At 72.8% G+C, this 112,250-nt stretch carries 102 protein-coding genes and 1 rRNA gene (1 of these 103 running past the window's edge); 51 read left to right on the top strand and 52 right to left on the bottom strand.

Annotated elements, in window-relative coordinates:
• A protein-coding gene (locus ABT158_RS41125) for an NAD(P)H-dependent flavin oxidoreductase (RefSeq protein WP_352363113.1) crosses the window boundary here: on the top strand, positions 1-951 show its 3' portion. 72 nt of this gene lie to the left of the window's left edge; only the last 951 of its 1,023 coding nucleotides appear in the window; the start codon falls outside the window, past its left edge; its stop codon occupies positions 949-951.
• A gap of 51 nt (positions 952-1,002) precedes the next feature.
• Here ABT158_RS41125 and ABT158_RS41120 read toward each other — a convergent pair whose 3' ends face one another.
• The 3 genes from ABT158_RS41120 to ABT158_RS41110 form a co-directional block, all read right to left on the bottom strand.
• Positions 1,003-1,668, bottom strand: a complete 666-nt coding sequence (locus tag ABT158_RS41120) for a pentapeptide repeat-containing protein (RefSeq protein WP_352363111.1) — start codon at positions 1,666-1,668, stop codon at positions 1,003-1,005.
• A 4-nt stretch (positions 1,669-1,672) separates the two neighbouring features.
• Positions 1,673-3,151: a glycoside hydrolase family 3 protein gene (locus ABT158_RS41115; RefSeq protein ID WP_352363109.1), complete on the bottom strand. Its 1,479-nt coding sequence runs from the start codon at positions 3,149-3,151 to the stop codon at positions 1,673-1,675.
• A 123-nt stretch (positions 3,152-3,274) separates the two neighbouring features.
• Complete coding sequence (locus ABT158_RS41110; protein WP_352363107.1) at positions 3,275-4,429, bottom strand: acetyl-CoA C-acetyltransferase; 1,155 nt, start codon at positions 4,427-4,429, stop codon at positions 3,275-3,277.
• A gap of 98 nt (positions 4,430-4,527) precedes the next feature.
• Between ABT158_RS41110 and ABT158_RS41105 the strand changes: the two genes are divergently transcribed.
• Entirely contained in the window at positions 4,528-5,199 is a 672-nt protein-coding gene (locus tag ABT158_RS41105; RefSeq protein ID WP_352363105.1) for a TetR/AcrR family transcriptional regulator, read from the top strand.
• Entirely contained in the window at positions 5,196-5,876 is a 681-nt protein-coding gene (locus ABT158_RS41100; RefSeq protein ID WP_352363103.1) for a DNA alkylation repair protein, read from the top strand. Before ABT158_RS41105 ends, ABT158_RS41100 begins: the two co-directional genes overlap by 4 nt.
• Positions 5,877-5,882: 6 nt before the next feature.
• On the opposite strand, the gene ABT158_RS41095 is transcribed toward ABT158_RS41100, so the two are convergent.
• Positions 5,883-6,722 (bottom strand): LysR family transcriptional regulator, encoded by an 840-nt coding sequence (locus tag ABT158_RS41095; protein WP_352363168.1) that lies wholly within the window; start codon positions 6,720-6,722, stop codon positions 5,883-5,885.
• An 82-nt stretch (positions 6,723-6,804) separates the two neighbouring features.
• Here ABT158_RS41095 and metE point away from each other — a divergent pair, with 82 nt between their 5' ends.
• A complete protein-coding gene (gene metE, locus ABT158_RS41090) occupies positions 6,805-8,964 on the top strand; it encodes a 5-methyltetrahydropteroyltriglutamate--homocysteine S-methyltransferase (RefSeq protein ID WP_352363101.1) in 2,160 nt (719 codons plus the stop codon).
• On the opposite strand, the gene ABT158_RS41085 is transcribed toward metE, so the two are convergent.
• The 3 genes from ABT158_RS41085 to ABT158_RS41075 form a co-directional block, all read right to left on the bottom strand.
• Positions 8,955-9,506 carry a GNAT family N-acetyltransferase gene (locus tag ABT158_RS41085; protein ID WP_352363100.1) on the bottom strand — a complete coding sequence of 184 codons (552 nt, stop codon included), beginning with the start codon at positions 9,504-9,506 and terminating at the stop codon, positions 8,955-8,957. The genes metE and ABT158_RS41085 overlap by 10 nt on opposite strands.
• Positions 9,507-9,558: 52 nt before the next feature.
• Positions 9,559-10,473: an ABC transporter permease gene (locus ABT158_RS41080; RefSeq protein WP_352363098.1), complete on the bottom strand. Its 915-nt coding sequence runs from the start codon at positions 10,471-10,473 to the stop codon at positions 9,559-9,561.
• Positions 10,474-10,587: 114 nt separating this feature from the next.
• Positions 10,588-11,430 carry an alpha/beta fold hydrolase gene (locus tag ABT158_RS41075; RefSeq protein ID WP_352363096.1) on the bottom strand — a complete coding sequence of 281 codons (843 nt, stop codon included), beginning with the start codon at positions 11,428-11,430 and terminating at the stop codon, positions 10,588-10,590.
• A gap of 67 nt (positions 11,431-11,497) precedes the next feature.
• Here ABT158_RS41075 and ABT158_RS41070 point away from each other — a divergent pair, with 67 nt between their 5' ends.
• Positions 11,498-11,974, top strand: coding sequence for a MarR family winged helix-turn-helix transcriptional regulator (locus ABT158_RS41070; protein ID WP_352363094.1), 477 nt, complete (start codon positions 11,498-11,500; stop codon positions 11,972-11,974).
• Here the strand turns inward: ABT158_RS41070 and ABT158_RS41065 are convergent.
• Together ABT158_RS41065 and ABT158_RS41060 are read right to left on the bottom strand one after the other, a co-directional pair.
• On the bottom strand, positions 11,971-12,183 hold the full coding sequence (locus tag ABT158_RS41065; RefSeq protein ID WP_352363092.1) for a hypothetical protein: 213 nt from the start codon (positions 12,181-12,183) through the stop codon (positions 11,971-11,973). The genes ABT158_RS41070 and ABT158_RS41065 overlap by 4 nt on opposite strands.
• Positions 12,180-12,524 (bottom strand): hypothetical protein, encoded by a 345-nt coding sequence (locus ABT158_RS41060; RefSeq protein WP_352363090.1) that lies wholly within the window; start codon positions 12,522-12,524, stop codon positions 12,180-12,182. The genes ABT158_RS41065 and ABT158_RS41060 overlap by 4 nt, the downstream gene beginning before the upstream one ends.
• A gap of 195 nt (positions 12,525-12,719) precedes the next feature.
• On the opposite strand from ABT158_RS41060, the gene ABT158_RS41055 reads away from it, so the two are divergent.
• Positions 12,720-13,526 carry a UTRA domain-containing protein gene (locus ABT158_RS41055; RefSeq protein WP_352363088.1) on the top strand — a complete coding sequence of 269 codons (807 nt, stop codon included), beginning with the start codon at positions 12,720-12,722 and terminating at the stop codon, positions 13,524-13,526.
• A 205-nt stretch (positions 13,527-13,731) separates the two neighbouring features.
• Here the strand turns inward: ABT158_RS41055 and ABT158_RS41050 are convergent, their stop codons facing one another.
• From ABT158_RS41050 to ABT158_RS41025, 6 genes are all read right to left on the bottom strand, one after another.
• Positions 13,732-14,271 carry a GNAT family N-acetyltransferase gene (locus ABT158_RS41050; protein WP_352363086.1) on the bottom strand — a complete coding sequence of 180 codons (540 nt, stop codon included), beginning with the start codon at positions 14,269-14,271 and terminating at the stop codon, positions 13,732-13,734.
• A gap of 276 nt (positions 14,272-14,547) precedes the next feature.
• Complete coding sequence (locus ABT158_RS41045) at positions 14,548-15,465, bottom strand: carbohydrate ABC transporter permease (protein WP_352363084.1); 918 nt, start codon at positions 15,463-15,465, stop codon at positions 14,548-14,550.
• Complete coding sequence (locus tag ABT158_RS41040) at positions 15,466-16,377, bottom strand: carbohydrate ABC transporter permease (RefSeq protein ID WP_352363082.1); 912 nt, start codon at positions 16,375-16,377, stop codon at positions 15,466-15,468.
• Positions 16,377-17,789: an N-acetylglucosamine/diacetylchitobiose ABC transporter substrate-binding protein gene (gene ngcE, locus ABT158_RS41035; RefSeq protein ID WP_352363080.1), complete on the bottom strand. Its 1,413-nt coding sequence runs from the start codon at positions 17,787-17,789 to the stop codon at positions 16,377-16,379. The genes ABT158_RS41040 and ngcE overlap by 1 nt, the downstream gene beginning before the upstream one ends.
• Before the next feature lie 17 nt (positions 17,790-17,806).
• Positions 17,807-18,541 carry a sugar isomerase domain-containing protein gene (locus ABT158_RS41030; protein WP_352363078.1) on the bottom strand — a complete coding sequence of 245 codons (735 nt, stop codon included), beginning with the start codon at positions 18,539-18,541 and terminating at the stop codon, positions 17,807-17,809.
• A 1-nt stretch (position 18,542) separates the two neighbouring features.
• Entirely contained in the window at positions 18,543-19,412 is an 870-nt protein-coding gene (locus ABT158_RS41025; protein WP_352363076.1) for a MurR/RpiR family transcriptional regulator, read from the bottom strand.
• A gap of 79 nt (positions 19,413-19,491) precedes the next feature.
• Here ABT158_RS41025 and ABT158_RS41020 point away from each other — a divergent pair, with 79 nt between their 5' ends.
• Positions 19,492-20,442, top strand: a complete 951-nt coding sequence (locus tag ABT158_RS41020; RefSeq protein ID WP_352363074.1) for an N-acetylglucosamine kinase — start codon at positions 19,492-19,494, stop codon at positions 20,440-20,442.
• Between the two features lie 17 nt (positions 20,443-20,459).
• On the opposite strand, the gene ABT158_RS41015 is transcribed toward ABT158_RS41020, so the two are convergent.
• Positions 20,460-21,530, bottom strand: a complete 1,071-nt coding sequence (locus ABT158_RS41015; RefSeq protein WP_352363072.1) for a thiolase C-terminal domain-containing protein — start codon at positions 21,528-21,530, stop codon at positions 20,460-20,462.
• Between the two features lie 256 nt (positions 21,531-21,786).
• Here ABT158_RS41015 and ABT158_RS41010 point away from each other — a divergent pair, with 256 nt between their 5' ends.
• Both ABT158_RS41010 and ABT158_RS41005 read left to right on the top strand, forming a co-directional pair.
• Positions 21,787-22,635: a LysR family transcriptional regulator gene (locus ABT158_RS41010; protein WP_352363070.1), complete on the top strand. Its 849-nt coding sequence runs from the start codon at positions 21,787-21,789 to the stop codon at positions 22,633-22,635.
• A gap of 15 nt (positions 22,636-22,650) precedes the next feature.
• Complete coding sequence (locus ABT158_RS41005; protein WP_352363069.1) at positions 22,651-23,280, top strand: MerR family transcriptional regulator; 630 nt, start codon at positions 22,651-22,653, stop codon at positions 23,278-23,280.
• 17 nt (positions 23,281-23,297) lie between these two features.
• On the opposite strand, the gene ABT158_RS41000 is transcribed toward ABT158_RS41005, so the two are convergent.
• Both ABT158_RS41000 and ABT158_RS40995 read right to left on the bottom strand, forming a co-directional pair.
• Positions 23,298-24,185 carry a hypothetical protein gene (locus tag ABT158_RS41000; protein ID WP_352363067.1) on the bottom strand — a complete coding sequence of 296 codons (888 nt, stop codon included), beginning with the start codon at positions 24,183-24,185 and terminating at the stop codon, positions 23,298-23,300.
• A 51-nt stretch (positions 24,186-24,236) separates the two neighbouring features.
• The gene (locus tag ABT158_RS40995) at positions 24,237-24,914 is read right to left on the bottom strand and encodes a ThuA domain-containing protein (RefSeq protein WP_352363065.1); all 678 of its coding nucleotides are present in this window, start codon (positions 24,912-24,914) and stop codon (positions 24,237-24,239) included.
• Between the two features lie 104 nt (positions 24,915-25,018).
• Here ABT158_RS40995 and ABT158_RS40990 point away from each other — a divergent pair, with 104 nt between their 5' ends.
• Positions 25,019-25,873, top strand: coding sequence for an RNA polymerase sigma-70 factor (locus tag ABT158_RS40990; RefSeq protein WP_502911612.1), 855 nt, complete (start codon positions 25,019-25,021; stop codon positions 25,871-25,873).
• A 24-nt stretch (positions 25,874-25,897) separates the two neighbouring features.
• A complete protein-coding gene (locus tag ABT158_RS40985) occupies positions 25,898-26,659 on the top strand; it encodes an SDR family oxidoreductase (protein ID WP_352363061.1) in 762 nt (253 codons plus the stop codon).
• Here ABT158_RS40985 and ABT158_RS40980 read toward each other — a convergent pair.
• Entirely contained in the window at positions 26,649-27,221 is a 573-nt protein-coding gene (locus tag ABT158_RS40980; RefSeq protein ID WP_352363059.1) for a TetR/AcrR family transcriptional regulator, read from the bottom strand. The two genes, ABT158_RS40985 and ABT158_RS40980, sit on opposite strands and share 11 nt — an antisense overlap.
• A gap of 84 nt (positions 27,222-27,305) precedes the next feature.
• On the opposite strand from ABT158_RS40980, the gene ABT158_RS40975 reads away from it, so the two are divergent.
• On the top strand, positions 27,306-28,955 hold the full coding sequence (locus tag ABT158_RS40975) for an NAD(P)/FAD-dependent oxidoreductase (RefSeq protein ID WP_352319969.1): 1,650 nt from the start codon (positions 27,306-27,308) through the stop codon (positions 28,953-28,955).
• Complete coding sequence (locus ABT158_RS40970; protein ID WP_352363057.1) at positions 28,952-30,382, top strand: ATP-binding protein; 1,431 nt, start codon at positions 28,952-28,954, stop codon at positions 30,380-30,382. The genes ABT158_RS40975 and ABT158_RS40970 overlap by 4 nt, the downstream gene beginning before the upstream one ends.
• 39 nt (positions 30,383-30,421) lie before the next feature.
• Here ABT158_RS40970 and ABT158_RS40965 read toward each other — a convergent pair whose 3' ends face one another.
• Positions 30,422-31,423: an ROK family protein gene (locus ABT158_RS40965; RefSeq protein ID WP_352363056.1), complete on the bottom strand. Its 1,002-nt coding sequence runs from the start codon at positions 31,421-31,423 to the stop codon at positions 30,422-30,424.
• 74 nt (positions 31,424-31,497) lie between these two features.
• On the opposite strand from ABT158_RS40965, the gene ABT158_RS40960 reads away from it, so the two are divergent.
• The 3 genes from ABT158_RS40960 to ABT158_RS40950 are packed head-to-tail and all read left to right on the top strand — an operon-like array spanning position 31,498 to position 35,265.
• Complete coding sequence (locus ABT158_RS40960; protein ID WP_352363054.1) at positions 31,498-32,661, top strand: MFS transporter; 1,164 nt, start codon at positions 31,498-31,500, stop codon at positions 32,659-32,661.
• A gap of 46 nt (positions 32,662-32,707) precedes the next feature.
• The gene (locus ABT158_RS40955) at positions 32,708-33,775 is read left to right on the top strand and encodes an LLM class flavin-dependent oxidoreductase (protein WP_352363052.1); all 1,068 of its coding nucleotides are present in this window, start codon (positions 32,708-32,710) and stop codon (positions 33,773-33,775) included.
• A gap of 2 nt (positions 33,776-33,777) precedes the next feature.
• On the top strand, positions 33,778-35,265 hold the full coding sequence (locus ABT158_RS40950) for an AMP-binding protein (RefSeq protein ID WP_352363050.1): 1,488 nt from the start codon (positions 33,778-33,780) through the stop codon (positions 35,263-35,265).
• A gap of 68 nt (positions 35,266-35,333) precedes the next feature.
• Here the strand turns inward: ABT158_RS40950 and ABT158_RS40945 are convergent, their stop codons facing one another.
• Positions 35,334-35,924 carry an acyl-CoA-like ligand-binding transcription factor gene (locus ABT158_RS40945; RefSeq protein WP_352363048.1) on the bottom strand — a complete coding sequence of 197 codons (591 nt, stop codon included), beginning with the start codon at positions 35,922-35,924 and terminating at the stop codon, positions 35,334-35,336.
• A gap of 98 nt (positions 35,925-36,022) precedes the next feature.
• Here ABT158_RS40945 and ABT158_RS40940 point away from each other — a divergent pair, with 98 nt between their 5' ends.
• Positions 36,023-37,156 (top strand): cytochrome P450, encoded by a 1,134-nt coding sequence (locus tag ABT158_RS40940; RefSeq protein ID WP_352363046.1) that lies wholly within the window; start codon positions 36,023-36,025, stop codon positions 37,154-37,156.
• Positions 37,157-37,166: 10 nt separating this feature from the next.
• Here ABT158_RS40940 and ABT158_RS40935 read toward each other — a convergent pair whose 3' ends face one another.
• Positions 37,167-38,075 carry a cyclase family protein gene (locus ABT158_RS40935; RefSeq protein ID WP_352363044.1) on the bottom strand — a complete coding sequence of 303 codons (909 nt, stop codon included), beginning with the start codon at positions 38,073-38,075 and terminating at the stop codon, positions 37,167-37,169.
• A gap of 29 nt (positions 38,076-38,104) precedes the next feature.
• Here ABT158_RS40935 and ABT158_RS40930 point away from each other — a divergent pair, with 29 nt between their 5' ends.
• The gene (locus ABT158_RS40930; RefSeq protein ID WP_352363042.1) at positions 38,105-39,394 is read left to right on the top strand and encodes a serine hydrolase domain-containing protein; all 1,290 of its coding nucleotides are present in this window, start codon (positions 38,105-38,107) and stop codon (positions 39,392-39,394) included.
• A gap of 14 nt (positions 39,395-39,408) precedes the next feature.
• Here the strand turns inward: ABT158_RS40930 and ABT158_RS40925 are convergent, their stop codons facing one another.
• Positions 39,409-40,146 (bottom strand): SDR family NAD(P)-dependent oxidoreductase, encoded by a 738-nt coding sequence (locus tag ABT158_RS40925; RefSeq protein WP_352363166.1) that lies wholly within the window; start codon positions 40,144-40,146, stop codon positions 39,409-39,411.
• Positions 40,146-40,736: a cysteine hydrolase family protein gene (locus ABT158_RS40920; RefSeq protein ID WP_352363040.1), complete on the bottom strand. Its 591-nt coding sequence runs from the start codon at positions 40,734-40,736 to the stop codon at positions 40,146-40,148. Before ABT158_RS40920 ends, ABT158_RS40925 begins: the two co-directional genes overlap by 1 nt.
• A 178-nt stretch (positions 40,737-40,914) precedes the next feature.
• Between ABT158_RS40920 and ABT158_RS40915 the strand changes: the two genes are divergently transcribed.
• The 7 genes from ABT158_RS40915 (at position 40,915) to ABT158_RS40885 (ending at position 50,151) form a co-directional block, all read left to right on the top strand.
• Positions 40,915-42,741 (top strand): serine/threonine-protein kinase, encoded by a 1,827-nt coding sequence (locus ABT158_RS40915; protein WP_352363038.1) that lies wholly within the window; start codon positions 40,915-40,917, stop codon positions 42,739-42,741.
• A 64-nt stretch (positions 42,742-42,805) separates the two neighbouring features.
• A complete protein-coding gene (locus ABT158_RS40910) occupies positions 42,806-43,168 on the top strand; it encodes a Zn-ribbon domain-containing OB-fold protein (RefSeq protein WP_352363036.1) in 363 nt (120 codons plus the stop codon).
• Entirely contained in the window at positions 43,165-43,488 is a 324-nt protein-coding gene (locus ABT158_RS40905; RefSeq protein ID WP_352319442.1) for a VOC family protein, read from the top strand. Before ABT158_RS40910 ends, ABT158_RS40905 begins: the two co-directional genes overlap by 4 nt.
• A gap of 18 nt (positions 43,489-43,506) precedes the next feature.
• A complete protein-coding gene (locus ABT158_RS40900) occupies positions 43,507-45,021 on the top strand; it encodes a class I adenylate-forming enzyme family protein (RefSeq protein ID WP_352363034.1) in 1,515 nt (504 codons plus the stop codon).
• A gap of 98 nt (positions 45,022-45,119) precedes the next feature.
• The gene (locus tag ABT158_RS40895) at positions 45,120-47,132 is read left to right on the top strand and encodes an acetate--CoA ligase family protein (RefSeq protein ID WP_352363164.1); all 2,013 of its coding nucleotides are present in this window, start codon (positions 45,120-45,122) and stop codon (positions 47,130-47,132) included.
• Positions 47,119-47,868 (top strand): glucose 1-dehydrogenase, encoded by a 750-nt coding sequence (locus tag ABT158_RS40890; protein ID WP_352363032.1) that lies wholly within the window; start codon positions 47,119-47,121, stop codon positions 47,866-47,868. The genes ABT158_RS40895 and ABT158_RS40890 overlap by 14 nt, the downstream gene beginning before the upstream one ends.
• Before the next feature lie 267 nt (positions 47,869-48,135).
• Positions 48,136-50,151, top strand: coding sequence for a CHAP domain-containing protein (locus ABT158_RS40885; protein WP_352363030.1), 2,016 nt, complete (start codon positions 48,136-48,138; stop codon positions 50,149-50,151).
• Between the two features lie 29 nt (positions 50,152-50,180).
• On the opposite strand, the gene ABT158_RS40880 is transcribed toward ABT158_RS40885, so the two are convergent.
• The 3 genes from ABT158_RS40880 to ABT158_RS40870 are packed head-to-tail and all read right to left on the bottom strand — an operon-like array spanning position 50,181 to position 53,084.
• Positions 50,181-50,993 (bottom strand): TIGR03619 family F420-dependent LLM class oxidoreductase, encoded by an 813-nt coding sequence (locus ABT158_RS40880; RefSeq protein ID WP_352363028.1) that lies wholly within the window; start codon positions 50,991-50,993, stop codon positions 50,181-50,183.
• Positions 50,990-51,964 (bottom strand): acyl-CoA dehydrogenase family protein, encoded by a 975-nt coding sequence (locus tag ABT158_RS40875; RefSeq protein WP_352363026.1) that lies wholly within the window; start codon positions 51,962-51,964, stop codon positions 50,990-50,992. Before ABT158_RS40875 ends, ABT158_RS40880 begins: the two co-directional genes overlap by 4 nt.
• A 19-nt stretch (positions 51,965-51,983) precedes the next feature.
• Entirely contained in the window at positions 51,984-53,084 is a 1,101-nt protein-coding gene (locus tag ABT158_RS40870) for an acyl-CoA dehydrogenase family protein (RefSeq protein WP_352363024.1), read from the bottom strand.
• A 386-nt stretch (positions 53,085-53,470) separates the two neighbouring features.
• On the opposite strand from ABT158_RS40870, the gene ABT158_RS40865 reads away from it, so the two are divergent.
• The gene (locus tag ABT158_RS40865; protein WP_352363022.1) at positions 53,471-53,614 is read left to right on the top strand and encodes a hypothetical protein; all 144 of its coding nucleotides are present in this window, start codon (positions 53,471-53,473) and stop codon (positions 53,612-53,614) included.
• Here the strand turns inward: ABT158_RS40865 and ABT158_RS40860 are convergent.
• The gene (locus ABT158_RS40860) at positions 53,592-54,557 is read right to left on the bottom strand and encodes an alpha/beta hydrolase (protein ID WP_352363020.1); all 966 of its coding nucleotides are present in this window, start codon (positions 54,555-54,557) and stop codon (positions 53,592-53,594) included. The two genes, ABT158_RS40865 and ABT158_RS40860, sit on opposite strands and share 23 nt — an antisense overlap.
• A gap of 198 nt (positions 54,558-54,755) precedes the next feature.
• Complete coding sequence (locus tag ABT158_RS40855; RefSeq protein WP_352363018.1) at positions 54,756-55,412, bottom strand: type 1 glutamine amidotransferase domain-containing protein; 657 nt, start codon at positions 55,410-55,412, stop codon at positions 54,756-54,758.
• Between the two features lie 73 nt (positions 55,413-55,485).
• Between ABT158_RS40855 and ABT158_RS40850 the strand changes: the two genes are divergently transcribed.
• Positions 55,486-56,379 (top strand): LysR family transcriptional regulator, encoded by an 894-nt coding sequence (locus ABT158_RS40850; RefSeq protein WP_352363016.1) that lies wholly within the window; start codon positions 55,486-55,488, stop codon positions 56,377-56,379.
• A gap of 45 nt (positions 56,380-56,424) precedes the next feature.
• Positions 56,425-57,153 (top strand): dienelactone hydrolase family protein, encoded by a 729-nt coding sequence (locus ABT158_RS40845; protein ID WP_352363014.1) that lies wholly within the window; start codon positions 56,425-56,427, stop codon positions 57,151-57,153.
• Here ABT158_RS40845 and ABT158_RS40840 read toward each other — a convergent pair.
• Genes ABT158_RS40840 through ABT158_RS40830 form a run of 3 tightly spaced genes read right to left on the bottom strand, consistent with a single transcriptional unit; the run spans position 57,145 to position 61,763 of the window.
• Positions 57,145-57,885, bottom strand: coding sequence for an ABC transporter ATP-binding protein (locus ABT158_RS40840; RefSeq protein ID WP_352363012.1), 741 nt, complete (start codon positions 57,883-57,885; stop codon positions 57,145-57,147). The two genes, ABT158_RS40845 and ABT158_RS40840, sit on opposite strands and share 9 nt — an antisense overlap.
• Positions 57,886-60,534 (bottom strand): ABC transporter permease subunit, encoded by a 2,649-nt coding sequence (locus ABT158_RS40835; protein WP_352363010.1) that lies wholly within the window; start codon positions 60,532-60,534, stop codon positions 57,886-57,888.
• The gene (locus ABT158_RS40830) at positions 60,531-61,763 is read right to left on the bottom strand and encodes an ABC transporter substrate-binding protein (RefSeq protein ID WP_352363008.1); all 1,233 of its coding nucleotides are present in this window, start codon (positions 61,761-61,763) and stop codon (positions 60,531-60,533) included. The genes ABT158_RS40835 and ABT158_RS40830 overlap by 4 nt, the downstream gene beginning before the upstream one ends.
• A gap of 129 nt (positions 61,764-61,892) precedes the next feature.
• Between ABT158_RS40830 and ABT158_RS40825 the strand changes: the two genes are divergently transcribed.
• The 4 genes from ABT158_RS40825 to ABT158_RS40810 are packed head-to-tail and all read left to right on the top strand — an operon-like array spanning position 61,893 to position 64,515.
• Positions 61,893-62,981, top strand: coding sequence for an alcohol dehydrogenase catalytic domain-containing protein (locus ABT158_RS40825; protein ID WP_352363006.1), 1,089 nt, complete (start codon positions 61,893-61,895; stop codon positions 62,979-62,981).
• 41 nt (positions 62,982-63,022) lie between these two features.
• Positions 63,023-63,514 carry a cupin domain-containing protein gene (locus tag ABT158_RS40820; protein ID WP_352363004.1) on the top strand — a complete coding sequence of 164 codons (492 nt, stop codon included), beginning with the start codon at positions 63,023-63,025 and terminating at the stop codon, positions 63,512-63,514.
• Positions 63,514-64,179: an ArsR/SmtB family transcription factor gene (locus tag ABT158_RS40815; protein WP_352363002.1), complete on the top strand. Its 666-nt coding sequence runs from the start codon at positions 63,514-63,516 to the stop codon at positions 64,177-64,179. Before ABT158_RS40820 ends, ABT158_RS40815 begins: the two co-directional genes overlap by 1 nt.
• Before the next feature lie 24 nt (positions 64,180-64,203).
• Positions 64,204-64,515, top strand: a complete 312-nt coding sequence (locus ABT158_RS40810) for a hypothetical protein (RefSeq protein ID WP_352363000.1) — start codon at positions 64,204-64,206, stop codon at positions 64,513-64,515.
• Between the two features lie 47 nt (positions 64,516-64,562).
• On the opposite strand, the gene ABT158_RS40805 is transcribed toward ABT158_RS40810, so the two are convergent.
• Positions 64,563-66,794, bottom strand: a complete 2,232-nt coding sequence (locus ABT158_RS40805) for an MMPL family transporter (protein WP_352362998.1) — start codon at positions 66,792-66,794, stop codon at positions 64,563-64,565.
• A gap of 97 nt (positions 66,795-66,891) precedes the next feature.
• Between ABT158_RS40805 and ABT158_RS40800 the strand changes: the two genes are divergently transcribed.
• Positions 66,892-67,413: a TetR/AcrR family transcriptional regulator gene (locus tag ABT158_RS40800; protein WP_352362996.1), complete on the top strand. Its 522-nt coding sequence runs from the start codon at positions 66,892-66,894 to the stop codon at positions 67,411-67,413.
• 81 nt (positions 67,414-67,494) lie between these two features.
• Here the strand turns inward: ABT158_RS40800 and ABT158_RS40795 are convergent, their stop codons facing one another.
• From ABT158_RS40795 to ABT158_RS40785, 3 genes are all read right to left on the bottom strand, one after another.
• Positions 67,495-69,552: a serine/threonine-protein kinase gene (locus tag ABT158_RS40795; RefSeq protein ID WP_352362994.1), complete on the bottom strand. Its 2,058-nt coding sequence runs from the start codon at positions 69,550-69,552 to the stop codon at positions 67,495-67,497.
• A gap of 108 nt (positions 69,553-69,660) precedes the next feature.
• The gene (locus tag ABT158_RS40790) at positions 69,661-71,244 is read right to left on the bottom strand and encodes a protein kinase domain-containing protein (protein WP_352362992.1); all 1,584 of its coding nucleotides are present in this window, start codon (positions 71,242-71,244) and stop codon (positions 69,661-69,663) included.
• A gap of 9 nt (positions 71,245-71,253) precedes the next feature.
• On the bottom strand, positions 71,254-72,075 hold the full coding sequence (locus ABT158_RS40785) for a TIGR03619 family F420-dependent LLM class oxidoreductase (RefSeq protein WP_352362990.1): 822 nt from the start codon (positions 72,073-72,075) through the stop codon (positions 71,254-71,256).
• Between the two features lie 86 nt (positions 72,076-72,161).
• Between ABT158_RS40785 and ABT158_RS40780 the strand changes: the two genes are divergently transcribed.
• Together ABT158_RS40780 and ABT158_RS40775 are read left to right on the top strand one after the other, a co-directional pair.
• The gene (locus tag ABT158_RS40780; protein ID WP_352362988.1) at positions 72,162-73,409 is read left to right on the top strand and encodes an LLM class flavin-dependent oxidoreductase; all 1,248 of its coding nucleotides are present in this window, start codon (positions 72,162-72,164) and stop codon (positions 73,407-73,409) included.
• Positions 73,406-74,275: a TIGR03619 family F420-dependent LLM class oxidoreductase gene (locus ABT158_RS40775; RefSeq protein WP_352362986.1), complete on the top strand. Its 870-nt coding sequence runs from the start codon at positions 73,406-73,408 to the stop codon at positions 74,273-74,275. Before ABT158_RS40780 ends, ABT158_RS40775 begins: the two co-directional genes overlap by 4 nt.
• Positions 74,276-74,363: 88 nt before the next feature.
• Here the strand turns inward: ABT158_RS40775 and ABT158_RS40770 are convergent, their stop codons facing one another.
• Positions 74,364-74,819, bottom strand: coding sequence for a MarR family winged helix-turn-helix transcriptional regulator (locus ABT158_RS40770; protein ID WP_352362984.1), 456 nt, complete (start codon positions 74,817-74,819; stop codon positions 74,364-74,366).
• Positions 74,820-74,881: 62 nt separating this feature from the next.
• Between ABT158_RS40770 and ABT158_RS40765 the strand changes: the two genes are divergently transcribed.
• From ABT158_RS40765 to ABT158_RS40755, 3 genes are read left to right on the top strand one after another with little or no spacing between them, the layout of a single operon-like run.
• Positions 74,882-76,060, top strand: coding sequence for an FAD-dependent oxidoreductase (locus ABT158_RS40765; RefSeq protein WP_352362982.1), 1,179 nt, complete (start codon positions 74,882-74,884; stop codon positions 76,058-76,060).
• A gap of 49 nt (positions 76,061-76,109) precedes the next feature.
• The gene (locus ABT158_RS40760; RefSeq protein WP_352362980.1) at positions 76,110-76,922 is read left to right on the top strand and encodes a HipA family kinase; all 813 of its coding nucleotides are present in this window, start codon (positions 76,110-76,112) and stop codon (positions 76,920-76,922) included.
• Entirely contained in the window at positions 76,919-77,296 is a 378-nt protein-coding gene (locus ABT158_RS40755; RefSeq protein ID WP_352362978.1) for a DUF3037 domain-containing protein, read from the top strand. Before ABT158_RS40760 ends, ABT158_RS40755 begins: the two co-directional genes overlap by 4 nt.
• 10 nt (positions 77,297-77,306) lie before the next feature.
• Here the strand turns inward: ABT158_RS40755 and ABT158_RS40750 are convergent, their stop codons facing one another.
• From ABT158_RS40750 to dxr, 4 genes are all read right to left on the bottom strand, one after another.
• A complete protein-coding gene (locus ABT158_RS40750; RefSeq protein WP_352319456.1) occupies positions 77,307-78,149 on the bottom strand; it encodes a GNAT family N-acetyltransferase in 843 nt (280 codons plus the stop codon).
• 36 nt (positions 78,150-78,185) lie between these two features.
• Positions 78,186-79,790 (bottom strand): alpha/beta hydrolase, encoded by a 1,605-nt coding sequence (locus ABT158_RS40745; RefSeq protein ID WP_352362976.1) that lies wholly within the window; start codon positions 79,788-79,790, stop codon positions 78,186-78,188.
• A 129-nt stretch (positions 79,791-79,919) separates the two neighbouring features.
• Positions 79,920-81,089, bottom strand: coding sequence for a flavodoxin-dependent (E)-4-hydroxy-3-methylbut-2-enyl-diphosphate synthase (gene ispG / locus ABT158_RS40740; RefSeq protein WP_352362974.1), 1,170 nt, complete (start codon positions 81,087-81,089; stop codon positions 79,920-79,922).
• A gap of 40 nt (positions 81,090-81,129) precedes the next feature.
• Entirely contained in the window at positions 81,130-82,320 is a 1,191-nt protein-coding gene (dxr, locus tag ABT158_RS40735; protein ID WP_352362972.1) for a 1-deoxy-D-xylulose-5-phosphate reductoisomerase, read from the bottom strand.
• A 197-nt stretch (positions 82,321-82,517) separates the two neighbouring features.
• Between dxr and ABT158_RS40730 the strand changes: the two genes are divergently transcribed.
• Together ABT158_RS40730 and ABT158_RS40725 are read left to right on the top strand one after the other, a co-directional pair.
• Positions 82,518-83,531: a trypsin-like serine peptidase gene (locus ABT158_RS40730; RefSeq protein ID WP_352362970.1), complete on the top strand. Its 1,014-nt coding sequence runs from the start codon at positions 82,518-82,520 to the stop codon at positions 83,529-83,531.
• A 55-nt stretch (positions 83,532-83,586) separates the two neighbouring features.
• On the top strand, positions 83,587-84,672 hold the full coding sequence (locus ABT158_RS40725) for a trypsin-like serine peptidase (RefSeq protein ID WP_352362968.1): 1,086 nt from the start codon (positions 83,587-83,589) through the stop codon (positions 84,670-84,672).
• A gap of 72 nt (positions 84,673-84,744) precedes the next feature.
• On the opposite strand, the gene ABT158_RS40720 is transcribed toward ABT158_RS40725, so the two are convergent.
• Positions 84,745-86,172, bottom strand: coding sequence for an aldehyde dehydrogenase family protein (locus ABT158_RS40720; protein ID WP_352362966.1), 1,428 nt, complete (start codon positions 86,170-86,172; stop codon positions 84,745-84,747).
• 290 nt (positions 86,173-86,462) lie between these two features.
• Here ABT158_RS40720 and ABT158_RS40715 point away from each other — a divergent pair, with 290 nt between their 5' ends.
• Positions 86,463-87,110: a TetR/AcrR family transcriptional regulator gene (locus ABT158_RS40715; protein WP_352362964.1), complete on the top strand. Its 648-nt coding sequence runs from the start codon at positions 86,463-86,465 to the stop codon at positions 87,108-87,110.
• 24 nt (positions 87,111-87,134) lie between these two features.
• Here the strand turns inward: ABT158_RS40715 and ABT158_RS40710 are convergent, their stop codons facing one another.
• Positions 87,135-89,000, bottom strand: a complete 1,866-nt coding sequence (locus tag ABT158_RS40710; RefSeq protein ID WP_352362962.1) for a PucR family transcriptional regulator ligand-binding domain-containing protein — start codon at positions 88,998-89,000, stop codon at positions 87,135-87,137.
• A gap of 91 nt (positions 89,001-89,091) precedes the next feature.
• Here ABT158_RS40710 and gabT point away from each other — a divergent pair, with 91 nt between their 5' ends.
• Both gabT and ABT158_RS40700 read left to right on the top strand, forming a co-directional pair.
• A complete protein-coding gene (gabT, locus tag ABT158_RS40705; protein ID WP_352362960.1) occupies positions 89,092-90,420 on the top strand; it encodes a 4-aminobutyrate--2-oxoglutarate transaminase in 1,329 nt (442 codons plus the stop codon).
• A gap of 210 nt (positions 90,421-90,630) precedes the next feature.
• Positions 90,631-90,831, top strand: a complete 201-nt coding sequence (locus tag ABT158_RS40700) for a hypothetical protein (RefSeq protein ID WP_352362958.1) — start codon at positions 90,631-90,633, stop codon at positions 90,829-90,831.
• Between the two features lie 57 nt (positions 90,832-90,888).
• Here the strand turns inward: ABT158_RS40700 and ABT158_RS40695 are convergent, their stop codons facing one another.
• The 4 genes from ABT158_RS40695 to ABT158_RS40680 all read right to left on the bottom strand — a co-directional run bounded on the left by ABT158_RS40695 (position 90,889) and on the right by ABT158_RS40680 (position 96,317).
• Positions 90,889-92,103, bottom strand: a complete 1,215-nt coding sequence (locus ABT158_RS40695) for a saccharopine dehydrogenase family protein (protein ID WP_352362956.1) — start codon at positions 92,101-92,103, stop codon at positions 90,889-90,891.
• A 189-nt stretch (positions 92,104-92,292) separates the two neighbouring features.
• The gene (locus tag ABT158_RS40690; RefSeq protein ID WP_352362954.1) at positions 92,293-93,462 is read right to left on the bottom strand and encodes an extracellular solute-binding protein; all 1,170 of its coding nucleotides are present in this window, start codon (positions 93,460-93,462) and stop codon (positions 92,293-92,295) included.
• A gap of 84 nt (positions 93,463-93,546) precedes the next feature.
• Complete coding sequence (locus tag ABT158_RS40685; protein WP_352362952.1) at positions 93,547-95,040, bottom strand: CoA-acylating methylmalonate-semialdehyde dehydrogenase; 1,494 nt, start codon at positions 95,038-95,040, stop codon at positions 93,547-93,549.
• Positions 95,037-96,317: an aspartate aminotransferase family protein gene (locus ABT158_RS40680; protein ID WP_352362950.1), complete on the bottom strand. Its 1,281-nt coding sequence runs from the start codon at positions 96,315-96,317 to the stop codon at positions 95,037-95,039. Before ABT158_RS40680 ends, ABT158_RS40685 begins: the two co-directional genes overlap by 4 nt.
• A gap of 236 nt (positions 96,318-96,553) precedes the next feature.
• On the opposite strand from ABT158_RS40680, the gene ABT158_RS40675 reads away from it, so the two are divergent.
• Positions 96,554-97,261, top strand: a complete 708-nt coding sequence (locus ABT158_RS40675) for an alternative oxidase (protein ID WP_352362949.1) — start codon at positions 96,554-96,556, stop codon at positions 97,259-97,261.
• Here ABT158_RS40675 and ABT158_RS40670 read toward each other — a convergent pair.
• The gene (locus ABT158_RS40670) at positions 97,258-98,658 is read right to left on the bottom strand and encodes an MFS transporter (protein ID WP_352362947.1); all 1,401 of its coding nucleotides are present in this window, start codon (positions 98,656-98,658) and stop codon (positions 97,258-97,260) included. The genes ABT158_RS40675 and ABT158_RS40670 overlap by 4 nt on opposite strands.
• Positions 98,659-98,761: 103 nt before the next feature.
• Here ABT158_RS40670 and ABT158_RS40665 point away from each other — a divergent pair, with 103 nt between their 5' ends.
• The 5 genes from ABT158_RS40665 to ABT158_RS40645 are packed head-to-tail and all read left to right on the top strand — an operon-like array spanning position 98,762 to position 104,261.
• Positions 98,762-99,463, top strand: coding sequence for a TetR/AcrR family transcriptional regulator C-terminal domain-containing protein (locus tag ABT158_RS40665; RefSeq protein WP_352362945.1), 702 nt, complete (start codon positions 98,762-98,764; stop codon positions 99,461-99,463).
• Between the two features lie 13 nt (positions 99,464-99,476).
• Positions 99,477-101,105 carry an AMP-binding protein gene (locus tag ABT158_RS40660; RefSeq protein WP_352362943.1) on the top strand — a complete coding sequence of 543 codons (1,629 nt, stop codon included), beginning with the start codon at positions 99,477-99,479 and terminating at the stop codon, positions 101,103-101,105.
• A gap of 56 nt (positions 101,106-101,161) precedes the next feature.
• Positions 101,162-102,778, top strand: a complete 1,617-nt coding sequence (locus ABT158_RS40655; protein WP_352362941.1) for a PucR family transcriptional regulator — start codon at positions 101,162-101,164, stop codon at positions 102,776-102,778.
• Positions 102,775-103,809: a DmpA family aminopeptidase gene (locus ABT158_RS40650; RefSeq protein WP_352362939.1), complete on the top strand. Its 1,035-nt coding sequence runs from the start codon at positions 102,775-102,777 to the stop codon at positions 103,807-103,809. The genes ABT158_RS40655 and ABT158_RS40650 overlap by 4 nt, the downstream gene beginning before the upstream one ends.
• 5 nt (positions 103,810-103,814) lie before the next feature.
• Positions 103,815-104,261 carry a cupin domain-containing protein gene (locus ABT158_RS40645; RefSeq protein WP_352362938.1) on the top strand — a complete coding sequence of 149 codons (447 nt, stop codon included), beginning with the start codon at positions 103,815-103,817 and terminating at the stop codon, positions 104,259-104,261.
• Here ABT158_RS40645 and trpS read toward each other — a convergent pair.
• A complete protein-coding gene (trpS, locus tag ABT158_RS40640; RefSeq protein ID WP_352362936.1) occupies positions 104,258-105,220 on the bottom strand; it encodes a tryptophan--tRNA ligase in 963 nt (320 codons plus the stop codon). The two genes, ABT158_RS40645 and trpS, sit on opposite strands and share 4 nt — an antisense overlap.
• Before the next feature lie 259 nt (positions 105,221-105,479).
• Here trpS and ABT158_RS40635 point away from each other — a divergent pair, with 259 nt between their 5' ends.
• On the top strand, positions 105,480-106,949 hold the full coding sequence (locus ABT158_RS40635) for a phosphodiester glycosidase family protein (protein WP_352362934.1): 1,470 nt from the start codon (positions 105,480-105,482) through the stop codon (positions 106,947-106,949).
• A 198-nt stretch (positions 106,950-107,147) separates the two neighbouring features.
• Here the strand turns inward: ABT158_RS40635 and fxsT are convergent, their stop codons facing one another.
• Entirely contained in the window at positions 107,148-109,649 is a 2,502-nt protein-coding gene (gene fxsT, locus ABT158_RS40630) for an FxSxx-COOH system tetratricopeptide repeat protein (RefSeq protein ID WP_352362932.1), read from the bottom strand.
• A 717-nt stretch (positions 109,650-110,366) separates the two neighbouring features.
• Positions 110,367-110,870 carry a MarR family winged helix-turn-helix transcriptional regulator gene (locus ABT158_RS40625; RefSeq protein ID WP_352362930.1) on the bottom strand — a complete coding sequence of 168 codons (504 nt, stop codon included), beginning with the start codon at positions 110,868-110,870 and terminating at the stop codon, positions 110,367-110,369.
• Positions 110,871-110,956: 86 nt separating this feature from the next.
• On the opposite strand from ABT158_RS40625, the gene pip reads away from it, so the two are divergent.
• Positions 110,957-112,078 carry a prolyl aminopeptidase gene (gene pip / locus ABT158_RS40620; protein ID WP_352362928.1) on the top strand — a complete coding sequence of 374 codons (1,122 nt, stop codon included), beginning with the start codon at positions 110,957-110,959 and terminating at the stop codon, positions 112,076-112,078.
• Between the two features lie 84 nt (positions 112,079-112,162).
• On the opposite strand, the gene rrf is transcribed toward pip, so the two are convergent.
• A 5S ribosomal RNA gene (gene rrf / locus ABT158_RS40615) occupies positions 112,163-112,250 on the bottom strand; the annotation flags it as partial.

Raw genomic sequence — 112,250 nt, 5'->3', positions numbered from 1 at the left:
GGCGCCCGGCTGGCCGCGGCCGTCTCGGCGGCGGGCGGGCTGGGCGTGATCGGCGCCGCCACCATGTCGGTGCCCGAGATGACGGCGGCGGTCAGGCGGGTCAAGGAGCGGACCGGCGCTCCGTTCGGGGTGAACATCCGCTCCGACGCCGACGACGCGGCCGAGCGGGTGGAGGTGATGATCAGGGAGGGCGTGCGGGTGGCGTCGTTCGCCCAGGCGCCCCGGCGCGAGCTGATCGCCCGGCTCAAGGACGCGGGGGTCGTCACCATCCCGTCGGTGGGGGCGCGCCGGCACGCCGAGAAGGTGGCCGCGTGGGGGGTGGACGCGGTGATCGTGCAGGGCGGCGAGGGCGGCGGGCACACCGGCCCGCTGGCCACCACGCTGCTGCTGCCCCAGGTCGTGGACGCGGTGGACATCCCGGTGATCGCGGCAGGCGGCTTCTTCGACGGCCGGGGCCTGGTCGCCGCGCTGGCCTACGGCGCGTGCGGGATCGCCATGGGCACCCGGTTCCTGCTGACCCGCGAGTCCCCGGTGCCCGGCGCGGTCAAGGACGTCTACCTGGCCGCCCGCGAGACCGTCGTGACGACCAGGGTGGACGGCGTGCCGCACCGCGTGCTCAGCACCCCGTTCGTGGCCTCGCTGGAACGGTCACGGCTGCTGCGCGCGGTGCTGAACGGCGCCCGGTTCCGGCGGCTGTCCGGCCTGTCGTGGGGCGCGCTGGTCCGCGAGGGACGCCGGATGCGCCGCGGCCGGGAGCTGACCTGGGCGCAGGTGCTCCAGGCGGCCAACACGCCGGTGCTGCTGCGCGCGGCGATGGTGGACGGCCGGGCCGACCTCGGCGTGATGGCCTCCGGCCAGGTGGTGGGCGTGATCGAGGACCTGCCGTCGTGCGCCGAGCTGATCGGGCGGGTGATGGCCGAGGCCGAGGAGGCGCGCAAACGCCTGACCTGACCCGCGCGGAGCCTGGCCCCGCGCGGAGCTTGACCCCGCGCGGAGCCTGGCTCACAGGACGGTGATGCCGCGGGCCAGCAGGATGGCGTTCGCCTGCGTCTGGTTGATGATCGCGCCGGCGAAGGCGCGCAGCTTGGCGTCGTCGGGCTGCCCGAGGTCGGCGCCGCGCAGGTCGGCCTTGGCGAACGTGGTGTTGAGCAGCCGCGTGCCGATGAGCCGGCAGTCGCTGAAGGTCGCCTCGGTGAAGTCGCAGCCCGACAGGTCGGCGTCGTCGAACCGCACGCCCTCGATGAACTCGCCGCGCAGCGAGCAGCCGCCGAGGTTGGCCAGCGTCAGGTTGCACCGCGCGACCTTGAAGCCGGTGCCGCGCGAGGCCGTGAGCGCGGCGCCGATCATGCGGCAGCCCTGGAAGGAGGCGTCAGTGAGCAGGGCGCCGCCGAACTGGGCCGAGGACAGGTCGACGTCGGTGAACGTGGCGTCGATCAGGTCGGCGTCGTTGAACCTCGGGCGCATGCCGCCGCCGCCCGCGAACACCGCGCCGTCGAGGTCGGCCTTGCGCAGGTCGGCGCCGTCGAGCACGCAGGACTCGAAGCGGGCGCCGGCCAGCTCGGCGCCGGACAGGTCGGCCTCGGTCAGGTCGCAGCCGCGGAAGACGTGCGGCCCGTCGTCGTGGAGGGTGGGGCGGCTGTGGGAGAGGTCTTCGCCGTCGAGGATCACGGTGTCACAGCGTACCGGTGAGCACCTCCGCCGCGGCCTGGCCGCAGACCCGGGCCGACCCGTACGTGGCGATGTGCACGGCGCCGAGGTCGGAGCGGGCGGGCAGGCCCATCTCCACGACGACGGCGTCCGGCCGGGCGCTGAGCAGGTGCCGCAGCGCCTCGCCCTGCCAGGCGTAGCGGTGGGCGTCGCGAACCACGATCACCAGGGGGCGCTGCGCCGCCTCGCCGATCAGCCGCTCCAGCCTGGCCCCGGTGGTGTCCGCGGCCGCCAGCCGGGTGACGGCGGTGCCGGGCAGCAGCCGTCCGAGTGGCTCGCCGACGCCCCACGGGGTGTCCTTGTCGATGGCCAGGTTCATCTCGGGCGTCAGCTCGACCACGTGCGCCGCCCCGGTGAGCGGCAGCACGGGCGCCGTGGACCTGCGGGTGACGCGGACGGCCCGGCGGGCCGCGGAGAGCCCGAGGTAGCCGTCCTCCGGTACGGGGCTGCCCGAGGAGGTGGTCCAGGCGGCCAGCTCGCGGACCCTGCGTGCGGCGTCGGCCAGTCGCTCCTCGGGCAGCAGTCCTTCGGTCACGGCGGCGGCGATGGCGTCGCGGACCTCGACGGCGGTGGCCTCGTCGGCCCGCTCGCCGCCCACGCAGATCGCGTCGGCCCCCGCGGCTATGGCGCGGGCGGAGGCGCCCCCGATCCCGTACGCCCCCGACACCGCGGCCATTTCTATGCCGTCCGTGATGATCATTCCCTGGAAGCCCAGCTCCTCGCGCAGCAGGCCCGTGAGGACCTTGGGGCTGAGCGTGGCGGGCAGCTCGGCGTCGTAGGAGGGCACGAGCAGGTGGCCGGTCATGATCGACCTGACCCCCTCCTTGATCGCCTCCCGGAACGGGAAGAGCGCCTCCTCGATGCCGGCGTCGGCCACCACGGGCACGCCGTGGTGGGAGTCGACGGTGGTGTCCCCGTGGCCGGGGAAGTGCTTGGCGCAGGCGGCCACCCCGGCCGACTGCATGCCGCGGACGAACGCCCTGGTGTGCCGGGCGACGAGCGCGGGGTCGGCGCCGAAGGAGCGCAGGCCGATGACCGGGTTGTCGGGGTTGGAGTTGACGTCGGCGGACGGGGCGAAGTCGATCGTGATGCCCGCGGCCGCCAGTTCGCCGCCCATGTCCCTGGCCAGCGCCTCGGTGAGGCCGACGTCGTCCACGACGCCGAGCGCGTAGCCGCCGGGACGGCTGCTGCCGGTGCTCACTTCCAGCCGGGTGACCTCGCCGGACTCCTCGTCGGTGCCGACGAGCACCGTGGGGTTCTCCGCGCGCAGCGCGGCGGTGAGCCGGGCGACCTGCGCGGGGTCGGCGATGTTGCGGGAGAACAGCACCACGCCGGCCAGTCCCTCGCCGAGTCGTCGGCGGATCCAGTCCGGGGGCGTCTGTCCCGCGAACCCGGGGAGGAGGACGGCATCGGCGAGGCGAAGAAGGTCACCGCTGAGGGGCATGACCCGAAATCTAATAGGAAAGTTTCCTATTTGCTAGAGGCATTTTCTGATGTCAGCCCGGTTCCTTCCGTGTGTTATTCAACCATTGCCGCAAATGCTCACTTCAGTTCACGGCGCGGCCTTTCAGCCGAGGCGTTCGATGACGGTGACGTTCGCCTGTCCGCCGCCTTCGCACATCGTCTGCAGGCCGTACCGGCCGCCGGTGCGTTCGAGTTCGTGCAGCAGCTTCACGGTCAGGACCGCGCCGGTCGCGCCGAGCGGATGGCCGAGCGCGATGGCGCCGCCGTTGGGGTTCACCCGGGCCGGGTCGGCGCCGGTCTCCTTGATCCAGGCCAGCACGACGGAGGCGAACGCCTCGTTGATCTCGATCGCGTCGAAGTCGTCGATGGCCAGCCCGGTCCGGCCCAGGGCGTGGGCCGTGGCGGGGATGGGCGCGGAGAGCATCATGATCGGGTCCGCGCCGCGCGCCGAGAGGTGGTGCACGCGGGCGCGCGGGGTCAGCCCGTGGTCGCGTACGGCCCGGGGCGAGGCGACCAGCAGCGCCGCCGCGCCGTCGGAGATCTGGGACGCCAGCGCCGCCGTGAGCCGCCCCCCTTCGGTCAGCGGCCGGAGCGCGGCCATCTTCTCCGGCGTGGTGTCCCTGCGGGGCGCCTCGTCGTCGGCGACGCCCTCACAGGGGACGATCTCGCGCCGGAAGCGCCCCTCGTCCACGGCCCGCAGCGCGCGGCGGTGGGACTCGTAGGCGTAGAGCTCCATGTCCTCGCGCGACAGGTCCCAGGCCACCGCCATCTGCTCGGCCCCGGCGAACTGGGAGACCTCCGCCGTGCCGTAGCGGGCGGACCAGCCCTTGGACCCGGCGTACGGGGTCTCGTGCCCGAGCGGCCGGCCCGCCAGCATGGCCGAGGAGATCGGGATCATGCTCATGTTCTGCACGCCGCCCGCCACCACCAGGTCGCTGGTGCCCGACAGCACGGCCTGGGCGGCGAAGTGCAGGGCCTGCTGCGAGGAGCCGCACTGGCGGTCGACGGTGACGCCCGGCACCTCCTCCGGCAGCCCGGCGGCCAGCCAGCAGGTACGCGCGACGTCCCCGGCCTGCGGCCCGATCGTGTCCACGCAGCCGAAGATCACGTCCTCGACGGCGGCGGGATCGGCGTCCGCGCGGTCCATCAGCTCGCGCAGCACGTACGCGCCGAGGTCGGCCGGGTGGGCCGCGGCCAGCCCGCCGTTCCTGCGCCCGACGGGGGTACGGACGGCGGCGACGATGTAAGCCTCGTTCATCCCCGCATCCTAACAAGCGCTTGGTAAGCAAGATAATGCCCCACGAGCTGGGGCTCACGTGTGAACAAGCGATTGTCTGAGGGCTCATAATGGGAAACGTGACCACGCGAAAGAACTCCGGCACCACCACGTCACCGGCGAAGCGCCAGCGCGCCTCCTCCACTGGAGCGGCCTCCGAGCGGCGCGACCACCTCGTCAAACTCGCCGCGGAGCTCTTCGCGCGCAAGGGCTTCCAGGCCACGACCGTACGCGAGATCGCCGACGAGGCGGGCATCCTGTCCGGCAGCCTCTACCACCACTTCGACTCCAAGGAGACGATCGTCGACGAGGTGCTGTCCACCTTCCTCGACGACCTCATCGCCCGCTACCGCGCCGCCGTCGACACCAGCTCCGACGCCCGCACGGTCCTGTCGGAGATGGTCCGCATCGGCTTCGGCACGCTGGAGCCCCACCGCGCCGCGATCACCGTCATGCAGAACGACTGGAACTACCTGCGCCAGTTCGAGCGCTTCAACTACCTGGTCAAGGCCGAGGACGAGGTCGAGCAGATCTGGGTGACCCAGATCAAGGCCGGTCAGGCGGCCGGGCTGTTCCGGGCCGACGTCGACCCCAAGCTGACCTACCGGATGATCCGCGACACCATCTGGGTGGCCGTGCGCTGGTTCCGTCCCGGCGGCAGGCTCAACACCACCGCGCTGGCCGAGCACTACATCACGGTGCTGTTCGACGGGCTCGCCACCGGCGAGCGCACGACCCAGCGTCAGGGATGAGCCTCGGCAAGGCGGTGCGGCTGGCCCTTGAGGAGGTCGCCGAGCCGGACAAGGCCGAGCCGATGCGCGCGTACATGAAGTCGGAGATGCCCTTCCTCGGCGTGCAGGCCACGCCGAGGCGGGCGGCGCTGCGGCGGGTGTTCGCCCGCCACCGCATCGACTCCGCGCCCGAGTGGCGGCGCGCGGTGCTCTCGCTGTGGCGGGAGGCCGAATACCGCGAGGAGCGTTACGCCGCCGTCGAACTGACCGGCCACCACTACTACCGCGACTTCCAGACCCTCTACACCGTGCCGATGTACGAGGAGATGATCGTCACCGGCGCCTGGTGGGACCTTGTCGACGAGCTGGCCACCCACCGCGTCGGCGACCTGCTGGCGGCCTTCCCCGACACCATGCGCCCGCTCATGCTGGAGTGGGCGGCCGACGCCGACCTGTGGAAGCGCCGCACGGCGATCCTGTGCCAGAACCGCTTCAAGTCCCGCACCGACACGGCCCTGTTATACGCCTGCATCGAGCCCAGCCTGTCCGACACCGACTTCTTCGCCCGCAAGGCCATCGGCTGGTCCTTACGCGAGTACGCCAAGACCAACCCCGACGAAGTCATCCGGTACGTCCGCGCCAAGGGCATCTCCGGCCTGAGCCGCCGCGAGGCCCTGAAGAACCTGCCTGTGAGTTAGCCGTCCTCATCTGGTCCAGAGCGCGTCCTGCACCGCCTGCACCAGCGCCATCAGCTCCGGCGTCACCCGCTCCCGCGCCCAGGCCAGCGCGTAGGTGATGCGCAGCTCCCCCGCCTCCAGCGGCACGAACCGCACGTCGTCCCGCCTGACGGACCTGACCAGGAGCTGCGGGATCGGCAGCACCCCCGCCCCGGCGGCCACGAGGTCGAGCGCGGCGGCGAAGTCGTCGTCGGCCACCATCCGCGCCCGCCCCGGCAGCCCCGCCCACGGCCGGCTCCCCGGCGTCAGCAGCACCTGCCCGCCCAGGTCGTCCGGCGTGACCCTGCCGTGCCCGGCCAGCCGGTGCCCGAGCGGGACGGCCAGATGGTCCACGGACACGTGGAAGCGGGCCGCCGTGACGAACTGCGCGGGCGCCGGCGTGGCCAGGATCGCGGCCGAGACCTCCCCGCCGCCCAGCGCCCGGGCCGCGGCGCCCCGTCCGGCCACGACGAGTTCCACGCCGATCGCCGGGGCGCGCCCGGCCAGCCGTCTGACGATGCGCGCGGCGAGCGTGCCCACCATCGGTGGATAAGCCAGGTGAATGGTCGGCCGGGCCAGTCTGGCGGCTTCCGCGGTGAACGCCTGGGCCGATTCGAGCACCTGCCGGGCGTACGGCAGCAGCCCCTTCCCCTCGGCGGTCAACCGCACCTCGCGGGCGTTGCGCTCGAAGAGCCTGACCCCGGCGGCACGTTCGAGCCGGGTGATGGCCTGGCTCACGGCGGGCTGCGACATGCCCAGGTCGGCGGCGGCGGCCGAGAAGCCGAGCCGCTCGGCGACCAGGAGGAAGCAGCGGATCTCCTTGAGCATAAGCAGCACTTATTGATGATGCACCACCTCCGCCCCGCCGGACACGATTCCCGCATCTGACCGACATGATCGAGGAGCTGAGATGTCGCCATTCCCCACGTCCACGGTGCTCGGGTACCCGAGGATCGGGCCGCGACGGGAGCTGAAGCGGGCCCTGGAGTCGTACTGGGACGGGCGGTCCGGCCGCGCGGAGCTGGCGCGGACGGGCGCGGAGATCAGGGAGCGGACCTGGCGGCGGCTGGCCGAGCTGGGCCTGGAAGGGCTGCCGTCCAACACCTTCTCCCTGTACGACCACGTGCTGGACACGGCGGTGCTGCTGGGCGCGGTGCCCGAGCGCTACCGCGCGGCCGAGGACCCCTACTTCGCGATGGCCAGGGGCACCGAGGGGCTGGCGCCGCTGCGGATGACGAAGTGGTTCGACACCAACTACCACTACATCGTGCCGGAGATCGGCCCGGAGACCGTCTTCAAGCTGGACGCCGCCAAGCCGCTCGCCGAGGTGCGCGAGGCCCGCGCGCTCGGCTACGAGACGCGGCCCGTCGTGGTGGGCCCGGTGACGTTCCTGCTGCTGGCCGGGGCGCCCGAGCGGCTGGAGGACGTGCTCGGCTGCTACGAGGAGCTGCTCGCGGCGCTGGCCGCCGAGGGCGTCGAGTGGGTGCAGCTCGACGAGCCGGCGCTGGTCGGCGACCGCACGCCCGAGGAGCTGGCGGCCGTGCGGCTCGCCTACGACCGGCTGGGGGCGGCGGCCGTCCGGCCAGGGCTGTTCGTGGCCTCCTACTTCGGCGACCTCGGGCCCGCGCTGCCGGTGCTGGCCGGCACGCCCGTCGAGGCGATCGGCGTGGACCTGGTGCGCGGCGGCGCCGTGCCCGACCTGCCGGGCAAGACCGTGGTCGCGGGCGTGGTGTCGGGCCGCGACGTGTGGCGCACCTCGCCGGAACGCGCCCTGGCCGCCCTGGGCGGCGTGCGCGCGGACCGGGTGACGGTGAGCACGTCCTGCTCGCTGCTGCACGTGCCCTACGACGTGGACGCCGAGCCCGACCTCGACCCGGCGCTGCGGGAACGGCTGGCGTTCGCCGAGCAGAAGGTGGCCGAGGTGGTGGCGCTGGCCCGCACCGTCGCCGAGGGGCCGGACTTCCGGGGGCCGGTCCCGGCCGGGCCCTCGGTGCCGCTGACCGCGCCGGCCGCGCCGGAGGAGCGGGCGCCGTACGCGGTGCGGGCCGCCGCCCAGGCCGCCCACCTGGGCCTGCCCGTGCTGCCGATCACCACCATCGGCTCGTTCCCGCAGACCGGCGAGCTGCGCGCGGCGCGGGCGGCCGTGGCGGCCGGCACGCTGCCGGAGGAGGACTACGAGCGGCACGTCGAGGCCGAGATCGAGCGCGTCGTCAGGGTGCAGGAACGCCTCGGCCTGGACGTGCTCGTGCACGGCGAGCCCGAGCGCAACGACATGGTGCAGTACTTCGCCGAGCACCTGGACGGCTTCGCGGTCACCAGGAACGGCTGGGTCCAGTCGTACGGGTCGCGCTGCACCCGGCCGCCGATCCTGCACGGCGACGTCGGCCGTCCCGGGCCCATCACCGTGCGCTGGGCCTCCTACGCGCAGTCGCTCACCGCCAAGCCGGTCAAGGGCATGCTCACCGGGCCGGTGACGATCGTGGCCTGGTCGTTCGTCCGCGACGACCTGCCGCTGCGGGACGTGGTGTTCCAGGTGGCCGACGCGGTGCGCGAGGAGGTGCGCGACCTGGAGGCGGCCGGGGTGTCGATCATCCAGGTGGACGAGCCCGCCCTGCGCGAGCTGCTGCCGCTGCGGCGGGCCGCGCAGGCCGACTACCTGGAGTGGGCGGTGGCGGCGTACCGGCGGGCCACCTCGGGCGCGGCCGACCGCACCCAGATCCACACCCACCTGTGCTATTCGGACGCCGACCAGATCCTGGCCGCCATCGACGGCCTGGACGCCGACGTCACCACGATCGAGTCGGCCCGCTCGGGTGCGCGCATCCTGGGCGCGGTGCGCGCGTTCGGCCGCGGCCTCGGCCCCGGCGTGTACGACATCCACTCCCCGCGCGTGCCCGGCGCGGACGAGGTCGAGGACCTGCTGCGCAGGACGCTGGCGGCGCTGCCGGCCGAGCGGGTCTGGGTCAACCCCGACTGCGGGCTGAAGACGCGCACGTACGAGCAGGTGGAAGCGTCGCTGGCGCACGTCGTCGAGGCCACCGGGCGGTTGCGGGCCGAGCTTCAGCCGTAGAGCTCGGTGAACTCCTCGACCGTCATCCCGAACAGGATCCCGTCGTCGTAACGCCCGGCGGCGAAACGGCTCCTGCGCCGGCGGCCCTCCTCGACGAAGCCGAGCCGCCGGTGCAGGGCCTGCGACGGTTCGTTGGAGCTGTAGACCCACGCCTCGGCCTTCTGGAAGCGGCGCTCGGCGAACATGTAGCGCAGCAGCAGGACGATCGCCTCGCTGGCGTAGCCCTTGCGGTGGTGCGGCGTGCCGATGGAGATGCCGTAGCAGAACGTGCCGTGCGTGCGCTCGACCTCGTGCGTGTTGAGCATGCCGACCGGGCGGCCGTCGGCCGCGTCGGCGATCACCAGGCGGAGCTCGTCCATGTCGGGCTCCTGCTCGGCCAACTCCCTGGCCCACTTCTGCGCCTGGGCGGCCGAGCGGGGCGGAGGCAGCCGCCAGCCGTTCCTGGCCGCGTCGGTGTCCTCCTCGAAGGCGAAGAGCGCCGCCCAGTCCTCCGGTTCGATGGCCCTCAGGCGCACGCGCTCGCCGACCCACGCAGACGTCATGATGTGGAGCAAACCAGAGCACGCCTCCCGCGCGCGAACCCTTTTCCGGCCCTCACCCGCGCCCGTACGTGTCCTCGGCCCGCCAGAAGTACCAGAGGCCGAGGGTCAGTCCGGCGACCGCCCAGAACGCGCAGCTCAGCCAGACGAGCGGGCGAGGGCCGGCGGCGTGGATCAGGATGTCGCGCATGAACTCGATGGTGGAGGCGGCGGGGTTGAGATACATGACGTCGGCCACCCACTGCGGCAGCCCGACCCCGCCGACCGGCTCACCGGTGACCGGGTCCGGATATCCCACGATCTTGTACTGGATCGAGAAGAAGACCCCGGAGGCGTACAGCCAGGTCCGCAGGACGAACGGCAGGAGCTGGTTCACGTCGCGCAGCGAGGCCCCCAACCGCGCCAGGACCAGGCTCAGCCCGATGTTGAACATCGTCTGCAGGAGCAGGACGACCGGGACCAGCAGCCAGAACCAGGTCGGGAACTCCCCCATGACGACCACGAGGACGAGCAGCACACCCATGGAGACGGCCGCCTGCCGCAGTTCCTGAAGGGTGTAGGCCAGGGGCAGCGCGGCGCGGGGGAAGTGCAGGGCGCGGATGAGCGAGAGGTTCCCCGAGACGGACTTGGCCCCCGCCGAGGCCGACCGCTGGCTGTAGGTGAAGACGAACATCCCCGTGACGAGGAAGGCCGCATAGTTCTCGATGTGCTCGTGTCCGCCCAGGACGAGGCCGAACATGACCCAGTAGATGCCGGCGTTCAGCAGCGGCGTCACCACTTGCCACAGTTGCCCGAGCGCGGAGGCGGAGTATTTCGAGGCGGTGCGCGAGGTGGCGTACACCAGGACGAAGTGCCGGCGTTCCCATAATCGGCGCAGGTAGACGTGCATGTCCGGACGGGCCATGGCCCGCCGCAGCCCGTGCCGGGTCGCGAGGGCGGCGAGTGATTGCTGTTCGGGCGCGGATGACATGGGAGTCTCCTCACGGCCTGCTGCGTCGCGGAATGCCAAGGAGTCTAGGAGCCGGGGCGGCGAGATGGGCGTCCTCAGTGGGCATTCGAGGTTGGCGGCGGCGCGGGCGGCGGGTCAGGTGGCTCGTTCGTCGAGGAAGTCGGCGACTCGGGCGTTGAGGTCGGCGGGCTCGTGCCACGGCATCGCGTGATGGGACAGGTGCGGCAGGACCGCGGTCCGCGCGCCCGGCAGCAGGCGGGCGGCGGCCGACGCGACGCGGTGCGGGGAGTGCGCCTCGCCGCGGCCGGCGACGAGCACGAGGGCCGGCGTGGGAAGCGTGCGCAGCGATCCGGGGTCGGGTCGTTTCCCGGTGACGACCTTCGTGTCCGGGAACTCCGCGGCCAGGCCGTAGAGCCGCAGCCAGGCGGGGTCGGCGGGCGCGCCGCCGGTCTCCCACTCCAGGAAGGCCCGCGCGCGCGAGGCCGTCGGCCGCAGCAGGGTGGGCAGCGCGCGGGCCAGGTATCCCGCCCGGAACCCGCCGAAGCACTGCGTCGGGTCGAGCAGGACGAGCCTCCTGACCCGACGGGGGGTGTGGAGCGCGTACGTCAGGGCGATCCATCCGCCGTAGGAGTGTCCGCACACCGCGGCGCTGTCCATCCCGAGGCCGTCGAGCACGCCGTCCAGCCAGCCGAGCAGGTCGCCGACGCCGCGCGGGGGGCGTTCGCCGCGGAGGCTCCGTCCCGGCTCGCCGATGCGGTCGACGGCGTACACCCGATGGCGGCGGGCGAACGCGGCGACGTTGGCGAACCACGTCGCCGCCGTGGTGCCACCGCCGTGCAGCAGGACCAGCGGCGGGCCGTCGGCGGGGCCGCACGCGTTCACCCGGGTCGTGCCGTACGCCGAGGGCAGGTCGATCGGCTCGACCGGAACCGGCCAGCGTTCGAGGACCGCGTCGTAGGCGGAGAGGAAGTCGGACATGCCGCACCTAACTGATTAGCTTGCTCAGCAACAATCTCGCTGGGCGAGATAATGCCATACTGGTGGCATGACGCTGCCGCCGGAGCACGCCGGAAACGTGGACGATCAGGACGCCGGGATGCGGCTGGTCCATCTGCTGCGCGCCGTCACCGTGGAACTCGACCGCATGGGCGAGCGGTTCGCCGCCGCGCACGCCCTGCACCCGACCGACGTACGCGCCCTCATCTGCCTCCTCGACGCCGCCCGCACCGGCACCCCCGCCACCCCCGGAACGCTGGGCACGCACCTCGGCCTCAACTCCGCGGGCACCACGGCGGTGGTGGACCGCCTGGAACGGCTCGGTCACGTCCGCCGGGAACGCGACACCCGCGACCGGCGGCGGGTGCTGCTGAAGGTCGACGAGAGCGCCGTCACGCTGGGCTGGAGCTTCTTCGGCCCGCTCATCCAGGAGATCGTCGCCCTCATGGGCCGGTACGACAGCACGGAACAGGCCACCATCGAACGCTTCCTCACCGACGTCCACAAGGCCGTCACCCAGGGCTAGGCCGGCGGCTCAGGTGAACGTGGCTGTTGCAGCCTGCCCTCGGCCTGGAGGTTGCCGGCCAGTTCCGCCAGGGTCGCCCCGCAGCGGACGTTGGAGAGCCCGCTGTCACGGGACACGAGGGGGACGCGGAAGGCGACCCAGCCGCCGGTCACGTCGATGATCCGCCACCCGGGAAACCTGCCGAGAACTTCCTGGACCGTCAGGCTCATGCCCGTGCTCCCACGGTGAGCGCGGACCCCTCCTGCGACCTGCGCAGTTCCGCGTAGCGGAAGGCGATCCGGCGCGCGGCCCGTGCTGACTCGATGGCCGAATGGCGGGCGTACAACACCCGCGTACGCCAGCCGTCCCAGTCCGCTCGCCACCAGTACCACTCACCGTCGCACCAGATCACCAGTCCGTCCCACACCCACACCAAGGCGAGGCCGTATCCGATGTGGCTGTCCGTCTGAATGCCGTGCTCGTCTCGCAGGACCTTGCACAGGAGATCTGCGGATGGTCCGGCTTGGAGTTCCTTGCCGTTCTTGGGTACGGCGATAACCTTGTCCTGCATCGTTGACGCCCCAAAGCTCTCGATGCCCAGACCCCTGCTTACGAGTGGTGTTACAGCACCGTTTGTCCCGTAGGTGGGGGTCTACTACAGCCCCGATTTAGGGGGGCTAAAGTCGAGGGTAGAGCCGAGGTGAGACCCCTGCAACAGGGGGTCTAAAGTGCGCCGAATGTCGGTCGCTGAGGAGGCGGCACACGGATGGACTTGAAGACGCTGAGGGAAGTCGCCCAGGTCAGTGATCCCGTGGAACGAGCCCGTGTTCTCAGCCGGCTCATGACCGAGGAACAGGGACTGGTGACCGAGGCCGCCAAGATGCGGCGGCAGGCCATCGCCGAGGCACGGGAGTCCGGCATGAGCCTGGAGGACATCGCTGGGCGGCTGGGCGTCTCACCGGGACGCATCTCGCAGATGCGGAAGGGACCTGCGGCCCGCGCGCCGGAAGGGCCCGCCTCGTCCGCCCCTCGGGTGCTGGTGCAGCGGGCCTTGCCGACCGAACCGGCAGTCCGGGGCTCGAAATCGCTCTTCCTTGCCGAGGCGGAACGGCAGGGGCTCAAGGCGGATCGTCGCATGTTGTACGTCGGGCTGGAGCCCGCCAGTGAGCATGTGGCGGCGTGCCTGCGTATCGAACCCGAGGCCGAGATCGTGGCCCGGCGCAAGATGATGAGCGCGAACGACGTACCGGTGCGGATCGCGACGAGCTACTTCCGGGCGGACCTGTTCGGCGATACCCGGATCGCCGAGCCGGAGTTCGTGACGCCCTCGTTGCAGTCGGCGTTGACCGCCCTGGGCTACGCGTTCGGCCACGCCGAGGAGAATCTGACCGCCCGGTCACCGACCACCTTCGAGCGTGAGACGTTGGAGCTTGATCCAGGCGAGTGGGTGGTCCAGGTGCTGCGCGCGAGCTATTCGACCGAGGGCACGCCGATCCATGTCCTTGAGACGATCTGTGCCGCGAGTCGGCACATCTTCCCCATCGGCCAGGTCTCCGGGTACGACGAATTCTGAGGCGCGACCAGCGAGATGGCACCGCCGCCCGGAGACATCTGGCATCCGGTTTCAAGAGCCACTGCCCTTGGACGCGACTCCTGGCCGGAATCCCAGCCGACCAGTCCGACGACCTGGTGCTCTGACCGCACAGGTTCGCCGTGGTAGCGGTTCGATGTGCGGTGACGCCCACCGCAGTCTGATCAAACGCCCCTGGTGGAGAACGTCAGATGATCGCACTACGGGCGATGCGGTACAGCACGTTCGGACGCAGTGGCCCTTCGGGCTCGGTGGGGTCGTCGAAGTCGTCGGCCGGGTCCCGGGTCATGCCGATCCGGCGCATCACCGCCTGGGAACGAAGGTTGGTGGCCGTTGTGACAGCGAGGATCTCAGGAAGCTCAAGAACGTCGAAGCCGTGGGCCAGGACTGTCAGCGCAGCCTCGGTGGCGTAGCCCTGGCCCCAGGCCGAGCGGGCGAGCCGCCAGCCGATCTCCACTCCTGTGAACGGCATGTGGTCGTCCACTTCGTCCAAGCCCGCGAAGCCGATGAACTCGCCCGTGGCCTCCACCTCGACCGCCCACCACCCGTAGCCTCGCTGGTCGAACTCGGCCTGAAAGAGCGACACGGAGGCGTCGCTCTGTTCGCGGGTAAGCAGGTCGCCCAAGTGCTCCCGGACCTCGGGATCGGCGTTCATGGCCGCCCACGGTTCAAGGTCGGAGTCACGCCATCGGCGCAGGATGAGGCGCTCGGTACGCAGTTCAGCCATGCCGGCCAGCCAACATGAGCCTTGGCCCCCAGGCAATCGATTTCTTGTGACACCGCCTCCCAGAAACACAGGCTGCTCCAAGGGCCGGCGAAGCGACCACCGATCCGGCGAACGCACGCGGTCAGAGCACTGGCGCCGGCGGGGGGCCATGGCGCCGCCAGGCGCGGGGGTTGCGCCGCCAGGCGCCCCGAGGAAGACCGCCTGAGTCTCCAGGCGCGAAGCGCCCCTCGGCGAAGCCCACTGAGCCCAGAGGCGAAGCCCCTTAGGTGAAGCTGTTCATTTGAGGGCTCCCGAGGTCAGCCCGGACTGGATCTGGCGCTGGAACACCGTGTAGACCACCAGCATCGGCAGGATCGCCAGCGTCAGCGCGGCGAACAGCGCCGACCAGTCCTGGTCGTACCCCGCCGACGTGGAGATGTCGGCGATCCCCTGCGTGAGCACCCATTTGTCCCGGTCCTGGAGCAACACCAGCGGCAGCTGGTACTGGTTCCACTGCCCGAGCACGTTGAAGATCGTGATGCTGATGATGCCCGGCCTGGCCATCGGCAACATGATCTGGAAGAACACGCGGGTGTGCGAGGCGCCGTCCACCATGGCCGCCTCCCCCACCGCCGTGGGCAGCGTACGGAAGAACGCGGTCAGGAAGAACACCGTGAACGGCATCGAGTACGCGATGTAGACCAGCACCAGCCCCGCATGCGTGTTCAACCCGATGTACGGCCCCACCAGCGGCACCGCCCCCATGTTCTGCACGACGAAGAACAGCGGCGTCAGCTTCAGGTACACCGGGAAGGCCAGCCCGGACACGAACAGGAAGTAGATCGGCCGGTTGGCGCGGAAGGGGTACCGGGCCAGCACGTACGCGGCCATCGAGCCGAGCAGCATGGTGCCGGCCACGCTGAAGGTGACGACGATGACGCTGTTGAGCATGTACTGCCCGATGTGCGCCTGTTCCCAGGCGCGGGCGAAGTTGTCCCAGTTGAGCTTGGCCGGCAGCCCCCACGCCTCGCCGAAGATCTCGTCCTCGCTCTTCACCGAGGCCAGGAAGGTCCACAGGATCGGCACCACGACGAGCACCGTCCACACCAGGAGCGCGACGTGGGAGAGCACGGCCATCGGCCCGAGCCGCCGCCGGCGCTCCTGGCGGGCCAGTTTGCGGGAGTTCGCCACCGTCCACGTGGTCGTCGTTGTCATCTAGTACTCGATTCGTTCGCGGCGTGACAGGCGCAGCGAGAGGATGGCGAAGCCGACGGTGAAGAAGAACATCATGACGCCGAGGGCCGAGGCGTAGCCGAAGCGGAAGTACTGGAAGGCGTTGCGGTAGATCTCGGCGGCCATGACGGTGGTCGACCAGTCGGGGCCGCCGTGCTGGTCGGTCATCACCCACACGATCGCGAACGCGTCGAGCGCCAGGATCCCGAGGTAGACCCAGGCCACCTGGATCGTGTCCCACAGCAGCGGCAGCGTGATGCGGAAGAACAGGCTGAACCGGCCCGCGCCGTCGATCTGCGCCGCCTCGAACATGTCGCGCGGGATGGAGGCCAGCCCGGCCGAGAACAGCACGACGTAGAAGCCGACCGCCTGCCAGACCAGCACGCCGAGCACCGACCAGAAGGCCACGCCGGGGTCGGACAGGAAGCCGACCGGCTTGGCGCCGAGCGCGATCAGCGGCCCGTTCAGCATGCCGCTGCCGTCGGGCCGGAACACCTGCTGGAACAGCACGCCCACCACGGCCACGGCCAGGACCTGCGGGAAGAAGAACACCACCCGGTAGAACTTCGAGCCCGCGATGCCCGAGGAGCCCTTGCGCCCGCCCACGTTGAGCAGGAAGGCGAAGAACAGCGCGATGACGATCGTGAGCAGCGGCAGCAGCACGAGCAGCATGGCGTTGTGGCTGACGGCCTTCCAGAAGACGCCGTCCTTGAACAGCCGGGCGAAGTTGTCCAGCCCGATGAAGTCCGGTGTGGCCGTCACGCCGCGCCAGTCGGTCATCGCGATGCGGAACGCCTGGATCAGCGGCGAGATGACGTAGGCGAGGTAGAGGATCACCGGGGCTGCCAGGAACGCGGTGATGAACAGCCCGCGGCGATACCTGTTGAACAACATCAGCGCTTGTACTTCTTGATCGAGGAGTCGTTCTTGATCTCGTCGGCCTTCTTCTGCATGCGCTCCAGGTACTTCTCCGGCGTCAGGCCGCCGGACATCAGCTCGCCGGTGGCGGCGATGCCCTCGTCCTTGAGCTGGCCGTACCAGGTGTACCAGCGGTAGTAGACGGTGTTGGCGCCCGCGTCGGCGACGGCCTTGGAGGCGCTGGTGACGCCGGGCGAGATCGTACGGCCCTCGGTCGCGCCCTTGACCGCGGTCACCGTCTTGACCATCTCGCTGAAGTCGCCGGCCGCCTTCTTCGACAACATGCCGCGCAGGTACTCGATGCCGCCCTGCGGGTTGGCGCTCCTGGCCGAGACCATGAAGTTCTCGCCGGGCTGGGTGTGCAGGGTGCCGTACGGCATCTTGTCGGAGCCGGTGACGTCGGGGATGGGGAACATGCCGTACTCGAAGTCGGGCGGGGTGGTGCTCTTCTGCTCGTTCTCCAGCCACGACCCGGACGGCAGCATGGCCACCTTGTACTTGTTCTGGGCCGTCTGGGTCTGCACGTGGTCGAGGCCGGTCGTGCCCTCCATGAGGTACTTGGCGCCCACCTCGGCCCAGGCCGTGGCGGCGGTCTTCATGGCCTCGGTGGTCCAGGCGCCGTCCTCCAGGTTGTCGATGTTGACCAGCACCTCGTTGCCGCCGATCTTGGCGGCCATGGTCAGCAGCGGCTCGTAGAGGTACTGGGGGAACTTGCCCGCGTACGTGAAGGGCGCCATCTTGCCGGACTTCTTGATCGTCTCGCAGAGCTTGACGAACTCGTCCCAGGTCTTGGGGATCTCCCAGCCGTTGTCCCTGAACACCTTCTGTGAGTACCAGATGCCGTGGATGTAGTTCACGTAACCCAGCACGCTGAACTTGCCGTCGTAGGTGCCGATGTCGATGACCGACTGGTCGATGGTGTCCCTGACCTTGACGGCGGGGTCGTCCCAGCTCGGCGCGTCGAGCAGGGCGGTGAGGTCCTGGAGCTGGCCGTCCTGGGACAGGGCGCCGAAGTCCATGAAGTTGGCGCCGGAGTTGTCGATCACCTCCGGTGGGTTGCCGCCGGCGAACCGCGGCTGGAGGACCTTGGTGATCTCCTTGGTGGCGTTGTGCTTGATCTCGCTCTTCGGGTACTTCGTCTTGAACAGGGGCTCGTGGATGGTCTTGGCGTAGTCCTGGCCGAAGCCGCCGTCGAAGATCCACACCTCCAGCGGCTTGCCGTCCGCGACGCCGAACGGGTTGGCCGCGCTGGTCGCCACCGGGGCCGACGAGGCGGTGGCGGTGGGCTTGGCGGCGGGGGTGGCACAGGCGGCCAGCGCCCCGGCGACGGGGACGAGAGCCGCGCCGCGCAGGAGTTCACGACGGCTGATATGGGGGGTGTCAGGCATGGATGGCTCCTAGATTTTCATGATCCTCGTCGTATGCGCCCTGCGTACCGGCTTTCCAGGGCCTTGTTGTGCTCGTCGCCGCCGGTCACGTTGACCGACAGGTAGACGGGGGGCCGCTCGCCCAGGGCGACGAGCTCCTCCACCGCCTCGGTGACCACCATCTGCGCCAGCAGCGCCGAGGTGATCGTGGAGACCGCGCCGTACGTGCCGCCGTCCGGCAGGTCGAGGACGGCGTCCCCGTACGGGGAGCCGTTGTCGAGCACGACGTCGGCCAGGTCCATCAGCTTGCCGCCCGAGGGATGGCGCGAGGTCATGCGCGTGCTGTGCGCGACCGAGGTGATCGCGACGAGCGGGTGGCCGCGCTCCTTGACCAGCGTGGCCAGCTCCACGACCGTGCCGTTCACGCCGGAGCTGGAGACCAGGACGAACACGTCCTGCGGCGCGACGGGGGCCAGGTCGTAGATCTCGTGCGCGACGGCCGGGTCGCGTTCCAGCTCCGGGGTGAGCACGCTCGGCGGCCGGCCGCCGTACAGGACGAGGTCGCGCGGGGAGAGGCGGTTGCTGGGCACCAGGCCGCCGGCCCGTCCGGCGATCTCCATGGCGATGGCCTCGGAGTGCCCCGACCCGAACGCGTTGACCACCCCGCCGGCGCGCAGCGCGGCGACGATCAGGGCGGCGGCCCGGCGCACCGGCTCCGCCTGGCTCTCGGCGACCTGTCCGGCGAGGGCGAGGGCCTTGGACGCGTACCGCATGTCAGCCTCTCTCCACGCGGTGGCTCTCCACCGCGCTGATCGTCAGCTCGAACGCCTCGTTGGTGCGCTCGTACGTGCGCTGCGCGACCGCCACGTAGACGGCGTCGAGCACGAAGATCTGCGAGTGCACGGCCGCCAGCCCGCCCAACCGGAACGTGGTCTCCCTGCTGGCCGTCGTCAGCACCAGGCCGGCCAGCTCGGCCAGCGGCGAGCGGGCGAAGGAGGTGACGGCGACCGTGGTCGCGCCGTGGCTGCCCGCCTCGGCCAGCGCCTCCATGACCTCGCGGGTGCGGCCCCGGTGGCTGATGCCGATGGCGACGTCGTCCGCGCCGAGCAGCGCCGCCTCCGACAGCGCCACGTGCGCGTCGCCGGCGCTCCAGCACGGGATGCCGATGCGGCGCAGCCTGCCTTCGAGCATGGTGGCGACGTTCCCGCTGGTGGAGACGCCGATCAGCAGCACCCGGCGGGCCCTGACGACGGCGTCGGCGACCTGGGCGACCACCGCGAGGTCGAGTTGGGCGGCGGTGTCCTGGATGAGCCTGGCGTCGGCGGCGGCCATCACCTCGATGGCCGAGTCGAGCGGGTCGTCGGGACCGATCTCGTGCCCGACGCCCGCGCCCCAGCCGGCCTGCGCGGCCCTGCCGGTCTCCGTGGCGAGGGCGACCCGCAGCTCGGCGTAGCCGGAGAAGCCGAACGCCCGGCAGAACCTGGTCACGGTGGCGGGCGAGCTGCCCGCCCGCTCGGCCAGCGCGATGATGGTCGACCGCGCGGCCTCGGCGGGGTCGCCGAGTATCACCTCGCCGACCCGGCGCAACGCCTCCGGCAGACCGGGCAGTTCCGTTTCGACGCGCCCGAGGGCTCCTGAAGTCACGAATATTCCTTCCGAATACTCGGTCTTCTGGCGAAAATTATTCTTGCTTCCCGGTCACGTCAACCCCCAGAATTCGACCGTGACCAAATCGCTGGTGGTCGGTGTCGACGCGGGAGCCACCTCGACGCGCGTGTCCGTCCACACCCTCGACGGCACCCGGGTCGGCTACGCGCGGGCGGGCGCCGGCAACCCCTCGGCACACGGTCTGGACAAGGCGGTGGCGGCGATCGGCACCGCGCTCGGGCAGGCGCTGGGGTCGCACGACGGCGGCCGGGTCGTGGCCTCGCTGGCCGGGGTCGCGGGCCAGGTCGACACGCTGGTCCCCGAGCTGGCCCGGGTGTGGGCCGGCCACGGCATCGAGGCGGGCCCGCTGATCGAGCGCGACGTGGCGGTGGCCTACGCGGCCGGCACCGCCGAGCCCGACGGCTCGCTGCTGCTGTCGGGCACGGGCGCGGTCGCGGCCAGGGTCACGGGCCACCGCATCGACACGATCGCCGACGGACTCGGCTGGCTCCTGGGCGACGAGGGATCGGGCTTCTGGATCGGCCGCGCCGCCGCCAAGGCCGTGGTCTCCGCCCTCGACCGGGGCGCGGCGGGCGAGCCGGGCAGCCTGGTCGCGCTCGTCGTCGAGCATTTCCTGGGTGAGGAGCGTCCGGGGTCGCCGCGGGCGGTCGCCGACCGGCTGGTCCGGCTCGCGCAGGCCGACCACATGCGTCTGGCCGCGCTGTCCGCCCTGGTCAGCCGGGCGGCCGAGGCCGGTGACCCGATGGCGCTCAAGGTCGCCGAGGAGGCCGCCGACCGTCTGGTGGCCACCCTGCGCAGGGTGCACGTCTCGGGCGACGTCGTGCTCGCGGGCAGCGTGCTGACCAGCGAGGGGCCGGTGCGCCGGGCCGTGCTGGCGCGGCTGTCCGGCGAGCGGGTGCGCACGGCGCGCGACGCGGCGGGCGCGGCGGCCTGGCTGGCGGCCCGCGGCGTGCTGCCCGGCGACGACGGCCGCGGCTCGCACGCCGCGTTCACGCTCACTCCCTGACGTTCACTCCCTGACGTTCACCGGGTGAGGAGGGCCGCGCTGCCGTAGCTGCCGCCGAACCCGGTCACCAGGGCGGTCTCGCGCCCGGCGCGCAGTTCCCGCACCGCCTGGGCCACGTTGTTGAGCCCGTGCACGTACCCCTCCGACAGCAGGCCGCCGTGCGGGTTCACCCACGCGTGCCGCCGCTCCAGCAGGTACGCCCCCAGGTCCTCCCGTGCCACCAGCCCGAAGTCCTCCAGTTGCCGGGGCACCAGCCAGGAGTAGGCGTCGTAGAGCAGCGCCGCCCGGACGTCCGCGGGCCGCATCCCTGACGCCGCCCACAACAGCGGCGCGACGTGCGCGGAGAAGACGGCCGTCACGTCCGGCGAGCGGTCCATGGAGGAGCAGCCGGGCCCGCCGCCGCGGACGACCGCCCGGATGCGCGGGCCGTCCAGGACGCCGCTCACCAGCAGCGCGCACGCGCCGTCGGTCTCCAGGCAGCAGTCGGCGGTGCGCAGCGGTGTGCAGACGTACGGTTTGGCCAGGTAGGCGGCCAGATCGAGGGGCTCGCGGCGCAGGGCGCGCGGGTTGGCGGCGGCGTTGCGCCTGGACTGGGCGACGACGGCGTGCAGGTGCTCGGCGGTGAGCCCGGTGTCGTGCAGGTAGCGGGTCGCGGCCATGGCGAACAGTGGGATCGGCCCCGCCAGGCCGTAGGTGTGGCGTTCCAGGGGGCCGGTGGAGGCGGTGTTCATCCGCGTGCCGGACCGCCCGTTGAGCGCCCGGAAGACCAGGACGTTCCTGGCCACGCCGGCGTGGATCAGCATGGCCGCGTCCCCCAGCACGGACGCCGCCTGCGTCCCGCCGCCGGCGATGTCGTTGTGCCAGCGCAGCCGCTCGATCCCCAACGCGCGGGCCACCTGGACGACCGGCGCGGAGTCGTTCATGTGGTAGCTGAGCAGCCCGTCGACCTCGCCGGGCACGATCCCGGCGTCGGCGCAGGCGGCCCGGCACGCCTCGGCGGCCAGCTCCAGCTCGGTGCGCCCGGACTGCCTGGTCAGCGCGGTCATCCCGATCCCGGCCACGGCCGCGCACCCGGCGAAGGACTGCATCCCGCACGATAACACGCCGAGCCAAGCGCTTGCTCGGTGAGCGGACGGCCACGGCGCCGGGGTGCCGCACGCGGAGTTTCCGGGCGGCCACAACGGCGGCGTCTCCCGTCCGAAGGCCGTCGCCGCCAGGTTGGGCGAGGTCCTGAGCAGCGGGAGGGCACAAGCCGTGACTGGATGTCTTCACGCGGGCTGCCCCGTCTTGTAATACGGAGATGTGATCAACCGATAGCCCATCATCATCACCCCGAGGTGAGAGATGGATCTGCGCTACGTCAGATACGCGATGGCGATCGCGCGCGCCGGCAGCCTCCGCCGCGCCGCGACCGCGCTGCACATCGCGCAGCCCACGCTGTCGGAGCAGCTCAGGGCGCTGGAGAAGGAGATAGGCGTCGAGCTGTTCAGCCGTTCGTCCAGCGGCGTGCGGCTCACCGAGGCGGGCGAGGCGTTCCTGGCCCAGGCCACGGTCGCGCTCGACGCCTACGAACGGGCCGTGGCCGCCGCCCGCGGCAAGGGCCGCACCACCCGGCTGGGCGTGGCCGACGGGCTGGCCGACGTGGCCGCCCGGCTGCTCGCGCAGCTCCAGCACGTGCCGGTGCGGATCGCGCCGATGAGCACGGCCGAGCAGCTGGTCTCCATCGCCGACGGCACGTTGCAGGCCGGCCTCGGCTACGCCCCTGGCTCGCTGCCGAGGGGCGTGGCCCGGATGCTCGTCCACCGCTTCCCGGTCCGCGCGCTGCTCCCCCGCGACCACCCCCTGGCCGGGCAGGAGGCGCTGTCGCTGGCGGACCTGGCCGGCGAGCCGCTGATCATGCCCGAGTCGGACGCGGTCGCCGGGGCCCGGCGGTTCCTGGAGGGGTTCGTCCGGCATCGGCTGCATCCCCGGCTGGGCCCGGCCGCCGCCACCCATGACCTGGTGATCGACATGGTGGGCGCGGGGGCCGGCTACAGCCTGTGCGTCCACGAGGGCAGCGCGGTGCCCGACGCGCTCACCTTCGTCCCCATCAAGGAGGACGTGCCGCCGCTGGAGGCGGTCTTCCTGTGGAACCGGCAGGCCGACGTCCACGAGGTGGTGAGCGCGGCCCGCCACGTCTCCCGCTCTGGATAGCGCTATTATCTATCGATGCGCATCTCAGAACTGAGCGCCCGATCCGGTGTCGCCATCCCCACGATCAAGTACTACCTGCGTGAGGGCATGCTGCACCAGGGCGAGCAGACCGCCGCGACCCGCGCGGAGTACGACGACTCCCACCTGCGCAGGCTGCGCCTGATCCGGGCCCTGCTGGAGGTGGGCAGGCTCCCCGTGGCCGCCATCAAGCAGGTCATCGCCGCCGTCGACGATGAGACGCTGCCCATCCACCACATGCTGGGGATCGCGCACTACGCGCTCGGCCCGGTCGTCGAGCCCGAGCAGGACGAGGAGTGGCGAACCGCCAGGGCCGAGGTCGACCGGCTGATCGACGAGCTCGGCTGGAACGTCGTCGAGGACGCCCCCACCCGCGACGAGCTGGCGCAGACGATGGTCCGCATGCGCCAGCTCGGCCTGCGCGTCGACCTCGCGCCGTACGTCGAGGCCGCCAGGAAGCTGGTGACCGAGGTCGAGATGGACACCATCCCCTTCGACGGGCCGCGCGACGCCGCCGTGGAGGCCCTGGTGCTGGGCACCGTCCTGTACGGCAAGGCGTTCGACACGCTGCGCCGCATGGCCCAGGAGTCGGAGTCGGCCCGCCGGGTGGGACAGCGCCGGCGGTAGGAGCCGATCAGGGCCGGTCAGAGCACGCCGTTGCGCCGCAGGATCTCGACGGCCCGCACGGTGGCCGCGCCCCGCCATTCGAGCGCGCCGGCGGGCGAGATCCGCGCGTAGTCCACGACCCAGCCGCCGTCCTCCTGCTGCGTCCCGGCCAGCCGGTCGAGGTCGGCGGCGATCACCTCGGGCGCGAACAGCTCGCGCGCCGGCCGCCCGGGGTAGGGGGCGAAGTCGAGGGGGTGCAGCCGCTCCTCCGCGGTGCCGCCCTCCACGGGCACCCGCCCGTCCTCGGGGATGTGCGCGGCCAGCCGCTTGAGCAGCCCGGCCGCCTCGGGCCGCGTCCCGTGCACGGCGTCCAGAAAGCGCACGGCGAAGGAGAGCACGTAGGCGTGCGGCCGTTCGTCCAGCGCCTGGATCGCGTCCAGGCAGTAGCGGGTGGCCCGCTCCAGCCACGGGTGCGCGGCCACGGCCGGGTCGTGGGCGGCCACGCCGTGGGCCGCCGCCGCGGAGATCGCCGTGATCTGCAACGACGAGGTGCTCGTGTCCGCGCCCGCCCACCAGGGCGCGGTGCCCTCGGTCAGGGTGAGCGGCAGCGCGAAGGGCAGCCCGCCGTCGGGCATCGTCACCGACTCCAGCCAGTCGCACAGCGCGACGGCCTGCGGCGCGGTGTCGGGGCCGATCTCCTCGAACACCTCGAAGGCGTGCAGCGCCGCGCCCGGCTGGCTCTCCGGCGAGCGCAGGTCGGGCTCCAGGCCCCAGCCGTAGCCGCCGTCGGCGTTGCGGTAGGCGTCGAGGGCGCCGAGCACGGAGGCCGGGCCGGTCTCCCCCATGAGCAAGTGGAAGCGGCGCCGGTCCAGGACGCGCGCGTGCGTGGCCAGGAACCCGGCGACCGCCGAGAGATTGACGTTCATGGAGCCATCGTGCCCGCCGCGCGAGCTCGGGTCTTGTCCGAACCGGACATGTCAGCCGGTGTCGTCCACCGGCCGTTTCAGCAGCCACGACGCGGCCCGCTGGAGCAGGCTCCGGTGGATCTCGTTGTCGTAGGACCTGGTGTCGTGCCCCAGCGCGTCGTAGACCACCCGGCCGCGGCGCACCGGACGCGCCCACACCAGCGGCTGGCCGTGCACGGAGGCCAGGGGACGCACGTCCGGCAGCACGTCGAGGTCGCTGTAGACCTCGTCGACCAGGTCGAAGTCGCGCAGGCCGGCCACGATGGGGTGGGCGGCGCCGTGCACCCGCACGCCGGTCCAGCCCAGCGGCGGGTGGTGGGACTTGGGCCAGTTCCAGCTGCCGCCGAGCACCCGCGGCCAGCCCTGCCAGTCGTCGAAGCAGACCGCGGCCGTGTGCATGCACAGCAGGCCGCCGCCCCGGTCGAGGTGGTCGAGGAGCGTGGTGCGGGCCTCGGCGGGCAGCGCGAAGCGCCATTCGCCGCGCAGGTCGGCGAAGCGGTCCTGGCCCATCTGCCAGCGCAGCGCGTTGACCGTGATGAGCTGCACCTCCGGCGGCTCGCTCAGCGCGCCCGCGATGTCCTCGGTGATCTCGGACTCGACGCCCACCTCGCCCAGCACGTCGGCGAGCGCGGCCGACGTGGCGGCGAAGTCGTGGAAGAGCCCTCCTGAAAGAATCAGATTTCTCGCCACGCCCCCAGCCCATCACGCCCGGCCCGCCTTGGCCACCCACAGAGCCGCCCCACCGAGCCCCCACCGAGCCCCCACCGAGCCGCCCGGCCGGGCGGCAGGGCATGATGCCGGACGTGGACTTCGAGGAATACCGCCCCATGCTGCTGGGCCTGGCCTACCGCCTGCTCGGCAGCATGTGGGACGCCGAGGACGTCGTGCAGGAGGCCTGGCTGCGGTGGGAGGGCACCGACCGGAGCCAGATCAGGGAGCCCCGCGCGTTCCTGCTGACCGTGGTCTCGCGGCTGGCCCTCGACCAGCTGCGCTCGGCCCGGGTGCGGCGGGAGGCGTACACCGGGCCGTGGCTGCCCGAGCCGGTCGCGACGGGCGAGGCCGGGCCGCTGGACACGGCCGAGCTGCGCGACACCGTCTCCTTCGCGACCCTGCACCTGATGGAGAAGCTGTCGCCGCCGGAGCGGGCGGTGTTCGTGCTGCGGGAGGCGTTCGAGCTGCCGTACGACGAGATCGCCGAGATCGTCGGCTCGTCGGTGGCCAACGCCCGGCAGATGCACCACCGCGCCTCGGTCCGGGTCTCGCAGGGCCGCGACCGGTTCACGCCGACGAACGAGGACCACACCAGGCTGCTGACGAAGTTCATGGAGGCGGCCGCCGGCGGCGACCTCGACGCGCTGACCGAGCTGCTGCACGAGGACGTCGTCATGTGGAACGACGGCGGCGGCAAGGTCCGGGCCGCCCTGCGGCCGATCCTGGGCCGGCGCAAGGTCAGCGGCTTCATCGGCGGCCTGCTGGCCCGCTACGACTTCAGCCGGGCGCGCCTCGTCGAGGCCAACGGCCGCCCCGCCCTGTGGACGCACGTGGCCGGGTCCGACCAGTTCATCGCCCTCGACGTGCGCGACGGCCGTATCCAGGGGCTTTACGGCGTGCTCAACCCCGACAAGCTGACCCGGGTGCGGCCGGACTGATCGGCCCGTCACTATAGTCGGCTTATGGATCTCGGCATCTCGGGCAAGGTCGCCCTGGTCACCGGCGGCAGCGCGGGCATCGGCCTGGCCGCCGCCAAGAGCCTCGCGCGCGAGGGCTGCGACGTGTGCGTCAGCGCGCGCAACCCGGAACGGCTCGCGGACGCGGTGGTGGAGCTGCAGCAGTTCGGCCACGTGGTGCACGCCGTGCTGGCCGACGTGGAGGACCCGGCGGCGGCTCAGCGGGTGGCCGACGAGACGCGCGACGTGCTCGGCCCGGTCGACATCCTGGTGGCCAACGCGGGCGGCCCGCCCACCGGCCGCTCCGACGAGGTCGGCCTCAAGGACTGGGACGTCGCGGTGCAGCGCAACCTGCTCGGCACCGTCCGGCTGATCCAGGCGGTGCTGCCGGAGATGCGGTCGCGGGGGTGGGGCCGGATCGTCACCGTCACCAGCTCGTCCGTCCGCGAGGCGATCGACGGGCTGGCGCTGTCCAACGCCATGCGCCCGGCCGTCGCCGGGCTCGTGCGCACGCTGGCCCGCGAGGTGGGCGGCGACGGCGTGCTGGTCAACAACGTGCTGCCGGGGGCGATCGACACCGAACGGCTGCGCGGCATGTCGGGCGGCGACGACGTGGTCGAGGAGCGCGGCCGGGCCGTGCCGGTCGGGCGGGTCGGTCAGGCCGAGGAGGTGGGGGACGTGATCGCGTTCCTGGCCAGCGAGCGGGCCTCGTACGTCAACGGCGTCTCGATGCTGGTCGACGGCGGCGCCAGCCGGGTCATCGCCTGAGCAACGCGGCGACGACGCCGGCCGCCCACTCCTCGTCCTTGTCGGCCGGGTCGACGAAGTAGGACAGGTTGGCCCGGTGGAAGCAGGCGCCCATCAGCAGGGCGGCCGCCGCGCCGGGGTCGAGGCCGGGGTCGGCGCGGCCGGCGGCCCGCTCGGCGTCGAGGATCTCGGCCAGCGCCCTGATCGGCAGGTGGGGGCCGGTGCCGGTGGTGGCCAGCATGTGCTTGAACCGGGCCAGCAGCGAGGGGTCGGCCAGCATGCCGGAGGCGATGGTGGCGGCCTCGGTGTAGAACTCCAGCGCCGCCAGGGTGAAGCGGGTGAGGTTGTCGGCCAGGTCGCCCTCGCCCGCGCTCAGCCGCAGCCGGGCCAGCGCGGGGGCGAGCGCGGGCAGCCGTTCGAGCAGGACCGCGAGGAACATCTGCTCCTTGCCGGCGAAGTGCTTGTAGAGCAGCGCCTCGGAGCAGCCGGCCGCCTGGGCGATGCGCCGCGTGGTCGCGCCCGAGATGCCGAACTCCCGAATGGCCTGCTCGGCGGCGTCGAGGATGCGCTCACGGGTGCTCATCCGCCCATGATATGAGCGAGTGCTCACCAACCCACGCGTGCATGACATCCTTCCCTTAGGGACCATTGGGGAGAAGGTAGGGGAATGGACAAGCCGGTCATCGTGACGGTCGACGACGACCCGGGGGTGTCGCGGGCGGTGGCTCGTGACCTCAGGCGCCGGTACGGCCATGAGTACAGGATTGTCCGCGCCGAGGCGGCCCACGACGGCATCGAGGCGGTCAAGGAGATGCGGCTGCGCGGCGACGAGGTGGCGGCGATCCTGGCCGACTACCGGATGCCGCAGATGAACGGCGTGCAGTTCCTGGAGGCCGCCATGGACATGTACCCGTACGCGCGCCGGGTGCTGCTGACCGCCTATGCCGACACCGACGCCGCGATCCAGGCGATCAACGTGGTCGACCTCGACCATTACCTGCTCAAGCCGTGGGACCCGCCGGAGGAGAAGTTCTACCCGGTGATCGACGGCCAGCTCGACGCCTGGATGCGGACCGACCGCACGGCGCGTCCCGAGCTGCGCGTGGTGGGCGACCGCTGGTCGGCGCGCTCGTACCAGGTGCGGGACTTCCTGGCCCGCAACCACGTGCCCTACCAGTGGATGCTGGCCGAGGACCCCGAGGGCGCGCAGCTCGTCAAGGCGGCGGGCGAGGGTTGTCACCTGCCGCTGGTGGTCACCGAGGACGGCACCACGCTGGAGTCCCCCGACCAGGCCACGCTGGCCACCGCGGTCGGGCTGTCCACCACGCCGGCCACCGACTTCTACGACCTGATCGTGGTCGGCGGCGGGCCCGCGGGCCTCGGCGCGGCGGTCTACGGCGCGTCGGAGGGCCTGAACACGGTGCTGGTCGAGGCGCACGCCTCGGGCGGCCAGGCGGGCCAGAGCTCCAGGATCGAGAACTACCTGGGCTTCCCCGACGGCGTGTCCGGGCAGCAGCTCGCCGACCGGGCGCGCCGGCAGGCGCTGAAGTTCGGGGCCGAGCTGCTGAGCGCGCGCAAGGTCACCCATCTGGAGCCGCGCGGCCAGGCCCGGGTGATCGGCTTCAAGGACGGCGGGGAGATCGCCGCCCACGCGGTGATCCTGGCCACCGGCGTCACCTACCGGCGGCTGGAGGCGCCCGGCCTGGACGAGTTCGTCGGCCGGGGCGTCTTCTACGGCGCCGCGCTGACCGAGGCGCCGGCGTGCAAGGACAACGAGGTCTACATCGTCGGCGCGGCCAACTCGGCCGGGCAGGCGGCCGTCTACCTGGCGGGATTTGCGCGCAAGGTCCATTTGTTGGTGAGGAGTGATGGTTTGGAGAAGTCCATGTCCCACTACCTCATCGAGCAGATCAACGCGATCGACAACATCGAGGTCAGCCTCCTGACCGAGGTCGTCGCCGGCGCCGGTGACGACCACCTCGAACGGCTCACGCTGTCGACCAAGGGCGAGGAGCGCACGGTCGACGCCCAGTACCTGTTCGTGTTCATCGGGGCCGAGCCGTACACGTCGTGGCTGGGCGAGACGATCGAGCGGGACGCCAAGGGGTTCGTGCTGACCGGGCCCGACCTGGTGCAGGGCGGCAGGCGGCCGCGCAACTGGGCGCTGCGCCGCGAGCCCTACTACCTGGAGACCAACGTGCCGGGCGTGTTCGCCGCGGGGGACGTGCGGGCCGAGTCGATCAAGAGGGTTGCCTCCGCCGTCGGTGAGGGCGCGATGGCCGTCGCGCTGGTGCATCGTTATCTGGAGAAGCAATGACCGACACCGTCGACATCGACGAACTGCGCAAGCTCTTCCTGTTCGAGCGGCTGACCGACGAGCAGCTCGGCAAGCTGGCCGCCAGCGGCCGGGTGCGCTCGTACGCCCAGGACGAGGACATCGTCCGGCAGGGCGAGCCGGCCGAGTGCTTCGCCGTGCTGCTGGAGGGCGAGGTGCAGATGATCAACGAGACGGTCAGCGCCGGCACCGTCGCCATGCCGCGCGCCTCCCAGCCCGGCGTGTACGGCGGCGCGACCTCGGCGTACCTGGGCGACCGGGCGCCGGAGACCTACCAGCACACGCTGCGCGCGACCGCGCCCTCGCGGATCTTCCTGCTGCCCGCCAAGAAGTTCGCCTACATCGTGGCCGAGTGGTTCCCGATGGCGATGCACCTGCTCGACGGCATGATGTCGGGCGGGCGCATGCAGCGGGAGATCATCGACCGGCGGCAGCGGCTGACCGCGCTCGGCACGATCACGGCCGGGCTCACGCACGAGCTGAACAACCCGGCGGCGGCGGCCGTGCGCGCGGTGAGCGAGCTGCGCTCGCTGATCAAGGCGTCCCGCATCCAGCTCGCCCAGCTCGCCGAGGCCGGCATCCCGCCGGAGAAGCTGCGCACGCTGATCGAGGCCCAGGAGGCGTGCACGAGCAACCTGGGCAACCAGCCGCAGCGCTCCCCGCTGGAGATCTCCGACGCCGAGGACGTGCTGGGCGAGGCGCTGGAGGACGTCGGCGTCGAGGACGCGTGGGAGCTGGCTCCCGCGCTGGTCAACGCCGGTTTTACCGCCGAGTACCTGCAGAAGATCCGCGGCAAGGTGGGCGAGGAGCACACTCCGGCCGCCCTCCACTGGCTGGCCGAGGCCGTCGAGATCTCGCAGATGCTGAACGAGGTCACCGAGGCCACCGAGCGCATCACCTCGCTGATCCGCTCGGCCAAGCAGTACTCGCAGATGGACCGGGCGCCGTTCCAGATGATCGACGTGCACGACCTGCTCGACAGCACGATCGCCATCTTCCGCGGCAAGACCCCGCCGGGCGTCAGCGTGGTCACCGACTACGACCGCACGCTGCCGCTCATCCCCTGCTACGCGGGCGAGCTCAACCAGGTGTGGACGAACCTCATCCACAACGCGCTCGACGCCATGGGCGACGAGGGCACGCTGACCGTCCGCACGGCCCACGACGAGGACGAGGCGATCGTCGAGATCGGCGACACCGGCCCCGGCGTGCCCGACGCGATCAAGGACCGGATCTTCGAGCCGTTCTTCACCACCAAGAGCGTCGGCGAGGGCACCGGGCTCGGCCTGGACATCTCCTACCGCATCGTGGCCGGGCGGCACGGTGGCGAGATCAAGGTGCGCTCGGTGCCGGGCGAGACCTGGTTCGAGGTGCGCCTGCCGCTGCGCGAGCCGGCCGCCGTCCAGTGAGCCGGACCGTCTGAGGCGGGCCTTCCGGCGCGGCGCGGGTCACCAGACGTTGTCCCGCGCCGTGTCGAGGGCCGTCAGCACGGCCCCCTCCAGCACCGCGTTGCCCCCGACCCGGGTGGCCCTGACCTCGGTGGGCGCGGGCGACAGCTCGCCCAGCCGGACGGCGACCTGCTCGGCCAGCTCGTCGCCGCCCTCCTGGCCGGTGGCCCCGCCGAGCACCACCAGGCCGGGGTCGAGCAGGGTGACGAAGGCGAAGGCGCCCTTGGCCACCCGGCGCGCCAGCTCCTCGGGCCGGGTCGTGTTCTGGAGCAGGATGCACAGCGGCGTGCCCTCCACGTCGAGGAAGCCGACCTCGCCCGCGCCCCCTGACGCGCCGCGCCGCACCCGCCCGCCGAGCACGACCGCGGCGCCGATGCCGTCGTCCAGCCAGAGCAGCACGAAGTCGTCGCTGCCCTGGGCGGCGCCGGTGCGCAGCTCGGCGACCGCGGCCAGGTTCACCTCGTTCTCCAGGACGACGGGCACGCCCAGCCGCTCGCGCACGGCACCCACCAGGCCGGGCCGCCATCCGGGCACGTCGTTGGCCACCGCCAGCTCGCCGTCCATGGGTTTGACCAGGCCGGGGGCGCCGATGACCACGTTGTCGAGCGCGCGGCCCCCGGCGGCCTCGGCGACCGTGGCCGCGACGAGGGCGACCAGGTCGCCGGAGATCTCGCGGACGGCCGAGCCGACCACGTGGCCGGTGAGGTCGGCGACCGTGACCTTGATCGCCGTACGGCGCAGGTCGACCCCGGCGACGTGGGCCCGGCCGGCGACCAGCGCGTAGAGGCGGGCGTTGGGGCCGCGACGGTCCTCGCCGCGCTCGCCGGCCTCCTCGATGAGGCCGCCGCCCTTGAGCCGTTCGATCAGGTCGGAGACGGTGGGCCGGGACAGGCCGGTCAGCTCACGAAGCTGCGGAGCGGTCAGCGGGCCGTGCTCCAGCAGCAGGTCGAGGGCGAGCCGGTCGTTGATCGCACGGGCCATGGACGGGGTCGCGGTCTTCACGCCGCCCATAATAGTCAGGAAGCCTCCCTGATAGCTCTTTTCATCAGGAAGGTTGCCTGATAGTTTCTGGAGCCATGAGCCCTCATCGCGCCATCGCGGCCGTCTTCGCCGCACACGGAGCCGTCGCCGGCAGTTTCGCCACCCGCATCCCGTGGCTCCAGGAGCACGTCCACCTGAGCGCGGCGATGCTCGGGTTCGCGCTGCTCTGCCCCTCGATCGGGGCCTTCGCGGCGATGCCGCTGGCCAGTCGCCTGGCCCACCGGTTCGGCAGCCGCGCCACCACGCGCGCGCTGCTCGCGCTGTGGTGCGGCGGCCTGGCCCTGCCCGCCTTCGCCCCCGCCCCCGTCTGGCTGTTCGTCATCTTCCTGCTGTACGGCGCGTCGGCGGGGATGTGCGACGTCGTCATGAACGCGCACGGCGTCACGCTCGAACGGCACCTGAACAAGCCGGTCATCTCCGGCCTGCACGGCATGTGGGCCGTCGGCAGCCTGGCGGCGGGCGGCCTCGGCACCCTGGCCGCGCACGCCGGCATCGACGCCCGCCTGCACCTGGGGGTCGTCGCCGCCGTCCTGGTGGTCGCGAGCGGGATCGCCGGGCGCGGGCTGCTGCCCGACGGGCCGCGGGCCGCCGCCGGGCCCGCGCCGCGCCGCTTCGCCCTGCCCTCGCGGGCCATCGCGGCCATCGGCGTGGTCGGCTTCTGCGGCACGTTCGCCGAGGGCGCCAGCTCCAACTGGGCCGCGGTCTACCTCACCAACGTCGCCGACGCCGGGCCCGGCGTGGCCGCCGCGGGTTACACGATCTTCATGCTCTGCATGGCCGGCGCCCGGCTGCTGGGCGACCGCATGGTGCGACTGACCGGCCCGGTGCGGGCGGTCAGGACGGGCGGGATCGTCGCGGTCGCGGGCGGCGTGCTGGTGGTCCTGGCCCGCACGCCCGCGCTGGGCATCGTCGGGTTCGCGCTGGTCGGGCTGGGGGTCGCGGTCATCGTGCCGCTGGTGTTCGCGGCGGCGGGGAACGCGGGGCCCACGCCGGGCGAGGGGGTCGCCGGGGTCGCGACGATCACGTACCTGTCGGGGCTGACCGCGCCGGCGGTGACGGGATGGGTGGCCGACGGCGTGTCGTACCCGGCGGCGTTCGCGCTGATCACGGGGATCCTGGTGGCGCTCACGCTGCTCGCGCCGGTGCTGCGGCCGCGCGAGGCGGCCCGGGAGGTGGCCCTGGAGCGGCAGCCGGCGTGATACGCTCCCAAGCGAGCGCTTGGTTTACATACGGAGAGGCCGCCGCATGAAGTTCTCGACCTTCCACCTCTTCCACCGCTTCGACGGCCAGAGCTTCAAGGACGTCTACGACTACCATCTGGAGCTCATCGAGCTGGCCGAGGAGCTGGGCTTCGACGGGGTGCGGCTGGCCGAGCACCACTTCCGCGACTACGGCGTGGCCCCCAACCTGTTCACCATGCTCGCCCACGCCGCCGCCCGCACCTCCCGGCTCCGGCTCGGCACCGGCATCGTGGTGCTGCCGCTGCACAACCCCGTCCACGTGGCCGAGGAGGCCGCGCAGGTGGACGTGCTCTCCGGCGGGCGGCTCGACCTGGGGATCGGGCGGGGGTACCAGAGCTTCGAGTTCGAGGGCTTCGGGATCGACCTGGCCGAGGCGCGCGACCGGTTCAACGAGGCGCTGGAGGTGATCCTCGGGCTGTGGACGCGGGAGTCGTACCGGCACGAGGGGAAGTTCTACCGGACCGGCGCCGAGGTCTCGCTCGTGCCGCGTCCGCTGCAGTCGCCGCACCCGCCGCTGCACGTGGCCGCGGTCTCCCCCGAGACCGTCACCATGTACGCCGAGCGCGGCCTGCCCGTCCTGGCCGACCCCGCCGCGACGTTCCGCAAGGTCGTCAAGGCGGCCGAGACCTGGCGGGAGACGGCCGCGCGAGCCGGCCACCCGGCGGGCGCCGACCTGGTGGTGGCCCGCAGCGTCTACGTCGCCCCCACGCTGGAGCGGGCCCGCGAGGACCAGGCCAGGTTCGAGGCGTCCTTCGACCGCTCGCGCATCTTCAACGAGCGCAGCGCGCCCATCGACCCCAAGACCGGCAAGGCCGCCGAGGGCTTCGAGTACTACCAGGACCGCTACCTCAAGGGCGGCTCGGTCTCGCCGGACTTCCGCTGGGAGCAGCTTGAGGTCATCGGCGCCCCCGCCCGCGTGATCGAGCAGATCTCGCTGCTCAGGGACGCCGGCTTCAGCAACCTCCTGTGCGACTTCGGCAGCACCAGGCCCATGCCGCTGGAGGACATGAAGCGGGTCATGCGCTTCTTCGCCGCCGAGGTCATGCCGGCCTTCGCCCCCGCAGGAGGATGACGATGATCCACAGCCTCACCCTGTCCGACGTCCTGGCGGACCACGCCCGCAGCCGCCCCCGGGTCACCGCCGTGGTGGACGGGGACGTGCGGCTCACCTACCCCGAGCTGGACGCCCGCGTGACGCGGCTGGCCGACGCCCTGGCCGGGCGCGGCGTGGCCGCCGGTGACCGGGTGCTGTGGCTCGGCCAGAACTCGCACGCCGTGCTGGAGCTGCTGCTGGCCTGCTCCCGCCTGGGCGCGGTGCTCTGCCCGGCCAACTGGCGGCAGTCGGCGGACGAGCTGCGGTTCGTCCTGGCCGACCTGGCGCCGCGGGTCGTCGTCTGGGAGCACTCCGACACCGCCGCCGGGCTGGCGGACGAGGCGACGTGGGTGCGCGCGGGCGAGGCGTACGAGGAGCTGGTCGCCGGGGGCACGCCGCGCGAGTTCCCGCAGGTGGACGACGCCGAGCCGGTGCTCGCCCTGTACACCGCCGCCTTCGGGGGCCGGCCGGGCGCCGCCCTGCTCAGCAGCGCCGCCCTGGTGGCCCACAGCGCCACGCTGCTCGTCGTGCGGCAGATGGAGCCGGGGTTCACCTTCCTCAACGACGGGCCGCTCTTCCACGTCGGGACGATGATGTTCTGCCTGGCCACCCTCCAGATCGGCGGCACGAACGTGTTCACGCCCGCCTTCGACGCCGAGGAGGTCTGCCGGCTGATCGACGCCGAGCGGGTGACGCAGGCGTTCCTGTTCGGGCCGATGATCGACGCGGTCGCGGCGGCGAACGCGGGCGGCAAGTACGACCTGTCCTCGCTGCGCTTCGTCGCCCACTCCGCCGAGTGGGACGACATGATCACCGTGGACGACTCGCCCTGGTGCCGCTCGAAGATGGGCGGGTACGGACAGACGGAGGTGGGCGGCATGCTCACCTTCCTCGGGCTGGCCGAGGGCGGGGCGGGGTTCGCGGGGCGGCCGTCGCCGCTGGTCCAGGTGCGCATCCTGGATCCGGAGGGCGTGGAGGTGCCGGCAGGCGAGGTGGGCGAGATCTGCGCGAGGGGCAAGACCCTCTTTTCCGGATATTTCGCCCGGCCCGACTTAAATGCGGAGAAGTCGCGGTACGGCTGGCATCACACCGGCGACCTCGGCCGCCGCGAACCCGACGGCACCATCACCTTCATCGGCCCCCGCCTCCGCATGATCAAGTCGGGCGCCGAGAACATCTACCCGGCCGAGGTCGAGCGCGCGCTCAGGACCCACCCGGCCGTCGCCGACGCCGCCGTGATCGGCGTGCCCGACCCGCGCTGGCACCAGGCGGTCAAGGCCGTGGTCGTGCTGAAGCCGGACGCCGCCGCCTCTCAGGAGGACCTGGTCGCGCACGTCCGGGGTGAGCTGGCGGCGTACAAGAGGCCGCGCGAGGTGGTGTTCGCCGACGCCATCCCCAAGCAGGGCTTCACCCCCGACTACGACGCCCTCGACGCCGCGTACGGCGGCGGCAACTACCCGGGCGCCTGACCCCCGAGCGCGGACTCCAGGCGCGGGCCGGGCCGCACCCGGAAGCCGGGCCTCCGGGTGCGGCCGGGCTATACCGGAAGCCCGGCCTCCAGGTGGGCGAGCGCCTTGTCCAGCTCGGCGGGGCCGTCCATGGCCGGGTTGCGGACCCATTCGAACCACAGGGCCACCATCACGCCCGTGACGGCCCCCGTGACGTTCCTGATCTCCGGGTCGCCCGGGTCCCGGCCCTGGCGCGCCGCCAGCTCCTCCCGCAGCGTCCGCAGCACGCCGGTGACGTTCTCCAGGCTGGCCGCCCACAGCTCGGGGACGGTGAGCATGAGCTTCTCCCGTTCCATGCCGTCGGCGATCTCCTCCGGCGTCTGGGCGTCCGTGACCGCCCGCATGGCCGCGCGGACGGCCTGGACGGGCCCCACCTCGGCGGGCACCGCCCTGAGCGCCTCGACGAAGGGCGGAAACTGGTCGACCAGCACCAGGTCCTCCTTCGTCGGGAAATAGCGGAAGACGGTGCTGGGCGCGACCTCCGCCGCCTCGGCGACCTGCTCGACGGTCGTCGCCGCGTAGCCCTGCTCGCGGAACAGGCGCAGCGCCTCCTTCTGGATCAGGGCGCGGGTCCTGGCCTTCTTCCGCTCGCGCAGGCCCTGGGCAGGTCGTTCGCTCATGTCACCGCATTCTCCGGGCCGGCGTCCCGCGCGTCCACTCGTCGGAGACTGGTCGATTTTGCTATGCAACTCTCAATTGAGAGTTTACTCTCACGATTATGCGACTTCCCATCGAACGTCCTGCGGAATGCCCCTTCGATCCCCCGGCCGGGCTGGCCGGCCGTCCGGCGATGAGCCGTCTGGAGTTCGCCGACGGCCATCTCGGCTGGCTGGCCACCACCGCCGAGGCCGCCCGCGCGGTGCTGGGCGATCCCCGGTTCAGCGCCCGGCAGGAGCTCAAGCACCGGGCCGCGCCCGGCGGCCCCGCCGGGCTCGGCGCCCCCGCGCCGCCGGGCTTCTTCGCGGCCACGGACCCGCCGGAGCACACCCGCTACCGCCGGCTGCTCACCGGCCGGTTCACGCTGCGCAGGATGCGCCTGCTCGAACCGCGGATCGAGCGCATCGCCGCCGACCACCTCGACGCCATGGCCGCCGCCGGGCCGCCGGCCGACCTCGTGACGGCGTACGCGCTGCCGATCCCGTCGCTGGTCATCTGCGAGCTGCTCGGCGTCCCATACGCCGACCACGACCGGTTCCAGGAGCTCAGCGCCCGGCTCGTCACCTTCGGCGCGGACGGCGCGGGGGCGCTCGGCGAGCTGACCGGCTACCTGCGCGACCTGGCCCGCCGCAGGCGCGTGGAGCCGGACGGCGGCCTGATCGGCGACCTGACCGGCGAGCTCGGCGACGACGAGCTCGCCGGACTCGCGGTGATCCTGCTGGTGGCGGGCCACGAGACCACGGCGAACATGCTGGCGCTGGGCGTGTTCGCGCTGCTGGAGCGCGGCTGCCCCTACGAGGAGGGCGCGGTCGAGGAGCTGCTGCGCCGGCTGTCGATCCTGCATCTCGGCGCGCCGTCCAGAGCCGCGCTGGAGGACGTGGAGGTGGCGGGCATGACCGTCAGGACGGGCGAGACCGTGGCCCTGTCCCTGCCCGTGATCAACCGCGACCCCGCCGTGTACGCCGACCCCGACCGGCTGCTCCCGGACCGTCCGGAGGCGCGCCGCCACCTGGCCTTCGGGCACGGCGTGCACCAGTGTCTCGGCCAGCAGCTCGCCAGGATCGAGCTGCGGATCGGCTACCGGGCGCTGTTCGAGCGCTTCCCGGGCCTGCGGCTGGCCGTGCCGGCGGCCGAGGTGCCGGTCAAGCACGACGCCTCGGTGTACGGCGTCCGGAGCCTGCCCGTCACCTGGTGACCCGGCGCGCTCACAGGACGGCGAGCGGGGTGATCGGGCTGCCGGTGCCGCCCTCGATGCGCAGCGGCGCGGCCACGAAGACGAACTCCGTCCGCCCGGCCGCGCCCAGCTCCTCCAGCCACAACATCTCGACCAGGTGCACGCCGTGCCGGTGGAGCAGGATGAGGTGCAGGTCGTCGGCGGCGCACTCGTCGGCGAGCTGGTGTTCGTTCAGGCCGCCCACGGCGGCGTTGTCGCAGGCCACCGCCGACACGTCCCGGGCGGCCAGCCAGGCGCCGGCCTCCGCCGACAGCCCCGGCTGCCCCGCCCAGTACTCCTCGCGCGACCGCTGCCACACCAGCGGCCATCCCGTACGGACCACCGCGACGTCGCCGGGGCGCGGCGTGGCGATCTCCTGGAGCAGCCCGGCCGGGATGCGGAAGTCCGCCGGCAGGTGGTCGAGCCCGAGCCGCCGGGGCACGTCGAACAGCACGCCCCTGGCCACCACGCCGCCGACGTGCTCGATCCCGCACCTGGTGGCGCCGTAGGAGCGGACGCGGGCGGCCGGGTGGCCGTTGTAGAGCCGGTCGCCGGTCCACATGTGGCACAGCGCGTCCATGTGGGTGGTGGTGCCGTGGTGGCTGACCAGCAGGGCGTCGTCGGCCACCCGCAGGCCGTCGCCGACCGGGCGGGCGCCCGCGGCGTAGTCGCCGCCGTCCACGGACATGAAGTGCTGCGGCAGCGGGCGGCCCCGCAGGTGGGGGACGGTCGTGGGGGCCGCCGAGGAGGTGGCTCCCCTGATCGGCATGGCCAGGCTCAGCACCTCGCCCGTGACGGCGCTGCGCAGGGCCTCCAGGACGACGGCGGGGGTCAGCAGGTTGAGCGTGCCCCGCTGATCGTCTGGGCCGAATCGTCCCCAGTTGTTAGGCTCGTGCACCAAGTAAGCGCTTCCTTTCCTGCGGAGGTCTGATGTACTGCGATCCCCGGTTCTCCCGCGTGCGCGAGGCGTTCGAGCGGAACTTCGCCGAGGGCGAGGAGCTGGGCGCGGCGGTGGCCGTCCACCTCGACGGCGAGCTGGTCGTGGACCTGTGGGACGGCGTCGCCGACCGGCACACGGGACGCGCCTGGGAGGCGGACACCCCGGCCTTCGCGTACTCGTGCACGAAGGCGGTGGCGGCCACCGTGCTGCTGCGGCTCGCCGAGCGGGGGCTGGTGGACGTGCGGGCGCCGGTCGCCGACGTGTGGCCGGAGTTCGCCGCCGAGGGCAAGGAGGCGGTCACGGTCGAGCACGTGCTGACGCACTCCTGCGGGCTGCCGGTGATCGAGACGCCGGTGCCGGTGGCGGAGTTCGAGGACCTGCCGGCCATCGCGGCCCGGCTCACCGGTCAGAGGCCCCTGTGGGAGCCGGGGACGGCGCACGGGTACCACGCGCTGACGTACGGCTTCCTGGTCGGGGAGGTGGTGCGGCGGGTCACCGGGAAGTCGGTGGGCGAGCTGGTGGCGGCCGAGATCGCCGGGCCGCTGGGGCTGGACCTGTGGGTCGGCGCGCCCGACGACGTGATCCCCCGCGCCGCCCGCCTCAAGGCCCCCACCCGCCCCCGCCCCGATCCCGAGAACGCCGCCCCCGCCCCCGCCTCGGGAGCCCCTGAGACCTCCGCGCCCGCCTCGGGAGCCTCCCCGACCCCAGCGCCCGCCTCCGAGAGCCCCTCGGCCGCCCCGGGGACCCCCGCTCCCTCCGGCGGCGGGACCGGGCCGGGCGCCGGTGGGGGGCGGGATCTGCTGGGCGAGATGGGCCGGGCGGTGCTCGACCCCGGCAGCCTGATGAACCGGGCGCTCGGCAACCCGGCCATCCGCCTGCTCGAAGGCGGCGCGAACAACCCGGTGATCCTGCGCGCCGGATGGCCCGCCGCCGGGGTCGTCACCACCGCCAAGGGCCTGGCCGGGTTCTACCGCGCGCTGGTCGGCGGCGACCTGCTGAGCTCGGCGACCCTCCAGGACGCCCTGCGCCCCCGCGTCAGCGGCCCCGACCGCGTGCTGTTCATGGACACCGCGTTCGGGCTCGGCTACATGCGCCCGTCGTTCGCGTTCCCGATGCCGTCGGCGACCGCATTCGGCCACTCGGGGATGGGCGGCTCGCTCGGCATGGGCGACCCCGACCGCAGGCTCGCCTTCGGGTACGTGATGAACCGGATGGCCGACAGCCTCACCGGCAACCTGCGCGGCCTGCGCCTGATCGAGGCGGTCTACCGCTCCCTGTGACCCCACGGCGCGCGTCACTGCATGGTCACGCCGCCGCTCACCGACAGCGTCTGGCCGGTGATGTAGGCGGCGCGGTCGGTGCACAGGTAGGCGATCAGCCCCGCGACGTCGGCGGGCGTGCCCAGCCGGCGCAGCGGGATCCCCTTGGCGATCTTGTCCACGAGCCCCGGCTCGGCCTCGGAGATCCGCCGGAGCATCGGGGTGTCGGTCGGCCCGGGGCAGACGACGTTCGAGGTCACCCCGCCTCTCGCGGCCTCCCTGGCGAGCGTCTTGGCCAGGCCGAACAGGCCCGCCTTGGTGGCCGCGTACGCGCCCTCGCCGCCCGACCCGGCCCTGGCGCCGTCGGAGGAGACGAACACCAGCCGCCCCCAGCCCCTGGCCGTCATGCCGGGCAGGAGCAGTTTGGTCATGAGCATCGGGCCGCGCAGGTTGACCTGCCACATGAGGTCCCAGTCCGCCGGATCGCTCGCCGTGAACGGCCGCACGACCGACACCCCGGCGTTGTGCACGAGCACGTCCACGGGCCCGGCCGCGGCGCAGAACGCCTCGACGGAGGCGGGCGCGGCCAGGTCCACGGCCAGCGCCCGCGCCCCGGGCAGCGCCGCGGCCGTCCGGCGGGCGCCCGGCAGGTCCACGTCGGCGACGGTGACGCGGGCCCCGAGCGCGGCGAGGTCGGTCGCGACGGCCGTGCCGATCGCGCCCGCTCCCCCGGTGACGACGGCGACGCGGCCGTCGAGGCGCAGGCCGTCCATCACGTCCACGCCCGGACGAGGTCGGCCGCGGCGACGCGGGTGGCCAGCAGGCCGATCGTGTTGCGCAGGACGGCCTTGGCGTAGTCCTCGGGGATCCCGGCCACGGCGTCCCGCACCACCGTCACCCGGTAGCCGAGATTGACCGCCTCCAGCGCCAGCCCCGGGATGCCCAGGTTGAGCGAGACCCCCATCGCGACCACGGACGAGACGCCGAGGGAGCGCAGCGTCATGTCCAGCGAGGTGCCGGTGAACGGCGAGAACCCGTGATGCCGCCGGCTCTCCAGGTCGCCGTCCTCGCGCAGCTCGGGCAGCACCTCGACGGCGGGCGTGCCCTCCAGCATGTGCGCGGGGTCCTTGAGCAGGGAGACGATGAACGGGCAGTTGCCGGTGTGCGAGCCCGCCCGGTCCGGCCGGAAGGCGGCCGTGCAGTGGATCACCGGGAGCCCGGCCGCTCGGGCCGTGCGCAGGACGCGGGCGGCGTTGGGGACGACGTCGTGACGGGCACAGGCCGCCACCAAATCCGGAAATTTCGTGAGATCGCCGACGACCCCCCGCTGCATCTCCATCACCAGCACGGCCGACCGCTCCACCCGCACCCTCCGTCATTTAGCCGAGCGCTTGCTTGGGTTCGCCACAGCATAACACCGCCCCCACGGCCTCACCGGACGTCACCTTTCATCACAAAGGGCGAAATTTCTCCAGACGTGACAACCCACACCCCGGGTGAGACCGTCGAATGCACGACGGCATGGCTGATGGGGGTTGGACTTGGTCCCTGGTTACCGTGAAGTTCGTCAGCTCGGCGCGGGCCGCACCGGCCGCGTGTTCCTCGCCACCTACCAGTCCACCGGCGCCTACGTCGCGATCAAGTACCTGAACGCCACCCTGCGCAGGGACCCCGAGTTCATGGACCGCTTCAGGACCGACACCCATCAGCTCGTCGAGCTCGACGACCCCAACGTGGTCCGCCTCTACGAGTACGTCGAGACCCCGGCCCGCGCCGCCGTCGTCATGGAGCTGGTGGACGGCGTCTCGCTGCGCACACTGCTGGCCGAGCACGGCCGGACGCCCCCGGAGGCGGCCCTGGTGCTGCTCAAGGGCATCCTCGCCGCCCTGGCCGCCGCGCACGAGAAGGGCGTGCCGCACCGGGACGTCAAGCCGGAGAACGTCCTGGTCCAGGCGGACGGCACGAGCAAGCTGGCCGACTTCGGGGTGGTCGTGCACGCCGAGGAGCCGGGGGTGCCGGCGGGGAGCCCGGCGTACATGTCGCCGGAGCTGTGGACGCAGGGACGGGCCGGGCCGCCGGCCGACCTGTACGCGGCGGCCTGCGTGCTGTTCGAGGCGGTCAGGGGGCGGCCGCCCTACCGGGCGTACAAGGAGGGCGGCGACGGCGAGCAGGACGTCGCCGCCCTGCGGGAGCTGCACCTGGCGGCGCCGGTGCCGCTGGAGGTGGTCCCGGACGCCCTGCGTGACCTGCTCAGGCGCGGGCTGGCGAAGGACCCGGCGGCCCGGTACGCCTCGGCCCGGCAGTTCGCGGCCGAGCTGGAGGAGGACGCCGTCGCGGGGTACGGGCCCGGCTGGGAGCAGCGGGGCCGCCGCCGGCTCGCCGAGCTGGCCACGCTGCTGGCCCTGCGCTTCCCGCTGGCGGCCAGGACCGAACAGGACGCCCGCGCCCCGGGCCGGCCGCGCGCCGGGATCCGCGGGCGGGCGGTCCGGCTGCCCGCCCTGCCGCCGCACCTGTGGGTGGCGGGCGCGACGGTGGTCGCCGTGGCGATCGCCCTCGTGATCTCCGGCGGACGGCTGTCCCCGGGGGCGGGCACGATCCTCATGCCGCAGCCGAAGCCGTCGGGCGAGCTGAACCCGGCGCCGGTCGACGCCCACACGCCGACGCCCCGCAGGAGCACGCCCGCCACCGCCCGCGGCAGCGCGTCGCCGCCCGCGCCCACCGGCGGACCGCACGTCCCGACCGGACCGCCCGCGCCCACGAGCGCCGTACCGCCGACAGCGCCTCCCACAGGGCCTCCCACAGGGCCGACGCGGGTGCAGAGCGGGACCGCCCTGCCGCCGCCCGCCGTACGGGAGGCGAGCATCGCGCGGTGGAGCGGCTCGGCGGGCGCGATCAAGGTGTCCGCGGACGGCACGGGGCCGGTGCGGCTGCGGATCGCGTACACGCGGCGGCTCGGCGACGGGCCGGTCACCACCCTGCGGCGGGAGACCCTCACGTTGCGCGGCAGCACCGCCTACACCAGCGGGGTCCGGCACGATCCCGGGAGCGTGGACTGCGGGGTGCGGGCCTACCTCGGGATCGTCGTCATGACCGAGCCGGCGGCGGTCAACGGGCCGCAGGTGAGCGAGGTCGCGGTGGACGGCCCCGCCTGCACCGCCCCACCGCCGACCCGCTCGGGCCCGGCCACCCCGACCGGCACCGCGTCCCCGACCGGCGGGCAGCCCGTGGACCACCCGACCTCGGGGGCGACGCCGCCGGTCAGCGGCCGGCCCGTGGCACACCCCACGCCGGGAACCACCTACCCCACGGAGGCCGCCCTCCCGCCGGTCTCCCCCTCCGGGGAGGGCGGCCTGGTGCCCGGCCATTAGGCGCAAAGGAGCCGTGCAGCGGTGGCTCTTGTCCGCCAACCAAGCGTGCGCTAGCTTGGCAGCGATGAGCGGTGACACCTCCCCCACCGGCGCCGTAGAGGCGCGTGGCGAGCTGGTGATCCGGCGCTGCGTGTCCTGCGGCCGCCGCGGCTGCCTGCCCGAGCCGTCGTGCCCGTCGTGCGGCGGCGCCGAGCTGGCCGCCGAGCCCGCCAGGGGCACGGGGACGGTTCACACGTTCACCGTCGTGCACCGGTCGTTCGCGCCCGGCTACCGGGGGCGGGAGCCGTACGTGCCGGCGTGGGTGGACCTGGACGAGGGTGTGCGCGCGTTCGGGCACGTCGTGGGGTGCGCGCCGGAGGAGGTCCGCGTCGGGATGCCGGTGCGGGTGACGTTCGTGGACGATCTGCCGCATTGGAGGCCCCTGTGAAGCTCGGCAACGTGCTCATCCCCGTAGCCGACCTGGACGAGGCGATCGCCTTCTACGGCCTGCCGGTGAAGTTCAGGGACGGCGACCGCTTCGCCGCGCTGGACGGCGGCGGCGTCACCGTGGCGCTGGCCGGGCCGGCCGAGCACGTCACCGCGTCGGCGGCGCCGTCGTACAAGGTGGACGACGTGGCGGTCACGGTGCGCGAGATGGCGGCGCGCGGGGCCGAGGTGGTGCGCGCGCCCGAGGACGGGCCGCACGAGAGGCGGGCCGTGCTGCGCGACCCCTCAGGAAACACGTTCGTGCTCTACTCGCCCCTCTGACCTGGAGGCCACCCCCCCATGGCGCGATCACCCTACGGCAACTACGGCCACGCGATCCTGACCGCCGGAGCGCTGCGCACGCCCGACCGGGTGGCGCTGACGTACTGCGGCGAGCGCAGCTTCACCTACGACGAGCTGAACCGGGCCGTCAACCGCCGGGCGAACGCGCTGCTGGCGGCCGGGCTCACCGCCGGGCAGCGGGTGGCGGCGCTGCTCAACGAGACGCTGCTGGTCGCCGAGGTCTACCTGGCCCAGGCCAAGATCGGCGCGGTGACGGCGGCGCTCAACCCGTACTGGCCGGCCGAGACGCTGCGGGCGGTGGTGGCCGCCTCCGGCTGCACGGCCTTCGTGTACGACTCCACGGTCGCCGACCTGGTCGACGGCATCAGGGACGCCCTCCCGCAGGTCACCACCTGGATCGACGCCGGTGAGCTGACCGCCGGCCAGGAGGAGGAACCGCCGCTGGGCGGCTTCCACGACGACCCGCTGGCCCTCTACTACACCTCCGGCACGACCGGCCTGCCGAAGGCCGTCGTGCACACCCACGCCTCCTCCCTGGCGACCGCCCAGATCTGGCTGGACGTGCCGCGCGGCCCCGACTCGGTGTTCGGCACCGGCGCGATCATCTGGGGCATCGGCTTCCCCGCCATCGTCGGCCCGGCCCTGTACGCGGGCATGCGCCTGGTGCTGGAGCAGGACTGGGGGCCGGCGAACTTCCTGCGCGTGGTGCCGCGCGAACGGGTCACCCACGTGTCGCAGATCCCGTCGTTCTACGCGGCGCTGCTGGGGACGTCCGAGCACGAGGGGGTGGACCTGTCGTCGATCCAGGTGATCATGCTGGGCGGCGAGCCGCTGACCGCGACCATGCTCGACCGGATCAAGGCCAGGCTGCCCGGCGCCGGCGTCTACTCCTACTACGGGCAGACCGAGGCGCCCTACACGTGCATGGGCCGCGTGGACGACGGCTCGACGCCGCTCGGGTCGTCCGGGCGGGCGCGCACGGGCAACGCCGTACGGGTCACCGGCCCGTCCGGCGCCGCGGTGACCGGCGAGGTCGGCGAGATCAACCTGGCCGGGCCGCACCGCATGGCGGGCTACGACGGCACGGACGACCACGGCGTCCTGCGCGGCGAGTGGTACGTGGGCGGCGACCTCGGGACGTTGTCGGCCGACGGCGTGCTGCGCGTCCTCGGCCGCCGCGAGGACTCCATACTCAAGCACGGCCAGTGGACGCAGCCCGCCACGATCGAGGAGGCCGTCTCGGCGCTGGACGGCGTGGCGGAGGCCGGGGCGGTGGGCGTCCCCGAGGGGGCGGACGAGCAGCGGGTGCTGCTGGCGGTCGTGCCGCGCGCCGGGCAGTCGCTGGACGCCGCCAAGCTGTCGCTCGCCCTGGCCGACACGCTGCCCCCGCACCAGCGGCCCGACCACATCGTGGTGACCGGCGAGCTGCCGCACTCCCAGGACGCCTCCGGCGGCCCCGGCAAGCTGCTGCGCCGCCGGATCCGCGAGCAGCACGGGCACCTGCTCGGGTGAGCGCCCAGCAACCCGGAAACCGGGACCTCCCCCGCGCCCCGCACGAGCACAACCCCCAGGACGCCCCCCGTGCCACTGGCGAGCACGAAACCCGGGACATCCCCCGCGTCCCCCGCGAGCACGAGGTCAAGGAGCTGGTCGCCGCGGCCGGGGTGCCGGTGCCGCGTGGGGTCGTGGTGCGCGACCTGGACTTCGCGGCGGCCGGGGAGCTGGCCGAGCCGCTGGTGCTGAAGGCGTTCGGCCCCGGGCTGGTGCACAAGTCGGAGGCGGGGGCCGTACGGCTCGGCCTGCGGGCGGACGGCCTCGCCGCGGCGGCCGCGGAGATGCGCTCCCGGCTCGACGTGGAGGGGTTCCTGGTCGAGGAGCAGGCGCCCGCCGGGGTGGAGCTGATCGTCGGGCTGGTCGGCGACCCGGGGTTCGGCCCGGTGCTGCTGGCCGGGCTGGGCGGCGTCTGGACGGAGGCGATGCGCGACACGGCGCTGCGCCTCTGCCCGATCTCCGAGCGGGACGCGCGGCTCATGCTGGACGAACTGCGCGGCGCGGCCCTCCTGCGCGGCCACCGCGGCCACCCGCCCGTGGACGTGGACGCCGTCGTCAAGCTGCTCATGACGGTCGGCGGACCCGGCGGCCTGTGGGAACGGCTGGAACTGGGCGAGTTCGAGCTGAACCCGGTCATCGCCACCCCTTCCGGCGTGACCGCGGTGGACGCGCGCCACCTGCCCGGCCGGCCGCGCCCGCCCGCCGTCCGCGAGCCGGCCGACTTCCTGCCGCTCTTCGAGCCCCGCGCGGTGGCCGTCGTCGGCGCCTCGGCGAGCAGGCCGAACTTCGGGAACATGTTCCTCGACTTCTACCGGGCGGCCGGGGTGCCGCTGGTGGCCGTGCACCCGTCGGCCGCCGAGGTGGCGGGGGTGCCCGCGGTGCCGTCGCTGGCCGCCGCCGACGTGGACTACGCGCTGGTGGCGGTGCCCGCCGAGCGGTGCGCCGAGGTCGTGCGGCAGGCGTCGGGCATCCCGTACGTGCAGGTGATGAGCGGCGGGTTCGGCGAGGCCGGACGCGCGGACCTGGAACGCGACCTGGCCGCGGCCGCGCGCGCGGCGGGCACCCGGCTGCTCGGCCCCAACTGCATGGGCGTGTACTGCCCGCGCGGCCGGCAGACGTTCGTCGGCGGCGGCGTCGGACCGGCGGGGACGGTCGCGCTGATCTCGCAGAGCGGCGGCCTCGCGGGCGAGGTGATCAAGGTCGGGGAGCGGCGCGGGCTGGCGTTCAGCCGGGTCGTCACCGTGGGGAACGCGGCCGACGTGACCCCCGCCGAGCTGCTGTCCTGGCTGGCCCGCGACCCCGAGACGCGGGCCGTCGGGCTCTACCTGGAGGACCCGCGCGGCGGCCGGGAGCTGCACGAGGCGCTGCGCGCGGCGGAGCTGCCGGTGGCGCTGCTGGTCGGCGGGCGCAGCTCGCAGGGACAGCGGGCGGCGCTCTCCCACACCGGCGGCATGGTGAGCGACCTGCGGGTGTGGGCGGCGGTCGCGGCCCAGACCGGCACGGCGCTGGTGTCCTCCCAGGACGACCTGATCGGCGTGCTGGCCTTCTTCCAGGCGCACGGCTCCCGCGTGACGGACGGCGACCGGGTGCTGGTGATCGGGCCGAGCGGCGGCGCGGGCGTGCTGGCGGCCGACGCGTTCGACCGGGCCGGCGTGCGGCTCGCCCCGCTGCCGGACGGCGTGCTCGACGGGCTCGGCCTGGCCGCCGCGGGCAACCCGCTGGAGGTGCCGGTGGGGCCGCGCGGGCGTCCCGGGCTGGTGCCGGAGGTGATCGGGGCGATCGTCCGGCGGGAGCCGTACGCGGACGTGGTCGCCCACGTGAACGTGCAGAGCTTCTTCACCTACGGCGACGCGGCCGAGCCCCTGTACGACTACGCGCGGGCCCTGGCCGCCGCGCAGGAGGCGCTGCCGCGGGTCAGGATCACGCTCGTCACCAGGAACGGCGAGTGCGCGCCCGCGGGCGTGGAGGACGAGGTACGGCGGATCGCGGCGGCGGCGGGCGTCCCCGTCTACCGCTCCATGGAGGCGGCCGCGGCGGCCGTCGTGGCAGGAGGTAGTCGTGGGACTGCTTGACGGCAAGGTCGCGCTGATCACGGGCGGGGCCAGGGGCATGGGCGAGTCGCACGTGCGCCTGTTCCTCGAAGAGGGCGCGCAGGTGGTCTTCGGCGACGTGCTGGAGGAGGAGGGCAAGGCGCTGGCCGCCGAGACCGGGGCCGCGTACGTGCGGCACGACGTGCGCAGCCCGGACGAATGGCGGCGGGCCGTCGGCACGGCCACGGAGCTGCACGGCCGGCTCGACGTCCTGGTGAACAACGCCGGCATCCTCACCTACGGCCGCATCCAGGACATGGCGCCCGAGGACTTCGACCGGGTGATCGACGTGAACCTCAAGGGCACCTGGCTGGGGGTCAAGTCGGTGATCGAGCCCATGAAGGCGGCCGGGCGCGGCGCCATCGTGAACATCTCCTCGATCGAGGGGTTCGTCGGGGCGGAGGGGTTGTCGGCGTACGCGGCCTCGAAGTTCGCGGTGCGCGGGCTGACCAAGTCGGCCGCGCGGGAGCTGGCCCGGTTCAAAATCCGGGTTAACTCGGTGCATCCAGGGGCGATCAACACGGCGATGGCGGTGAACCCGGACCTGATGGCCGAGGTGGACGCGGAGGCGTTCGTGAAGTCCATGGTCATCAAGCGGTTCGCGAAGCCGGTGGAGGTCTCGCACGTGGTGGCGTTCCTGGCCTCGGACCGGGCCAGCTACTGCACGGGGAGCGAGTTCACGGTGGACGGAGGGCTGCTGACGGGGGCCGGTTACTAGGCTCCGTGGGCGCGACACGCGCGCCTTTTCCTGTTAGATCACCCACCCTGGGCATCTCCGACAGCCTGGTTGAGCTGCGATTATGCGCCCGGTGATGTCTTTACCCTCTCTTGGGGCGTGCTTGACCTTGGTCACGAAGCGGTAACCTCGCACCGCACGGAAGACTACAGGTTTCCGGTTTTGCCACACATGTCCCGGGTTACCCCCGTGTACCCGACTATGTGTGGATAAATCCGGATCTTGACCGGAAGGTTCCCCCATACTTCCATGACGCCCGAGATGCAGAAGTACATCGACCTGCTGGAGAGCCAGCTCGGCTACGCCGAGAAGGCCGGTGCGTACACCAAGTTCGGCGACTGGTACGGCAAGACCGTCGAGTTCGACGCCGACTACTCCGCCGCACCCTGGTGTGACATGTACCTCTCCTGGGCCGCGCACAAGCTCGGCTACCAGGAGTGGATCGGGCAGTTCGCCTGGACCGTACGGCACGCCGAATGGTTCAAGGCTCAGGGAGCCTGGGGGAAGACGCCCAAGCCCGGCGCGTTCGTCTTCTACGACTGGAGCGGCACCGGCAAGATCGACAACATCGACCACGTCGGCATCGTCACGCGGGTCGAGGGCGACACGATCTTCACCATCGAGGGCAACATCGACGGCGGCGTCGCCAAGCGCAAGGAGCGCGACACCAGCAAGGTCGTCGGCTACGGCTACCCCGAGCGCGTCAAGGCCCGCCTCGACGAGGAGGCGGCCCAGAAGCGGGCCGACGAGCAGGCCGCGACGCCCGCCCGGCCCGGCACCGACGTGGGAACGCTCCAGCTCCCCGCCGACTCGCTCAGCTCCCTGATCCCGCACGTCGAGCAGGAGCGCGCCGCCGAGGCCCCGCTCGCCGCGCGGCCGAAGGCCGAATCCGACAAGCCGGCCAGGACCACGGCGTCCTCGCCTTCGGCGTCCCCCGCCGTGCCCTCCGCGTCCGCCTCGCCCGCGACGGGGGCGGCGCCCGTGCCGACGGCGGCGGCCGGGAGGTCGGGACAGAAGTCCAAGCACGCCAAGGCGACGACCGCCGACACCACGTCCGCCACCGCCGAGCCCCTTCCCACGCTCGTGGACGCCTCCTCGACCGGCTCGATGCCCGCGATCGGCTCCCCGTCGCTGGTCGGGTCCGCGCTGATCGCCGCGCTGGCGCTCGTCGCCCTGGCGAAGACCCGCCAGAGCCGCCTCCGCCCGGCGACCGCCTCGGCGAAGGCCGCCCGCGCACGCGCCGCCGCGACCCTCTCCGCAGGCGAAGGCGCCACCCTGAGCACCGCCGGCCTGAGCGTCACCTCGGCGGAGACCACCGCCGCGGGCGTCACCGCGGGCGTCTCTGCGGGCGTCTCTGCGGGCATCGCCGTGCCCATTGCGCTGCCTGTTCCCGTGCCCGTCGCCGTTCCCCTTCCCGGGACGCGTTCCAGGCGAGGCACCCACGCCGCCCCCTCGCGCCACCGGCGTCGCCGCCGTCCCGTGGAGACGCGCCACGAGCACACCCGCCCCTCCTCGCTGCGGACCACCGCCGAGCCCGCCGCCCCCTTCGAACTCACCGCCGCCCCTTCCGGCACGGCCTTCGAACGCGCGACCGTCTCGCCCGAGACCGGTCGGAGGGACCGCATCGAGCTCGACGCGGGCTCTTTCGAGGCCGGTCGGAGCCGCACCTTCGAGTTCGCCGCCCCCGTCCCCGAGTTCGGCCCGGCGGGCGGCGCCGAGGTCGCGGCCGGTGTGGACGCGTTCGAGCCGTTCACCGCCCGAACGGCCCCGCCGCGGCGGCTGGACAGCGCCTCGTTCCGGCCCGCCACCGACACGGCGCCCTTCGAGCCCATGTTCGACACCGGCCCAATGGTGCCGATCTCGCTCCCCCCGGCGACGAGCACGTTCAGCGCCTTCTCCCCCAGCCCCCGGCCGGGCGCCGAGGTGGCCGCCCGGACGAGGACGACGCCGCGGGCCGCCCAGGCGTCCGGGATCGGCGCGACGTACCAGGGCCGTCGCCGCCGCAGCGACCCGCACCCGGACGCGTCCGCCTCCGAGCACCCCTTCTTCATGGACGAGTTCACCGCCGATTCCGTCCCGCGCGGCCGCCGCCACCGTCGCGCCGGAACCGCCGCCGCCGGGGCCACGGTCTCGCAGCACCCGCGCGGCCTGCGCCAGGAGTCCGGCGGCACGACCACCATCGACGCCTTCGACGCCTTCGTCCAGGACGCCCCGCTGCGCGGCCGCCGTCACCGCACCCCCGGCCGGGAACGTCAGCCCGCCTGAGGACGGCCCGCCGGGGCGGGCCGGCCGGGTCAGGTCACGTCGTACTCGGCGGCGAAGGCGGCCAGGCGGGTGACCGCGTCCCGGCTGCGCGTCCACGGCCGGACGATCAGCCGTTCCACCCCCAGCTCCGCCCAGGCGGCCACCTCCCCGGGAGAGCCCAGCGCGTACGCGTGCGCCGTGACCGGCACCCCCGCCCCCAGCCGCGCCAGCTGCGGCCTGATGGACTCGATCGTGTGCGGCATGCTGATCCACCCGTCGCACAGCCGGGACGCCCGGCGCAGCGCCGCCGCCGACTCCCCGCCGGCCAGCACCGGCAGCCGCCCCTGCACGGGCTTGGGCTCGAAGGCGACCTCGGGGAACCGGTAGAACCGTCCGGAATGGGCGACCACGGGCTCGGTCCAGAGCCGCCGGACGATCTCGATGACCTCGTCCAGGCGGGCGCCGCGGGTCTCGAAGGGCAGCCCGGCCGCCACCCACTCCCCGCGGTACCAGCCCGCGCCCACGCCGCAGATCGCCCGTCCGTCCGACACCACGTCCAGGGTGGCGAAGGCGCGGGCCGAGACGAACGGGTGACGCAGCGCCAGCAGGTGGACGGCGGTGCCGAGCCGGACGCGGGTGGTGAGACCGGCCAGCCAGCACAGGTAGGCCGGGGCGTCGAACAGCGGGGTCGTCGGCTTGATGCCGGGGTCCTCGGTGCCCGGGTAGACGGCGAGCGACAGGTCGGTGGCGAACACCAGGTGCTCGGGCAGCCACACCGACTCGAACCCCAGCTCGTCGGCGGCCACGGCCACGTCCTTCCAGGCGTCCGGGTGCAGCAGGCCCAGCGGCACGCCGTACTTCACGGGTACCTCCGCAGGTCGCGGGCGCTCAGGCTGGCGCGGACGTGTTCGCGGTGGGCGGCGGCGGTGCCGTGCGCGGCCGACAGGGACCAGGCCCGCGCGAGCCAGAACCGCAGGTCCAGTTCCTCGGTGTAGCCGATCGCGCCGTGGGTCTGCAGGGCGACGCGGGCGGCCAGCGCCGCCGCCTCGCCCGCCGCGGCCTTGGCGGCGCTCGCGTCCCGTCCGGCCGTGGGCGCGTCCCGGTCGACGGACAGAGCCGCGCGGTGCACCAGCGGCGCGGCGAACTCGACGGCGACCGCCACGTCGGCGAGCCGGTGCCGGACGGCCTGGAAGGACCCGATCGCCGCGCCGAACTGCCTTCTGACCCCCGCATACGACACCGAGACCGCGAGCAGCTCCCGCGCGACCCCGATCAGCTGGGCGGCGGTCGCCACCGCGACGGCCCGCGCCGCGAGCGCCACCCGGTCCGCGCCGGACTCGGCACGTCCGGACGCTTCGAAGGCGACCTCGAACAACGGCCGGCACGGATCCACCCCCGGCACGGCGGTGAGCCGCGCCTCGTGCCCCGGCAGCACCCGCACCCCCTCCCCCGTACGCGCCACGACCAGCACGTCGGCGAGATCGGCGTCGGCCATGTACGCCTCCCCCGGCAGCAGCACCCCGACGCACACCCCGCCCGAGGCCAGCTTGGGCAGCCTGGGCGACAGGAACGCCGCCGCCACCGCCGTCTCGACCACCGGCCCCGGCAGGCAGGCCCGCCCGGTCTCCTCGACCGCGGGCAGCACGTCGGTCAGCCCGAGCCCGAGCCCGTCGAGCTCCGGCGGCAGCAGCAGCCCGAAGAACCCCAGCTCGGCCAGCCGGTCCCAGGCGGGACGGCGTTCGGTCCGCAGCGCGCCGGGCGGGCAGTGCGCCCGCAGCACGTCGCGGACGGTCGCCCCCAGGGCGAGTTGCTCGTCGGTGAAGGCGAAGTGCATGAGGGCGACTCCAGAGGGGTCATCGGGGCAGGCCCAGGACACGCTCGGCGATGATGTTGCGCTGGATCTCGTTGGTGCCCGCGTAGATGGGCCCGGCCAGCGAGAACAGGAAGCCGTCCAGCCAGGCCGTGCCGCCGGCGCGGTCGCCGAGCAGTTCCATGGCAAGCTCGTGCATGCGCAGGTCCAGCTCCGACCAGAAGACCTTGCCCATGCTGGCCGCCGCGCCGATCTCGGCCCCGGCCATGATCCGGCGGGCGGTGGCGAAGGTGTGCAGCCGGTACGCCTCGGCCGCCGTCCAGCAGCGCGCGGCCCGGTCGGCGAGGGCGGGGTCGGCGTCCAAGGCCAGGTCGAGGAGGCGGTCGGCGGTGGCGAGGAAGCGGCCGGGGCTGCGCAGGGTCAGGCCGCGTTCGGAGGAGGTGGTGGACATCGCGATCCGCCAGCCGTCGCCGGGCTCGCCGAGCACCATGGAGTCGGGCGCGAACACCCCGTCGAAGTGCAGCTCGGCGAACCCGGGCAGGCCGTCGAGCTGGGCGATCGGCCGGACGGCGACGTCGTCCAGGGGGAACAGGAAGTACGTCAGGCCCTTGTGCCGCGCGCCGGAGGTGCGGAAGAGGCCGAAGCCGTGGGAGGCGTGGGCGGCTCGGGAGCTCCAGGTCTTGTGCCCGTACAGGAGCCAGCCGCCGTCGGCGCGTTCGGCGCGGGCGGTGAGCGCGGCCAGGTCGCTGCCGGCCTCGGGCTCGGACCAGGCCTGCGCCCACACGTCCTCGGCCGTCGCCATCCGGGGCAGCCAGCGCCGCCGCTGCTCGGGGGTGCCGAAGCGCATGAGGCTGGGGGCCAGGAGGAAGATGCCGTTCTGGCTGACCCGGGCCGGGGCGCCGGCGGCCCAGTACTCCTCCTCGAAGATCAGCCACTCGATCAGGGACGCGGCCCGGCCGCCGTACTCGCGCGGCCAGGAGACGACCGACAGCCGCTCGCCGGCCAGCAGCGCCTCCCAGTCACGGTGGGCCTGGAAGCCTTCGCCGGTGTCCATCGGCGGGAGCCGCTCGGGCACGTGGGCGGCCAGCCAGTCGCGAACCTCGGCGCGGAAGTCCAGCTCGGCCGGGGAGAAGTCGAGATCCACGAAACCAAACTAGCGCACGCTTGGTCTACTGGCCAGGCCGCTGTCCGTCGGCCTGGTCCGGACGTCGTGCAGGGTCTTCTGCTCCGGCTTTCCACGCTCGACACCGACGCCGGGAGCGCGGTGCGGGTCATCGCCTACTTCGACTCGCTGGTGCGCGACCACGTCACCGTGCCCGTGCTGCTCGCGGCCACCGCGCGGCCGGCGCGACGCCCGGTCGGCCCGCACGACGCCACCGCCGGCCGGCGCCTCCGGACGGGCCCGGACGGCCGGGCCGCCGAGGCCCGGACACCGGGCGCCGGGAAGGGGGCCGGGGAAGGCCCCCCGGAGGGGGCGCGGACGAGGGAGCTGAGCGGCGGCCTGGGCAGCATGCGGCCGGGTTGCGGGCGATGGGGCACCGGGTGCGCACGGCCAGGATCGGCGACACCCAGGCCGCGCTGGTGGCCACCACCGCCAACGCCACCACCGCCAACGCCGCCACCACCGCTGACGCCGCCGCTGACGCCGCCGCTACAGGCGGTACGCCCGCCTGAGCGCGGCCAGCCGGGTCTCCCGCGCCCGCCTGCTCAGCGGGGTGTCGGGCACCATGACGTCGAACCCGTGGAACGCCCCCGGGTAGAGGTGGAACTCGGTGGACACCCCGGCCCGCGCGAGCCGCTGGGCGTAGTCGATGTCCTCGTCCCTGAACACCTCCAGCTCGCCCACGTCCACGAACGCGGGCGGCAGCCCCGACAGGTCCTCGGCCCGCGCCGGCGCCGCGTACGGCGGGACGTCCGGGCCGCCCGCCCGGTCGCCGAGCAGGGCGGACCAGCCGTAGAGGTTCGCGGCCCGGTCCCAGACCACGGCCTCGGTGAACTCCAGGCTCGACGGGGTGGTGTTGCGGTCATCGAGCATCGGGCAGATCAGCAGCTGGAGCACCACCTCGGGCCCGCCCCGGTCGCGGGCGAGCAGCACGGTCCCGGCGGCCAGCCCCCCACCCGCGCTGGCCCCGCCGACGGCCAGCCGGGCGGGGTCGATGCCCAGTTCCTCGGCGTTCTTGGCGGTCCACACCAGCCCCGCGTAGCAGTCCTCGACCGGCGCGGGGTGCGGGTGCTCGGGCGCAAGACGGTAGTCGACGGAGACCACGACGACGCCGAGCCGCTCGACGTACTCGATCATCGTGGCCTCGTCCCCCTCGGGCATGCCGACGATCATGCCGCCGCCGTGGATCCAGTAGAGGCCGGGCCGGCCGGCGCCGTCCTGCGCGGGGCGGTAGACGCGGACCCGGACGTCCGGTTCGCCGTCGGGGCCGGGGACGTGGCGGTCCTCGATCCGCACCTCGGTCTCGGCGGGCGGCGCCGCGGCCAGCATCGCGTGGATCTGGGCCCGGTACCCGGCCAGCTGCTCCGCGTCGAGCGCCGTCACGTCGAAGGCGGGGAAGGGCGCGCTCTCCAGGGCGGCACGCAGGTCCGGATCGAGGTTGGGGTGGAACGCCATGAGGACTTCCTTCCACGGAGGGGGCTTGCCGTACCCCTCGATGGTCGGATCTCGCGCGACGGCGCCGCAACCGCCATCCGGCTGCCGTTGCGCGCGCGACGCCCGCCGTCCGGCGACCTCGGGCCGGGGATCGACCGGAGGGCAGCCGGGTTGGCCGGGGTCAGCCGGAATCAGCCGGGGTCAGCGGGGGTCAGCGGGTCAGCTCAGCAGGGCGACGACCTGTTCGGCCAGGGGCGCGGCGCTGGCCGGGTTCTGGCCGGTGACCAGCCGGCCGTCCACGACGACCTGCGGCTGCCAGTCGGGGGCGGGCTCGTGCCGGGCGCCGCGCCCGGTCAGCGCGTCGGCCAGCAGGAACGGCACCACCCCTGCCACGCCGCGTGCGGTCTCCTCGCTGTTGGTGAAGGCGGCCACCCGCCGGCCGTCCACCAGGTGGGAGCCGTCGGACAAGGTCAGGCCGACCAGCGCGGCCGGGCCGTGGCAGACCGCCGCGACCACGCCGCCGCGCTCGTAGATGTCGCGGCCGACCCGGGCCACGTCGGGGTCGGCGGGGAAGTCCCACATGGTGCCGTGGCCGCCGGCGTACAGGACGGCGTCGTAGGCCGAGGCGTCCACGCCGGAGAGGGGGGCGGTGTCCTCGTCCAGGCCGGTGGCGAGGAAGGCGGCCTGCGCCGGGTCGTCCGGGTCGTGGCCGTCGCGCGGGGGCCGGCCGCCGGCGATGCTGGCGACGTCCACCTCGAAGCCGGCCTTGGTGAAGATCTGCCAGGGATGGGCCGCCTCGGGGACGTAGTATCCGGTACGCTCCACGCCGCCGAGGTCGTCGTGGCTGGTCAACACGATCAGGATGCGCTTGCTCATGCCTTCGAGCATGGCCGGGAAAGCCCATCAGCCACAAATAGCGAAATGTCGGTCGTGCCATCAGAATAGTGATGTGTCATCTCTCTCGCTGGACCTGCTGCGGACCTTCCTCGCCGTCCACAGGACCGGCTCCATCACCGCCGCCGCGCAGACACTCGGCCTCTCGCAACCCGCGGTGACCGCCCAGGTCAAGACGCTGGAGGCGACGCTCGACCGGCCGCTGTTCGACCGGCTGCCGCGCGGCGTCGCGCCCACCCCCGCCGCCGACGAGCTGGCCCGCCGGGTGGCCCCCGCCCTCGACGCGCTGGAGGAGGTGGCTGGCGCGGAGCTGCCCTCGGACGAGGCCGTGCACCTGGGCGGCCCGGCCGAGTTCCTGTGCGAGGAGGTCATGCCGATGCTCGCCCCGCTCGTCCGCGACGGGCTGCGCCTGCGCACCACCCTCGGCCTGGCCGACGACCTGCTGGCCGACCTCGCGGCCGGACGGCTCGACCTGGTGCTGTCCACGATCCGGCCCCGGGTGCGCGGCATCCAGGCGGACCCGGTCTACGACGAGGAGTTCGTCCTGGTGGCGGCGCCGTCCGTGGCCCGCGGGCTGCCGCCCGGCCGGGTCGGGCCCAAGGAGCTGGCCGCGGTGCCCGTGGTGGCCTATGCCGAGGAGCTGCCCATCGTGCGCCGCTACTGGCGGGCCGTCTTCGGGCGGCGGCCGTCGATGGCCGCGCAGGTCGTCATCCCGGACCTGCGCGGCGTGCTGAGCGCGGTGCGGGCCGGCATGGGCGTGTCCGTGCTGCCCGCGTACCTGTGCCGGCGCGACCTGGCCGAGGGCACGCTGGTCGTGCTGGCCGAGCCGGCGGAGCCGCCGATCAACACCGGCTACCTGGCCGTACGGTCGGGGGCACCGGCCAGGCCGGCCGTGGGGCGGGTGCGGGCCCACCTGCTGGCGGCGTTCCGGGCGGCGCCGCCGTACTGAGGACGAAGGTGGATGACGGGCGATCACCTTGGGCATGCTGGGCACATGTGTCATTCCACCGACAGCCGGCCGCCCGCCCCGCCGATCCGGGGCGAGGTGGCGGCGCACGAGCAGATCACGCTGACCTCCGCCGACGGCACCCGCTTCATGGCCTACCGGGCCGACCCGGCCGAGCCGAACGGCCGCGGCGTGGTGATCATGCCGGACGTGCGCGGCCTGCACCCGTTCTACCGCGACCTCGCGGTGCGCTTCGCCGAGGCCGGGTTCCGCACGATCGCGATCGACTACTTCGGCCGCACCGCCGGGACCGACGACCGGGGCGACGACTTCGACTACATGCCCCACGTCGACCAGCTCAAGCTCGACCAGGTGCAGGCCGACGCGGCGGCGGCGACCGCCGAGCTGGCCGCCGGCGGCCCGGTGTTCACGGTCGGCTTCTGCATGGGCGGCGCCCTGTCGTGGCGTCAGGGCGCGGAGGGCAACGGCCTGGCCGGGAGCATCGGCTTCTACGGCGCGCTGCGCTTCATCGACGAGCCGAAGACCGGCCCCGGCGCGCCGCTGCTGCTGCTCAGGGGCGGCGCCGACAAGGTGTCGAGCCCGGAAGAGTTCGACGCCTACACCGCGGCGCTGGACCGGGTGGGCACCGAGCACGAGACCCACGTCTACGAGGGCGCGCCCCACTCCTTCTTCGACCGCTCGTTCAAGGAGTGGGAGGACATCTGCCAGGACGCCTGGCGCCGCATCCTGTCCTTCACCGAACGGCACTCAGCCTAGGTAGGCGGCCCGCACCACCGGATCGTCCCTGACCCGCGCCGGCGTCCCGGACGCGATGACCCTGCCCAGGTCCAGGACGACGATCCGGTCGCAGATCTCCATGACGAAGCCCATGTCGTGCTCGACCAGCAGCACGGTGGTGTCCAGGGACCTGACGACCGCGCCGAGCCGGGCGGTCTGGGCGGCGTCCAGGCCGGAGGTGGGCTCGTCCAGCAGCAGGAGCCGCGGACGGTCGGCCAGCGCGCGGGCCAGCTCGACCATCCGGCGCTGCCCGACCGGCAGCGCGGCGGCGTACGCGTCGCGCAGCGGCGTGAGCCCGCACAGGTCGAGCACCTCGGCCACGCGCGCGCCGCGCTCGCGCTCGATCCGCCGCCGGCCCGGCCACCCGGCCAGGTCGGCGGCCAGTCCGCCGCCGCCGCCGTGCCAGTCGAGCGCGGCCAGCACGTTCTGGGCCACGGTGAGCCGGCCGAACACCTGCGTGCGCTGGAACGTCCTGCGCACGCCGGCCCTGGCCCGCCGGAGCGCGGACACGCCGGTCAGGTCGCGCCCGTCCAGCATGACGCGGCCCGCGACCGGCCTGCGCAGCCCGGACACCACGTCGAACAGCGTGGTCTTGCCCGCGCCGTTCGGCCCGATCACGCCGCAGACCTGGCCCGGCCCGGCCTCGAACGACACGCCGTCCAGCGCCCTGACGCCGCCGAAGGCCACGGACACGCCCTGCACCGCCAGCATTCACCTCACCCCCAGGTAGGCGGCGGTCAGCCGGTCGCCGTCCACCTCCGAGCGGGGGCCCGTCCAGGTGACGGCGCCCAGCCGCATGAACGCGACCCGGTCGGCGAGAGCCAGCGCCTCGGTCGCCTTCTCCTCGACCAGCAGCAGCGCCACGCCCCGGTCGCGCAGCTCGGCGAAGACGTCGAACACCTGCCGCACCACGAGCGGGGCCAGGCCGAGCGAGGGCTCGTCGGCGATCAGCACCCGCGGCGGGCGCACCAGGGCCGGGGCCAGCGTGAGGAGCTGCTGCTCGCCGCCCGACAGCGCGCCCGCGGCCACCGTACGGCGGGCCGCGAGCTGCGGCAGGCGCCGGTAGACCGGCTCCGGATCGTCCAGCCAGGTACGCAGGTTCTCCTCCACGGTGAGCCCGGGGAACACGCCCCGCCCTTCGGGGGCCAGCAGGACGCCGGCGCGCGCCCGCCGGTGCGCCGGCCAGGCGGTGACGTCCACGCCGTCGAGCAGGATCCGGCCGCCGGTCACCGGCAGGTCCCCGGCGGCGACGGCGCACGCGGTGGACTTGCCCGCGCCGTTCGCGCCGAGCAGCGCCACCACCTCGCCGGGCCGCACCTCCAGCCGCACCCCGCGCAGCACGGTGCAGTCGGCGTAACCCGCCACGACGTCCTCCAGCACGAACAGCGGCCCACCGGGCCCGCCGCCGCCAGTCGAAGGCGCGGCAGGCGTGCCGGAAGAAGCGGTGGAGAAAGCGGCCGAAGAAGCGGCGGGGAGGCGGCGGGCGCGGCGGCGATGGCGGGCCTCGGCGAGCTGGGTGAGCACGCCGTCCGGATGCCGGGCCAGGATCATGCCGCCCGCGCCGAACAGGATCGACCCGACGTGCGCGGACACGTCCCAGGTCGCCAGCAGTTCGGGCACGGCCACCGCGACCAGCCCGCCGAGCACCGCACCGCCGACCCTGCGCACGCCCTGCAGCACCACCACGGCCAGCCAGACGAACCCGGCGAACGCCGGCAGGTCGGTGGCCGTGACCGACCCCTTGGAGATCGCGAACAGCACCCCGCCGAGCCCGGCGATCGCCGACGCCAGCACGAACAGCACGATCTTGGCCCGCGGCGCGGACAGCCCGGAGGTGACGGCCGCCGCGGGCGCCGACCGCACGGCGAGCACGGCCCGTCCCGACGCCGACCGCTCCAGGTTGCGCACCAGCAGCGCCACCAGCCCGATCAGCGCCAGCAGCACGGCCACCCGCACCCGCGGGTCGGAGGTGTCGGCGAAGCCGAGCCCGAGCGCCGGCAGCGCCCATCCGATGGTCCCGTTGCTGAAGGCGTCCACCTGGAACAGCACCTGGTCGGCCAGCAGCGCCAGGGCCAGCGTGGCCAGCGTCAGCACCCGGCCGCCCAGCCGCAGCGCGGGCAGCGCCACGACCAGCCCGACGGCCCCCGCGGCGGCCACCCCGAGCAGGATCGCCACGCCGAACGGCAGCCCGGAGGCGAACGCCCACCCGCAGGTCAGCGCCGCCATGGCGGCGAAGGCGGCCTGCGCCAGGTTCACCATGCCGCCGATCCCGGTCACCACCACGAACGAGCAGAAGATCAGCGCCAGCACCAGCCCCTGGGCCGCGACGCCCACGTAGTACTCCGGCCCGAGCAGGGCGAAGGCCGCCAGCGTGGCCAGGCCCGCGGCCCACGGCAGCCGCCTGCGCCAGGCCGGCACCCCGGCCAGGTGGTCGGGCGGCGGGACGTCCTCGGCGGCGCTGCCCGCCACCCGCTCCCGCGACCGGTTCAGCAGCAGCAGCCCGGCGAACAGCAGGATCACCGGCACGGCGGTGCGCAGCCCGGTGACCTCCTCCAGGAAGTCGGTGTACCCGGCGACCAGGTTCTGCACGACGCCGAGCGCGAGCCCGGCGGCGAACGTCCAGGGGATCGAGCGCAGCCGCCCGAACACCGCCGCCGTCGCCGAGGCGAACAGCAGCACCGTGTACGCCGTCGCGTCCAGCCCGAGCACCGGCGCCGCCAGCACCCCGGCCAGCCCGGCGAGCCCCGACCCGAGCATCCAGGCCAGCGCCGAGGTGGCGTCGGCGTCGATGCCCCGGAGCGTGGCCAGGCGGCGGCGGTCCACGGAGGCGCGCATGCGCAGCCCGTACGGCGTGTGCCGCAGGAAGGCCCACAACCCCGCCGCCGCGACGGCCGAGAAGGCGAAGGTGATGAGCTGGTCGGTGTCCAGCCGCACGCCGAGCGGGTCGAGCGACACGGCCGGATGGGGGCCGACGCCGCGCGGCAGCGAGGTGGCGTCCGTGGCGGGCAGCCCGGCCAGCTCCACGGCCAGCAGGCCGAGCGCGGGCAGCGCGATCGTGAGCCCGATGGTGGCGACGATCTGCGCGGTCTCCCCCGCCTGGGCGAGCCCGCGGAACATGGCCCGGTGCAGCAGGTAGCCGAGCGCGGGCGCGAACAGCCCGGCCGCCACCACCGCCGACAGCCAGGCGGGCAGCCCGGCGGCGGCGGTGAGCTCGTAGAACACCAGGGCGGCCAGGAAGCCGACGGCGCCGTGGGCGAAGTTGAACACCCCGGTCGCCGCGTACGACAGGGTCAGGCCGGAGCCCATGATCGCGAAGACGGCCCCGGTGACCAGGCCGCTGAGCACGTACTGGAGGATCATTTCAGCGGCACGTTGTCGAAGCAGGCCATTCTCCTGGCCACCTGGAAGGCCCCGCCCTCCAGTTTGACCAGGGCGCCGCAGCCGTTCGGCTCGCTGTGGTCCCGCGGGTAGCGGATGCGGCCGAACCCGGGGTTCTCGTAGAGGTAGTCGCCGTTGGCGGTGGCCAGGAACTTCTCCCTGGTCAGGTCCTTGCCGGTGCGCTTGAGGACGTCGAGGAAGATGTCGGCGGCCCAGTAGCCGATCGCCAGGTGCTGGGTGAGCGCGGTGCCGGGGGCCACCTGCTCGACGTCCTTCTTGAGCTGGGCGATCTCGGGGGCCGGGGACTCGAACGGCTCGAACATGGGCGCGGCGATCACGCCGTCGAGCGCCTGCGCGCCGGCCGGGTCCTTGAGGATGGCCAGGTCGTAGCTGGTGGCGTCGGTGAGCACGCCCTTGTACCCGGCCCGCTTGAGCGCCGCGTAGAGCCCGACGTTGAACTTGGTGCCGGCGATCACGGAGACGACGACGTCCGGGGCCTTGCCGCCGTCCGAGGTCATGATCTTGTTGACGTACGGGAGCCAGTCGGGGGGCGGGGCGGCGGCCGGCAGGCCGGAGTTCACGCCGGCCAGCTCGAACCCGGCCGCGGTGAACGACTGGGAGATGGTCGTGCCGCCGTACTTGCTGCCGCTGGAGTCGCTGGTCTGCACGTAGACGCTCTTGCCGGCGGCGCCGCCGAGCAGGTCGGCCATCTGCCTGCCCCACCACGTCTGGGAGCCGGCGCCCTGCTTGGGGGCCAGGCAGCCGTTGTAGCCGAACCCGGTCCTGGTGCCGCACCACTGCGGCCCGGTGGCCCAGCCGAACCAGGGCACGCCCTGCTGTTCGAGGAAGGCCGCGCCGCCGAAGTTCGGGGCGTGCACCGGGACCAGGGCGAACACCTGGTCCTTCTGGACGAGTTTCTTCGCCGCCGCATCGCCCTTGGCCGCGTCCTGGGCGTCGTCCTCGGCGCCGATGAAGTCGATCTTCCGGCCGTGCACGCCGCCCTCGGCGTTGGCGCGGGCGAACCTGGCCTTCGCCCCGATCTCGGCGTCCCTGGTCGAGTAGCCGCTCGCGCTGGTCTTGGTCAGCACGCCGCCGATCTTGATCGTGGTGTCCGTCACTCCCGCGCCCGACTGGGCCGCGCCGGTCTGCTGGGCCGCGCAGCCGGCGACGAGCAGCGTCAGGGTGAGCGCCGCCGCGCCCCGCCGTACCATGTTGTTCTCCTCGCGACTCGGCCTAGCGCTCGCTTGGTTTCGCTGAGCGTAGATTTGCCGGGAAGGGGTGTCAACGGCCTACCGAGCAACCGCTTGCTCGCAGGCGGCGCGCCGGGCTAGCGTGGGCGCATGCTGATGCGCGCGGCCGTGCTGACCGGGTTCCACGCCCCCATGGAGATCCGCGACGTCGAGATCGACGACCCCGGCCCCGGCGAGGTGCGCGTCCGGATCAGGGCCTCGGGCGTGTGCGGCTCCGACCTCAAGGCCATCGACGGCAAGAGCCCGGTGGTGGCCGCGCCGCCGTTCATCCTGGGGCACGAGAGCGCGGGCGTGGTGGAGAGCGTCGGCGCGGGCGTCACCTCCGTCAGGCCGGACGACCACGTCATCATCGCCATGAGCGGCCCCTGCGGGCGCTGCCGCCACTGCGGCTCCGGCCGCTTCCACCTGTGCTCGGGCCCGCAGCGGCTGCCGACCATCATGGGCGGCCCGCCCAGGGTCACCCTCGACGGCCGGGAGACCCGCCGCTTCATCGGCATCGGCTCGTTCGCCGAGTACGCGGTGGTCGCCGAGGCCATGTGCGTCAAGATCGCCAAGGACGCGCCCTTCGCCGCCATGTGCCTGCTGGCCTGCGGCGTGGTCACCGGCGTGGGCGCCGTCCTCAACGTGGCCGAGGTGCCGCCGGGCGCCTCGGTCCTGGTGGTCGGCTGCGGCGGCGTGGGGCTCAACGTCATCCAGGGCGCGGTGCTCGCCGGCGCCACCACGATCATCGCCGCGGACGTGGCCGAGGGGAAGCTCAAGCTGGCCGAGCGCTTCGGGGCCACCCACCTGCTCACCGCCGGCGACCTGCCCCGCCAGGTGGGCGCGCTGGTCCGCGGCGGCGTCGACTACGCCTTCGACGCGACCGGCGTGCCCGGCGTGCTGGCCGAGGCCTTCGCCGCCACCCAGCCGGGCGGGACCACGGTCATGGTCGGCAGCCCGCCCCAGGGCCACCCCATGGCGCTGGACACCGGCCTGCTGTTCTCCTCCCGCCGCCTCATGGGCACCCAGGGCGGCGACGCCGCGCCGCACCGCGACCTGCCCATGCTGGCCGCCCAGTACCTTCGTGGCCGCCTCGACCTCGACGGCCTGATCACCGAACGCCTCCCCCTCGACCAGATCAACGAGGCCGTCGCGCACGTCCGCCAGGGGACGGTCGCCCGCACGGTCATCACGTTCTGAGGCGCTATTCTCGTTTTCTTTGGAATAGTGGAGGTTGTCCCATGTCGTACCCCCAGCAGCGCTACCTCGGCGAGACCGGCCAGATCAGTGCCACCCTGCGCCCTGCGGACAACGGCCCCGACCTGTCGATGGCGACCGGCACCCGCGTCCACTACCTGGGCACGGGCGGCTCGACGAACGGCGCCTACGGCCTGTACCGCTGGGAGATGGGCCCGCGTCCCGGCGGCGCGTCCCCGCACTTCCACCGGACCATCACCGAGTCGTTCTACGTGCTGACCGGCACCGTCCAGCTCTACGACGGCGACAAGTGGGCCGACGGCCGCCCCGGCGACTTCCTGCACGTGCCCGAGGGCGGCGTGCACGCCTTCCGCAACGCCTCGGGCGAGCCGGCCTCGATGCTGGTGCTCTTCACGCCGGGCGCGCCGCGCGAGGCGTACTTCGAGGAGCTGGCCGAGATCACCCACAGCGGCCGCGAGCTCACCCCCGAGGAGTGGACCGAACTCTGGCTGCGCCACGACCAGTACGCGGTCTGATGGCGGATTTCCCCGAAGAGCCCGTCTACCGGCACCTGGCCCGCGTCGGCAAGGCGCTGGCCAGCCCGGTGCGGCTGCGCCTGCTCGACGTGCTCGACCAAGGCGAGCGCACGGTCGAGGAGCTGGCCCGGGCGGCGGGCGTGCCGGTCAAGAACACCTCGGCCCAGCTCCAGCACCTGCACGCGGCCCACCTGGTGACCAGCCGCCGGGACGGCACCCGGGTCCGCTACCGGCTGGCCGACGAGCAGGTCTCGCGCTTCCTGGGCGACCTCCAGCGGTTCGCCCACGACCGGCTGTCCGGCCTGCGCGAGGCGGTGCGGGAGCACCTGGGCGACCTGTCCGGCGTCACGGCCGACGAGCTGGCCGCCAGGCTGGCCGACCCCGGCACGGTGGTCGTCGACGTCCGGCCGGCCGCCGCCTACGCCAAGGGGCACGTGCCCGGCGCGATCTCGGTGCCCCTGGACGACCTGGCGGGCCGCCTGGCGGAGCTGCCGTCGGACGCCCGGGTCGTGGCCTACTGCGGCGGGCCGTACTGCGTGCTCTCCCCGCAGGCCGCACGCCTGCTGCGCGAGCGCGGCCTCGACGCCCGCCCGCTGGACGGCGGCCTGATCGGCTGGCGGCGTGCCGGGCACGAGGTCGTGCGGGAGCGTACTGTGAGCGGGTAATCGCCCACAGTGAGGGAGGTCCGCATGCTCGCCAGAGGAGCCGTCGCGGCCGGCCTGCTCGCGGTCGTGACCGTGGGCGGCGCCGGCCCCGCGCAGGCCCGCTTCCGCTACGACTTCCGCAGCCGCGAGGTGGTCATCTGGAGCGAGCCTAAGGACGGCGCCGCCCAGCTCGGCGTGGGCCGTCCCGGCGACGGCTTCGACTCCGACCGGTCGGAGGAGCACGAGCTGTTCCGCTGCGACGACGCCTTCGACAGCACCCTGTGGCACCACGGCACCGACGCGGCCACCGGCGTCGTCGGGTGGGTGCCGGCCTGCCACCTCGACGACCCCGACTGACCGGCCGGCCACCTCGACGCCCACCGGCTTGCCGGTCGCCGGCGGGGTCAGCGCCCGGCGCCCACCGGCTCCTGCGCGCGCTCGCGGCGCGGCTCCGGCTCGTCCTCCTCGTGCCCCTCGACCGACAGGTTCGGCAGCAGCCGGTCCAGCCAGCGCGGGCACCACCAGTTCGCCCGGCCGAGCAGCACCATCGTGGCCGGCACGAGGAAGCCGCGGATGACGGTCGCGTCCACCGCGATGGCCACGGCCAGCCCGACGCCGAACGTCTTGACCATCGCGTCCGGGTAGGCGATGAACGCCACGAACACCGCCACCATGATGAGGGCGGCCGAGGTGATGACCCGGCCGGTCGAGCCGAGGCCCTCGGCCACCGCCCGGCTGTTGTCGCCGTGCCGGGCGTGGGCCTGGCGCACCGCCGTCAGCAGGAACACCTCGTAGTCCATCGACAGGCCGAACAGCACCGCGAACAGCATGAGCGGCACGTAGCTCTCGATCGGCACGGAGAAGAACAGCGTCTGGAGGTAGGAGGAGTCCATCGGGGCGTCCATGCCGACCAGGCCGCTGCCGAGGCCGATCGAGAACACCAGCGCGAGCGCGCCGAACGCGGCCCCCAGTGACACCAGGTTCATCACGGCGGCCTTGACCGCGACGACGGGCGCGCGGAAGGCGAACAGCAGGAGCAGCGCGCTGAGCAGCACGACCACGCCGATGACCAGCGGGGTGCGCTCGTTCATGCGGTCCCCGGCGTCGGTCAGCCCGGCCACCTTGCCGCCGACGTGCACCTGGACGCCCGGGATCGAGATGGCCCTGACCTCCCTGACCACCTCGGCCGCCTTCGGGTCGCTCGGCGCGTAGTCGCTGATCGTCTGGAGCAGCACCGAGCGGCCGGAGTCGTTCACCTTCGGGTCCGACACGTGGGCGACCCCGTCGACGCGGGCGACCTCGTCGGCGAGCCGCTTCACGGTGGCGTCCCCGGCGCCGGAGACCTGCTCCGGCAGCTCGGCGACCACGATCAGCGGGCCGTTGCTGCCGGGGCCGAAGGCCGTGGCCATCAGCTCGTACGCGCGCCGCCCGGCCGAGTCCTTGGCCGCGTACCCCTCGTCCAGGGGGCCCAGTTGCAGCGCGAGCGCGGGCGCGGCCAGCGCGCCGAGCACGAGGACGCTGCCGAACAGCACCCGCCACGGCCGGCGCGCCACCCACGCGCCGAGCCCGGCCCAGCCGGCGCCCCCGCCGCGGGTGGACGACCGCCCGCGCACCAGCGGCACCTTGAGCGCGTTGACGCGGTGGCCGAGCAGCCCGAGCAGGGCGGGCACGAGGGTGACCGAGGTCAGCACGGCGAAGACGACGGAGATGCCGGTCACCCAGCCGAGCGTGCTCAGCAGCGGGAACCCGGCCAGCATCAGCGCGCTCAACGCGATGATCACCGTGCCGCCGGCGAACACGACGGCCCCGCCCGAGCTGGAAACCGTCCGGCGTACGGACTCCACCACCGGCACGCCGTCGGCCAGCAGCTTGCGGTGGCGCGACAGCAGAAACAGCGCGTAGTCGATGCCGACGCCGAGCCCGATCATCGTGGACATGATCCCGGCCTGCTTGGGCATGTCCACGACGTAGCCGAGCAGGCCGATCACGCCGAGCCCGGTCGCGACGCTGACCAGCGCGGCGAAGATCGGCACCATCGCGGCGACCAGCGTCCCGAACGCGAAGACCAGCACGAGCAGCGCGCAGACCACGCCGATGATCTCGCTCGGCCCGGTCTTGATCTCCTTGCTCGCCGGGTTGGAGTCGGCGGCGGGCACCACTTCCAGCCCGGCGTCCCTGGCCGGGGCCGCGGCGTCGGACAGGGCCTGGGTGTCCTCGCCCACCTTGTCGGGGTCGTTGCCCTGCATCTTGACGGTGATCACGCCGATCTGCAGGTTCGAGGCGATGCCGCCCATCCGGTAGGGCGTGTCCACCTGGACGACGTGCGGCATCGTGCGCATCGCGGCCACCGCGCGCTCGACGGCCTGCTTGCGCGGTTCGTCGGTGAGCTTCCCGTCCGCGGAGTACAGGAGGAGCTGCACGGTTCCGCCGGTGGCGTAGCCGGGGCCGAAGCCCTCCTTCATCAGGTCGTGCGCGCGCTGCGCGTCGGTGCCCGGGATGGAGGCGTCGTTGCTGACCGGGCTGCCGAGCGCGAGGCTCGCGCCCATCAGGCCCGCGGCCAGGACCACCCATAAAGCCAGCACGATCCGCCCGTGCCGCGCGCACCAGCCACCCAGCCGACCAAGAAACCGCGTCATCGTCTCGCCCCTGCCCGACGGCCGTCCTGTACGGTCGTACAGGACTACGATAAAACGGAAGGCATCGGAAATTCCGGATCCCGTGGGAAATGAGACGATGACCACACCCGACGACACGCGCTCCCGGATCCTGGCGGCCGCGCGCGAGCTGTTCGCCGAGCGCGGCTACGCGGGCACCTCGCTGGCCGACATCGCCGCCGCGGTCGGGCTGACCAAGACCGCCGTCGCCTACCATTTCCACCCCAAGGACCGGCTGGCCTCCGAGCTGCTCTCGCCCGCCGCGGCCGAGATGATCACACTGCTCGACACCGAACACCCGGACCGCAAGGCGTTCGTCGAGGCCCTGGCCGTCTTCGCGGTGCGGCACCGCGCGGTGATCCGCCTGTTCATGGAGGACCTGGCGGCCGACGACAGCCAGCCGCCCGGCTCCGAGCGCGCGGTCGTCGGCACGTTCAGGGACGAGATCTTCGCCAAGCTCGCCGGCGAGAACCCGGGCCCCGAGGCCAGGGTCAGGTGCTGGGCGCTGCTCGGGGCCCTGCAGTGGGGCGTGGTCAAGACCATGGACCTGCCGGAGGACCAGGTCACGGCGGTCATGCTGGAGTCCGCGCTGGCCTTCTGACGGCTTCCCCCGCCGCGTCGCCGTTCCCTCCCCACCGCTTCCCCGCCGCTTCCCTGCCGCTTCCGGGCGCGACGGCGGCGGCTACAGGCCGGTGGAGGGGTCGGTGGCGGGGCCGGTCGGGGTCTGCGTGGGCTCGTCGGGGCCGGGGCCGCCGGACTGGCCGACGACGCCGACCGTGATCACCACCACGTCGCCGGGCGCGGCGCAGGCGCCCGGGTTCAGGCTCTGGCTCAGGACGGTGTCCGCCTTGGCGTCGTCGTCCACGACCTGCGTGCGGGACCGTACCGTGAAGCCGGCCGCGACCAGGTCGGCCCGGCCGTCGGCGCGGGACCGCCCCACCACGGACGGCACCTCCACGCCCCGGCGGGCCACCGTGAGCGCCACCGTCGCGCCGCCCGGCAGGCGCGCGCCGGCCTCCGGCCGCGTCGCGAGGACCTGGCCGTCCGGCTGGTCGGAGCAGGCCCGGGTGACCGTCCCCGCCGCGAGCCCGGCGGCGGTGAGCGCCGCCTCGGCCGCCTTGCGCTGCCGCCCGACCACGGACGGCACCGGCACCCCCGCCGACACCTCCAGCGCGACCGCGCCGCCCCGGCCCACCACCGTGCCGGCCGCCGGACGGCTGCCCAGCACCCGGCCGATCTCCCGTGGCGAGTCGGTCCTGGTGACCGCGCCGACGGCGAGTCCGGCCTGCTTGAGCGCCTTGACCGCGTCGGCCCGGTCCAGGCCGGTCAGCGGCGGGACCACGACCGTCACCGGCCGCCCGGCCGTCGGCTCACCGGCCGGTCCGCCGGTGGGCTCGACGGCGGGCGCGACAGTGGGCACGACAGTGGGCGCGACAGTGGGCGCGACGGCGGGCACGCGCTGCCGCTCCGCCGGCTTCCCGCCCGGCCGCGAGGAGACGTGCGCCGAACGCGCCGAGCTCGGCGGGTTCGGCGGCAGCACGGACGCCTGGCCGGAGCGGTGGCCGTTGAGCGCGGGCACGATCACGGTGAGGACGACCGCGGTCACCAGCAGCGCCGCGCACACCGCCACGACCGCCTGCACCCACCCGGCCCCGCGCCCCCGGCCCTGGCGGTCCGGCGCGCCGGTGCCTGCCCGCGTCCGCAGGCCGGCCGGCGGGCCGGCCTCGTCCGGCGTCCGCGGGTCTCGCGGGGGCGTCTCGACCGGCGTCGTCGGGCCCGGCGGGGTCGTCGGGCCGGTGGACGTGAACGGTTCCGGGCCGGCGCCCGTCCGCGGGCGCAGGTGGTAGGCGCCGGCCACGCCGGTGACCTCGGGCTCGGCCAGCGGCACGGGCGGACGTTGCCCCGGGACCAGCGGCACGTCGTCGTGCCCATGGTCCGGCGCGTCCGGCTCGCCCAGCAGCGCGAGCAGCAGTTCCCTGCTGGAGGGCCGGTTCCTGACGTCCTTGTCCAGGCAGGCGGCGACCAGCACCCGCAGCCGCCCGTCCAGCCGGCCCAGCTCGGGCGGCGCGGTCAGGATGCGGTGCAGCACCGGCGCCACCGAGTCCTGCCCGAACGGCGCGCTCGCGTTGGCCGCGAAGCACATCGTCGCGCCCCAGGAGAAGACGTCGGCCGCCCCGGTCACGGCCGAGGCGGTGATCTGCTCGGGAGCCATGTACGCCGGCGTGCCCACGCCCCTGTTCGTCACCGTGGCCGCCGCGTCCAGCGCCCTGGCCAGGCCGAAGTCGATCACCCGCGGCCCGTCGGGCCCGAGCAGCACGTTCTGCGGCTTGAAGTCCCGGTGCACGATGCCCGCCCGGTGGATCGCGGCCAGCGCGGTCGCGGTGCCGACCGCCAGCCGCTCCAGCGCGCCGCCGTGCCGCGGCCCGGTCAGCGAGACCTCCCGGTGCAGCGAGGGCCCGTCGACGTACTCGCTGACGATGTACGGCCGGCCCTCGTCGAACCCGGCGTCGATCACCTGGGCCGTGCAGAACCTCGCCACATGCTTGGCCAGCTCCACCTCCCGCAGGAACGCCCCTTGCTCGTCCCCCACGGGCCCGTGCAGCAGCTTGACCGCGTACCTCTCGCCGCTTCGCGAACCGAGGAACACCGCGCCCTGTCCGCCCTCACCCAGCCGCCCGGCGAGCTCGTACTCGCCGAGTCTGTGCGGGTCCCCCGTTCTCAGCGGCTGCGCCGTCGGCACGGGGCGCCTCCCCTCGCCGCCACCCCTTCTTGCTCTCCACTGAAGGCAACGGGCGGCGTTCAGTCAACAGTGTGCACGGCAATCGCCGCCTGACCGTGACACAGCCGGTCAGGAGGCACGGGAGAGCCGGCCCGAGTACATGACGGCGCCGGTGTCGGACCGGGTCACCTTGACCTGGAACCGGTTGGGGTCGTCCGAGGGGACGATGCGGACCGTCCCGGCGTGGCACGCCTGGCCCTTGACCTGGCCGAGGGCGAACACGACGGCGCTCCTGGTGGGGGCGAGCCGGCCGGAACAGTGCAGGTCGGCGCCCCAGCGCATGGTGGATCCGCCGTCGGCGCGCAGGCGCAGCTCGACCGGGAAGACCCGGCCGGCCGTGGGGTGCTCGGCCGATCCCGTCCAGGTGCCGTCCAGGCCGGGTGCTTGGGACGCGCGCAACCAGAACACGAAACCGGCGATCCCCATCGCGACCCCGGCCACCGCCACGACCACCTGCCACCTCCGCCACGACCTCCGCCCCACGACGGCGGGCGTCCCTCCGGAGGGAGCGAAGAAGGGTCCCCCGGCCGCTACCGCGAGTGTCCCTTCGGGAGGAGGGGAGGCCGCTCCCCCGGCCGCGACGGCGGGCGTCCCTCCGGGGGGTGAGGGCGCGTCGGCGGGCGCCCCTTCGAGAGGTGCGGTGGACGCTCTCCCGGGCGCGGGGGCCGAGGTCCTTCCGGGAGAGGGCCGGGGGACCGTGGCGGGCGCCCCGTCCGGAGAGGGGCGGGGCGCTGTGGTGGGGGTTCCGTCCGGGGTGGAGGTTCCGTCAAAGGCGGGGGTGGTACGCGGGAAGGGGGGCGGCGGGGCCGGGGCGGCGGCCTGGGCGCCGGAGGGGAGGACGTCGCCCGTTCCGCCGTCCTGGCCGAGCAGCGCGCGCAACGTCTCCTCGGCGTCCGGACGGTCGCGCGGGTCGTGGGCCAGGCACGCCTCCACGATCTCCCGCAGCCGCCCCGACAACCCGCGCAGATCCGGCTTGCCGTACAGGATCCGGGCCAGGACCTCCTGGTAGGTGTCCGCCATGTACGCGTGCCGCCCCCCGGCCGTGTACGCCACGGTCAGCCCCCACGCCCACATGTCCGCGGGCGGCCCCGCCGGCTCCCCGCTGATGCGCTCGGGCGACAGGTAGGCCGGCGTGCCGATGGGCGACCTGGTCGTGGTGGCGGCGGCGTCCATCAGCCGGGACACCCCGAAGTCGATCACTCGCGGCCCGTCGAGGCTGAGCAGCACGTTGCCCGGCTTCAGGTCCCGGTGGACGACCCCCGCCCGGTGGATCGCCCCCAGGGCGGTGGCGGTGCCGATGGCCAGCCGGTCGAGCGAGCCGCCGCGCCGCGGCCCACCGGCCATCACGTGCTCGCCCAGCGACGGCCCTTCGACGTATTCGCTGACCAGATAGGGACGGTCGCCGTCGAGGTCGGCGTCGAGGAGCTGGGCGGTGCAGAAGGCCGCGACCCGGCGCACCGCCTCGACCTCGCCGAGGAACCTGCGCCGCACGTCGGCGTCCTTGGACACGCTCGCGTGCAGCAGCTTGACCGCGACCTGTCCCCCGTCCGCCGAGTGACCGAGGAAGACGACGCCCTGGCCGCCCTGCCCGAGCCTGCGCGAGAGCCGGTACTCCCCCAGCTGTCGGGGATCATCAGCACGGAGCTCGGACATAGGGCGTCATTATGACACCGCCTGCAGCAGCGCGGCGTAGCCGTCGAGGGCGCGCAGCACGACGTCCGCCGGGCCGCTCGGCAGGGTGGCCACGGCCTCCTCGATGCCGAGCCCGGCGAAGTAGTCCAGCTTCTCCCTGGTGGGCAGCGTCCCGAACGGGATCACCCTGGCCATCGGCCGCCCGGCCTTCTCGCACGCCTCGCGCAGCGCGGGCAGCGCGTCCTTGACGCCCTTGCCGCCGATGGGCATCCAGCCGTCGCCGTACTCGGCGATGTGGGCGAACAGCTTCGGCCCGGCGGCCCCGCCGAGGTAGACGGGCAGGTCGTGCGCGGGCTTGGGCCACGACCAGGCCGGTTCGAGCCCTTCGATGTCGGCCACCTCGTCCCGCCAGAAGGCCCGCATGGCCAGCACGTTGCGCCGGGCGACCTCGCGCCGCCGCCCGTACGGCACGCCGTGGTTCTCGATCTCCTCGACGTTCCAGCCGAACCCGACGCCGACCACCACGCGCCCGCCGGACAGGTGGTCGAGCGTGGCCAGGGCCTTGGCGGTCACGATCGGGTCGCGCTGGGCGGCGAGCAGGATGCCGGTGCCGACGCGCAGCCGCCGGGTGGCGGCGGCGGCGAAGGAGAGCGCGACCAGCGGGTCCAGGGTGCGCTTGTACTCCTCGGGCAGCTCGGCCTGGCCGCCGGCGGGCGGCGTGCGGCGGCTGACCGGGATGTGGGTGTGCTCGGGCAGGTAGAGCGAGTCGAACCCGCGCTCCTCGGCCGCGGCCGCGAGGTCCTGGACCGGCATGGCCAGATCCGTGGCGAACATCGTGACACCCAGCCTCATACGGCCTCCTCATGTCAACCAAGCGATTGCTCGGCTAAGATTTCCAGGGTAGCTTGCAAGGCGACGTCCGCGGAAAGAGGTTCCCGGTGAAGTTCTCTATCTTCCTGAATCCGCAGATTCCAGGCTCTGGATACGCGGCCGAGGAGAACGCCAAGGCACGGCGTCCCATCGGACGCGACACAGAGTCGTATCAGCGGCTGCTGCACGAGGTGCGGGAGATAGCCGTCCACGCCGACCAGATCGGGTTCGACGCGCTGATGATGACCGAGCACCACTTCCACTCCGAGGGGATGGAGTTCTCGGTCAATCCGCTGATGTTCCTCACCGACCTCGCCGCGCGGACCGAGCGCATCCTGCTCGCCCCGCTCGGCATGGTGCTGCCCGCCTGGGACCCGATCAGGGCCGCCGAGGACGTGGCGCTGCTCGACCAGTTCAGCAAGGGCCGGCTGCGGCTCGGCGTGGCCCGCGGTTACCAGAACCGCTGGATGAACGTCCTCGGCCAGCGCTGGCAGGCCGCCGCCGCCCGCTCCGACGGCTCGGCCTCGGACACGCGGAACTTCGACGTCTTCGGCGAGGTGCTGAAGATCATGAAGATGGCCTGGACGCAGGAGACCCTCCGCTACAAGTCCGACGTGCTGGACTACGAGGTGCCATACCCCTTCGACGGTATCGAGGGCTGGCCCGCGATGGAATGGACCAAGACCTTCGGTGCGCCCGGCGAGGTCTCCGACGACGGGAAGATCCAGGCCATCTCGGTCTGCCCACGGCCGTACCAGAACCCGCATCCGGAGTTGTGGCAGCCGTTCACGATCTCCGACCGGTCGGTGATCAGGGCCGCGCAGGAGGACATCCTGCCGTGGATGTTCACCCCCAACCCCGACGACCACGCCGCCAAGGCCAAGCTCTACCAGGAGGAGTCGGCCCGGCAGGGCCGCCACTACAAGCTGGGTGAGCACACCGGCATCCTGAAGATCGTCGGCATCGCGGACACCACCGAGGAGGCGATCAACACCTTCGGCCGCAGCATCCCCAAGGACTTCGCCGCCTTCTTCGGCCCCTTCGGCTACCTGGAGGTGCTGCGCAAGAAGGAGGACGAGAAGCACAAGCCGATCTCCCCCGAGAAGGGCGACGCCAAGCGCATGAACGACGTGGAGATGGCCCTGTTCGGCACGCCGGACGACGTCAAGCGCGGCATCCAGCGCATGCTCGACCGCATGCCGGACCTGGAGTGGTTCGGCCTGTACATGCAGGGGCAGCAGGGCGTGCTCCCGCTGGACACGGTCAAGCGGAACCTGGAGATGTTCGCCACCAAGGTCGCGCCGGAGTTCCGATGAAGATGTGGCTGGGAGCCTCGTTCGTCCCGACCGACCAGTTCGTGGAGCTGGCGCGGGCGGCCGAGCGCTGCGGCTTCGACACCTTCACGCTGTCGGACCACCTGTTCTACGCCGACTTCGCCTCGCGCTACCCGTACTCGCGGTCGGGCGCGCCCCGCTGGAACGCCGAGACGCACTGGCCCGACGTGTGGGTGACGATCGGCGCGATGGCCACGGCGACCACGACGCTGCGCTTCTCGCCGAACGTCTACATCGCCCCGGCCCGCGACCTGTTCACCGTGGCCAAGCTGGTCTCCACGGCGGCGGTGCTGTCGCGGGAACGGGTGACGTTCGGGGTCGGGGTGGGGTGGTGCGAGGAGGAGTTCGCCGGCACCGGCCAGGACTTCCACACCCGGGGCCGCCGCCTCGACCGGATGCTGCCCACGCTGCGGGCCCTGTGGTCCGGCGAGACCGTCGAGCTGGACGGCCTGCCGCCGCTGTCGATCTCCCCCACGCCGGCCGGGCCCGTGCCCGTCTACGTGGGCGGCGACAGCGAGGCGGCGCTGCGCCGGGCCGCCCGCTTCGGCGACGGCTGGCTGGGCAACCGCATCTACACCGAGGAGCAGCTCGACCCGGTGCTCGACACCCTCCGCCGGCACCTCGACGAGAACGGCAGGACGGGCCCGTTCGACATCGTCGCCCCGCTGGCCGTGCTGCCGGACGCCGAGACCTACCGCCGCTTCGCCGCCAAGGGCGTGACCGCCACCATGGCCGCCCCCTGGTGGCTGGCCACCCCCGAGGAGAAGGCCCGGTACGGCGAGGACAGCCTCGACCTCAAGATCGCCACGATGGAGCGCTTCGCCGAGGAGGTCATCGCCAAACTCTGAGCCCGCCCCCCGGCCCACAGAAGCCAGAGCCCCGGAGCCTCAGAACCCCGACGATCCTGGCCGGGAGCGCGGCACGCGCGCGTCCCGGTCACGATCCCCCTTCGGCCAGATTGGCCATGATCCGCCGCAGCATGCCCGTGACCTGCTCGATCTCCTCCCCCGAGAAGCCCGAGAAGACCTGGCGGCTGACCCCGCCGAAGATCGGCGGCAGGCGCGGCACCAGCGCGTGCCCCTCGTCCGTCAGCTCGATGACGACCGAGCGCCGATCCTCGGGCCGCCGGACCCGCCGCAGCAGCCCCTTGACCTCCAGCCGGTCCAGCAGCCGGGTCATCCCGGCCGTGTCCGTGCCGAGCCGGCCCTTCAGCACGCCGGGCGTGCTGCGCCCGCCCGCCGCGTGCAGCAGCAGCGCCGCCTGCTGCGCGGTGAGCCCGAGCGGCGCCAGGCGGCGCTCGGTCTCGGTGTTGAGCTCCCGCCCCACCTGCACGAGCAGCGACCCGCCGCCCAGCACCAGTTCGAACGGCGGCGGCATACGATCGTCGGTCACGCGATCAGAATAGCTGGCGCAAGCATTTACTGTCGCGACAGCTATCGTCTATCGTCGGATCCATGGACACCTCTGCCCACATCATCGTCGCGGGAGGCGGCATCGGCGGCTTATCCCTGGCCCAGGGCCTGCGCAAGGCGGGTCTCCGGGCCACCGTCCTGGAGCGCGACCCCTCGGCCGGCCACCGCCCCCAGGGTTACCGCATCAGCCTCAAGGAGACCGGCGCCGCGGCGCTGCGCGCGTGCCTGCCCCCCAACCTGTACGACCTGGCCGTGGCCACCTCCATCCGCCCGGCCACCCGCATGACGTTCATGGACACCCGGCTGGTCCCCAAGTTCTCCAAGGACGTCCCGCCCCAGCTCCCCGGCGTGGACGGCTTCGGCGTCAACCGGCTCACCCTGCGCGAGATCCTGCTGGCCGGCCTCGACGTGCGCTTCGGCACCGAGCTCACCCGGTACGAACCGCTGCCCGGCGACCGCGTCCGCGCCCACCTCGCGAGCGGCTCGACCCTGGACGGCGACCTGCTCGCCGGCGCGGACGGCGTCGGCTCCCGCGTCCGCGCCCAGCTCCTCCCCGACGCCGTCGTGGACCGGCTCGACTGGGCCCTGTACGGCAGGACCGTCCTGACCCCCGACCTGCTGGCCGCCACGCCTGCCGACCTGGTCGACACCTTCAACCGGGTCACCGCACCCGACCACACCGCGATCTCGGTCGCCACCTGCCGCCCCTGCGCGCCAGTGGCCGAGGCCGCCGCCCGGCACGCCCCCGACCTGGAGCTGACCGACGTCCCCGGCTACTTCTCCTGGACGCTGACCGCCCCCGGCCCCCGGCCGGACGACACCTCCCCCGCCGCCCTGCACCGGCTCGCGCTCGCCACGGTCGCCGGCTGGCACGAGGGCGTGCGCCGGATCGTCGAGCGGGCCGACCCCGAGGCGACGTTCCTGGTGCACACCCACTCGGCCCGGCGCGTACGCCCCTGGGACGAGCCCGCGGTGACCCTGCTCGGCGACGCCGTGCACAGCATGAGCCCGGGGCGCGGCGAAGGCGCGAACGTCGCGCTGCGCGACGCCCACACCCTGAGCGCGGGCCTGGCCGCGGCCGCCGCCGCGGGCCGCCCGCTCGCCGAGGCCAAGGCGGCCTACGAGCACGCCATGCTCGACTACGCGTTCACCGCCGTCGAAGCCTCGTTGCAGCAGCCGTTCGCCCCCTTCGCCCGTCCTGTCCGGCCACCGGCGCGTTGAACCGGCCCGGAGTTACGGAAGGGGGCCAGGGGGACGATAGCCTCGTCCCGTGCTGGAAAAGATCGCAGCCACCCGATATGTGACCCCGCTGCGGGAGGGCGGGTCGCTGCCGGGCGTCGTCGAGGCCGACGACCTCGGCACGTACGTGGTGAAGTTCCGCGAGGCGGGGCAGGGCCGGCGGGTGCTCGTCGCGGAGATCATCGCCGCCGAGCTGGGCCGCCGGCTGGGGCTGCGCACTCCCGAGCTCAAGCTCATCGACCTCGACCCGCAGCTCGGCGTCCGCGAGCCCGACGAGGAGGTCCAGGACCTCCTCAAGGCCAGCACCGGCCTCAACCTGGCGGTCGACTTCCTGCCCGGCGCGCTCGGGTTCGACCCGCTGGGCTGGATCCCCGACCCGGTGTTCGCCTCCAGGGTCGTCTGGTTCGACGGGCTGATCCACAACATCGACCGGAGCTGGCGCAACCCCAACCTCCTGGTCTGGCACCGCGACATCTGGCTCATCGACCACGGCGCGGCCCTGTGGTTCCACCACAACTGGCGCACGGCCGACCCGCAGCGCCCCTTCGACACCGGCGACCACGTGCTCGCGCCCTTCGCGCCCGACGTGCTCGCCGCCGGCGACGACCTGGCCGGCCGGATCACCCGCGAGCTGCTCGGCGAGGTGACGGCCCTGGTGCCCGACGAATGGCTCGACGGCGAGCCGGGCTTCGACTCCGCCCAGGCCGTGCGCGAGGCCTACACCGACCATCTGCTGAGCCGGGCGCACGGGCCGCGCGAGTGGCTGCTGCGCGGCCCCGACAAGGAACGCAGGGCGGCCGGGCCCGGTTCGGTCGGCGAGTTCTGGCGGGGAGGCAGCCGGTGACCAGAGACGTCTACGAGTACGCGGTGATCCGCGTCATGCCGAAGGTCGAGCGCGGTGAGCTGATCAACGCCGGCGTGCTGCTCTACTGCCAGCCGCGCGACTACCTGTGCGCGCGCGTGCACCTCGACCCGGCCCGCCTGCGCGCCCTCGACCCCGGCGCCGACCTCGACGGCGTGCGCCACGCGCTCAGCGCCTACGAGCGGGCCTGCGGCGACCGGCCTGGCCCCCTCGCGGGCGAGCCGCTGGGCGGCCGGTTCCGCTGGCTGACCGCGCCGCGCAGCACGATCGTCCAGACCGGGCCGGTGCACGCCGGCCTCACCGCCGACCCCGCCACCGAGCTGGCCCGCCTGTTCGACAAGCTGGTCCGCCTCTAGCCGCACACCCTCAGAACAACACCGACATGAAGGTGTCCACCTCGCGGAACCCCACCTTGCGGTAGACGGCCCGCGCCGAGTGGTTGAAGTCGTTGACGTAGAGCGACACGACGGGGGCGAAGCAGCTCATCGCCGCCTCCACGACCGCCGCCATGCCCGCCACCGCGTGGCCCTTGCCGCGCTGGTCGGGGGCCACCCACACGCCCTGGATCTGGCAGGCGTGCGGCGTGACCGCGCCCACCTCCGCCTTGAACACCACCCGGCCGTCGTCGATGCGCGCGTAGGAGCGGCCGATGCGGATCAGCTCGGCGACCCGGGTGCGGTAGAGCGCGCCGCCGTCGCCGAGGTTGGGCGAGACGCCCACCTCCTCGGTGAACATCGCCACGCACGCCGGCAGCACGATGTCGAACTCCTCCGGCCGCACCCGGCGCACCAGCGGATCGGCGGGCACGGGAGCCTTGCTGGAGGTCGCCATCACCGGCTGCGCCCACCGGATGGCCCGCGCCCTGCCCCAGTGCGGCTCCAGCCGCTCCCACAGCAGGGACACCGCCTCGACGGGGCCCACGATGGACGAGCACCTGCGCCCCTGCTTGCGGGCACGGTCGGCGAACGCGTGCACGGCCTCGGGACCGGCGTTGACCGGCACCATGTTCGCGCCGGCGTAACAGAGCGACACGAGCCCGCCGCGCGGCCCGAATCCCCACATCTGCCCCCCGAGGCGTGCCGGATTGAGTCCGACGGCCCGCACCCGGGAGGAGACGAAGACGTTGGCGACCGGATCGCAGTCAAGCAGGGCGAGAACCTCGTCCCGGTCGCTGTCGTCGAGCACGCGCGACGCCGATGTACGCAGCATCACATGGTCAGACTACGCGAACGTCCCCCGAATAGCTCACCGGGACAGCACGTCGGTGAGCCGATCGTGACCCTGCGCGCCGCGCGCGGTCGTGTGGGCGGTCATGTGGGCGGCCATGTGGGCGGCCGGAGCCGGGTCCGGCAGGGCCGCGCAGGACACCGTCCGGGCCGGCAGCGTGCCGTCGGCCAGGTACGCCGCGAGGTGGCCGTCCACGCACCGGTTGCCGGCCAGGGACACGCCGTGGTTGCCGCCCTCGTCGATCACCATGCCGCTGCGCGGGAACCGCCGATGCATGGCCAGCGCCCCCCGGTACGGCGTCGCGGCGTCGTCGCGCGACTGCAGGAACAACACCGGCGGCAGCTTCGGCGAGCCGTGCACCGCGACCGGCGTGCCGCCCTTGACCGGCCAGAACGCGCACGGCGCGTTGAACCAGGCGTTCGGCCAGGTCAGGAACGGCGCCCTGCGGTGCAGCCGGGTCATGTCGGTGCGCCACTTGGCCCAGTCGCGCGGCCACGCGGCGTCGCGGCACTGCACGCCGAGGTAGACGGCGTAGCCGTTCTCGTCGTCGGCGTCGTTCTTGCCGCGCCGGTTGTACGCCTCCACCAGCGGCTGCACGTCGCCCTTGCGCACGTAGGCGGACCAGGCGCGGGCGAACTCCGGCCACACCCGGTCGGTGTACCCGCCGAGAGTGAAGGTGTCGTCCAGCTCGCTCGGCCCGACCACGCCGCCGGCCGGACGGGTGCGCAGCCGGTCGCGCATCGCGTAGTAGGCGAACGAGGTCTGCTTCAGCGTGCCGCCCAGCCGGTAGACGTCGTTGTGCCGGGCCGTCCAGGCGAGGAAGGCGCGGTGGCGGCGTTCGAAGGCGACGTCCTGCCCCAGGTTCGACCGGTACCAGACGCCCTCGGGGTTGACCGTGCTGTCCATGACCAGCCGCCTGACCCGCTGCGGGAACAGGGTGGCGTAGACGGCCCCGAGGTAGGTGCCGTACGAGTAGCCCAGGTAGCTGATCTTCTCCTCGCCCAGCGCCGCCCTGATCGTGTCCATGTCCCTGGCCGAGTTCTCGGTCGTCAGGTGCGGCAGCATCCAGGCCCAGAGGTCGCCGCAGCGGGTGGCGTACTCGTCGGCCCTGGCCAGCAGCCTGCTCTCGTCGCCGGCCGTGTGCGGCACCGCGTCGGGCCGCGGCGCCCGGTAGTAGGTGTCGGGGTCCACGCAGTGGAGCGACGGCTCGCTGCCGCCGACCCCGCGCGGGTCGAACCCGACGACGTCGTAGCGCTCGCCCAGCCTGTTCGGCAGCCCGTTCGAGACGAACTCGGTCAGGTCACGGCCCGAGGCACCCGGCCCGCCCGGGTTGATCAGCAGGGTGCCGAGATGGTTGCCGTCCCTGGACACCTTGGCCTTGATGCGGTTGATCGCCAGCTTGATCGACTGGCCCCAGGGGTCGCGGTAGTCGAGCGGCACGCGTACGGTGGCGCACTCCAGGTCGGCCCGGACCGTCTTGCCCTCCTTCGCCGGGCACGGCCCCCAGACCACCTGTTGCGCCCCCCAGGCCGCGCCCCTGCCGGCCGACGCCACACCGTCCGCGCTGACAACCCCGGCGACCAGCACCGCGATGCCGACGGCAACACTGAATACGCGCTTCACCCAGCCCCTCCCCCTCGTCATGGCCCTGTGATGCTCCCGCGGGCGAGCGGGTCATGACGCTGGGTATGGGGAAAGGCTTGCCAGTTTGTAATGGGGCCATTGCACCGGGTGACCGGCCCCCGGAGGGGGTCAGCCCACGATCACCTGGGGCCCGGAGACGTCGTCGTCGTCGAGGTCGACCTCGACACCCATCTCCTCGGCCAGCCGCAGGGCCTCCTCGATCAGGGTCTCGACGATCTGCGACTCGGGCACGGTCTTGATGACCTCGCCCTTGACGAAGATCTGGCCCTTGCCGTTGCCGGAGGCGACGCCGAGGTCGGCCTCGCGGGCCTCGCCGGGGCCGTTGACGACGCAGCCCATGACGGCCACCCGCAGCGGGACCTTGAGCCCCTCCAGGCCCGCCTGGACCTGCTCGGCCAGCGTGTAGACGTCGACCTGGGCCCGGCCGCACGACGGGCAGGAGACGATCTCCAGCCCCCGCTCGCGCAGCCCCAGCGACTCCAGGATCTGGGCGCCGACCTTGACCTCCTCGACGGGGGGCGCGGACAGCGAGACCCGGATGGTGTCGCCGATGCCCTCGGCCAGCAGCGCGCCGAACGCCACGGCGGACTTGACCGTGCCCTGGAAGGCGGGGCCGGCCTCGGTGACGCCGAGGTGGAGCGGGTAGTCGCACTTGGCGGCGAGCAGCCGGTAGGCGTTGATCATGACGACCGGGTCGTTGTGCTTGACCGAGATCTTGATGTCCCTGAAGCCGTGCTCCTCGAACAGCGAGCACTCCCACAGGGCGGACTCGACCAGCGCCTCGGGCGTGGCCTTGCCGTACTTCTGGAGCAGGCGGGGGTCGAGCGACCCGGCGTTGACGCCGATCCTGATCGGCACGCCGTGGTCGGCGGCCGCCCTGGCGATCTCGCCCACCTTGTCGTCGAACTTCTTGATGTTCCCCGGGTTGACGCGGACCGCCGCGCAGCCCGCCTCGATGGCCGCGAACACGTACTTCGGCTGGAAGTGGATGTCGGCGATGACCGGGATCTGGGACTTCTTCGCGATGATCGGCAGCGCGTCCGCGTCGTCCTGCGACGGGACGGCCACGCGCACGATCTGGCAGCCGGACGCCGTCAGCTCGGCGATCTGCTGCAACGTGGCGTTGACGTCGGCGGTGACCGTCGTCGTCATCGACTGGACGGAGACGGGCGCGTCGCCGCCCACGGGAACGCTGCCGACCATGATCTGGCGGGAGTGCCGGCGTTCGGCGAGCGGCTTGGGGCGGACCGTCGGGATGCCAAGTGCTACAGAAGACATTTCTACCCTTAGGTGTGACGACGCTACCCAGTCTAGGTAGCTAGAAGGACTGCCCGGCTGTGAGTTCGGCCGCACGCGCCCGGGCCCAGGCGTCGGCGGCCAGCACCTCCTCCACGCTGGAGGCCGGGGTGACGCGGTGTTCCTCGACGACCTTGGCGACCGTGTCGACGATCGCGGGGAAACGCAGCCCGCCCCTGGTGAACGCCTCGACGCAGACCTCGTTGGCGGCGTTGTAGACGGCGGGCGCGGTGCCGCCCTCGGCGCCGACGTGCCGGGCCAGCGCGACGGCCGGGAAGGCCGCGTCGTCGAGCGGCTCGAAGGTCCAGGTGTGGGCCCTGGTCCAGTCGACGGGCCGGGCAGCGCCGGGCACGCGGGCCGGGTGGGCCAGCGCGAGCGCGATCGGCAGGCGCATGTCGGGCGGGCTGGCCTGGGCGATGGTGGAGCCGTCGACGTACTCGACCATGGAGTGGATCACCGACTGCGGGTGGACGACGACCTCGATGCGGTCGAAGCCGATGTCGAACAGCAGGTGGGCCTCGATGACCTCCAGCCCCTTGTTGACCAGGGTGGCGGAGTTGATGGTGATGACCGGGCCCATGGACCAGGTGGGGTGGGCCAGCGCCATCTCGGGGGTGACGTCGGCCATCTCCTCGCGCTTCATGCCCCTGAACGGGCCGCCGCTGGCGGTGATGACGAGCTGCTTGACGGCGGCGGGGTCGTGGCCGCCCGGCCCGGAGGCCCACAGGCACTGCTGCACCGCCGAGTGCTCGGAGTCGACCGGGAGGATCTGCCCCGGCGCGGCCAGCCGCTTGACCAGCGGCCCGCCGATGATCAGGGACTCCTTGTTGGCCAGCGCGAGCGTGCGGCCGGCCTCCAGCGCAACCAGCGTGGACGTCAGGCCCAGCGCGCCGGTGATGCCGTTGAGCACGGTGTCGCACCGCCAGCCCGCGACCTCGGCGACGCCCTCGTGGCCGCCCAGCACGACGGGGGACGCCCCGCGCGCGGCCAGCGCTTCCTTCAGCGCCGGGACGGCGGCGGCGTCGGCCACCGCCACGACCTCCACGCCGAACCGGGCCGCCTGCGCGGCCAGCTCCTCGACCCTGCCGCCCCCGGCCGCGAGCCCGGTGACCTCGAACCCGGTGGGGTCGGCGGCGATGACGTCGAGGGCCTGGGTGCCGATCGAGCCGGTGGAGCCGAGCACGACGACGGAGCGGAGGGTCTCTGCATGCACGTGTCCATTGTCCCCGCTGCCGGACGCGGACGGGCACGTGAGGGGCCGACCGGCGCGATCCCGGCTCCTGAGTGACGCGCGATAACCCAGGCCATTTATGTCCAAATATCGCTATATCGGGATGCGCATATCTTGAGAAATCCTGATTATTGTGCGGCTACCTTCCAAGCCCCAGCTCCGGTTTCGGGAGGTACGTAATGCGCCGCAGATTCGCCCTGCTCTCCATCCTCACCCTTGCCACCGGGAGCATCGCCCTGCTCCCCGGCACCGCGGCCCAGGCCGGCGCGGCACCCCGTCCCGCCCAGCACGCCGCCGCGGACTCGACGTCCGAGCAACGGCAGGTCACGCGGTACTGGACCGAGGCCCGCATGAAGAGCGCGCAGCCGCTCGACCTGCCCGCGCCCAAGACCGGCGGGAAGGCGGCCCACAGCGCGGCGGCCGAGCCCGGCGAGCCCGGCGGCGGCACCCCCTGGCAGGCGCCGCCCACCGGCGGCCAGGGCGACGGGCGGCAGCTCCGCTCGGCCAACAGCTCCGGCGCCCCCTGGAGCGGCGGCGGCGCCGTCGTGAAGACCACCGGCCGGGTCTTCTTCACCTACCAGGGACGCAGCGCCTCGTGCTCGGGCTCGGCGGTGACCAGCGCGAACAAGAGCGTGGTGCTGACCGCCGGCCACTGCGTCAAGCTCGGCGGCGCCTTCCACACCAACTGGGTGTTCGTGCCCGGCTACGCCGCCGGCCAGCGCCCCTTCGGCACCTGGCCGGCCGCCAAGCTGCTGACCACCCCCCAGTGGAACGCCGGCGAGGACGTCAACTTCGACGTGGCCGCCGCCGTGGTGGCCCAGGTGGACGGCAAGAGCCTGGTGGACGTCGTCGGCGGCCAGGGCGTGGCCTTCAACCAGCCGCGCGGCCGGCAGATGTACTCCTTCGGCTACCCGGCCGCCGCCCCCTACGACGGCTCGAAGCTCATCTACTGCAGCGGACGCACGTTCGACGACTTCCTGCTCTCCGACGACCTCGGCCTGACCTGCGACATGACCGGCGGCGCGAGCGGCGGCCCGTGGATGCTGAATTTCGACGAGTCGACCGGTCTCGGCACGCAGAACTCGGTCAACAGCTTCAAATACAACTTCGCCCCCAACTGGATGTTCGGCCCGTATTTCGGAAACGAAGCGCAGGCCGTTTACCAAGCAGCGCAGACCGCCGGCGCACTCTGATCAATTTACGGAAAGTAGCCACAAGAACACACCTCGTGGTGCACACTCGGGGGCCATGACCCTGAGCACCTCCCTGCTTGCGGCCGCCCCGCTGATCGCGGGGCTGACGGGACCGGCGATCCTCGGCGCGGTCCCCGGCCAGCACCAGGTCGATCGTCCCGCCGTCGAGCACGCCGTCGAGCAGGCCGCGGCCCGGCAGAGCATGGTGGTCGAGCACGAGGCCGCGCGGAGCGACGCCGAGCAGCGGCGCGTGGTCGGCTACTGGACCCCGCGACGCATGGCGGCGGCCCTGCCCATCGGTCTGCTCGACTCCGTGACCGACGGCGACGGCCTGCTCGGCGGCCTCACCGGGCGCGGCGGGGCGCAGGCGAAGCCCGGCGGGTCCGGGGGCTCCGGCGGCCGTACCGAGATCAACGTCGGCCGCCGGCACCAGGCGTCGTCCAGGCCCCAGGCCAGCACGATCGGCGCGCGCTGGAGCACCGGCGGAGCCGTGACCAGGACCACCGGGCGGGTGTTCCTGACCCTGGCGGGCGCCGACTTCGTCTGCTCGGCCAGCACGGTCACCAGCGCCAGCAGAGACCTCGTCGTCACCGCCGGCCACTGCGTCAAGGACGGCGCCGGCGAATGGGCCCAGAACTGGACGTTCGTCCCCGGCTACGGCAGGGGCGGCGAGCAGCCCTACGGCCAGTACGCGGCCCGCCGCATGTTCGTCTCAGCCCCCTGGTCGCGCTCCGGCGACGACAACCACGACGTCGGCATGGTCGCCCTGGCCACCTCGGGCGGGCGGCACGTCGCCGACGTGGTGGGCACCCAGGACATCGCCTTCAACACCGCGCGCGGCGGCCAGACCTACGGCTTCGGCTACCCGGCCGACCCGCCCTACAACGGCGACCAGCTCGTCTACTGCGCCGGGCGGCTGCGCGACGACCCGTACAAGCAGACGCACGACCAGGGGCTCGGCTGCGCCATGACCGCCGGGTCGAGCGGCGGCCCCTGGCTGTCCGGCTTCGACCCGACGACCGGCCGCGGCACGATCACCTCGCTGAGCAGCTTCAAGTACAGCGACGACCAGCACACCATGTACGGCCCGTACTTCGGCCAGGCCGCCAAGACGGTCTACGCCACGGCCGAACGCGCCTGACAACGGTGCCGGACGCACGACCGCCCCGCGCCGGGGAGGCGCGGGGCGGAGAGGCGCGGGGCGGGCCGGGAGCTACAGCGACAGGCCGGTGAGCACCATGACCTTCTCGTAGGTCAGGTCCTCCATGGCCGAGTGCAGGCCCTCGCGGCCGATGCCGGAGTCCTTCACGCCGCCGTACGGCATCTGGTCGGCCCGGTACGACGGCACGTCGCCGATGATCACGCCGCCGACCTCCAGCTCGCGGTTGGCCTTGAAGGCGGCGTCCAGGGAGCGGGTGAAGACGCCGGCCTGGAGGCCGTACTTGGAGTCGTTCACCATGGCGTACGCCTCGTCGATCGACGCGGCCGGCTGCAGGATCATGACCGGCCCGAAGACCTCCTCGCAGGCCACCTTGGCGTCGTGCGGGACGTCGGCCAGCACGGTCGGCGCGACCGTGGCGCCCTCGCGGGTGCCGCCGGCCAGGACGCGGGCGCCGGCGGCGACCGCCTCGCGCACCCACTGCTCCACACGCTCGGCGGCGGCCTCCGACACCAGCGGCCCGACCTGGGTCTTCTCGTCGGCCGGGTCACCCGTGACGAGCCCGCCGACGGCCGGCAGCAGCCGCTCGACGAACGCGTCGTACACCGGCTGCTCGACGATCACCCGCTGGACGGCGATGCAGCTCTGACCGGCCTGGTAGTTGGAGAACAGGGCGATGCGCTGCGCGGCCCAGTCGAGGTCGGCGTCGGCCAGCACGACGGCCGCGGCGTTGCCGCCCAGCTCCAGAGTCACGTGCTTGCGCGGCACCTGGTCGGCGATGGCGTAGCCGACGGGCGCGGAGCCGGTGAAGGAGACCACGGGCAGGCGGGGGTCGTCGACGAGGGCGGCGGCGCGCTCGTTCTGCACGGGCAGCACCGAGAACATGCCCGCGGGCAGGTCGGTCTCGGCCAGGATCTCGCCGAGGACCAGCGAGGACAGCGGCGTGGCGGGCGCCGGCTTGACGATGATCGGGGCGCCGACGGCGATGGCGGGCGCGACCTTGTGGGCGACCAGGTTCAGCGGGAAGTTGAACGGGGTGATCGCCAGCACCGGGCCCTTGGGCACGCGGGAGACGTAGGCGAGACGGCCGGCGGCGGCGGGCTCGGTGTCGAGCCGCTGCACCTGGCCGGACCAGCGGCGGGCCTCCTCGGCGGCGAAGCGGAAGGTGGAGACGGCGCGGTTGACCTCGCCGCGCGCCCAGAAGATCGGCTTGCCGTTCTCGGCGGTGATCAGGTGGGCGATCTCGTCGGCCCGCTCGGCCAGCCGGCGCGAGACGTGGGCCAGGGCCTCGGCACGTACGTGCACGGGCAGCGCGGCGGCCTCGCGCGAGACCGCGTGGGCGGCCGCGACGGCCTCCTCGACCTGAGCATCGGTCGGTACGGAGTACCGGCCGACCTCACGACCGTCATGGGGGTTGGTCACGGTGAGATCGGTTTCGCCGGTGGCGGGCCGGCCGGCAAGCCAGAAGGTACGCACGTCCATACCCCGACGTTATGCCAAGCGGGAGGCCGGGGATTTACACCACGGTGCACAAGACTCCCATGAGCGCTCACCGTTAAGTACAAGCCCTGGTGTATACCCATGATGTAACAGAAGTAGACCCAATTCGGGATGTTTACCATGCGGAGTGGTTTGAGCGATCTCCGCCATGGCTAAGTCATCGGGTGCGGGTCTCCAGCGCGGTGGGCCCCCGATCAGAAAGGCGTGGGCCCCGTGACCGAGCAGAGTGAGGTCACAAGGACACTGAGCTCCTTGGTCGCTGGGGAGGTCGCATGACCTCGACCCCGCTGGGCCTGCAGGGCGCCTACCTGCTGGGCGAGCGCGCCACCCACGACGAACTCCGTTCCCGCCTGCTCGACGTGGCGGTGAACCTGCTGCAGAGCGAGGGACCCGACAGCCTGACCATGCGCAGGATCGCGGCCGAGGCCGGCTGCACGACGACCGTCATCTACACGATGTTCGGCAACCGGGAGGGCCTGGCCGAGGCGCTGTATCTGGAGGGTTTCGAGCGTTTCCGCCGCTTTCTCGAAGCGGTCCCGCAGCGGCGCAACCCGCTGGAGTACCTGACCGCGCTCGGCCCCGCCTACCGGCAGGCGTGCCTGTCCGAGCCCGGCTACTACAACCTGATGTTCGAACGGGCCATCCCCGGTTTCGAGCCCAGCGAGCGGGCCAGGACGCTCGCCCGCGCGGCGCTGAACATCCTCGACCGGGTGATCGCCGACTGCATCTCCGCCGGCTACCTGACGCCGACCCAGCCACGCAAGATCGCCGACGCGCTCTGGGCCGCCGCACAGGGCGCGATCAGCCTGGAACGGGCCGGCCACCTGCGGGACGACCGCACGTACGAGGCGGTCACCCTGGCCACGATCTGCTGCTACCTGGTGGACAAGGACAGCCTGCCGTCGGCCCCCGGCCGCTGAAGCACCTGTAGACCGGCGGCGCGCTCAGCGGCGGGCCGCCTCCAGGGCGAGCCACAGCTCGGCGCGTACGCCCGGGTCGTCGAGGTCGCGGCCGAGGAGTTCGGCGACGCGGCGCATGCGGTAGCGCAGCGTGTGCCGGTGGACGCCGAGCCGCTGGGCGGCGGCGTCCCAGTGGCCGTTGCAGTCGAGGTAGGCGCGCAACGACTCGACCAGGTCGGCGCGGGATCCGTACGCGGTGAGCGGGGCCAGCAGCGCGCCGGAGAACGCGCGCAGGGTGTCGGCGTCCAGCAGCGCGAGCAGGCCCTGCCCGGCCAGGTCGGCGAAGCGCGTCATGCCGCCGTCGCTGTGGGCCAGCGCGCGGCGTGCCTGGTCGAGCGCGTCGCGCAGGCCGTCGTAGCGGCCGGGCGAGCTCAGCCCGACCGGCCCCTCCACCTCCCGCGCCACCTTCTCCGCAGCCCCCTCGGACACCAGGCAGACACTCACCGGCTCCCCGCCATGAAGACCGCCACCCCTCCCCCTGCCGCCGCCACCGTGCCCACCACCGGAACCACCGCCCTGAGCGCCGCCGGAACCACCGCCGGAACCACCGCCCTGTGCGCCGCCGGGACCACCGCCCTGAGCGCCGCCCTGAGCGCCGCCCTGAGCGCCGGCGTGACCGCCGGTGCCGTCGTCGAGGAGCGCTGTGAAGCCGTGCGGTTCCAGGGTTTCCAGGGCGGCCGCGCCCGCCGCCAGGACCACCAGCGGCTCGCCGGGCAGCCGCGCGCCGAGCGTGCCGGCCACCGCCCGCGCCTGCTCGACCGCCCCGCCGAGCAGCAGTTCCAGCACGGCCGAGCGGAGCCGCCGGCCGGCCTCCCGCTGGGCCCTGCCCTGCTCCATGGCGAGCGTGAGCAGCGAGCCGGCGGCGTTGATCACCGTGTGGGTCACCGGCGAGAACGGCCTGCGGGCGCCGACCGCGAAGAAGCCGCGCGGCCGTGGACCGCCGCCGAGCGGCTGGATCACGACGTGCTCGTCGGGCCCGGACAACGCCAGACTCGCCGGCACCCGCTCACCCGCCTGGACCGCACCGCGCCTCCGCGCCCCGACCGGCACGCCGCCGCCCACCCGCTGTCCAGCCTGGCCCCCACCGCGCACACGTTCTCCGGCCGGCACGCCGGCGCCCATCCGCTCACCAGCCTGGCGACCACCGCGCACGGGTTCCCCACCCGGCGCGCCACCGCCCTGCCCCCCGGTGGCGGCGGGCTCGCCCGGCAGCGTGCGTTCTCCCCCGGTGGTCTGGTCGGGCTGGGGTCTTGCCGGGCCGCCGGTGCGCAGCCGGCGCAACTCGGCCACCACGACCGGCACGTCGGCCCCCGGCGTGGCGTGCCGGACCTCGCCCGTCTCGTCGAGCAGCACCGCCCAGCCGTCGATCTCCTTGGCCACCCGGTCGATGACCGCGTTCATGCCCTCCGGACGCAGCGCCGCCCGGGTCAGCCGCCCCTGCGCGGCGAAGGCGCGGGTGATCTCGTCGTACTGCTCGGCCGCGAGCAGCTCGCTGACCACCTTGCCGATGGCGATGAACGGCGTCTCGCGCGGCACCTCGAACAGCGGCAGCCCGGCCTCGTCGGCGGCCGCGACCAGGGCGGCCGGGACGTGCTCGTGGGAGAGGCCGACGCCGAAGCCGAGCCCGGCCACCTCGCGGCCCACCAGCCGGGCGACATATCCGGAGAAGTCGCCCTCCAGGCGGATCCCGGTCGTCAGCAGCAGCTCCGAGCCCTCAAGGAACGGCGTCGGGTCCTCCAACTCGCTGACCGCCACCCAGCGCACCTCCGCGTCGAGCGCTCCGGAGGCCGCCGCGCCCGCCAGCTGACGCAACTTCATCCGGCGCACCACGGTGCGGAGCGAAGGTGCCATACGAGTTTGTCCATTCCGGCAAAGGCGAGCACCCCCAGTGTGCCATATCGACGTATCGGCCCAGGTCGGAGCCCGACGTAGCGTCGAGCCCATGAGCATTCCCCAGGAGCGGCGCGTCGTGACCGCGATCCCAGGCCCCAAGTCGCAGGAGCTGCTGGCCCGCAAGCAGGCCGCCGTCCCCTCCGGCATCGGCACCACGCTGCCGGTCTTCGTCACCCGCGCCGGCGGCGGCATCCTCCAGGACGCCGACGGGAACTCTCTGATCGACTTCGGCTCCGGCATCGCCGTGACCAACGTGGGCAACTCCGCGCCGAAGGTCGTCGAGCGCGTCCAGAAGCAGGCGGCCGACTTCACCCACACCTGTTTCATGGTCACCCCGTACGAGTCGTACGTGCAGGTCTGCGAGAAGCTCAACGAGCTGACCCCCGGCGACCACGACAAGCGCACCTTCCTGGTGAACTCCGGCGCCGAGGCCGTCGAGAACGCCGTCAAGGTGGCCCGGCACGCCACCGGCAGGCAGGCGGTCGTGGTGTTCGACCACGGCTACCACGGCCGCACGCTGCTCTCGATGACCATGACCGCCAAGAACATGCCGTACAAGCAGGGCTTCGGCCCGTACGCGCCCGAGGTGTACCGGGTGCCGCTGGCCTACCCGTTCCGCTGGCCGACGGGCGCGGACAACTGCGCGGAGGAGGCCGCCGCGCAGGCCATCGACCAGATCAACAAGCAGGTCGGGGCGGAGAACGTGGCCGCCGTGGTGATCGAGCCGATCGCCGGCGAGGGCGGCTTCATCGTCCCGGCCAGGGGCTTCCTGCCGCGGATCGCCGAGTTCTGCCGGGCGAACGGCATCGTGTTCGTGGCCGACGAGGTCCAGACCGGCTTCGCGCGTACCGGTGACCTGTTCGCCTGCGAGGACGAGGGCGTCGTCCCCGACATCATCTGCACCGCCAAGGGCATCGCGGGCGGCCTGCCGCTGGCCGCCGTGACCGGCCGCGCCGACCTGATGGACCACGTGCACGTCGGCGGCCTGGGCGGCACGTACGGCGGCAACCCGCTGGCCTGCGAGGCCGCGCTCGGCGTCCTGGAGACGATCGAGTCGGAGGACCTGGTCGCCAAGGCCCGCCGCATCGGCGAGATCATGCTCCCCCGCCTCCGCGCGCTCCAGGAGCGCTTCCCGGCGATCGGCGACGTGCGCGGACGCGGTGCGATGATCGCGATCGAGCTGGTCGAGCCGGGCACGAAGAACCCGGACCCGGCGGCCGTCCAGGAGATCGTCAAGCGCTGCCACGCCGAGGGCCTGGTGGTCCTGACCGCCGGCACGTACGGCAACGTGCTGCGCTTCCTGCCCCCGCTGGTCATGCCCGAGCACCTGCTTGAGGAGGGCCTCGGGATCCTGGAGAAGGCCATCTCCGCTCTATAGCAAAGACCGAAAAATCGGGCATCCGGCTTGCGGCTGGATGCCCGATTTTGTGTGTGTAACGCAGGTCACTCGGGTAGAGAATTCACCCTGGCTTGACGCTCAGCTAGACGATCACGGCCTCGGTCAGGGTTATAACGGATCCGGACATGCGGAGGGGCGATGGCAGCTGGGAGCGTGATGAACTGGGGTCCCACCAGGACGGCACGGAGTATGTTGACGTTCGACCCTGAGGGCCTGACGCCGGCCCAGCGCGACGGCGACGCCTGCGTGGTGTGCCACAAGAGGTGGCCGCGGCCCCGGGTCCGGGTCGGCAAACTGCCCGACAACTCCTCCGTGCTCGCCTGCACCGAATGCGCCGAGGCGCTCCTGCCCGCGCCCATGGCGACCGTGGTGGCCTTCCCCGGCCGCTAGGCCGGCCGTCGGTCACGACCGTCAGGCGCGGCCCGACCGTCAGGCGCGGCCCGACCGTCAGGCCGCCGCGGCCGTCTCGCGCAGGCCCCACGGCGAGCCGTACTCGCGCAGCAGGTCGAGGAAGGGCACCGCGTCGAACGCCTCGGGGCCGAGCACGCCCTCGCCCTTCCACACCCCGGTCGCCACCAGCTCCAGCGCGACGACCGGATGGATCGCCGTCTGCCACACGACGGCCTGGGAGCCGTACTCCCGCATCGACCACTCGTTGTCCACCACGTGGTAGAGGTACACCTCGCGCGGCGAGCCGTCCTTGCCGGTGCCCTTGACCCACGTGCCCGCGCAGGTCTTGCCGCGCATGCGGGCGCCCAGTGTCGCCGGGTCCGGCAGGCTGGCGGCGACCATGTCGCGCGGCGCCACCTCCGCCCCGCCCACCCTGATCTTGTCGGCGCTGTCCAGGCCCAGCTTGCGCAGCGTCTTGAGCACGCCGATGAACTCCTCGCCGAGCCCGTACTTGAACGTCACCCGCCGCGCCGGGATCCACCTCGGGACGAGCAGCACCTCCTCGTGCTCGACGTTCACGCACTCCACGGGCCCGATGCCGTCGGGGAAGTCGAACACCTCGGGCTCGCTGAACGGCTCTGTGGTGCGCCACTGCCCGTCCTCCCAGACGACGGGCGGGTTCAGGCACTCCTCGATCGTGGTCCAGATGGAGAACGTGGGCGCGAAGTCGTAGCCGTCCACGACGAGGTTGGCGCCGTCCCTGATGCCGATCTCGTCGATCTCGTCGAACAGGTGGTCGGCGGCGTAGCGGGCGAACACGTCCGCGAGCCCCGGCTCGACGCCCATGCCGACCAGCGCGAGCCGGCCCGCGCCGCGCCACTCGCCGTCGCGCTCGAACTGCCGGTCCCCCAGCTTCACGCCGGGCTTGCGGTACGGCTCGCGCGGATGCGGCTTCGACAACGACATCGCCATGTCCAGGTAGTGGGCCCCGGCCTCCAGGGCGGCCTCGAACAGCGGCATCGTGAAGCGCGGATCGACCGCGTTGAACAGCACGTCACATCGGTGCTCCCGGAGCGCCGCGGCGACCTGGGCCCGGTCGGAGGCGTCCAGCTGGATGGCGGTGAAGCGGGGGTCGTCCACGGCGGCGACGGCGCGGGCCGCCCGGCTCTGTTGGGAGTCGGCCACCACGATGTGTTCGTAGAAATGGCGGCGGGCGGCGATGGGCACCACGGCGGAGCCGACGCCTCCGGCGCCGACGAGAAGGATTCTCATGGAGAGAACATACTCACTGACTGGTCATTCAGTCGAATTTTCGCCGCGGAAAGTCCCACCACCTGGACGTCCTTCGACCCGGAAACAGCGAGACGCCCCGGGACAGGGGGGAAGGCCCGGGGCGTCTCAGCAGGCGCACCCGGGGGAAGGCGCGCCCGCGATGGGGTCGAGCGGAGGCGGAGATCTCACCTACTCGGCGAGTTCGGCCCACCGTTTCCCCCAGACGGCATAATCAGTGCATTCCCCGTCCTCGCCGCGGCAACCGCCCGGCGGCCGGACGGCGAAGGCGATCCGGTCGAGCCGCTTGGGGTCGTCGGCGCCGTAGAGGTCACAGATCGACTTGGCCCGGCCCTTGCACGCCTTGTCGTTGGCCGGCGCGAGGCCCACCCAGGCGGCCGCGTCGCGCTGGGCGTCGGCCGCGGTCATCCAGGTCAGCCAGCGGTAGGCGCAGGTGGTGTCGGGCAGGTTGGCGCCGAGCATCCAGGAGTCGAGCCAGCCGGTGGCCGTCTTGGCGCCGACCGTCCGGACCGGCTTGCCGGCCTTCTGCAGCAGCAGGCGATAGTACGGTGTGGCCTGCGCGTAATCCAGCGACCCGGTGGCGAAGCCCTTGATCAGGTCGATCGGCTTGCGCCAGTAGGTGCGCTCCTTCTGCTGCCCGAGCAGCGCCATGGCCCGGTCGAGCTGCTCCTGGCTCAGCTCGTACGGGTCCTTGACGGTGGCGTCGGCCAGCGCGGCGTCGGCGATGGTCAGCGGGGTGTCGCGGAGCGCGGCCCGGCCGGAGGCGAACACCTGGCCCAGGCTCGCGTCCTTGACCCTGGACGAGTCGTAGATGAACTCGTGGTACCCCCACAGGAACGGCACGCCGTAGACCTTGCCGGACACCTTGGTCATGTCGCGGAAACGCTCGTTCAGGTCGCCGTAGCCGCTCACTTTGGCCGGGTCGATCGGCTGCACCAGCTTGCGCGTGATCAGGTCGCCGGCCAGCGCCGGGCCCGCCGAGATCAGGTCGTACGGGCGCTCGGCGGCGGCGACGGCCCGCTCCATCTCCTCGGCGGTGCGGACGGTGTCGACGCGGGCCAGGCGGCAGCCGGTCTCCTTCTCGAAGGAGCCGACCCAGTTGGCCTTGGGGCTGAGGCCGCCGTACTCGGCGTAGCCGCGGTAGGTGAGGATCTGCAGCGTGCCGTCGCTCTGGGTGGCCGTGGGCGACGGCGTGGCCGACGGGGTCGGCTTCGGGCTGGGCTTGGCGGCCGGCTGTGCCGCCTGCCGCGCCGCCTGCCCGGCAGTCGCGGACACCGCTCCCGTGCCGGCGACCAGCGCCGCCGCGGCCAGCGCCACGGCGGATATGCGACGGCGTCTCACGATGTCCCCCCTTGTCCGTTGCGCTGGAGCTTACCGGGGACGGGACCGGGAGGGACGCCGGTCCCTCCCGGCCGCAGGCGTGAGTTACCCGTTCGTGGGGAAGCCGAGGTTCACGCCGCCGTGGGACGGGTCCAGCCAGCGCGACGTCACCACCTTGCCCCGCGTGTAGAACTGCACCCCCTCAGCGCCATGCACATGCGTGTCACCGAACAACGACGACTTCCACCCGCCGAAACTGTAGAACGCCATCGGCACCGGGATCGGCACGTTGATCCCCACCATCCCCACCTCGACCTCGTTCTGGAACCGCCGCGCCGCGCCCCCGTCGTTGGTGAAGATCGCCGTGCCGTTGCCGTACACACCCTCGTTGATCACCCGCAGGCCCTCCTCGTACGAGGACACCCGCACCACCGACAACACCGGACCGAAGATCTCCTCGGTATGCGTCCGCGACCCCACCGGCACCTGATCCAGCACCGTCGGCCCCAGCCAGAACCCCCCACCCCGGCCGCCCAGCACCTCGACCTCCCGGCCGTCCACCACCAGCTTCGCGCCCTCGGCAACACCCAGATCCAGATAGGACGCCACCTTGTCCCGATGCGCCGCCGTCACCAACGGCCCCATCTCCGACCGCGGATCATCCCCAGGACCCACCACCAACCGGCCCACCCGCTCCACGATCTTGCCGACCAGCTCATCCCCCACCGGATCGACCGCCAGCACGACCGAGATCGCCATGCACCGCTCACCCGCCGACCCGAACCCCGCCGACACCGCCGCATCAGCCACCAGATCCAGATCCGCGTCCGGCAGCACCAGCATGTGATTCTTGGCCCCGCCCAGCGCCTGCACCCGCTTGCCGTGCGCACTACCCCGCTCGTACACATACCGGGCGATCGGCGTCGAACCCACGAACGACACCGCCGCCACGTCCGGATGCTCCAGCAGCCGATCCACCGCCACCTTGTCGCCCTGCACCACCGAGAACACCCCGTCAGGCAGCCCTGCCTCCTGCCACAGCCGCGCCATCAGCAACGACGCCGACGGATCCCGCTCCGACGGCTTCAACACGAACGCGTTCCCACACGCGATCGCCACCGGGAACATCCACATCGGCACCATCGCCGGGAAGTTGAACGGCGTGATCCCCGCCACCACCCCCAACGGCTGCCGCATCGAATACGAATCCACCCGCGTCGAGACACCCTCGGAGAAACCACCCTTGAGCAGATGCGGGATCCCACACGCGAACTCCACCACCTCCAGCCCGCGCGCCACCTCCCCCAACGCGTCCGCATGCACCTTGCCGTGCTCGGCCGAGATCAACGCGGCCAGCTCGTCACGATGGGCGTCCATCAGCTCACGGAACCGGAACAGCACCTGCGCCCGCTTGACGAGCGAGGCGTCCCGCCACGCCGGGAAGGCCGCCACCGCCGCGGCGACCGCGGCGTCGACGTCGGCGGCCGAGGCCAGCCGCACGTGGCCGCTGACCTCCCCGGTCGCCGGGTTGAAGATCTCCGCCGTGCGGCTGTCGCCGTCGACCGGAGAACCGTTGATCCAGTGCTTGACCGACTTCACTGAGCTGCTGCCTCTGCGTTGATGACTTCGAGTGCGTTGACGATGATCCCCAGGCCCTCGGCGGCCTCCTCCACCGTGAGGGTGAGGGGCGGGGCCATGCGGATGGCGGTGCCGTACAGGCCGCCCTTGCCGGCGAGCAGGCCCGCCTTCTTGGTCTCCTCCATGAAGCGGACGGCCTGGGCGGGGCTCTCCAGCTCGACGGCGAACATCAGGCCCTTGCCGCGCACGTCCTTGACGATGGGCAGGCGCTTGGCCGCCTCCTTGAGGCCGCCGATGATGATGTCGCCGGTCCGCGCCGCGTTGGCCTGGAGGTCGTGGTCGAGGACGTAGTCGAGGGTGGCGTTCGCGGCGGCCATGGAGATGGGGTTGCCGCCGAAGGTGGACAGGCCCACGGCGTGCGGGGCGTCCATCAGGTCGCCGCGGGCGACGATGCCGCCGACCGCGAAGCCGTTGCCCAGGCCCTTGGCGAACGTGATCATGTCGGGGGTCACGCCGTGGTTCTGGATGCCGAAGAACGCGCTGCCCGTACGGCCCCAGCCGGTCTGCACCTCGTCGGAGATGAGCAGGATGCCCTGCTCGTCCAGGACCTCCTTGTAGGCGGCGAACAGCCCGTCGGGGGCCATGGTGAAGCCGCCCACGCCCTGGATCGGCTCGGCGATCAGCGCCGCCACGTCGTTGGAGACCGAGGTGGCCAGCACGTGACGCAGGTCGTCCACGCACGCCTTGATGTAGTCGGCGTCGGACAGGCCCTTGAACTGGGTGAGGTGCCGGTCCGCGCCGTGCAGGAAGTGCACGTTGAGCGGGGAGAGCGAGTTGTTCTTCCACGCCCGGTTGGAGGTGACGCTGACCGCGCCGAAGCTGCGCCCGTGGTAGCTCTGCCGCATGGCGAGCACCTGGTCGGTCTTGCGGGCGTAGGTCGCGAGGAGGAGGGCGGTCTCGTTGGCCTCCGTCCCGGAGTTGGTGAAGAACACCTTGGCGTCGGGGATGCCGGAGAGCCGGGCGATCTTCTCGGCGAGCTCGACCTGGCCGCGCAGCAGGTAGACGGTGCTGGTGTGGACCACGCCGGTGGCGAGCTGGCGCTCGACGGCGTCCCGCACCTCGGGCACGTCGTACCCGATCATGTTGGTCAGGATCCCGGCGAAGAAGTCCAGGTAGCTCTTGCCGTCGGCGTCGATGACACGATTGCCCTTGCCGCTGACGATCTCGATGGGCTCGTTGTAGTTGAGGGCCAGCCAGTTCGGCATCACTGCCCGGTGGCGCGCGAGAAGCTCCGACATGCTACCGAGTATCCCGTCCCCCCGGACTTCCCGGCAGCGGCAGGCTGTCGGCGGGGGGTCAAATCCCCTTACAGACTGTAAGTCCTCCCCCTAGGGGATCCCCCGTGCGCCCACGGGCGTACGCGCCGGCTTCCCGGTACGCCGCCAGAGGCATCGCGATTGACCACTCGCGGGCGACGACCCGGCGGGCCCCGCTCGGCCACCATCGGAGCATCGACGAACCGAGGAGACCGAAGATGACCGTCACCATCGACCTGCGCCCCGGGCGCCCCGAGGTGCCCGCCGGGCCGCCCAAGCTCGACCGCGACCAGCTCCGCCGCGCCCAGCAGGACACCCTGGACACCCCGCGGATGGACTACAGCCCGCTGGCCCGGATGATGTTCAAGCCCGTCGACCTCATGTACGGCAGGAAGGGCTCCTACACGAAGTTCGCCATGCTGGAGATCATCGCGCGGGTGCCGTACCAGGCGTGGGAGCGGATGGGCTACTGGGCCGTCCACCGGCACGCCGGACGGTCGGCCCTGGCCAGGAGGGTCTTCGAGCGCATCGTCGAGGCCCGCGCCGACCAGGACAACGAGCAGTGGCACCTGCTGATCATGCAGGACCTGGTGCAGCGCGCCGGGCAGCGGCAGAACTGGCTGCTGCACAAGGCGGCGCCGTGGCTGATCGCGTTCTTCTACTACCACGTGTCCTGGGTGCTGTTCGTGGTCCGTCCCGACTGGAGCTACCGGCTCAACGCCGAGTTCGAGGACCACGCCGAGCACGAGTACATGACGTTCGTGGCCGAGAACCCCGACCTGGACTTCGTGCCCGACCCCGGCACGTACGCCGACGAGTACGGCCGCTACCGCTCGGTGGCCGACCTGCTCCGGCAGATCGGCCACGACGAGCGCACGCACAAGCTCGACAGCCTGGAGAGCATGCGTGAGCCCCGCGTCCGCTAGACCCTGGCCGGTTCGGGAGCCGCGACGGGCGCGGCCGGGCGCAGCACGGCCAGCGCGAGCAGCGCGGCGGCGACGCTGAACCCGGCCCCGACCCACGACCCGAAGTGCACGGCCACGGTGAAGGCCCGGTCGGCGACCTCGCCGAGCCCGACCTGTTCGGCGACCCCGATCGACTCGCGGGCCGCCGCGGGCGCGTCGAGCGGCATCTCCGCGGTGTAGACGCCGGCCAGCACGCTGCCCAGCACGGCGATGCTCATGGCCAGGCCCACCTGCTGCACGGTGTCGTTGAGCGCGGAGCCGACGCCCGCGTGCTCCAGCGGGATGGCCCCCATCAGCGAGGCGTAGGCGGAGGGACCGGCCAGGCCGGCTCCCGCGCCCATCAGCACCAGCCCGCCCATCAGCGGCAGGTAGCCGGTGGTGAGCGCCATCACGACGAACCCGACGGCCATGATCAGCAGCCCGGCCGAGATCAGCACCCGGTTGGACACCTTCTTGCCCAGCGCCGCGCCGACGCCGTTGAACACGACGGCCGCCACCGCCTGGGGCAGCATGGCCAGGCCCGCCTGGAGCTCGCCGTAGCCCAGCACGAACTGCAGGTACTGGGTCAGCATGAGCATCACGGCGCCCGCGCCGAACGACATCAGCAGGATCGAGAAGGACGCGCCGCTGAAGTTGCGGTTGCGGAACAGCTGCAGCGGCAGCATCGGGTGCTCGGCCCGCCGCTCCCAGACGACGAACGCGGCCAGCGCGACCACCGCCACCGCGATGAGGGCGACGTTCCACTCGCGTTCGATGATCACGTAGACGGCCGAGGTCAGGCCGACGATCGAGAGCACCACGCCCACCGGGTCGATCCGCCGCCCGGTGCTGCGGGTCTCGGGCATCAGCACGAACGCGGCCACGATGGCCAGCGCCGCGATCGGGATGTTGAGCAGGAAGACCGAGCCCCACCAGTAGTGCTCCAGCAGGAAGCCGCCCAGCGTCGGGCCGGCGATCACGCCGAGCATCGCCACGCTTCCCCAGATGGCCATGGCCTTGCGCCGCTCGTCCTCCTCGAAGACGGTCATGAGGATGGACAGCGTCGAGGGCATCAGGATCGAGCCGCCGACCCCCATCAGGGCCCGCGCGCCGATCACCTGCCAGGGCTCGGCGGCCAGCACGGCCAGCAGCGACGCGCCGCCGAAGAAGGCCAGGCCGATGACGAGGAAGCGGCGGCGGCCGTACCGGTCGGACAGGCTTCCCGCGGTCAGCAGCAGGCCGGCGAAGACCAGCACGTAGGCGTCGAGGATCCACTGGATGTCGGACGGCGTCGCGCCCAGCTCCTCGATCAGGGACGGGATCGCCAGGTTCAGCACGGTTCCGTCCACCGTGAGGACCAGCAGCGAGAGGCAGAGCACGACAAGGACCCACCATCGACGGGGGTCTCGTACAGCGTTCGAGGTCACTCGCACAGCGTACGACATCTCTCGCACACTGTGCGAGAGCATTTATCCTGGAGGCATGACCGGCAAGCAGTTCACCTCTGTCTGGTTCCGCGAGCCCCGCAAGGCCGCCGCCCCGGGCCGCAGCCGCGAGGAGATCGTCCGGGCCGCGCTGGAGCTGCTCGACCAGGAGGGGATGGCCGGGCTGAGCATGCGCAAGCTCGGCGCGAAGCTGGGCGCCGGCGCCACCAGCCTCTACTGGTACGTCGCCAACAAGGACGAACTGCTCGAACTGGCCTACGACCAGGTCTGGGCCGAGATGACCGTCCCCGACGCCGAGGAGGTGGGCTGGCGCGACGCCGCCTCCGCCATGGCCTACGGCATGCGCACGGTCATGCTGCGGCATCCGTGGTCGGCCGACCTTCTCGGCCGGGTGCCCGCGCTCGGCCCGCACGCCCTGTCCGCCTCCGACCGGATGCGCAGGATCTTCAGGGCGGCCGGGTTCCACGGCCTCGACGTCGACTACGCCGTGGCCGCCGTCACCGCCTTCGTCTACGGCATGACCCTGCCCGAGATCGCCTGGGACGCCACCGCGAACGACTCCGACTACGACGCCGACGAGATGCGCGGCATGGTCGCCAAGGCCGCCGCCGACTTCCCCGACATGCTGGAGAGCCTGGCCATGGGGGCGTACCAGGATCCGCGGGTCCTCCGGGCCACGGCGTTCGACTTCGGGCTCGTGTCGGTGCTCGACGGCCTTGAGCGGCGGCTGGCGACGTAGCAGGATCCGGGGCATGAGCGATTTCCGCGCCGCCCGCGATCTTCTCCTGAGCGCCGACTATGCCACGGCCCGACGCGACTTCCGCTGGCCGCGGGCCGAGCGGTTCAACTGGGCGCTCGACTGGTTCGACGGGGTGCTGGCCGCCGAGACCCCGCAGGCCGCGGCCCTGACCATCGTGAACCCCGGCAGCCGGGTCTCCTGCACCTTCGCCGAGTTGTCGGCCCGCTCCAACCAGGTCGCCAACTGGCTGCACGAGCAGGGCGTGCGCCGGGGCGACCGCGTCCTGCTCATGCTGGGCAACCAGGCCGAGCTGTGGGAGTCCCTGCTGGCGGCCATGAAGCTCGGTGCGGTGGTCATCCCGGCCACGACCCTGCTGACGGCCAAGGACATCGGCGAACGCCTCGACCGCGGCCAGGTCGCCCACGTGATCGCCAACGCCGCCGACGCGGGCAAGTTCGGCGCCGGCGAGTTCACCAGGATCGCGGTCGGCGACGCGTACGGGTGGCTGCCGTACCACGAGGCGTACGACGCCCACGAACGCTTCACCCCCGACGCCCCCACCCTGGCCGACGACCCCCTGCTGCTCTACTTCACCTCCGGCACGACCTCCCGCCCCAAGCTGGTCGAGCACACCCACGCCTCCTACCCGGCCGGCCACCTGTCCACGATGTTCTGGATCGGCCTGCGCCCCGGCGACGTGCACCTCAACGTCTCCTCCCCCGGCTGGGCCAAGCACGCCTGGAGCAACGTGTTCGCCCCCTGGAACGCCGGGGCCACCGTGCTCATCCACAACTACGAGCGCTTCGCCGCCCGCGCGCTGCTGGAGGTGCTGCGCGACGAGCGGGTCACCACGTTCTGCGCGCCCCCGACCGTGTGGCGGATGCTCATCCAGGAGGACCTGGCGGCCTGGAAGCTGCCGTTGCGCACGGCCGTGGCCGCGGGCGAGCCGCTCAACCCCGAGATCATCGACCAGGTCGCCAAGGCGTGGGGCATCACCATCCGCGACGGCTACGGCCAGACCGAGACCACCGCCCAGATCGGCAACGTACCGGACGAGCCGGTCAAGCCCGGATCGATGGGACGCCCGCTGCCCGGCTACGACATCGTGCTCATCGACCCCGTCACCGGCGAGCCCGGCGACGACGGCGAGATCTGCCTGCCGCTCGACCCCCGCCCCCTGGGCCTGATGGCCGGGTACGTCGGCGGCTCCGCCGAGGCCATGCGCGACGGTTTCTACCACACCGGCGACGTCGCCACCCGCGACCAGGACGGCTACATCACCTACGTCGGCCGGACCGACGACGTCTTCAAGGCCTCCGACTACCGCATCTCGCCGTTCGAGCTGGAGAGCGTGCTGCTGGAGCATCCCGCGGTGGCCGAGGCCGCCGTCGTGCCCGCGCCCGACCCGGTGCGCCTGGCGGTGCCGAAGGCGTACGTGATGCTGGCCCCCGGGTTCGAGGCCGGCGCCGACACCGCGCGGTCGATCTTCGAGCACTGCCGCCGGGAGCTGGCGCCGTACAAGCGGGTGCGCCGGCTGGAGTTCGCCGAGCTGCCCAAGACGATCTCGGGCAAGATCCGGCGGGTGGAGTTGCGGGTGCGCGAACCCCGAGGTGAGTACCGCGAGGAGGAGTTCAATCTGTGACAGTGTGTATATGGCTGTATGACCGTTCTTACAGGTTGATCGGCTAGGCTCGCCCCGTGCTTCCCACCATTGCCGACGTCCTCGCCCTGGAGACCGTGCGCCGGGGCGGCCCGCGCGTGGTCGCGGGCGCCGACCGGCTCGACACCAAGGTGCGGTGGGTGCACGTCGGCGAGATCGCCGACATCGCCCATCTGCTGCGCGGCGGCGAGCTGGTGCTCACCACGGGCGTCGCGCTGCCCGACGACCCGGAGAAGCTCGCCGACTACGTGGGCGAGCTCGCCTCCGTGGGCGCCTCCGGGCTGATCGTGGAGCTCGGCCGCAGGTTCCTGCGCGAGCTGCCGCGGGCGGTGGTCAAGTCCGCCGAGGAGCACGGGCTGCCGGTCATCGTGCTGGCCCGCGAGACGCCGTTCGTGCAGATCACCGAGTCCGTGCACGCCCGGATCATCGACATCCAGCTCGAGGAGCTGCGCGCCTCCGAGCAGCTGCACGAGGTGTTCACCGAGCTGTCGGTCGAGGGCGCCTCGCCCGCCGAGGTGCTCACCCAGGTCGCCCGGCTGTCCGGCCGTCCGGTGCTGCTGGAGAACCTCGCCCACCAGGTGCTGGCCTGCGAGTCCGCGGGCCGCGACGCCGGCGCGCTGCTGGCCGGCTGGGAGACCAGGTCGCGCGGGGTGGCCCCGGCCGAGCGCACGGCCTACGACCCCGCCTCCGGCTGGCTGGTCACCACCGTCGGCGCGCGCGGCCAGGACTGGGGCCGGCTGATCCTGATCTGCGAGACGCCGCCGACCCCACGTGAGATGGTGCTGGCCGAACGCGCCGCCACCACCCTCGCCCTCGGCCGTCTGCTCGAACGCCACCAGGAGTCCCTGGAACGCCAGGCCCACGGCACGATCATCACCGGCATCCTGACCCACGCCTACGCCGACCCCGACGAGGCCGCCGCCCGCGCCCGCGCGGTCGGCGTGCCGCTGACCGGGCGCAAGCTGATCAGCGTCGTCATCAGGCCGACCGAGCCCGTCGACCAGGCGCTCGACGGCCAGGCGCAGCTCGGCGAGCTGGCCGAGGCCACCGCCGCCGCCTGCCGCGACGCCCGCCTGCCCGCCCTGGTGGGCGCGCTCGACCAGGAGCGGGTCGGCGTCCTGCTGCCGCTTCCGCCGCGTACCGGCGCCGAGCCCGCGCTGACCGCGCTCGCCGAGCGGCTGCGCATGCTGTGGCGGCCCGGCTCGGTGTTCGTGCTGGCCGCCGGGTCGGTGGTGGAGTCCATCCGGGACGTACGGCGCAGCTTCCTCGAAGCCGAGCAGGTCGCCGACGTGGCCGTGCGCCAGCCGGACGGCCGAGCCTTCTACCGCCTGCCCGACCTGCGCCTGCGCGGCCTGCTCCACCTGCTGCGCGACGACGCGCGGCTGCAGACGTTCGCAGAGCGCGAGCTGGGCCCGCTGCTGGCGCACGACGCCCAGCGCGGCGGCGACCTCACCCGGATCCTGCGCACCTACCTCGACGCGGGCCGCAACAAGGCCGTGGCCGCCCAGAAGGCCCACCTGTCCAGGCCCGCCTTCTACGACCGTCTGCGCCGCCTCGAACGCATCCTCGACACCGACCTCGACGACGTCGAGTCATGCCTGTCACTGCACGTCGCGCTGCTGGCGCTGGAGTCGTTCCGCAGGGAGAACCGTTGAGAGCTCGTGATCACGGCATCGTCATCGGCACCGGCGTCCCCGGTCCGCTGAACGCGATCACCGACGTGCCCGGCGTGCTCGTCGGGCACACCACGCTGACCGAGGGCACCGCCCGTACGGGGGTCACCGTCGTCCGCCCCGGCCCCGGCCCGGCCTACGACTCCCCCGTCTACGCCGGCTACCACTGGCTCAACGGCAACGGCGAGATGACCGGCCTGCCCTACCTGGACGACTTCGGCCTGCTGCACTCGCCGATCGGGCTGACCAACACCTTCTCCGTCGGCGTGGTGCGCGACGCGCTGGTCTCCCTGGAGATCGGCGGCCGGGGCGGGAGCGCGTGGTCGCTGCCGGTGGTCGCCGAGACCTGGGACGGCCGGCTCAACGACATCGACGCCCGGCACGTCCGCCAGGAGCACGTCGAACGGGCCTACCACGGCGCCTCGGCGGGCCCGGTGCCCGAGGGGTCGGTCGGCGGCGGCACCGGCATGATGTGCCACGGCTTCAAGGGCGGCATCGGCACCGCGTCCCGGGTGACCGGCGACTACACGGTCGGCGTGCTCGTGCAGGCCAACCACGGCAGCCGCGACCGGCTCACCGTCAACGGCCGCCCGATCGTCATGGACGACGTGCCCCGCCCCGGCGGCCCCGAGGGCGCGGGCTCGATCATCGCCGTCGTCGCCACGGACGCGCCGCTCCTCCCCCACCAGTGCCGCAAGCTCGCCCAGCGCGCCGGGCTCGGCGTGGCCAGGACGGGCGGCGCCGGCGAGAACGGCAGCGGCGACGGGTTCGTCTGCTTCGCCACCGGGAACCGCGGCCTGCCCTCCAACGCCCTCGACGACGATAAGAGCTCCGGCGTGTTCGAGGTGCGGGTGCTGGCCGACGCCCGTCTCGACCCGCTCTTCCACGCCGCGATCGAGGCCACGGAGGAGGCCATCGTCAACGCGCTGGTCGCCGCCGATACGATGACCGGCGCGAACGGCTTCACCGCCTACGCACTCGACGGCGCCCGCCTCGCCGACCTGGTGAAATGAGCAACATGTCTGACGTCCTGATGCCCACCCTCGAAGACCTCGGCCGCATGATCGCGACCGCCGGCGCGTTCGCCGTGCCCGTGCACGACGTGCGGCTGACCCCCGACGAGCTCGACCCCGAGCAGATCGTCGCCGGCGACCCGGCCACGTCGTCGCTGGAGCTCGGCGACGGCAGGGGCATCTGGGAGATCACCCCGGGTGTCGTCACCGACGTCGAGACCGACGAGATCTTCGTGGTGCTGTCCGGCCGCGCCACGATCGCCGTCGAGGGCGGCACCACGATCGAGGTGGGCCCCGGCGACGTGTGCCTGCTGGCCGAGGGCGCACGCACGACGTGGATCGTGCACGAGACGCTGCGCAAGGTGTACCAGTCCCGGCAGTCGGGGCAGTCCGAACAGTCCGAGCAGTCCGGGCAGCCGGGGAATTCCGGGCAGTCCGGGCGACCCCGCTAGAACCCCATCGCCGCGCGCACCTCCGCCAGCGTGCGGACCGCCCGCTCCCGGGCCCGCTCGTTCCCCTGCGCCAGCACCTGACGCACGTCGGCCTCGGTGTGCTCGCGCCGCCGCCGCCTGATCGGGCGCAGGAACTCGTTGACCGCCTCGGTGGTCAGCGCCTTGAGCGCGGCGGCCCCGCCGTCGCCGATCTCGTCGGCGATCTCCCGGGGCGGACGGCCGAGGCAGAGCCCGGCCAGCGTGAGCAGGTTCGCCACGCCCGGCCGGTGCGCCTCGTCGAAGGTGATCAGGCGGTCGGAGTCGGTGCGGGCTTTGCGGATGAGGGCCGCGGTCTCGTCCTCGGTGGCCGCCAGGGCGATGGCGTTGCCGCGGCTCTTGCTCATCTTGCCGCCGTCCAGGCCCATGAGCAGCGGACGCTCGCCCAACATGGCCTCGGGCAGCGGGAAGACCTCGCCGTACCGCTCGTTGAAGCGCCGCGCGACCAGCCGCGCCACCTCCACGTGCGGAAGCTGGTCGCGGCCCACCGGCACCAGCGTGCCCTTGCAGAACAGGATGTCGGCGGCCTGGTGCACCGGATAGGTGAACAGCAGGCCGCTGACCGCGCGCCGGGCGCTGTGCGCGATCTCGTCCTTCACCGTCGGGTTGCGGCTCAGCTCCGCCACCGACACCAGGCTCAGGAACGGCAGCAGGAGCTGGTTCAGCTCCGGGATCGCGCTGTGCTGGAAGATCGTGACCTTGCCCGGGTCGAGGCCGACGGCCAGGTAGTCGAGAAGCACCTCGGTGATGTTGCGCTGGATCTCGCCGGGCAGGTCGCGGTCGGTGATCACCTGGTAGTCGGCGATCAGCACGTACGTCCGGTAACGGTCCTGCAGTTCCACCCGGTTGGCGAGGGTGCCGAAATAGTGGCCCAGATGCAGGCGTCCGGTCGGACGGTCGCCGGTCAGGACGACGTCGTTCACGATGGGTCTCTCCTTCAGGTGTGCCGCCGCCTGAGGGGAGCCCGCACGCTCGGAAAGGGCCGCCACCAGGACGGCCGAGCATGGGAAATCAGCGGCCGTCTGCCGGCCGCCACCACATGCTGATACGGGACATAGCTCAATGTTATCTGGGCTGGGTGTCAATCTCGTAACCTCTTGAGCAGTTTGGCGCGTTCGGCTGACTCCGGGACCTTGATCTCGTCAGGATGGTTCGGTCCCTTTTCCGCCCTCTGGAGAGTTCATGTCTCGACGCACCCTCGCCGGCGGCCTGGCCATAGCCGCCACGATCACCGTCACCACGCTGCCCGCCTCGGCGGCGCAGCTCGCGGTGAAGTTCCCGTCGGCCAGTTTCCCGCTGGGCGCCCGGCCTGCCGCCACCAAGACGCTGACCGCCGTGACGCAGGGCATCGACCTGTACGACGTGAAGGCGGGCAGCTCAACCGACGGCTACACGGTGACCGTGCTCATGCCGAGCGGCCGCGACTACGGCGCGCTGGAGACCGCCCAGGCCAAGGTCGCCGAGGTCGAGGCGGCCGGAGAGGCGCCGAGCCTGCAGAAGGTGGTCCGGCCGAGCGTGGCCGACGCGCCCTCCCAGACCGTCTACATGGTCCGCGTGGGCCTGTGGTCCTTCAAGGACAAGGCGAAGGCCGACGAGACCGCCAAGGCGCTCAAGGAAGCCGGGCTGAAGGTCAAGGTCGACTACCTCGGCGACGACGGCCTGAAGACCACCGGCCCCTGGGACGCCAAGGTCGTCATGATCGACTCGCGGACGTTCCGCGGCTCGTACGCCGCCTCCCTCGGCACCAGCGTCGCCGCGCGCGAGACGGTCTCCTCGATGGCCAAGGCGCGCAACGCGGTGGTCGGCGTCAACGGCGGCTTCTTCAACATCCACACCGCCAAGAACCTGCGCGGCGAGCCCGTCGGCGCCTCCGTGGTGGCCGGCCGGCTGCTCAGCGAGGCCGTGCCGGGCCGCTCCGCCGTGGTGCTCCAGGGCCGCAGCGCGCGCATCACCGAGCTGAAGACCGCCGTCACCGCCGTCTCCCAGGACGGCGACAAACTCGTCGTCACCGGCGTCAACCGCGCCGCCGCCGCGGACGAGGCCGTGCTCTACACCGAGGAGTACGGCGCCAAGACCCCGACCGGCGGCACCGACGTCGTCCTCGACGCCAACGGCAAGGCGGTCACCGTACGCGCGAGCGGCGCCGCCGTGGCCAAGGGCACCCAGGTGCTGCACGGCCAGGGCGGCGCCGCCGAATGGCTCGACGAGCACGCGGGGGAGGGCTGGACGGTCAAGATCGACACGAAGGTCACCGACCTGCGCACCCGCAAGACCCTCAAGCTGACCCCCGACCTGAACGTCATCGCCGGCGGCGTCGGCCTGGTCCGCAACGGCCACGTGAAGATCACCGCCAAGCGCGACGGCCACGACTCCGTGAACATGATCCTGCGCCGCCACCCGCGCACCCTCCTCGGCGTCACCAGGAACGGCAGCCTCATCCTGGCCACCATCGACGGCCGCCAGCCCGGCGTGACCATCGGCGCCAACTTCCACGAGGCCGCCCAGTTCATGCGCTGGCTCGGCGCCGTCCAGGCCATCAACCTGGACGGCGGCGGCTCGACCGCGATGGTGGTGTCGAACAAGCTGGTCAACCGGCCATCGGACGGCGTGGAGCGCGGCGTCGGCGACGCCCTCCTCGTCCTTCCCCAGTAGCCGCCGGGGCGCGAGGGGCAGGCTCGCCCCCTCCGCCCCGGCTCCCCTCTGCCAAGCCCCCACCGCCCCGGCTCCCCGTCCGCCAGGCACACCCACCCCCAGGCTCTCCCTCCGCCAGGCACCCCCCACTGCCCAGCTGTCCTCTCCGCCGGGCCTCCACCCATCCCCATGGGTGGGCCACGTCTCCTGGCAGGGGCTTCACGGGCGGGCGTGGGCCGTCCAGTGGGCGAGTTGTTCCCTGGTCGTCACCGTCGCCGGATGCCGGGCCCCCAGCACGCGAGCCCGGACCGGCAGCAGCGCCGCACAGAGATCGCGAGCCCCCGCCGCGTCCCCCGCCATCCCCGTCCAGTACGCGAGGTTGGCCTTGGCGGTCAGGGTGTCCGGATGCTCGGCCCCCTGCACCCGCTCCCGTACCGGCACCAACGCCGCGTACTGATCCCGCGCCGCGGCCGCCTCCCCCAGCTCCCCCGTCCACCGCGCCAGCTCGTGCCGGATCGTCAACGTGTCCGGATGGTCGGGCCCGAGAATGCGCTCCCGGACGGGAAGCAGCGCCGCGTACAGGTCACGGGCGGCCGCCGCGTCCCCCGCCTTCCCCGTCCACTGGGCCAGGCTGGCCCTGGCGGTGAGCGTGTCCGGATGCTCGGGCCCCTGCACCCGCTCCCGCACCGGCACCAACGCCGCGTACTGATCCCGCGCCGCGGCCGCCTCCCCCAGCTCCCCCGTCCACCGCGCCAGCTCGTGCCGGACGGTCAACGTGTCCGGATGATGCGGCCCCGACACCCGCTCCCGTACCTGGAGCAACGCCGCGTACTGGTCGCGAGCGGCCAGCGCGTCCCCCAGCTCGCCGGTCCACCGGGCCAGCTCGTGCCGGTTGATCAGCGTCGAGGGATGCTCGGGCCCCTGCACCCGCTCCCGCACCGGCAGCAGCGCCGCGTACTGGTCACGGGCCGCGGCCGCGTCCCCGGCCTGCCCGGTCCACTGGGCCAGGTTGGCCTGCGTGGTCAGGGTGTCCGGATGCTCGGGGCCCGACACCCACTGCCGGACGGGCAGCAGCGCCGCGTACTGGTCGCGGGCGGCCACCGGATCGCCCGCCCGTCCCGTCCACTGGGCCAGGTTGTGCCGGGTCGTCAGGGTGTGCGGGTGTTCGGGGCCGAGCACCCGTTCGTAGACGGGCAGCAGCTCCAGGTACTGGTCACGCGCCGCCGCCGGGTCGCCCGCCTCGCCCGTCCAGAGCGCCAGCTCGTGCCGGGCCGTCAGCGTGGCGACCTCCTCCGGGCCGAGCGCCGCCGCGAGCGCGTCGGCGATCTCCTGGAACAACGACCGCGCCGTACGGTAGTCGCCGCTGGCCCCCAGATACTGGGCCGTCTTGTCCATGCCGGGCGAGGTCGGCCCGAGCACCGTCCGGATGTGCGGGAGCAGCCTGGCGTACCTCGCCCACCGCGCCTTCTGCCCCGGATTGTCGGGCAGCACGGCCTCCACCAGCACCGCCGCCACCTCCCGCCACCGGCGCTGCGCGCGCAGCGGAAGCTGGTCGAGCGTGACGGCCTGCACCAGCCGGTGCACCGTGACCGTCCCGTCCACGGGCGGACCGATCAGGCTGTGCCCCCGCAACGCGCTCAGCGCCGCGTTGATCCTCAACGTGTCCCGCGGCAGCGCCCGCATCATCAGCAACACGCTGGGATGCACGTCACGCAGCACGCTCGTACGCGCCCCGGGGATCCGGCCGTAGGCCCGCCGCCGCTGCACGTCCGCCCGGAACAGCTCCCGCGGCGCCCACCGCGCCAGCGGCGAGAGCAGCAGATGGTACGGGATCGCCTCGTGCGCGTAGCAGGACAGCAGCCGCAGCAACGCGATGGCCTGCGGACTCGTCCTGGCCAGCCGCCGGAACGCGAACTGCCACGTGGAGGCCACCCGCTCGCGATACCCCCACGCCTGCCCCTGCGCCAGCAACTCGGCACGCTGGTGATGCAGCAGATCCAGGTACTCCGACAGCTCCAGCCCCGTCTCCGACATGTAGGCCGCGGCCTGCTCCAGCGCCAGCGGCAGCGCTCCGAGCTCCGCCACCACGGCCGCCGCCGCGACGGCGTCGTCCTGCCCCGTGCTCGCCAGCATCAGCAGCGCCGCCGACTCCAGGTCGAGCACCGGCAGCTCCAGCCCGCGATCCCGCGGCCAGCTCCCGGACCGGCTCGTGATCAGCACGTGCCCCGGCCCCGCCGGCGGCAGCACGGCCCGCACCGCCTCGGCCTCCGGCACGTTGTCGAAGATCAACAACCATGGTTCGGTACGCGCCGCCAGCGCGGCGTGCACCTGGTCGACCGGGTCCGCCGCGTTCGCGCCCAGCTCCCGTAAACCCATGAGAGCCGCCAACCGGGCGAACGCCGCCGACAACACCGCAGGATCGGCCGCCGGCAACTGCCAGACGAGTGCGTAGTCGTGCTGGTAGCGATAGGCGTACTCCAGCGCGAGACTCGTCTTGCCCACGCCGCCGAGCCCGTGCACGGCCACCACCGCCGGCCGCACCTCGCTCGCCAGCAGCCGCTCCCGCAGCTCGGCCACGGCCTCGTCCCGCCCGACGAGCTGCGGCGGTCGCGGCGCCAGCTGCACGGGCCGCGTCGCCACCTGGGGCCGAGACGGCAGATGCACGTCCCCGATGACCTCGACATGCCCCCCGGTCACCGCCGTGGACCTGTCCCCGGTCATGGCCAGCCCGGACTCCTGCCGCCCGACCACGATCGACCGCTGCCCCTCGGCCCTCTCGACCGCGCCGGCACCACCGACGGCCCCACCGCGACCGTCACCATCGCCACCCGGCCCGCTACCGCGCCCGCCACCGGGCCCATCCGCACCGGCACCCGTACTGACAGCATCCTGACCAGCCTCATCGGAGCCACCAGAACCGGCACCAGGCCGCCCGGCCCCCTCGTCCCCCGGACCGCTCTCACCGCCACCGGTGGGCGCCATGGCCGCCCGAAGCTGCGCCCACAACCCGACCCCGGCGATGAACAACCCGGCGACACCCACGAACATGCTGACGACGCTGGCCCGCTTGTCCAGCATCTCCAGCTGTAACGGCTCGGCGAAGAACCCCACGACCCCCGCGGCCACCAACCCGACGGAGATCGACGCGAACGTCCACGCCAGCAGCCGACGGCTACGACGCGCTGACTGCTTGGAAGGGGGAGAAGCGGTCACTCTTATAGACGTACCCGATTACGTTCAGTATCCCAGCGAGATTATCGGGACCATGAACAACCCCTGACCTTGCCCAATCGCCATCCGGCGTACGACATCACCGATCACCGGCCCCAGACGCGCCGCCGCTCACCCCCAACGCCCCGGCGCCCGGCTTCCTTGCTCCCCCGCCACCCCATCCGCTTCGCACCCGCCGACCTCCCAACTCATCCAGCGGGGTGAATCTCAACCTTGCGAACCCATCGGCGGCGGCTCGACGAGATGGTGAAGGATCCGCTCCCGCATCGACCGGCGTTCCAACGCCCGCCGCACGTCCTCCACCACCGCCGCCATCGCGTACGGGAGCTCGCCGTCGAGCTCGGCGACCGTCCGGTGGGTGGCACGCCACTCCGCCTCCAGGAACGGCACCAGCGACCGGCCGCGCTCGGTCAGGTCGATGCGGCGGGTACGGGCGTCGGGCCCCGGCTCCGAGGTGACGAGCCCTTCCTTGCGCATGGCGGCGACGGTCTGACTGATCGCGGAGTGCGAACGATTCAGGGACTTCGCGAGCTCGCGAATGGTCAGCGGCCCCGTGTGGGCGAGCCGGATGAGCGGATAGGCGAACCGGGGGCGCACCCCGTCGAGGCCACGCTCCAGGTAGACCTGTTCGATCTCAGCGTCCATGGCCGCCAGAAGCTCGTGCAGGGAGTGCCAGGGGTCGGGTGTCGCGGTGGGGTCCGAAGATGTCACAGTGCTAATATAACAGCGCTGTCATAAACGTCGGCGGCATTCCGCCGCGTCCGGCGCACACCAATCCTCCAACAGCAGGAGCCCCCTTGTATCCCTCGATCGAACCGTACGAGCACGGCATGCTCGATGTCGGCGATGGCAACCTCATCTACTGGGAGGTCTGCGGCAACCCCGACGGCAAGCCCGCCGTCGTCGTGCACGGCGGGCCCGGGTCGGGCTGCTCGACCGGCGCCCGCCGCAGATTCGACCCGGACCGTTTCCGTATCGTCCTGTTCGACCAGCGCAACTGCGGCCGCAGCCGCCCGCACGCCGCCGACCCGGCCACCGACCTGACGGCCAACACCACCCACAACCTGATCGCCGACATGGAACTGCTGCGCGAACACCTCGGCATCGACCGGTGGCTGCTGTACGGCGGTTCGTGGGGTTCGACCCTGATCCTGGCCTACGCCGAGACCCATCCCGAGCGGGTGTCGGAGATCGTCATCCCGGCGGTCACCATGACCCGCCGCTCCGAGATCGACTGGCTCTACCGGGGCGTCGGCAGGTTCTTCCCGGAGGCGCACGAACGGTTCGTGCAAGGCGTCCCCCAGGCCGACAGCGACGGGAACGTGTTCAAGGTGCTGGCGGCGTACTCCCGACTGCTGGCCGACCCCGACCCGAAGGTACGCGAGAAGGCCGCCCACGACTGGATCACCTGGGAGGACGCGGTGATCTCCCAGGAGATCAACGGCACCCCCAACGCCTACAGCAACCGGCCGGACGACGCCATCTTGGCCATGACCCGCATCTGCGCTCACTACTTCGCCAACGCCGCCTGGCTGGAGGAGGACGCGCTCCTACGCAACGCGCACCGGCTGGCCGGCATCCCCGGCGCCCTGATCCACGGCCGCCTGGACGTGGGCAGCCCTCTCCAGACAGCCTGGGAGCTCACCAAGGTCTGGCCCGACGCCAATCTGCACGTGGTCGCAGACTCCGGCCACACCGGCAGCGAAACCTTCACCAAGATCCTGAACGAGGTCATAGAAACCTTCTCACCCCCCACAAACAGAACTGACCCCGGCCCACCCTCACCTCATGGCCTGGGCGTCCCCCGGCGACCACCACACCGCCATCAAACGACAGGCAGCCCCTACGGCACTGCACGTAAGGATCGACGACCGGATCAGACGCCGGCCTGGCCCGGGACGCAAGTCGTAGCCCCCTGAATCGCATCCAAGCCCCAGGCGTCCTGAATTACCCCGGAAATGCAGAAAGGGCCCCGACCGAAGTCGGAGCCCTTTCAAAAGATTGTCCGGCGGTGACCTACTCTCCCACACCCTCCCGAGTGCAGTACCATCGGCGCAGAGAAGCTTAACTTCCGGGTTCGGAATGTAACCG

Source organism: Nonomuraea sp. NPDC001636 (genome assembly GCF_040298265.1).
Classification (GTDB): domain Bacteria; phylum Actinomycetota; class Actinomycetes; order Streptosporangiales; family Streptosporangiaceae; genus Nonomuraea.
Note: the sequence above shows the minus strand (reverse complement) of the source record. Positions and strands in the feature narration are given on the sequence as shown.

Excerpts from the sequence above, each read along its gene's own strand:
- ABT158_RS40930 (WP_352363042.1), top strand. The coding sequence starts at position 38,105 with ATGTACTGCGATCCCCGGTTCTCCCGCGTGCGCGAGGCGTTCGAGCGG.
- ABT158_RS41075 (WP_352363096.1), bottom strand. The coding sequence starts at position 11,430 with ATGTCCGACTTCCTCTCCGCCTACGACGCGGTCCTCGAACGCTGGCCG.
- ABT158_RS40715 (WP_352362964.1), top strand. The coding sequence starts at position 86,463 with ATGACCTCGACCCCGCTGGGCCTGCAGGGCGCCTACCTGCTGGGCGAG.
- ABT158_RS40805 (WP_352362998.1), bottom strand. The coding sequence starts at position 66,794 with ATGACGCGGTTTCTTGGTCGGCTGGGTGGCTGGTGCGCGCGGCACGGG.
- ABT158_RS40710 (WP_352362962.1), bottom strand. The coding sequence starts at position 89,000 with ATGGCACCTTCGCTCCGCACCGTGGTGCGCCGGATGAAGTTGCGTCAG.
- ABT158_RS40825 (WP_352363006.1), top strand. The coding sequence starts at position 61,893 with ATGCTGATGCGCGCGGCCGTGCTGACCGGGTTCCACGCCCCCATGGAG.
- ABT158_RS40790 (WP_352362992.1), bottom strand. The coding sequence starts at position 71,244 with ATGTCCGAGCTCCGTGCTGATGATCCCCGACAGCTGGGGGAGTACCGG.
- ABT158_RS40700 (WP_352362958.1), top strand. The coding sequence starts at position 90,631 with ATGTTGACGTTCGACCCTGAGGGCCTGACGCCGGCCCAGCGCGACGGC.
- ABT158_RS40860 (WP_352363020.1), bottom strand. The coding sequence starts at position 54,557 with ATGGCGTTCCACCCCAACCTCGATCCGGACCTGCGTGCCGCCCTGGAG.
- ABT158_RS40645 (WP_352362938.1), top strand. The coding sequence starts at position 103,815 with ATGTCTGACGTCCTGATGCCCACCCTCGAAGACCTCGGCCGCATGATC.
- ABT158_RS41030 (WP_352363078.1), bottom strand. The coding sequence starts at position 18,541 with ATGCGGTACGCGTCCAAGGCCCTCGCCCTCGCCGGACAGGTCGCCGAG.
- ABT158_RS40960 (WP_352363054.1), top strand. The coding sequence starts at position 31,498 with ATGAGCCCTCATCGCGCCATCGCGGCCGTCTTCGCCGCACACGGAGCC.
- ABT158_RS41005 (WP_352363069.1), top strand. The coding sequence starts at position 22,651 with ATGCGCATCTCAGAACTGAGCGCCCGATCCGGTGTCGCCATCCCCACG.
- ABT158_RS40885 (WP_352363030.1), top strand. The coding sequence starts at position 48,136 with ATGACGCCCGAGATGCAGAAGTACATCGACCTGCTGGAGAGCCAGCTC.
- ABT158_RS41085 (WP_352363100.1), bottom strand. The coding sequence starts at position 9,506 with ATGACGTCTGCGTGGGTCGGCGAGCGCGTGCGCCTGAGGGCCATCGAA.
- ABT158_RS41040 (WP_352363082.1), bottom strand. The coding sequence starts at position 16,377 with ATGTTGTTCAACAGGTATCGCCGCGGGCTGTTCATCACCGCGTTCCTG.
- ABT158_RS41055 (WP_352363088.1), top strand. The coding sequence starts at position 12,720 with ATGGACTTGAAGACGCTGAGGGAAGTCGCCCAGGTCAGTGATCCCGTG.
- ABT158_RS41110 (WP_352363107.1), bottom strand. The coding sequence starts at position 4,429 with ATGAACGAGGCTTACATCGTCGCCGCCGTCCGTACCCCCGTCGGGCGC.
- ABT158_RS40875 (WP_352363026.1), bottom strand. The coding sequence starts at position 51,964 with ATGCACTTCGCCTTCACCGACGAGCAACTCGCCCTGGGGGCGACCGTC.
- ABT158_RS40975 (WP_352319969.1), top strand. The coding sequence starts at position 27,306 with ATGGACAAGCCGGTCATCGTGACGGTCGACGACGACCCGGGGGTGTCG.
- ABT158_RS40635 (WP_352362934.1), top strand. The coding sequence starts at position 105,480 with ATGTCTCGACGCACCCTCGCCGGCGGCCTGGCCATAGCCGCCACGATC.
- ABT158_RS40720 (WP_352362966.1), bottom strand. The coding sequence starts at position 86,172 with ATGGACGTGCGTACCTTCTGGCTTGCCGGCCGGCCCGCCACCGGCGAA.
- ABT158_RS40675 (WP_352362949.1), top strand. The coding sequence starts at position 96,554 with ATGACCGTCACCATCGACCTGCGCCCCGGGCGCCCCGAGGTGCCCGCC.
- ABT158_RS40665 (WP_352362945.1), top strand. The coding sequence starts at position 98,762 with ATGACCGGCAAGCAGTTCACCTCTGTCTGGTTCCGCGAGCCCCGCAAG.
- ABT158_RS40990 (WP_502911612.1), top strand. The coding sequence starts at position 25,019 with ATGCCGGACGTGGACTTCGAGGAATACCGCCCCATGCTGCTGGGCCTG.
- ABT158_RS41010 (WP_352363070.1), top strand. The coding sequence starts at position 21,787 with ATGGATCTGCGCTACGTCAGATACGCGATGGCGATCGCGCGCGCCGGC.
- ABT158_RS40830 (WP_352363008.1), bottom strand. The coding sequence starts at position 61,763 with ATGGTACGGCGGGGCGCGGCGGCGCTCACCCTGACGCTGCTCGTCGCC.
- ABT158_RS40980 (WP_352363059.1), bottom strand. The coding sequence starts at position 27,221 with ATGAGCACCCGTGAGCGCATCCTCGACGCCGCCGAGCAGGCCATTCGG.
- ABT158_RS40910 (WP_352363036.1), top strand. The coding sequence starts at position 42,806 with ATGAGCGGTGACACCTCCCCCACCGGCGCCGTAGAGGCGCGTGGCGAG.
- ABT158_RS41000 (WP_352363067.1), bottom strand. The coding sequence starts at position 24,185 with ATGAACGTCAATCTCTCGGCGGTCGCCGGGTTCCTGGCCACGCACGCG.
- ABT158_RS40985 (WP_352363061.1), top strand. The coding sequence starts at position 25,898 with ATGGATCTCGGCATCTCGGGCAAGGTCGCCCTGGTCACCGGCGGCAGC.
- ABT158_RS40725 (WP_352362968.1), top strand. The coding sequence starts at position 83,587 with ATGACCCTGAGCACCTCCCTGCTTGCGGCCGCCCCGCTGATCGCGGGG.
- ABT158_RS40865 (WP_352363022.1), top strand. The coding sequence starts at position 53,471 with ATGGGGCACCGGGTGCGCACGGCCAGGATCGGCGACACCCAGGCCGCG.
- ABT158_RS41095 (WP_352363168.1), bottom strand. The coding sequence starts at position 6,722 with ATGCTCAAGGAGATCCGCTGCTTCCTCCTGGTCGCCGAGCGGCTCGGC.
- ABT158_RS40955 (WP_352363052.1), top strand. The coding sequence starts at position 32,708 with ATGAAGTTCTCGACCTTCCACCTCTTCCACCGCTTCGACGGCCAGAGC.
- ABT158_RS40695 (WP_352362956.1), bottom strand. The coding sequence starts at position 92,103 with ATGAGAATCCTTCTCGTCGGCGCCGGAGGCGTCGGCTCCGCCGTGGTG.
- ABT158_RS41060 (WP_352363090.1), bottom strand. The coding sequence starts at position 12,524 with ATGCAGGACAAGGTTATCGCCGTACCCAAGAACGGCAAGGAACTCCAA.
- ABT158_RS40800 (WP_352362996.1), top strand. The coding sequence starts at position 66,892 with ATGACCACACCCGACGACACGCGCTCCCGGATCCTGGCGGCCGCGCGC.
- ABT158_RS40950 (WP_352363050.1), top strand. The coding sequence starts at position 33,778 with ATGATCCACAGCCTCACCCTGTCCGACGTCCTGGCGGACCACGCCCGC.
- ABT158_RS41050 (WP_352363086.1), bottom strand. The coding sequence starts at position 14,271 with ATGGCTGAACTGCGTACCGAGCGCCTCATCCTGCGCCGATGGCGTGAC.
- ABT158_RS41115 (WP_352363109.1), bottom strand. The coding sequence starts at position 3,151 with ATGCCCCTCAGCGGTGACCTTCTTCGCCTCGCCGATGCCGTCCTCCTC.
- ABT158_RS40845 (WP_352363014.1), top strand. The coding sequence starts at position 56,425 with ATGTGTCATTCCACCGACAGCCGGCCGCCCGCCCCGCCGATCCGGGGC.
- ABT158_RS40900 (WP_352363034.1), top strand. The coding sequence starts at position 43,507 with ATGGCGCGATCACCCTACGGCAACTACGGCCACGCGATCCTGACCGCC.
- ABT158_RS41045 (WP_352363084.1), bottom strand. The coding sequence starts at position 15,465 with ATGACAACGACGACCACGTGGACGGTGGCGAACTCCCGCAAACTGGCC.
- ngcE (WP_352363080.1), bottom strand. The coding sequence starts at position 17,789 with ATGCCTGACACCCCCCATATCAGCCGTCGTGAACTCCTGCGCGGCGCG.
- ABT158_RS40810 (WP_352363000.1), top strand. The coding sequence starts at position 64,204 with ATGCTCGCCAGAGGAGCCGTCGCGGCCGGCCTGCTCGCGGTCGTGACC.
- ABT158_RS41070 (WP_352363094.1), top strand. The coding sequence starts at position 11,498 with ATGACGCTGCCGCCGGAGCACGCCGGAAACGTGGACGATCAGGACGCC.
- fxsT (WP_352362932.1), bottom strand. The coding sequence starts at position 109,649 with ATGACCGGGGACAGGTCCACGGCGGTGACCGGGGGGCATGTCGAGGTC.
- ABT158_RS40815 (WP_352363002.1), top strand. The coding sequence starts at position 63,514 with ATGGCGGATTTCCCCGAAGAGCCCGTCTACCGGCACCTGGCCCGCGTC.
- gabT (WP_352362960.1), top strand. The coding sequence starts at position 89,092 with ATGAGCATTCCCCAGGAGCGGCGCGTCGTGACCGCGATCCCAGGCCCC.
- ABT158_RS40820 (WP_352363004.1), top strand. The coding sequence starts at position 63,023 with ATGTCGTACCCCCAGCAGCGCTACCTCGGCGAGACCGGCCAGATCAGT.
- ABT158_RS40680 (WP_352362950.1), bottom strand. The coding sequence starts at position 96,317 with ATGTCGGAGCTTCTCGCGCGCCACCGGGCAGTGATGCCGAACTGGCTG.
- ABT158_RS41100 (WP_352363103.1), top strand. The coding sequence starts at position 5,196 with ATGAGCCTCGGCAAGGCGGTGCGGCTGGCCCTTGAGGAGGTCGCCGAG.
- ABT158_RS40785 (WP_352362990.1), bottom strand. The coding sequence starts at position 72,075 with ATGAGGCTGGGTGTCACGATGTTCGCCACGGATCTGGCCATGCCGGTC.
- ABT158_RS40750 (WP_352319456.1), bottom strand. The coding sequence starts at position 78,149 with ATGCTGCGTACATCGGCGTCGCGCGTGCTCGACGACAGCGACCGGGAC.
- ABT158_RS40945 (WP_352363048.1), bottom strand. The coding sequence starts at position 35,924 with ATGAGCGAACGACCTGCCCAGGGCCTGCGCGAGCGGAAGAAGGCCAGG.
- ABT158_RS40940 (WP_352363046.1), top strand. The coding sequence starts at position 36,023 with ATGCGACTTCCCATCGAACGTCCTGCGGAATGCCCCTTCGATCCCCCG.
- ispG (WP_352362974.1), bottom strand. The coding sequence starts at position 81,089 with ATGTCTTCTGTAGCACTTGGCATCCCGACGGTCCGCCCCAAGCCGCTC.
- ABT158_RS41015 (WP_352363072.1), bottom strand. The coding sequence starts at position 21,530 with ATGCAGTCCTTCGCCGGGTGCGCGGCCGTGGCCGGGATCGGGATGACC.
- ABT158_RS40835 (WP_352363010.1), bottom strand. The coding sequence starts at position 60,534 with ATGATCCTCCAGTACGTGCTCAGCGGCCTGGTCACCGGGGCCGTCTTC.
- ABT158_RS41080 (WP_352363098.1), bottom strand. The coding sequence starts at position 10,473 with ATGTCATCCGCGCCCGAACAGCAATCACTCGCCGCCCTCGCGACCCGG.
- metE (WP_352363101.1), top strand. The coding sequence starts at position 6,805 with ATGTCGCCATTCCCCACGTCCACGGTGCTCGGGTACCCGAGGATCGGG.
- ABT158_RS40775 (WP_352362986.1), top strand. The coding sequence starts at position 73,406 with ATGAAGATGTGGCTGGGAGCCTCGTTCGTCCCGACCGACCAGTTCGTG.
- ABT158_RS40970 (WP_352363057.1), top strand. The coding sequence starts at position 28,952 with ATGACCGACACCGTCGACATCGACGAACTGCGCAAGCTCTTCCTGTTC.
- ABT158_RS40855 (WP_352363018.1), bottom strand. The coding sequence starts at position 55,412 with ATGAGCAAGCGCATCCTGATCGTGTTGACCAGCCACGACGACCTCGGC.
- ABT158_RS40730 (WP_352362970.1), top strand. The coding sequence starts at position 82,518 with ATGCGCCGCAGATTCGCCCTGCTCTCCATCCTCACCCTTGCCACCGGG.
- ABT158_RS40765 (WP_352362982.1), top strand. The coding sequence starts at position 74,882 with ATGGACACCTCTGCCCACATCATCGTCGCGGGAGGCGGCATCGGCGGC.
- ABT158_RS40840 (WP_352363012.1), bottom strand. The coding sequence starts at position 57,885 with ATGCTGGCGGTGCAGGGCGTGTCCGTGGCCTTCGGCGGCGTCAGGGCG.
- ABT158_RS40925 (WP_352363166.1), bottom strand. The coding sequence starts at position 40,146 with ATGGACGGCCTGCGCCTCGACGGCCGCGTCGCCGTCGTCACCGGGGGA.
- ABT158_RS41065 (WP_352363092.1), bottom strand. The coding sequence starts at position 12,183 with ATGAGCCTGACGGTCCAGGAAGTTCTCGGCAGGTTTCCCGGGTGGCGG.
- ABT158_RS40660 (WP_352362943.1), top strand. The coding sequence starts at position 99,477 with ATGAGCGATTTCCGCGCCGCCCGCGATCTTCTCCTGAGCGCCGACTAT.